This window comes from Pseudomonas sp. LBUM1641, from assembly GCF_059716235.1.
In genome coordinates, this window is record NZ_CP166815.1 from 4791838 (window position 1) to 4907180 (window position 115343).

Annotated in this window: 80 protein-coding genes, 4 tRNA genes and 1 pseudogene (2 of these 85 only partly in view); 45 read left to right on the forward strand and 40 right to left on the reverse strand. The window is 61.3% G+C overall.

Going from position 1 to position 115343, the window contains the following annotated elements:
* The 8 genes from lon to ACA046_RS22045 all read right to left on the reverse strand — a co-directional run.
* Window positions 1-469: the 5' portion of an endopeptidase La gene (gene lon / locus ACA046_RS22010; RefSeq protein ID WP_497674966.1), read on the reverse strand. The gene continues 1928 nt to the left of window position 1, outside the view; only the first 469 of its 2397 coding nucleotides appear in the window; its start codon is at window positions 467-469; the stop codon falls past the left edge of the window.
* Window positions 470-619: 150 nt separating this feature from the next.
* Window positions 620-1903: an ATP-dependent Clp protease ATP-binding subunit ClpX gene (gene clpX, locus ACA046_RS22015; protein ID WP_003207856.1), complete on the reverse strand. Its 1284-nt coding sequence runs from the start codon at window positions 1901-1903 to the stop codon at window positions 620-622.
* A gap of 112 nt (window positions 1904-2015) precedes the next feature.
* Window positions 2016-2651: an ATP-dependent Clp endopeptidase proteolytic subunit ClpP gene (gene clpP / locus ACA046_RS22020; protein ID WP_003174822.1), complete on the reverse strand. Its 636-nt coding sequence runs from the start codon at window positions 2649-2651 to the stop codon at window positions 2016-2018.
* 92 nt (window positions 2652-2743) lie between these two features.
* The gene (tig, locus tag ACA046_RS22025) at window positions 2744-4054 is read right to left on the reverse strand and encodes a trigger factor (protein ID WP_076014238.1); all 1311 of its coding nucleotides are present in this window, start codon (window positions 4052-4054) and stop codon (window positions 2744-2746) included.
* Between the two features lie 402 nt (window positions 4055-4456).
* Window positions 4457-4532, reverse strand: a tRNA-His gene (locus ACA046_RS22030).
* Between the two features lie 83 nt (window positions 4533-4615).
* Window positions 4616-4700 (reverse strand) — tRNA-Leu (locus ACA046_RS22035).
* A gap of 55 nt (window positions 4701-4755) precedes the next feature.
* Window positions 4756-4831 (reverse strand) — tRNA-His (locus ACA046_RS22040).
* A gap of 32 nt (window positions 4832-4863) precedes the next feature.
* Window positions 4864-4940: transfer RNA gene (locus ACA046_RS22045), tRNA-Arg, on the reverse strand.
* 230 nt (window positions 4941-5170) lie between these two features.
* On the opposite strand from ACA046_RS22045, the gene folD reads away from it, so the two are divergent.
* Window positions 5171-6025, forward strand: a complete 855-nt coding sequence (gene folD / locus ACA046_RS22050; RefSeq protein WP_076014239.1) for a bifunctional methylenetetrahydrofolate dehydrogenase/methenyltetrahydrofolate cyclohydrolase FolD — start codon at window positions 5171-5173, stop codon at window positions 6023-6025.
* Window positions 6026-6234: 209 nt separating this feature from the next.
* Window positions 6235-7167, forward strand: a complete 933-nt coding sequence (pbpG, locus tag ACA046_RS22055; RefSeq protein ID WP_459022419.1) for a D-alanyl-D-alanine endopeptidase — start codon at window positions 6235-6237, stop codon at window positions 7165-7167.
* A 47-nt stretch (window positions 7168-7214) separates the two neighbouring features.
* On the opposite strand, the gene ACA046_RS22060 is transcribed toward pbpG, so the two are convergent.
* Window positions 7215-7844, reverse strand: coding sequence for a peptidase C39 family protein (locus ACA046_RS22060; protein ID WP_421553162.1), 630 nt, complete (start codon window positions 7842-7844; stop codon window positions 7215-7217).
* Window positions 7845-8106: 262 nt separating this feature from the next.
* On the opposite strand from ACA046_RS22060, the gene ACA046_RS22065 reads away from it, so the two are divergent.
* The gene (locus tag ACA046_RS22065; RefSeq protein ID WP_167663083.1) at window positions 8107-8268 is read left to right on the forward strand and encodes a hypothetical protein; all 162 of its coding nucleotides are present in this window, start codon (window positions 8107-8109) and stop codon (window positions 8266-8268) included.
* 4 nt (window positions 8269-8272) lie between these two features.
* Here ACA046_RS22065 and ACA046_RS22070 read toward each other — a convergent pair whose 3' ends face one another.
* Window positions 8273-8683, reverse strand: coding sequence for a PA0061/PA0062 family lipoprotein (locus ACA046_RS22070; RefSeq protein ID WP_017476929.1), 411 nt, complete (start codon window positions 8681-8683; stop codon window positions 8273-8275).
* Window positions 8684-8899: 216 nt separating this feature from the next.
* Between ACA046_RS22070 and ACA046_RS22075 the strand changes: the two genes are divergently transcribed.
* From ACA046_RS22075 to ACA046_RS22085, 3 genes are read left to right on the forward strand one after another with little or no spacing between them, the layout of a single operon-like run.
* Complete coding sequence (locus ACA046_RS22075) at window positions 8900-12121, forward strand: efflux RND transporter permease subunit (protein WP_076014243.1); 3222 nt, start codon at window positions 8900-8902, stop codon at window positions 12119-12121.
* Window positions 12111-13277, forward strand: a complete 1167-nt coding sequence (locus tag ACA046_RS22080) for an efflux RND transporter periplasmic adaptor subunit (protein WP_497674967.1) — start codon at window positions 12111-12113, stop codon at window positions 13275-13277. Before ACA046_RS22075 ends, ACA046_RS22080 begins: the two co-directional genes overlap by 11 nt.
* Window positions 13261-14679, forward strand: a complete 1419-nt coding sequence (locus tag ACA046_RS22085; RefSeq protein WP_497674968.1) for an efflux transporter outer membrane subunit — start codon at window positions 13261-13263, stop codon at window positions 14677-14679. The genes ACA046_RS22080 and ACA046_RS22085 overlap by 17 nt, the downstream gene beginning before the upstream one ends.
* Before the next feature lie 98 nt (window positions 14680-14777).
* Here the strand turns inward: ACA046_RS22085 and ACA046_RS22090 are convergent, their stop codons facing one another.
* Window positions 14778-15230: a hypothetical protein gene (locus tag ACA046_RS22090; protein WP_459022430.1), complete on the reverse strand. Its 453-nt coding sequence runs from the start codon at window positions 15228-15230 to the stop codon at window positions 14778-14780.
* A gap of 469 nt (window positions 15231-15699) precedes the next feature.
* On the opposite strand from ACA046_RS22090, the gene ACA046_RS22095 reads away from it, so the two are divergent.
* Window positions 15700-15948, forward strand: a complete 249-nt coding sequence (locus ACA046_RS22095; RefSeq protein WP_497674969.1) for a DUF6124 family protein — start codon at window positions 15700-15702, stop codon at window positions 15946-15948.
* A gap of 21 nt (window positions 15949-15969) precedes the next feature.
* Window positions 15970-16059: pseudogene (locus tag ACA046_RS22100) on the forward strand (outer membrane lipoprotein carrier protein LolA); the annotation flags it as partial.
* Between the two features lie 19 nt (window positions 16060-16078).
* On the opposite strand, the gene ACA046_RS22105 reads toward ACA046_RS22100, so the two are convergent.
* Together ACA046_RS22105 and ACA046_RS22110 are read right to left on the reverse strand one after the other, a co-directional pair.
* Window positions 16079-17362 (reverse strand): Zn-dependent hydrolase, encoded by a 1284-nt coding sequence (locus tag ACA046_RS22105; RefSeq protein WP_459022434.1) that lies wholly within the window; start codon window positions 17360-17362, stop codon window positions 16079-16081.
* Window positions 17363-17540: 178 nt separating this feature from the next.
* On the reverse strand, window positions 17541-19028 hold the full coding sequence (locus ACA046_RS22110; RefSeq protein ID WP_076014248.1) for an NCS1 family nucleobase:cation symporter-1: 1488 nt from the start codon (window positions 19026-19028) through the stop codon (window positions 17541-17543).
* A gap of 601 nt (window positions 19029-19629) precedes the next feature.
* Between ACA046_RS22110 and hydA the strand changes: the two genes are divergently transcribed.
* From hydA to preA, 3 genes are all read left to right on the forward strand, one after another.
* Window positions 19630-21069, forward strand: a complete 1440-nt coding sequence (gene hydA, locus ACA046_RS22115; RefSeq protein ID WP_497674970.1) for a dihydropyrimidinase — start codon at window positions 19630-19632, stop codon at window positions 21067-21069.
* A gap of 163 nt (window positions 21070-21232) precedes the next feature.
* Window positions 21233-22600 (forward strand): NAD(P)-dependent oxidoreductase, encoded by a 1368-nt coding sequence (locus ACA046_RS22120; protein ID WP_497674971.1) that lies wholly within the window; start codon window positions 21233-21235, stop codon window positions 22598-22600.
* Window positions 22600-23874, forward strand: a complete 1275-nt coding sequence (gene preA / locus ACA046_RS22125) for an NAD-dependent dihydropyrimidine dehydrogenase subunit PreA (RefSeq protein WP_459022440.1) — start codon at window positions 22600-22602, stop codon at window positions 23872-23874. Before ACA046_RS22120 ends, preA begins: the two co-directional genes overlap by 1 nt.
* A 164-nt stretch (window positions 23875-24038) precedes the next feature.
* Here the strand turns inward: preA and ACA046_RS22130 are convergent, their stop codons facing one another.
* The gene (locus ACA046_RS22130; protein WP_003207828.1) at window positions 24039-24659 is read right to left on the reverse strand and encodes a TetR/AcrR family transcriptional regulator; all 621 of its coding nucleotides are present in this window, start codon (window positions 24657-24659) and stop codon (window positions 24039-24041) included.
* 229 nt (window positions 24660-24888) lie between these two features.
* Between ACA046_RS22130 and copC the strand changes: the two genes are divergently transcribed.
* The 9 genes from copC (at window position 24889) to ACA046_RS22175 (ending at window position 33430) form a co-directional block, all read left to right on the forward strand.
* The gene (gene copC / locus ACA046_RS22135; RefSeq protein WP_076014252.1) at window positions 24889-25254 is read left to right on the forward strand and encodes a copper homeostasis periplasmic binding protein CopC; all 366 of its coding nucleotides are present in this window, start codon (window positions 24889-24891) and stop codon (window positions 25252-25254) included.
* Window positions 25255-25257: 3 nt separating this feature from the next.
* Window positions 25258-26115, forward strand: a complete 858-nt coding sequence (copD, locus tag ACA046_RS22140; protein WP_497674972.1) for a copper homeostasis membrane protein CopD — start codon at window positions 25258-25260, stop codon at window positions 26113-26115.
* A 148-nt stretch (window positions 26116-26263) separates the two neighbouring features.
* Window positions 26264-27532, forward strand: a complete 1269-nt coding sequence (locus tag ACA046_RS22145) for an OprD family porin (RefSeq protein ID WP_459022445.1) — start codon at window positions 26264-26266, stop codon at window positions 27530-27532.
* Between the two features lie 234 nt (window positions 27533-27766).
* The gene (locus tag ACA046_RS22150) at window positions 27767-28588 is read left to right on the forward strand and encodes an NAD-dependent epimerase/dehydratase family protein (protein WP_459022447.1); all 822 of its coding nucleotides are present in this window, start codon (window positions 27767-27769) and stop codon (window positions 28586-28588) included.
* 30 nt (window positions 28589-28618) lie between these two features.
* A complete protein-coding gene (locus tag ACA046_RS22155) occupies window positions 28619-29494 on the forward strand; it encodes an SMP-30/gluconolactonase/LRE family protein (protein WP_497674973.1) in 876 nt (291 codons plus the stop codon).
* A gap of 51 nt (window positions 29495-29545) precedes the next feature.
* On the forward strand, window positions 29546-30517 hold the full coding sequence (locus ACA046_RS22160; protein WP_258346908.1) for a TRAP transporter substrate-binding protein: 972 nt from the start codon (window positions 29546-29548) through the stop codon (window positions 30515-30517).
* Window positions 30518-30584: 67 nt separating this feature from the next.
* Window positions 30585-31112, forward strand: a complete 528-nt coding sequence (locus ACA046_RS22165) for a TRAP transporter small permease (protein WP_459022453.1) — start codon at window positions 30585-30587, stop codon at window positions 31110-31112.
* Window positions 31113-32393 (forward strand): TRAP transporter large permease, encoded by a 1281-nt coding sequence (locus ACA046_RS22170; RefSeq protein WP_010166793.1) that lies wholly within the window; start codon window positions 31113-31115, stop codon window positions 32391-32393.
* Between the two features lie 176 nt (window positions 32394-32569).
* Complete coding sequence (locus ACA046_RS22175) at window positions 32570-33430, forward strand: aldose 1-epimerase (RefSeq protein ID WP_497674974.1); 861 nt, start codon at window positions 32570-32572, stop codon at window positions 33428-33430.
* 122 nt (window positions 33431-33552) lie between these two features.
* Here ACA046_RS22175 and ACA046_RS22180 read toward each other — a convergent pair whose 3' ends face one another.
* From ACA046_RS22180 to ercA, 7 genes are all read right to left on the reverse strand, one after another.
* Window positions 33553-34698: an HlyD family secretion protein gene (locus ACA046_RS22180; RefSeq protein WP_497674975.1), complete on the reverse strand. Its 1146-nt coding sequence runs from the start codon at window positions 34696-34698 to the stop codon at window positions 33553-33555.
* Window positions 34695-36353 carry an MFS transporter gene (locus tag ACA046_RS22185; RefSeq protein ID WP_497674976.1) on the reverse strand — a complete coding sequence of 553 codons (1659 nt, stop codon included), beginning with the start codon at window positions 36351-36353 and terminating at the stop codon, window positions 34695-34697. The genes ACA046_RS22180 and ACA046_RS22185 overlap by 4 nt, the downstream gene beginning before the upstream one ends.
* 133 nt (window positions 36354-36486) lie before the next feature.
* Window positions 36487-36840, reverse strand: coding sequence for an SPRY domain-containing protein (locus ACA046_RS22190; RefSeq protein WP_459022464.1), 354 nt, complete (start codon window positions 36838-36840; stop codon window positions 36487-36489).
* A gap of 2 nt (window positions 36841-36842) precedes the next feature.
* Window positions 36843-37817 carry a hypothetical protein gene (locus ACA046_RS22195; RefSeq protein ID WP_459022466.1) on the reverse strand — a complete coding sequence of 325 codons (975 nt, stop codon included), beginning with the start codon at window positions 37815-37817 and terminating at the stop codon, window positions 36843-36845.
* A 135-nt stretch (window positions 37818-37952) separates the two neighbouring features.
* Window positions 37953-39431 carry a DASS family sodium-coupled anion symporter gene (locus ACA046_RS22200; RefSeq protein WP_167663072.1) on the reverse strand — a complete coding sequence of 493 codons (1479 nt, stop codon included), beginning with the start codon at window positions 39429-39431 and terminating at the stop codon, window positions 37953-37955.
* A gap of 82 nt (window positions 39432-39513) precedes the next feature.
* The gene (locus ACA046_RS22205) at window positions 39514-40884 is read right to left on the reverse strand and encodes an ATP-binding response regulator (RefSeq protein WP_497674977.1); all 1371 of its coding nucleotides are present in this window, start codon (window positions 40882-40884) and stop codon (window positions 39514-39516) included.
* Entirely contained in the window at window positions 40868-42031 is a 1164-nt protein-coding gene (ercA, locus tag ACA046_RS22210) for an alcohol dehydrogenase-like regulatory protein ErcA (RefSeq protein ID WP_318303714.1), read from the reverse strand. The genes ACA046_RS22205 and ercA overlap by 17 nt, the downstream gene beginning before the upstream one ends.
* A 237-nt stretch (window positions 42032-42268) precedes the next feature.
* Between ercA and ACA046_RS22215 the strand changes: the two genes are divergently transcribed.
* Window positions 42269-42934: a response regulator gene (locus ACA046_RS22215; RefSeq protein ID WP_497674978.1), complete on the forward strand. Its 666-nt coding sequence runs from the start codon at window positions 42269-42271 to the stop codon at window positions 42932-42934.
* A 38-nt stretch (window positions 42935-42972) separates the two neighbouring features.
* Here ACA046_RS22215 and ACA046_RS22220 read toward each other — a convergent pair whose 3' ends face one another.
* Window positions 42973-43788 (reverse strand): sulfite exporter TauE/SafE family protein, encoded by an 816-nt coding sequence (locus ACA046_RS22220; RefSeq protein WP_076014264.1) that lies wholly within the window; start codon window positions 43786-43788, stop codon window positions 42973-42975.
* Between the two features lie 9 nt (window positions 43789-43797).
* Window positions 43798-45042: an NAD(P)/FAD-dependent oxidoreductase gene (locus ACA046_RS22225; RefSeq protein WP_497674979.1), complete on the reverse strand. Its 1245-nt coding sequence runs from the start codon at window positions 45040-45042 to the stop codon at window positions 43798-43800.
* 179 nt (window positions 45043-45221) lie between these two features.
* On the opposite strand from ACA046_RS22225, the gene ACA046_RS22230 reads away from it, so the two are divergent.
* A complete protein-coding gene (locus tag ACA046_RS22230; RefSeq protein WP_497674980.1) occupies window positions 45222-46085 on the forward strand; it encodes an MBL fold metallo-hydrolase in 864 nt (287 codons plus the stop codon).
* Window positions 46086-46207: 122 nt separating this feature from the next.
* Here the strand turns inward: ACA046_RS22230 and bkdR are convergent, their stop codons facing one another.
* Entirely contained in the window at window positions 46208-46693 is a 486-nt protein-coding gene (bkdR, locus tag ACA046_RS22235; protein WP_003212855.1) for a Bkd operon transcriptional regulator BkdR, read from the reverse strand.
* 195 nt (window positions 46694-46888) lie between these two features.
* On the opposite strand from bkdR, the gene ACA046_RS22240 reads away from it, so the two are divergent.
* The 5 genes from ACA046_RS22240 (at window position 46889) to ACA046_RS22260 (ending at window position 53098) form a co-directional block, all read left to right on the forward strand.
* Window positions 46889-48124, forward strand: coding sequence for a 3-methyl-2-oxobutanoate dehydrogenase (2-methylpropanoyl-transferring) subunit alpha (locus tag ACA046_RS22240; RefSeq protein WP_459022482.1), 1236 nt, complete (start codon window positions 46889-46891; stop codon window positions 48122-48124).
* A gap of 1 nt (window position 48125) precedes the next feature.
* Window positions 48126-49184 carry an alpha-ketoacid dehydrogenase subunit beta gene (locus ACA046_RS22245; RefSeq protein ID WP_003212859.1) on the forward strand — a complete coding sequence of 353 codons (1059 nt, stop codon included), beginning with the start codon at window positions 48126-48128 and terminating at the stop codon, window positions 49182-49184.
* The gene (locus ACA046_RS22250; protein WP_497674981.1) at window positions 49185-50468 is read left to right on the forward strand and encodes a dihydrolipoamide acetyltransferase family protein; all 1284 of its coding nucleotides are present in this window, start codon (window positions 49185-49187) and stop codon (window positions 50466-50468) included. It begins immediately after the preceding gene.
* 3 nt (window positions 50469-50471) lie between these two features.
* Window positions 50472-51851: a dihydrolipoyl dehydrogenase gene (lpdA, locus tag ACA046_RS22255; protein ID WP_497674982.1), complete on the forward strand. Its 1380-nt coding sequence runs from the start codon at window positions 50472-50474 to the stop codon at window positions 51849-51851.
* Between the two features lie 227 nt (window positions 51852-52078).
* Window positions 52079-53098: a branched-chain amino acid aminotransferase gene (locus tag ACA046_RS22260; protein WP_167663067.1), complete on the forward strand. Its 1020-nt coding sequence runs from the start codon at window positions 52079-52081 to the stop codon at window positions 53096-53098.
* 139 nt (window positions 53099-53237) lie between these two features.
* Here the strand turns inward: ACA046_RS22260 and ACA046_RS22265 are convergent, their stop codons facing one another.
* Window positions 53238-54134: a GNAT family acetyltransferase gene (locus ACA046_RS22265; RefSeq protein ID WP_459022490.1), complete on the reverse strand. Its 897-nt coding sequence runs from the start codon at window positions 54132-54134 to the stop codon at window positions 53238-53240.
* Window positions 54135-54419: 285 nt separating this feature from the next.
* Here ACA046_RS22265 and ctlX point away from each other — a divergent pair, with 285 nt between their 5' ends.
* The 7 genes from ctlX to ACA046_RS22300 all read left to right on the forward strand — a co-directional run bounded on the left by ctlX (window position 54420) and on the right by ACA046_RS22300 (window position 60504).
* Window positions 54420-55346, forward strand: coding sequence for a citrulline utilization hydrolase CtlX (gene ctlX / locus ACA046_RS22270; RefSeq protein ID WP_497674983.1), 927 nt, complete (start codon window positions 54420-54422; stop codon window positions 55344-55346).
* 11 nt (window positions 55347-55357) lie between these two features.
* Window positions 55358-56404 (forward strand): ornithine cyclodeaminase, encoded by a 1047-nt coding sequence (gene ocd, locus ACA046_RS22275; protein ID WP_076014273.1) that lies wholly within the window; start codon window positions 55358-55360, stop codon window positions 56402-56404.
* Between the two features lie 374 nt (window positions 56405-56778).
* Window positions 56779-57558 (forward strand): ABC transporter substrate-binding protein, encoded by a 780-nt coding sequence (locus ACA046_RS22280; protein ID WP_167663064.1) that lies wholly within the window; start codon window positions 56779-56781, stop codon window positions 57556-57558.
* Between the two features lie 175 nt (window positions 57559-57733).
* Complete coding sequence (locus tag ACA046_RS22285; protein ID WP_076014275.1) at window positions 57734-58435, forward strand: ABC transporter permease; 702 nt, start codon at window positions 57734-57736, stop codon at window positions 58433-58435.
* Window positions 58432-59145: an ABC transporter permease gene (locus tag ACA046_RS22290; protein ID WP_167663063.1), complete on the forward strand. Its 714-nt coding sequence runs from the start codon at window positions 58432-58434 to the stop codon at window positions 59143-59145. Before ACA046_RS22285 ends, ACA046_RS22290 begins: the two co-directional genes overlap by 4 nt.
* 3 nt (window positions 59146-59148) lie before the next feature.
* On the forward strand, window positions 59149-59994 hold the full coding sequence (locus ACA046_RS22295) for an ABC transporter ATP-binding protein (RefSeq protein WP_218585698.1): 846 nt from the start codon (window positions 59149-59151) through the stop codon (window positions 59992-59994).
* Window positions 59995-60006: 12 nt separating this feature from the next.
* Window positions 60007-60504 carry an Lrp/AsnC family transcriptional regulator gene (locus tag ACA046_RS22300; protein WP_088423914.1) on the forward strand — a complete coding sequence of 166 codons (498 nt, stop codon included), beginning with the start codon at window positions 60007-60009 and terminating at the stop codon, window positions 60502-60504.
* A 119-nt stretch (window positions 60505-60623) separates the two neighbouring features.
* Here ACA046_RS22300 and ACA046_RS22305 read toward each other — a convergent pair whose 3' ends face one another.
* From ACA046_RS22305 to ACA046_RS22320, 4 genes are all read right to left on the reverse strand, one after another.
* Window positions 60624-61457: a TIGR03915 family putative DNA repair protein gene (locus tag ACA046_RS22305; protein ID WP_497674984.1), complete on the reverse strand. Its 834-nt coding sequence runs from the start codon at window positions 61455-61457 to the stop codon at window positions 60624-60626.
* Window positions 61454-62674, reverse strand: coding sequence for a putative DNA modification/repair radical SAM protein (locus ACA046_RS22310; protein WP_017476886.1), 1221 nt, complete (start codon window positions 62672-62674; stop codon window positions 61454-61456). Before ACA046_RS22310 ends, ACA046_RS22305 begins: the two co-directional genes overlap by 4 nt.
* Before the next feature lie 184 nt (window positions 62675-62858).
* Entirely contained in the window at window positions 62859-64196 is a 1338-nt protein-coding gene (locus ACA046_RS22315; RefSeq protein WP_497674985.1) for a lysine N(6)-hydroxylase/L-ornithine N(5)-oxygenase family protein, read from the reverse strand.
* 128 nt (window positions 64197-64324) lie between these two features.
* Window positions 64325-64807 carry a sigma-70 family RNA polymerase sigma factor gene (locus ACA046_RS22320; RefSeq protein ID WP_258346933.1) on the reverse strand — a complete coding sequence of 161 codons (483 nt, stop codon included), beginning with the start codon at window positions 64805-64807 and terminating at the stop codon, window positions 64325-64327.
* Window positions 64808-65077: 270 nt separating this feature from the next.
* On the opposite strand from ACA046_RS22320, the gene ACA046_RS22325 reads away from it, so the two are divergent.
* From ACA046_RS22325 to ACA046_RS22335, 3 genes are read left to right on the forward strand one after another with little or no spacing between them, the layout of a single operon-like run.
* A complete protein-coding gene (locus tag ACA046_RS22325) occupies window positions 65078-66250 on the forward strand; it encodes an efflux RND transporter periplasmic adaptor subunit (RefSeq protein ID WP_258346934.1) in 1173 nt (390 codons plus the stop codon).
* The gene (locus ACA046_RS22330; RefSeq protein WP_497674986.1) at window positions 66251-68218 is read left to right on the forward strand and encodes a MacB family efflux pump subunit; all 1968 of its coding nucleotides are present in this window, start codon (window positions 66251-66253) and stop codon (window positions 68216-68218) included.
* Window positions 68219-68225: 7 nt separating this feature from the next.
* Window positions 68226-69620, forward strand: coding sequence for an efflux transporter outer membrane subunit (locus tag ACA046_RS22335; RefSeq protein ID WP_497674987.1), 1395 nt, complete (start codon window positions 68226-68228; stop codon window positions 69618-69620).
* A gap of 27 nt (window positions 69621-69647) precedes the next feature.
* Here ACA046_RS22335 and pvdP read toward each other — a convergent pair whose 3' ends face one another.
* Complete coding sequence (gene pvdP, locus ACA046_RS22340) at window positions 69648-71276, reverse strand: pyoverdine maturation tyrosinase PvdP (protein ID WP_459022511.1); 1629 nt, start codon at window positions 71274-71276, stop codon at window positions 69648-69650.
* 172 nt (window positions 71277-71448) lie between these two features.
* On the opposite strand from pvdP, the gene pvdM reads away from it, so the two are divergent.
* The 5 genes from pvdM (at window position 71449) to ACA046_RS22365 (ending at window position 79438) form a co-directional block, all read left to right on the forward strand.
* The gene (gene pvdM, locus ACA046_RS22345) at window positions 71449-72795 is read left to right on the forward strand and encodes a pyoverdine-tailoring dipeptidase-like protein PvdM (protein WP_459022513.1); all 1347 of its coding nucleotides are present in this window, start codon (window positions 71449-71451) and stop codon (window positions 72793-72795) included.
* A 9-nt stretch (window positions 72796-72804) separates the two neighbouring features.
* On the forward strand, window positions 72805-74085 hold the full coding sequence (pvdN, locus tag ACA046_RS22350; protein WP_497674988.1) for a pyoverdine-tailoring periplasmic protein PvdN: 1281 nt from the start codon (window positions 72805-72807) through the stop codon (window positions 74083-74085).
* Window positions 74086-74118: 33 nt separating this feature from the next.
* Window positions 74119-75021 (forward strand): dihydropyoverdine dehydrogenase, encoded by a 903-nt coding sequence (gene pvdO, locus ACA046_RS22355; RefSeq protein ID WP_497674989.1) that lies wholly within the window; start codon window positions 74119-74121, stop codon window positions 75019-75021.
* A gap of 203 nt (window positions 75022-75224) precedes the next feature.
* On the forward strand, window positions 75225-76883 hold the full coding sequence (locus ACA046_RS22360; RefSeq protein ID WP_459022519.1) for a cyclic peptide export ABC transporter: 1659 nt from the start codon (window positions 75225-75227) through the stop codon (window positions 76881-76883).
* A 95-nt stretch (window positions 76884-76978) separates the two neighbouring features.
* Complete coding sequence (locus ACA046_RS22365) at window positions 76979-79438, forward strand: TonB-dependent siderophore receptor (RefSeq protein WP_459022521.1); 2460 nt, start codon at window positions 76979-76981, stop codon at window positions 79436-79438.
* 75 nt (window positions 79439-79513) lie between these two features.
* On the opposite strand, the gene ACA046_RS22370 is transcribed toward ACA046_RS22365, so the two are convergent.
* The 5 genes from ACA046_RS22370 to ACA046_RS22390 all read right to left on the reverse strand — a co-directional run bounded on the left by ACA046_RS22370 (window position 79514) and on the right by ACA046_RS22390 (window position 106658).
* Window positions 79514-80473, reverse strand: coding sequence for an alpha/beta hydrolase (locus ACA046_RS22370; protein WP_076014288.1), 960 nt, complete (start codon window positions 80471-80473; stop codon window positions 79514-79516).
* Window positions 80474-80533: 60 nt separating this feature from the next.
* Window positions 80534-90925: an amino acid adenylation domain-containing protein gene (locus ACA046_RS22375; RefSeq protein WP_497674990.1), complete on the reverse strand. Its 10392-nt coding sequence runs from the start codon at window positions 90923-90925 to the stop codon at window positions 80534-80536.
* Window positions 90926-91054: 129 nt separating this feature from the next.
* Window positions 91055-98971 (reverse strand): amino acid adenylation domain-containing protein, encoded by a 7917-nt coding sequence (locus ACA046_RS22380; protein ID WP_497674991.1) that lies wholly within the window; start codon window positions 98969-98971, stop codon window positions 91055-91057.
* A gap of 2 nt (window positions 98972-98973) precedes the next feature.
* Window positions 98974-105519 carry an amino acid adenylation domain-containing protein gene (locus tag ACA046_RS22385; protein WP_497674992.1) on the reverse strand — a complete coding sequence of 2182 codons (6546 nt, stop codon included), beginning with the start codon at window positions 105517-105519 and terminating at the stop codon, window positions 98974-98976.
* A 155-nt stretch (window positions 105520-105674) separates the two neighbouring features.
* Window positions 105675-106658: a TauD/TfdA family dioxygenase gene (locus tag ACA046_RS22390; RefSeq protein ID WP_497674993.1), complete on the reverse strand. Its 984-nt coding sequence runs from the start codon at window positions 106656-106658 to the stop codon at window positions 105675-105677.
* 189 nt (window positions 106659-106847) lie between these two features.
* Here ACA046_RS22390 and ACA046_RS22395 point away from each other — a divergent pair, with 189 nt between their 5' ends.
* Both ACA046_RS22395 and ACA046_RS22400 read left to right on the forward strand, forming a co-directional pair.
* Window positions 106848-107099, forward strand: a complete 252-nt coding sequence (locus tag ACA046_RS22395) for a type II toxin-antitoxin system HicA family toxin (protein ID WP_459022531.1) — start codon at window positions 106848-106850, stop codon at window positions 107097-107099.
* Entirely contained in the window at window positions 107096-107452 is a 357-nt protein-coding gene (locus tag ACA046_RS22400; RefSeq protein ID WP_459022533.1) for a type II toxin-antitoxin system HicB family antitoxin, read from the forward strand. The genes ACA046_RS22395 and ACA046_RS22400 overlap by 4 nt, the downstream gene beginning before the upstream one ends.
* On the opposite strand, the gene ACA046_RS22405 is transcribed toward ACA046_RS22400, so the two are convergent.
* Window positions 107453-108625, reverse strand: coding sequence for an MFS transporter (locus tag ACA046_RS22405; RefSeq protein WP_497674994.1), 1173 nt, complete (start codon window positions 108623-108625; stop codon window positions 107453-107455).
* Between the two features lie 133 nt (window positions 108626-108758).
* On the opposite strand from ACA046_RS22405, the gene ACA046_RS22410 reads away from it, so the two are divergent.
* Window positions 108759-109343 (forward strand): TetR/AcrR family transcriptional regulator, encoded by a 585-nt coding sequence (locus ACA046_RS22410; RefSeq protein WP_459022537.1) that lies wholly within the window; start codon window positions 108759-108761, stop codon window positions 109341-109343.
* 916 nt (window positions 109344-110259) lie between these two features.
* On the opposite strand, the gene ACA046_RS22415 is transcribed toward ACA046_RS22410, so the two are convergent.
* The 4 genes from ACA046_RS22415 to ACA046_RS22430 form a co-directional block, all read right to left on the reverse strand.
* Window positions 110260-111771: an MDR family MFS transporter gene (locus ACA046_RS22415; RefSeq protein ID WP_459022539.1), complete on the reverse strand. Its 1512-nt coding sequence runs from the start codon at window positions 111769-111771 to the stop codon at window positions 110260-110262.
* A complete protein-coding gene (locus ACA046_RS22420) occupies window positions 111761-112891 on the reverse strand; it encodes an HlyD family secretion protein (RefSeq protein WP_497674995.1) in 1131 nt (376 codons plus the stop codon). The genes ACA046_RS22415 and ACA046_RS22420 overlap by 11 nt, the downstream gene beginning before the upstream one ends.
* Window positions 112888-114336, reverse strand: a complete 1449-nt coding sequence (locus ACA046_RS22425) for an efflux transporter outer membrane subunit (protein ID WP_497674996.1) — start codon at window positions 114334-114336, stop codon at window positions 112888-112890. Before ACA046_RS22425 ends, ACA046_RS22420 begins: the two co-directional genes overlap by 4 nt.
* Before the next feature lie 464 nt (window positions 114337-114800).
* Window positions 114801-115343, reverse strand: partial view of a hypothetical protein gene (locus ACA046_RS22430; protein ID WP_497674997.1) — the final stretch only. It continues 699 nt past the right edge of the window; the window shows 543 of its 1242 coding nt (coding positions 700-1242); its start codon lies off the right edge, out of view; its stop codon occupies window positions 114801-114803.

Genomic DNA, 115343 nt, shown 5'->3' on the forward strand with positions numbered 1-115343 from the left:
CATCAATGCTGTTGAGGGAAGAGAGGACTTCTGCGGGGACTTTCTTGCCCAGTTGTACGTATTGCTCGAACTGGGACAGCAGGCTGCGAACGAACACTTCGGATTCGCGCTCAGGGGCGTCGACTTCGTCGATCAGCGCCACTTCGGCACGCAGGTGGCCGTCCACTTCCATGAAACGCTCGACCGCACCGCGCTGCTCACCTTCCACCAGCACCTTGACGGTGCCATCAGGCAGCTTGAGCAGTTGCAGGACAGTTGCAACGGTACCAACGCGATACAGGACATCTTCGCCCGGATCATCGTCAGCAGGATTTCTCTGGGCCAGCAGCAGGATCTGCTTGTCGCCCGTCATCGCGGCCTCGAGGGCTTCGATAGACTTCTCGCGCCCCACGAACAGCGGGATAACCATGTGCGGATAGACGACGACATCACGCAACGGCAGGAGAGGCAATTCGATGGTTGTCTTCATGATTTCGCCTCTATGACAGATGAAAGTAACTTGAAACCAAGATGGGGGCTGCCTGCAAAAAAAACAAGCGTAATGGCATCAGTTAAACGCAGTAAAAACAAAGGGGCCCGTTAAGGCCCCTTTATTTTGTACAGCTCGGCGGTGCAACGCTTACGCGTCTGGCGCAGCCTTGGCAGCCGGCTCACTGTTTTCGTAGATATACAGTGGCTTGGACTTACCTTCTATAACGCTTTCGTCGATCACCACTTTACTCACCTCGGACTGCGAGGGGATTTCATACATGGTGTCGAGCAGTACGCCTTCGAGGATCGAGCGCAAACCACGGGCGCCGGTCTTGCGCTCCAGTGCCCGCTTGGCCACCGATTTGAGCGCGTCAGCACGGAACTCGAGGTCCACACCTTCCATCTCGAACAGCTTGGCGTATTGCTTGGTCAGGGCGTTTTTCGGCTCGGTGAGGATCTGCATCAACGCAGCCTCATCCAGCTCGTCCAACGTCGCCAGGACCGGCAGACGGCCAACGAATTCCGGGATCAGACCGAACTTGACCAAATCGTCAGGCTCGACTTCACGCAGGGACTCACCGACTTTCTTGCCTTCTTCCTTGCTGCGTACTTCTGCACTGAAGCCAATGCCACCACGGGTGGAACGGTTTTGAATAACCTTTTCCAGACCGGAGAACGCACCGCCACATATGAACAGGATGTTGCGCGTATCAACCTGAAGGAATTCCTGCTGTGGATGCTTGCGGCCGCCTTGTGGCGGTACGGAAGCAACAGTACCTTCGATCAGTTTCAACAGCGCTTGCTGTACGCCTTCACCGGAAACGTCCCGGGTGATCGACGGGTTGTCGGATTTGCGCGAAATCTTGTCGATTTCATCGATGTAGACAATGCCCATCTGGGCCTTTTCCACGTCGTAATCGCATTTCTGCAGCAGCTTCTGAATGATGTTCTCGACGTCTTCACCTACGTAACCGGCCTCGGTAAGAGTGGTTGCGTCGGCGATGGTGAAGGGAACGTTCAGCAGGCGAGCCAAGGTTTCTGCAAGCAGGGTTTTACCCGAGCCTGTAGGACCGATCAGCAAGATGTTGCTTTTGCCAAGCTCGACGTCGTCACTTTTCTTGTCACGCTGGTTCAGACGCTTGTAGTGGTTGTACACCGCTACGGCCAGAACCTTCTTTGCACGCTCTTGACCAATCACATACTGATCAAGGATGCCGCTGATTTCTTTAGGCGAAGGCAATTTATGCGCGCTGCTTTCGGCCTGGGCTTCCTGCACCTCCTCACGGATGATGTCATTGCACAGGTCGACGCACTCGTCGCAGATAAAGACCGAGGGGCCGGCAATCAACTTGCGTACTTCATGCTGGCTTTTGCCACAGAAGGAGCAATAGAGCAGCTTGCCGTTGTCCTCGCCGTTGCGGGTGTCAGTCATTCGTTCGATCCAAATCCGATAGGCTTGCAACACAAGATGAAGGCTATTGAGGGCTTTTTCAAGCCCACTGGTGGTCGGACCTGCCGACCAGCCCTATTTTGAGCTGCTTATATTAAGCGGGGCGCTTTTCGATCACTGCGTCGATCAACCCGTATTCACGAGCCGCTTCGGCGCTCATGAAATTGTCACGGTTGGTGTCGCGCTCGATCTCTTCCAGGGTATGCCCGCTATGTTTGGCCATCAGCGTGTTGAGACGCTCACGAATAAAGAGGATTTCCTTGGCATGGATTTCGATGTCCGATGCCTGGCCCTGGAAACCGCCCAGTGGCTGGTGAATCATCACGCGAGAGTTCGGCAGGCAGTAACGCTTGCCCTCAGCACCAGCGGTCAGCAGGAAAGCACCCATGCTGCACGCCTGACCGATACAGGTGGTCGATACGTTCGGCTTGATGAACTGCATGGTGTCGTAGATCGACATGCCAGCTGTTACCGAACCGCCCGGGGAGTTGATGTAGAGATGGATGTCCTTGTCCGGGTTTTCCGCTTCAAGGAACAGCAGCTGCGCACAGATCAGGTTGGCCATGTAGTCCTCTACCGGACCAACCAGAAAGATCACTCGCTCCTTGAGCAGGCGCGAGTAGATGTCATAGGCGCGTTCGCCACGAGCAGATTGCTCGACAACCATCGGGACCAGGCCGCCAGCGGCCTGGATATCAGAGTTCTGCTGAATATACGAATTACGGAACATGCTCTGCAGTTACTCCCAAATAGTCATGTCTTGAATACGCATAAGCCAGCGCGAGGCTGGCTTATGGGTGTATTTTCAAACGAGTTGAGCGATCAGTCGGCTTGTGCTGCTTCAGCCGGCTTGACTGCTTCTTCGTAAGAGACCGCTTTATCGGTCACCTTAGCCTTCTGCAGAACAGTATCCACAACTTGCTCTTCCAGCACAACCGAACGCACTTCGTTCAGCTGCTGGTCGTTCTTGTAGTACCAGGACACAACTGCCTCAGGCTCCTGGTAGGCCGAAGCCATTTCCTGGATCATTTCGCGAACGCGGGTTTCGTCAGGCTTGAGGTCGAATTGCTTGACCACTTCAGCCACGATCAGACCCAGTACAACGCGGCGCTTGGCTTGCTCTTCGAACAGCTCGGCCGGCAGTTGGTCAGGCTTGATGTTGCCACCGAACTGCTGAACAGCCTGCACGCGCAGACGATCAACTTCGTTGGACAGCAGGGCCTTAGGCACTTCGATCGGGTTGGCGGCCAGCAGACCGTCCATCACCTGGTTCTTGACCTTGGATTTGATCGCCTGACGCAGCTCACGCTCCATGTTCTTGCGAACTTCGGTGCGGAAACCTTCGATGCCAGTTTCCTTGATGCCGAACTGGTTGAAGAACTCTTCGTTCAGTTCTGGCAGCTTAGGCTCGGAAACGGTGTTGACGGTCACGGTGAACTCGGCGGCTTTGCCAGCCAGGTCCAGGTTCTGATAGTCAGCCGGGAAAGTCAGGTTCAGAACGCGCTCTTCGCCGGCTTTGGCGCCAACCAGGCCGTCTTCAAAACCAGGGATCATGCGGTTGGAACCCAGCACCAGCTGAGTGCCTTTGGCGGAGCCGCCAGCGAACACTTCGCCGTCAACCTTGCCAACGAAATCGATGTTCAACTGGTCTTCGTTCTGGGCAGCGCGATCGGCCACTTCAAAACGAGTGTTCTGCTTGCGCAGGATTTCCAGCATGTTGTCCAGATCGGAGTCAGCTACATCAGCGCTCAGGCGCTCGATGGCGATCGAATCGAAACCGGCAACTTCGAATTCAGGGAACACTTCGAAGATTGCAACGTATTCCAGATCCTTGCCTGCTTCCAGGGACTTAGGCTCGATGGAAGGCGAGCCAGCCGGGTTCAGCTTTTGCTCGACAACGGCTTCGTAGAAGGAAGCCTGGATCACGTCACCTACTGCTTCCTGACGTGCATCAGCACCGAAGCGGCGCTTGATTTCGCTCATTGGCACCTTGCCTGGACGGAAACCAGCGATCTTGGCCTTTTGGGCAGTCTGCTGCAGACGCTTGTTGACCTGGGTCTCGATGCGCTCGGCCGGCACGGTGATGCTCATGCGGCGCTCAAGAGCAGAAGTATTTTCAACAGAAACTTGCATGGATATTCCTCGTTGCACAGACGTTAGCTGGCCGTTTCCGACCCCAGAATCAAGGGCATGCATTCTAGTGGGTCAAACTCAAGAAGTCACCCTACTGAAAACGGGTAAAAAAACAGCGGGCAATTTATAGGTACGAATGCACGAGTGCACCTCGCCCCGGTAGCAAATACATCCCATCACGCCAGGGCTCTGCGCCAACCCTTCTATATATAGAAGCAGCTGCCAATCATCTCCCTGACAACCGACCCTGCGGACAAGGCCAGCGAGCAGTGCGGCATCATCGCGAAACATAAATACGACGAAACGCCCTGCCCTTGCAGCCCAGCACCTGCGACTGCGTTGAAACTCAAACCGCTGAAACAAAAAAGGCGCCAGACTATTAATCTGGCGCCTTTCGAAATATGGGGTGGACGAAGGGGATCGAACCCTCGACAACGGGAGTCACAATCCCGTGCTCTACCAACTGAGCTACGCCCACCATATTGCGTGACCAAAAAGCCCGTCAAAATGGCTATTTGTTGAGCCTCAGGAAAGCCAGCAGGCTTTTCATGAAGCTTTATTTGGTGCGGATGAAGAGACTCGAACTCTTACACCTTGCGGCGCTGGAACCTAAATCCAGTGTGTCTACCAATTCCACCACATCCGCGCTTGAAGCTTTTAAAGCAAAGGCGCCAGACTATTAATCTGGCGCCTTTTAAATATGGGGTGGACGAAGGGGATCGAACCCTCGACAACGGGAGTCACAATCCCGTGCTCTACCAACTGAGCTACGCCCACCATATTGCGCTACTTGTGCCAAAGCTGCCTAATGGCGCACCCGGCAGGACTCGAACCTGCGACCATCCGCTTAGAAGGCGGATGCTCTATCCAGCTGAGCTACGGGCGCCTTATTAATCTGTACTCTTGGAGGATTACAAACTAACCAGTGCTAGGCTGTGCCCGACAAGTGCGACGAATAGTATAGATGCACCCGAAACCCGTCAAATCCTTTTTATAAAAAATTCATTTTATTTAAGGGGTTAGGGGAATTTGCAGACCAAGCGCCTTTGCCCTCGCGCCATGGCATGCGAGAATGCGCGCACTTTTCTTCCCCCTCTCGATGGTTAATCACGCGTAATGACTGCACAACTTATCGACGGCAAATCAATCGCCGCCAGCCTGCGCCAGCAGATCGCCAAACGAGTCGCCGAGCGCAGCCAACAAGGCCTGCGCACGCCGGGCCTCGCGGTGATCCTGGTCGGCAGCGATCCTGCCTCTCAGGTTTATGTCTCGCACAAGCGTAAAGACTGTGAAGAGGTCGGCTTTATCTCAAAAGCCTACGACTTGGATTCCGACACCACCCAGCAGGCCCTCACCGACCTGATCGACAGCCTCAATGACGATCCGGCCATCGACGGTATCCTGCTGCAACTGCCATTGCCCGAGCACCTGGACGCGTCGAAATTGCTTGAACGCATCCGCCCGGACAAAGACGTGGACGGTTTCCACCCTTATAACGTCGGCCGCCTGGCCCAGCGTATTCCGCTGCTGCGCCCGTGCACTCCGAAGGGCATCATGACCCTGCTGGAAAGCACCGGCGTCGATCTGTATGGCCTGGATGCAGTCGTTGTTGGCGCATCGAACATCGTCGGTCGCCCGATGGCCATGGAACTGCTGCTGGCCGGCTGCACCGTGACCGTCACCCACCGTTTCACCAAGGACCTGGCTGGCCACGTTGGCCGCGCCGACCTGGTAGTGGTCGCTGCTGGCAAGCCGGGCCTGGTCAAGGGTGAGTGGATCAAGGAAGGCGCCATCGTTATCGACGTAGGCATCAACCGCCAGGACGACGGCAAGCTGGTGGGCGACGTGGTGTACGAAACCGCCCTGCCCCGCGCCGGCTGGATCACCCCGGTACCGGGTGGTGTTGGCCCGATGACCCGCGCCTGCCTGCTGGAAAATACCCTGTACGCAGCCGAAACCCTGCACAGCTAATAACCAGCTGCTCTGAAAAAGCCCTGCCTTATCGCAGGGCTTTTTATTGGCCGGATAAAAAGTACTTTTTTCTTAGTTTTTAAGGGGTTTCATCTGTTTTCAGATGAACATTCGACAGTTTCTGATCCATACTCCTAAAATGTAACGGCATTTATCAGAAAGTCCGTGCAAAACGGTATATCCCTACTTTTTTTAGCGAGTTCATCCGCGTGAAAATTCATCTTTCCATCATCAGCCTATTTTTTGCATTTACAGGCACCTTCGCGAACGCCAGCGAAACCACTATGGCCCCCCGCGACATGTCCACCCTGCACATCGCCTCCGGCAGTGCGATGGTGGTAGACCTGCAGACCAATAAAGTCATCTATGCCAGCAACCCGGATGTCATCGTGCCGATCGCCTCTGTCAGCAAACTGATGACTGGCCTGATCGTGCTGGAAGCCAAGCAGAACATGGATGAATACATCGACATCAACATCAAGGACACGCCGGAGATGAAAGGCGTGTTCTCCCGGGTCAAGATCGGCAGCGAGATGCCGCGCAAAGAGATGCTGCTGATTGCCCTGATGTCCTCGGAAAACCGCGCCGCCGCCAGCCTGGCCCACCACTACCCGGGCGGCTACCCGGCCTTTATCGCAGCGATGAACGCCAAGGCCAAGGCGCTGGGCATGACCAGCACCCACTATGTAGAACCCACCGGCCTGTCGATCCACAACGTGTCCACCGCCCGCGACTTGAGCAAGCTGCTGGCCGCCGCGCGCAAATACCCGATGCTCAGCCAGTTGAGTACCACCAAGGAAAAAACCGTCTCGTTCCGCAAGCCCAACTACACCCTGGGTTTCTCCAACACAGACCACCTGATCAACCGCGCCAACTGGGACATCAAGCTGACCAAGACCGGCTTTACCAACCAGGCCGGCCACTGCCTGGTGCTGGTGACCAGCATGGGTAATCGCCCGGTGTCGCTGGTGATCCTCGACGCCTTCGGCAAGTTCACCCACTTTGCCGATGCCAGTCGCATCCGCAGCTGGGTCGAGACCGGCAAGAGCGGCTCGGTGCCGGACGTCGCCTTGCGCTACAAGGCTGACAAGAACCTGAAGAACCGCCCACGGGCGAACGTTCAGGTGACCGAGTCCCGCTGAGTATTCAATGGCGACAATAAAAAACGGCGCCCTTGAGCGCCGTTTTTTTATTTGGCCTGACTGGCCAGCGTCTTGACCGCCTGGGCCGCGGCCTGCTCCTGTCCTGCCTGGGCCGTGGCGCTTGCCGCCTGCTGCCAGCGCTGGGCGTCGACCTTGACCGGCAACTGGGTGGGCCGCTGAATCAGTACCGCCCACTTGCCGCCGTCTTTCCACGCCGACTCAAACGCGCTGAAATCCATCGGCATGCGTCGCTCCAAGCCCGAACGCAGCAACACCATGCTCTTCTGCTTGTTATAGCCCACCACCACGACATACCGCGGCCCGGCCCAGAAGGTCGAGCCCTGGGTGATACGCGCCATCACCGGATACCCGGCCGCGACCTGTGCCAGCAGCGCCGGCAGCTGATCTTCCAGCGGGTACACCAGCATCCCGTATTCACGGGCCAACACCTGCATGTTGCGCTCAAGGTCCGCTTCGGCGCCCGGCAAATGCAGAGGCTTATCCAATAGGCCCGGTGTAATCACAATGCCTTGTTGGGACAGCATGCTGGCCAGAGCGGCCGGGCCACCGAGGTAAGTCTCGCCGCGAAACGCCGGCACGCCCTTGAGTTCGACGCTCTCCGGCAGGCCCGGGATGCTCGTGGGTTTAGGGTGCGAGGTGCAGGCCGCCAGCCCCATGAAACAGGCTGCGACCCACCAGGAGGTTTTAATGTTCGAGGGAAACCGCAACTTTTTCACTCACTTGATCAACTGCCGACGTGGGCCCTGATCATAGGACGCTCAGGGGCGCGGGTATAGCCTTGTACCGCAGTAAAGGGCCCGCCATAGAGCAAACAAGTTGGATGCACACGACCATTGGTCAATAGCAAGCAACCTGCGGATAGCTAGACTGTCCATTGAGAAGACAGTGTGTGCCCCGTACCGGGCAAAGGAGGCACTTATGAGCCTGACAACAACGATTCTGCTTTTGATCTGTGGCTGGCTGGCCGTCGCCGCCGCCATGCTTTGGGGCGTGATGCGCGTGACCCGCCGGCACCATCACCCACAGGTAAAACCCGCAGCGCCCGACAAGCTGCACAAACCCGCCGGGCACCACGCCTGACGCCTTAGCCAGGCATGCAACTGAAGTCATCGGTCTGCGCCAATTCCTTACCGTGGCTATCCTTCAACTCGGCACGCACCGTGGTACCCAGACTGGATTCCACCAAGGTGTAATGTTCACCGGCCTTGAAGTTGCCGTAAGTGACATGCCCGCGACAATCCTGCTGGTTGTCATCCCCCGCCTCTTCTTCAAATAACGTGACATCCAGGCGATGTGCGCCAGGTTTCACTTCGAAGTAGCGGCCATCATTAATGTTTTTTCCGTCTACCCGCTCGGCCATCAGGTCGTTGGGCGCCTCCTCTTGCAGCCCGATCCAGGCTTCGCTCGGGTCCGCCTTCGGCATCGGGCCGGCACACGCCGACAACAGCAGGACCGCACTCAAGGCCGGGATCAACAACAAGGGTTTAAGAGACATGGCAGAACTCCAAATGGATAAAGAGTGAAGGGGCAAAACAGCTCCCGTTCGATCGGTATCCAGCTTGGTACTGTCACCATTATTGAACAAATGAATACATATGAAAGGATCTTCAGCCGTTAACTAAATCTTCCTTCACCTGGCTGAAAGGTGCGTGTTAGGTGGGTCGGGCAAGACTGCCGGGGTTTGCAATCCCACTCCTTTGGAGGTTACGGCATGCTCGGGCTGGTAAAGACCGCACTGCTCAAGCCCTACACGTTTATCGTGCTGGCAATATTCATCTGCATCATTGGGCCCATGGCGGCCTTGCGTACCCCCACTGACGTATTTCCCGACATTGGCATCCCCGTCGTCGCGGTGGTTTGGCAGTACAACGGCCTGTCTCCAGACGCCATGGCCGGTCGCGTGATCTACACCTACGAACGCTCCCTGAGTACCACCGTCAACGACATCGAACACATTGAATCGCAGTCGTTACCCGGCATGGGCATCGTGAAGATTTTCTTCCAGCCCGGCGTGGATATCCGCACCGCCAACGCCCAGGTAACAGCGGTGTCACAAACCGTGCTCAAGCAGATGCCACCGGGCATCACCCCACCGCTGATCCTCAACTACAGCGCCTCCACGGTGCCGATCCTGCAGATGGCGTTCTCCAGCCCCAGCCTGTCGGAAGCGAAAATCCGCGACCTGGTGCAGAACAATATCCGCCTGCCCCTGAGTGCCCTGCCCGGCCTGGCCATGCCCACGCCAATGGGCGGCAAGCAACGCCAGATCACCCTCGACCTCGACCCGCAGGCGCTGGCCGCCAAAGGGTTGTCAGCACAGGATGTGGGCAACGCCCTCGCCTTGCAGAACCAGATCATACCGGTGGGTACCGCCAAACTCGGCCCCAACGAATACACGATCTTGCTCAACAACAGCCCCAAGGCGATTGACGAGCTCAACGACCTGCCGATCAAGACGGTCGACGGTGCGATCATCACCATCGGCCAGGTGGCCCACGTGCGTGACGGCTCGCCGCCGCAGACCAACATCGTGCGCGTCGACGGCCACCGTGCGGTGCTGATGCCGGCCCTGAAAAACGGCAGCATCTCCACCCTGTCGATCATCGACGGCATCCGCCAGATGCTGCCACGCATCAATGAAACGTTGCCGCCTTCACTGAAGACCTCACTGCTCGGCGACGCCTCGGTGTTCGTCAAACAGTCGGTGGGCAGCGTGGCCCAGGAAGGTATCATCGCGGCGTTGCTGACCAGCGCAATGATCCTGCTGTTCCTCGGCAGCTGGCGCTCGACCATCATCATCGCCGCCTCGATTCCCCTGGCGGTGCTCTCGGCCATCGCATTGCTTGCAGCCACCGGGCAAACCCTCAACGTCATGACACTCGGCGGGCTGGCGTTGGCGGTGGGGATTCTGGTGGACGACGCCACGGTGACCATCGAGAACATCAACTGGCACCTGGAACAAGGCAAGGCGGTGAAAGACGCGATCCTCGACGGCGCCAAGCAGATTGTCGGCCCGGCGTTCGTGTCCCTGCTGTGTATCTGCATCGTGTTCGTGCCGATGTTCATGCTGCAAGGCATCGCCGGTTATCTGTTCCGCCCGATGGCGTTGGCGGTGATCTTCGCCATGGCCAGCTCGTTCATTCTGTCGCGAACGTTGGTGCCGACCCTGGCGATGTTCCTGCTCAAGCCGCACGTGCCGGAGCAAGGCCAGGGCCATCACCCGGAAGATGAATTCATCAACCATCACGAGGGCGACCAGCACAAACCGCAGCGCAATGCCGTGCTGCAATCGGTGCTGAATTTCCAGCAGGGTTTCGAGCGTCACTTCTCCAACGTGCGCGACGTCTACCACAGCCTGCTGACCCTCGCCCTGGGTGCACGCAAGCGATTCATCGTGGGTTTTCTGGCGTGCATCCTTGCCTCATTCCTGCTGCTGCCAAGCCTGGGCCAGGACTTCTTCCCAGCCACCGACGCCGGGGCCATGGCCCTGCATGTGCGCTTGCCGCTGGGCACGCGGATCGAAGAAAGCGCCGCCGCGTTTGACCGGATTGAAGCGCGGATTCGCGAGATCGTTCCGGCCGACGAACTGGACACCATCGTCGACAACATCGGCATCCCGCTGAGCGGAATCGACATGGCCTACAGCAGCAGCGGCACCATCGGCCCACAGGACGGTGATATCCAGGTCACCCTGAAAAAGGACCACGCGCCAACTGCTGACTACGTGAAAAAGCTGCGTGAAGCCCTGCCCGAAAGTTTCCCCGGCAGCCAGTTCGCCTTCCTGCCGGCCGACATCAGCAGCCAGATCCTCAACTTCGGTTCACCGGCACCGCTTGATGTGAAAATCTCCGGGCGCAGCGATGAAGAAAACCGCGCCTACGCCGTGGAACTGGAACGTCGCCTGAAACATGTACCGGGCATTGCCGACCTGCGTATCCAGCAGTCCACCGGCTACCCGTCACTGCAAGTCAACGTAGACCGGATGCGCGCCAACGGCCTGGGCATCACCGAGCGCGACGTGACCAACAGCATGGTTGCGTCCCTGGCCGGCAGTTCGCAAACCGCGCCGACGTTCTGGCTGAACCCGGCCAACGGCGTGTCGTATTCGATCGTGGCGGCAACCCCGCAGTACCGCCTCGACAGCCTGCCATCCCTGGAAGCGCTGCCGGTGACCGGTGCCGATGGGCAGTCGCAGATCCTCGGCGGCGTGGCCACCATTTCGCGAGTACAAAGCCCGGCGGTGGTGACCCACTACAACATCGAACCGACCCTGGACCTGTACGCCAACGTGCAAGGCCGCGACCTCGGCGGCGTCGCCAGCGATGTGCAAAAGGTGCTGAATGACATGGCCCCGATGCGCCCCAAAGGCGCGACCATCAGCCTGCACGGGCAGATCGATGCGCTGCATGAAGCGTTCAACGGCTTGAGCTTCGGCCTGCTCGGCGCCGTGGTGCTGATCTACCTGCTGATCGTGGTCAACTTCCAGTCCTGGACTGACCCGTTCGTGATCATCACCGCGCTGCCGGCGGCCCTCGCGGGGATCGTGTGGATGCTGTTCCTCAGCGGCACCTCGTTGTCGGTGCCTGCACTCACGGGGGCCATCCTCTGTATGGGCGTGGCCACCGCCAACTCGATCCTGGTGGTGAGCTTCTGCCGAGAGCGCCTGGCCGAACATGGCGACGCCCTCAAGGCCGCACTGGAAGCCGGCTACACCCGTTTCCGCCCCGTGTGCATGACTGCCCTGGCGATGATCATCGGCATGTTGCCGCTGGCCTTGTCCGAAGAACAAAACGCGCCGCTGGGACGCGCCGTGATCGGCGGCCTGATCCTTGCCACCACTGCCACTTTGCTGTTTGTACCCGTGGTCTTCAGCCTGGTCCACGGTCGTCACCCTACTCGCGCTGCTGCTGGAGAAACCCCACATGTCGTCTGATCACAAACCCTCGCGCAAGCGTCTGATGCTCATGGGTGTCGGCGGCATGACACTGGCTGCCCTGTTGGTCGCCAACGGCCTGCACGCCCGTACGATGCATGAAAAATCCGTCACCGCCTGGACCGAAACCGCCGCCGTGCCGCAGGTGCTGGTGTTCCAGCCCAAACAGAACGCGGCCGGCGACACCCTGCGCCTGCCCGCGCACCTGGAAGCCTGGAGCAAGGCACCGATTCATGCGCGGGTCAGCGGTTATCTAAAAGACTGGAAGGTCGACATCGGCACCCAGGTCAAGGCCGGGCAAATCCTCGCCGAGATCGACAGCCCCGACCTCGACCAGCAAGTGGCACAAACCCACGCGCGCATGGTGCAGGAACAGGCCAACGCACGGCTGGCGGAGACCACCGCCACCCGCTGGAAAAACCTGCTGGACAGCCATTCGGTATCGCGCCAGGAGGCCGATGAAAAAACCTCCAACGCCCTGGCTGCCAAGGCCAATGCCCAGGCAGCAGAGGCAGACTATGCGCGGCTGTCGGCCCTGGAAGACTACAAGACCATCCGCGCGCCGTTCGCCGGTGTAATCACCGCGCGCAACACCGACATCGGCCAGTTGATCAAGGCCGACAGCGACAGCGATCCGGAACTGTTCGACATCGCCGACACCCACCAACTGCGGCTCTATGTGCCGGTGCCGCAGAACTATGCGGCGGTGATTCATCCCGGGTTGGCCGCCCAACTGACGGTACCCGAGCACCCCGGCGAACACTTCAGCGCGAAGCTGATGGGCGACTCCACCGCCATCGACCGGCGCTCCGGCACCCTGCTCGCGCAGTTCGTGGCAGACAATCCGGACGGCAAGTTGCTGCCCGGCGACTACGCAGAAGCCACCCTGGCGATTCCGGCAGACACCCATGGCGTGAGCATCCCGGCCAGCGCCCTGATCTTCCGCGCCCAAGGCACCCAGGTCGCGGTGCTGGATGCCAAGAACCATGTACACCTGCAAGACATCCACATCGGCCTCGACCTCGGCGAACGCCTGGTCATCGATCAAGGCCTGAAACCCGCCGACCGCGTGGTGGACAACCCACCCGACGCCCTGCGCGAAGGCGACGCCGTGCAACTGGCCGACGCCGGAGGTGCACATGCGCCCAAGGCTTAAACCCCTCGCGGCCTTGGTGTTGCTAGCGCTGCACGGTTGCTCGCTGGCGCCCACCTACAAGACGCCGACCATTGACCTGCCGGCCAAATACCGCGAACAGACCAGCGACGGTCCGTGGCACAGCGCACAACCCTCCGACCAACTGGCGCCGAAGTGGTGGCAGCTTTACCAGGACCAGCGCTTGAACGACCTGCAGGAACAACTGCTCAAGGCCAACCCGGACCTGGCGGCGGCGCTGGCGCATTTCGACGCGTCCCAGGCGTATGCCAGCCAGCTGCATGCCGGATTGTTCCCGCAAATCACCGCCAGCGCACAGCCGTTGCGTCAGCGCCAATCGGATTCCCGGCCGCTGCGGGGCGATACCCAGCCTTCGGTGTACAACAGCAACACGGCAGGGTTTTCACTGAGTTTTGATCTGGATCTGTGGGGCAAAATCCGCAACCAAGTGGCGGCTGGCGATGCGCAGGCCCAAGCCTCCGGGGATGATTTGGCGGTGGCACGCCTGAGCTTGCAGCATCAGTTGGCGACGCTGTACGTGCAGCTCAACGGGCTGGATGCGCAGAGCCGGATTCTCAGCCGTTCGCTGGATGATTTTGGCCAGGCGCTGCAACTGACCCGCAGCCGGTATGAAGGACAGATCGCCTCGGAACTCGACCTGACCCGCGCACAGAATCAGCTGGCAGAAGCCGAGGCCCAGCTTGACGATGTACGCGGTCAGCGCAATCTCACCGAGCATGCGATTGGTGAATTGGTGGGTGTGTCGGCCAGTGAATTCCAGCTGCCGCCGAGCCAGCAATTGATTGCGTTGCCGGGGATTCCGCAACAGCTGCCGAGCCATCTGCTGCAACGCCGACCGGATATTGCGGCGGCGGAGCGACGGGTGTTTGCGGCCAACGCGAATATCGGCGTGGCAAAGGCCGCGTGGTATCCGGATTTCAGTTTGACCGGGTTGATTGGCGGGCAGACCCAAGGCGTCGGCAACCTGTTCTCGGCGGCCAATCGGTACTGGGCGCTGGGGCCCTTGGTCAACCTGCCGATCTTTGATGGCGGGCGGTTGAGTGCCAATGAACGCCAGGCCAAGGCGGAGTTTGAAGAGGCTTCGGCGCACTATCGTAGCCAGGTGTTAAGAGCCGTGCGTGAGGTGGAAGACAACCTTGGGCAACTGCGTGATTTGCAGCAGGAGGCGATGGATGAACAGGCCGCCGCCAATGCAGCCGAGCACACCCAGGCGCTGGCGATGAACAGTTATCAGGCGGGGGCAGTGAGTTACCTGGATGTGGTGACGGCACAGACCGCCGCGTTGCAGGCACAGCGCACGTTGCAGGCGGTGCAGACGCGGCAGTTGCAGGCGAGTGTGGGTTTGGTGACGGCGCTGGGTGGAGGTTGGAAGCCCGACGCCTGATACCTGATTCAAGAACACCCGAGCTCAAATGTGGGAGCGGGCTTGCTCGCGAAGGCGATGGGTCAGTCAAACATCTCCAGGCTGACTCACCGCCAGTTTCAATCTTCCGGCCGACTATTCAGAAAAACACTCACCGCTGTGTAATCGCTGCCATTGGCATGTCGATACAGCGTACTGCTGTGATAGTCGGATACATCCCCCGCCACCGACACATTGATCGTGCGGCCCTGAACATCAACTTTTGCCGATGCGTCACGCGTAATTAGAAATGGACTGGCATCCGTCAACGCAGCCAATACTTCACTGTCGTCCTCCAAGGCGCGGTAAACGTAATATCGATAGCTGAACGGAACAGTTGACCCTCCACGGTCATCCTTGACGCCATAGATGGCCCCGTCAGTGCCAAGTGGCACTCTCATTACAACTTCTGTCAATTGCGGGTGCCCCGGCGAAAGCAGCCAATCACCGCCGATATACGCCAGGCAAAACGCCAATAGGATCGTAGTGAAAACTGAGTAAACCGACTTTCTAGTAGTTCCTGAACCTGGCATACCTGATTCCTTCCTTGATCCAATATTGGTCGACTCTCGTCGAGCAATTTCCCCGCATTAGATACTTGCTTGGCGGAAGCTAACACTGGAAGGCCGAGAGGATGAGAGGCCGATGAACAAAGGAAACTTCGTACAAAGGAGCAGGACATGCCTTACAACCCATCCTCGAAGCGACATATTTCCTACGTTTCTTTCGGGTTGCTGGTCGGAACGGGCACCACTAGTCTTCGCCAGTCGCTGCCAATTCAGCGACCGGACGTGAGAAATCCGAAGACTCCATTGGCGCAAAAGCGCCCGCCGTATACAGTGCAGGCGCTTTTTCTGTGCTCGCTGTTATGGCGGCTGTGCGCGGGCACGCTTCGGCGTGGCCAAGCTCCTGGGGTCTTGGTTTTCTCACTCCGCGTACAGCTGCCACCTTCGTTCGTGAGAAAAACCTGGTGGTAGTCTCTAACTCTCCAGGAACTACATCATGATCAAAGACAGTCCAAATCCTCCTTCCGATTCGAACCTGCTATTCACCCTCCGCCCTGGTCTCGATACCGAAACCCTGCTGCTTAATGCCTCTCAGGATCTGGAATCCATCAATGCCATCGCCGCGCACTTGGCCTTTGAGGTTGATGGTTCACAGCGCAGCGTGATGCTGGGGATGTGTCGGATGCTGGAGGGCGTGCAATTGCTTGTAGATCGGGTGGTGGATGCGACGGTAGCCGTGCGCTGACCCATAACTGTAGGAGCGAGCTTGCTCGCGAAAAACGTCAACGATTACGCGTACAGCCTGGATGTACGCGGCGCCCTCAGGTTTTTCGCGAGCAAGCTCGCTCCTACAGTAGGTTTCTAGGGTCAGTGATTTATGCAGCCAGTTTGCCGCTGGCAATCGCCACCGACGCCGCCACCATCGCCCTCAGCAACACCGCACACCCCGCCGCCAGATCATCCGGTGCGGCATTCTCGATTTCGTTGTGGCTGATGCCTCCTTCACATGGCACAAAGATCATCCCCGCCGGTCCCAGCTCCGCGACGAAAATCGCGTCATGCCCTGCCCCGCTCACAATGTCCATGTTCGACAGGCCCAGACCATTGGCCGCATCACGCACAGCATCCACGCAGCCCTTGTCGAAATACAGCGGCGGGAAGTCAGCCGTGGGTGTCATCTCGAACGTCAGGCCGTGCTTGGCGCAGGTTTCGTCGATCACCTTGCGCACCTGGGCGATCATCGAATCCAGTCGCGCCGGTTCCAGATGACGGAAGTCCAGGGTCATACGCACTTCGCCTGGAATGACGTTGCGTGAACCGGGATACGCTTGCAGGCAACCGACGGTGCCACAGGCGTGAGGCTGATGACCCAACGCAGCCGCATTGACGGCGGCGACCACAGCAGCGGCACCTACCAATGCGTCTTTGCGCAGGTGCATGGGCGTTGGGCCGGCGTGCGCCTCAACTCCGCGCAATTTCAGGTCGAACCATTTCTGGCCAAGGGCGCCCAGCACCACGCCGATGGTTTTCTTTTCATCCTCAAGAATCGGGCCTTGTTCGATGTGCGCTTCGAAATACGCGCCCACCTTATGCCCGCTCACGGGACGTGATCCGGCATAACCAATAGCATTCAGCGCATCGCCCACGGTCACCCCGTCGGCATCCGTCTTGGCCAGCGTATCGGCCAGGGTGAATTTCTCGGCAAACACCCCGGACCCCATCATGCATGGCGGAAAACGCGAGCCTTCTTCGTTGGTCCACACCACCACTTCCAGCGGCGCTTCGGTTTCCACTTTCAGGTCATTGAGGGTTCGCAGCACTTCCACTCCCGCCAATACCCCAAAACAACCATCAAACTTGCCGCCGGTGGGTTGGGTGTCGATATGGCTGCCGGTCATCACCGGCGGCAACTTGGGATTGCGTCCCGGCCGGCGGGCGAAGATATTGCCGACGCCATCGATGGTCACGGTACAGCCCGCCTCCTCGCACCACTTCACAAACAGATCGCGGGCCTGGCGATCGAGGTCGGTCAGGGCCAGGCGGCAGACGCCGCCCTTGGGGGTGGCGCCGAGCTTGGCGAGTTCCATCAGGGACAGCCACAGGCGATCGCGGTTGATGTGCTGATGGGCGGATTGCAGAACGTCTATGGCAGCGTTCATGGGGATCTCCTCAGGCAGTAGTTCTTATGAATTTGACCAGGCTCTCACTGGCGGACTGCGATCAAAATGTGGGAGCGGGCTTGCTCGCGAAAACGGTGTGTCAGTCGCCAGATGTGTTAACTGAACCACCGCCTTCGCGAGCAAGCCCGCTCCCACATTTGATTGCATTCCATGTCGATTAAAGCGGTGTTTTCACGGCGACCACGCGAGCCCCGCGCTTCATGCACAGGGCGTAATACAGCAACCCGCCGAGTGCCGAACCGGTGAACCAGCCATAGCTGTAGAACCAGCTGAACGCGTCGCTGCCCAGGGACAACAGCGTCAGTACCACCGGCACGCCAAACGCCAGGAAGCCATGCCAGTTCCACGCCGGGTACACGTCATCGCGGTACAAGCCGGCAAGGTCCAGTTGCTGTTTCTTGATGATGAAATAGTCCACCACCATGATCCCGGCAATCGGCCCCAGCAGGCTTGAGTAACCCAGCAGCCAGTTGGAGTAGACGGTTTCCAGGCTCACGTCGGAGATGATCAGCCCGAGCTTTTTCAGCAGTTCATGGGCCATCAGCGCCAGGCCCACCAAGCCGGTAAGGACCACCGCCGTGGTGCGGTTGATCAGCTTGGGCGCGATGTTCTGGAAGTCGTTGGTGGGCGACACGATGTTCGCCGCGGTGTTGGTGGACAAGGTGGCGATGATGATCAGCGCCATGGCCACGGCTACCCACACCGGGCTCTGGATATGGCCGATCAGGGTCACCGGGTCGGAGACGCTGACGCCCACCAGTTTCACCGAGGCAGCGGTCATGATCACGCCGAGGGCGGCGAACAGGAACATGGTCAGCGGCAGGCCGAAAATCTGCCCGAGTATCTGGTCTTTCTGGCTCTTGGCGTAGCGGCTGAAGTCGGGGATGTTCAACGACAATGTGGCCCAGAAACCCACCATCGCCGTCAGGCCTGCCATGAAGTAGCCGGTGAGGCTCGCGCCTTCGGGACGCTTGGGCGGGATCGCCATCAACTCGGTCAGCGAGACATTCGGCAGCGCCCACACCAGCAGCCCGATTCCCACCGCTACCAGCAGCGGAGCAGACAGGGTTTCCAGCCATTTGATCGACTCGGCGCCGCGCAATACCACCCACAGGTTCAGCGTCCAGAAGATCATGAAGCCGATCACTTCACCGGTGCCGCCGAGGGACTTCCAACCCTCGAAAATCGAGCCCAGGAACAGGTGAATCGCCAACCCGCCAAACATCGTCTGGATGCCGAACCAGCCGCACGCCACCAGGGCGCGAATCAGGCACGGCACGTTGGAGCCAAGTACGCCGAAGGACGAGCGCAGCAACACCGGGAACGGAATACCGTACTTGGTACCGGGGAAGGCGTTGAGGGTCAGCGGGATCAACACCACGATATTGGCCAGCAGGATCGCCATCAGCGCCTCGCCCACCGACAACCCGAAGTACGCGGTGAGCACGCCACCCAGGGTGTAGGTCGGCACGCACACCGACATGCCGATCCACAGCGCGGTAATGTGCCACTTGTTCCAGGTTCGTTCGTGCACCTTGGTCGGTGCCATGTCGTGGTTGTAGCGCGGGCTGTCGAGGACGTCGGGGCCGGCGTCGAGTTCGTACAGGCCGTTGCGCTCAATGACTTGCGATCTGTTCTGTTGCATGGCCGCTCCACGGTTTTTTCGAATTATTTTTGCTCACCCCGTGACGTGCACGGGATGGCCGGAGTACCTCGTTGACAACATGACATCCGGGACCCGGCCAACCGCCACCGCACTCAATAACCGTGCCGTAAACCGTTGCCCTTCCCGCACCGCTTATATAACTCGCTGATGTTTATCAGCTTTATTGTCTCGACCGAAGAGCCCCTCGTTACTTTCAGCGTTACTCAGGCCAAATAACGCAGAAGTTGTCCGAACCATCAGGACTCAATCTGGTGCAACACAATTATTTTTATTTACCGGCCCCGTCAAGAGGCATGTCTCAAGCGTCTGATTTGCAATAAGAAATGTTGCTCATATTGGGAACCTGTCAAGTGCGTCAAAATGGTGAGAGGCCGCTACATTTTGGTGATTTTGTTTTTTTATCGTTTTAAATCAATCATTTAATACAGATATAAGCTTATGAAAAATATTCTTGCTCATTCGAAAAACTCGGGCTAATTTCTATTCCTGTCACCGCTGACAGGAATTAAATCTCCAGCGGTGCGATGCATTACAACACTTAGAACTGGCACAAGCCGGTCAAGCCTGTGAGGAACTCGACATGTCGCTGTTGATCCGTGGCGCTACCGTTATTACCCATGATGAAAGTTATCGAGCCGATGTTTTATGCGCAGACGGTCTAATTCGCGCCATTGGCACTGATCTGGATATTCCCGCCGGCACCGAGATACTCGATGGCAGCGGTCAATACCTGATGCCCGGCGGCATCGATCCCCATACCCATATGCAACTGCCCTTCATGGGCACCGTGGCCAGTGAAGACTTTTTCAGTGGCACGGCCGCCGGGTTGGCGGGCGGCACCACGTCGATCATCGACTTCGTGATTCCCAACCCGCAGCAATCCCTGTTGGAAGCCTTCCACCAGTGGCGCGGCTGGGCCGAGAAGTCGGCGTCCGACTACGGCTTTCACGTCGCGATTACCTGGTGGAGCGAGCAGGTCCGCGAGGAAATGGCCGAGCTGGTCAGCCATCACGGCATCAACAGCTTCAAGCATTTCATGGCGTACAAAAACGCGATCATGGCCGCTGACGACACCCTGGTAGCGAGCTTCGAACGCTGCCTGGAACTGGGCGCGGTGCCGACGGTGCATGCCGAAAACGGCGAACTGGTGTACCACTTGCAACGCAAGCTGATGGCCCAGGGCATTACCGGGCCTGAAGCGCACCCGCTGTCGCGGCCTTCGCAAGTGGAAGGCGAAGCGGCCAGTCGGGCGATCCGGATTGCCGAAACCATCGGTACGCCGCTGTACCTGGTGCACGTGTCCACCCAGGAAGCGCTGGATGAAATCACCTACGCCCGCAGCAAGGGCCAGCCGGTATACGGCGAAGTGTTGGCGGGGCATCTGCTACTGGACGACAACGTGTATCAACACCCCGACTGGCAGACCGCCGCCGGCTACGTGATGAGCCCGCCCTTCCGCCCACGCGGGCATCAGGAGGCACTGTGGCATGGCCTGCAATCGGGCAACCTGCACACCACCGCCACCGACCATTGCTGCTTCTGCGCCGAGCAAAAGGCCGCCGGGCGCGATGACTTCAGCAAGATCCCCAATGGCACCGCCGGTATCGAAGACCGCATGGCGCTGTTGTGGGACGAGGGCGTGAACACCGGGCGGTTGTCGATGCAGGAGTTCGTTGCGCTGACCTCTACCAACACCGCGAAGATCTTCAACCTGTACCCGCGCAAAGGTGCAATCCGCGTGGGTGCCGATGCTGACCTGGTGCTGTGGGACCCGCAAGGCACACGGACCATTTCCGCGAAGACTCACCACCAGAAAGTCGACTTCAACATCTTCGAAGGCAAGACCGTGCGCGGCGTGCCGAGCCATACCATCAGCCAGGGCAAGCTGGTCTGGGCAGATGGGGATTTGCGCGCCGAGCGTGGTGCGGGGCGGTATATCGAACGGCCGGCGTATCCGCTGGTGTTTGAGCAGTTGAGCAAGCGGGCGGAGCGTTCCAGGCCGGTTGCTGTGAAACGCTGAGGCCGCCATTCGCGAGCAAGCCCGCTCCCACATTCGCCCCCATTCCAACAGGATAAATGCAGTCGAATGTGGGAGCGGGCTTGCTCGCGATGAGGCCGGTACAGGCAACAAAAAAACCACTGCCCACCAGAGGCAGCACCTCCAAAACCGTGAGGCCAATACCGTGATCCAGACCCTGAACCATCTTCCACACCCCCATGAAGATGCGGCGGCACTCGCCGCGCATTTCACCGACCTGGCGCCGCCGCTCAACGCCCGGCAAGCCCAACTGGAAGCGTCGCGCTGCCTCTACTGCTACGACGCGCCGTGCGTTAACGCGTGCCCCAGCGAGATCGATATCCCGTCGTTCATCCGCAATATCCACACCGAAAACGTCCAGGGCGCCGCGCAGAAGATCCTTTCGGCGAATATCCTCGGCGGCAGTTGCGCCCGGGTCTGCCCGACAGAAATCCTCTGCCAGCAAGCCTGCGTGCGCAACAACGCCGAAGAATGCGCCCCGGTGCTGATCGGCCTGTTGCAGCGTTACGCGGTGGACAACGCACACTTCAGCGAACACCCGTTCCAGCGCGCCGCACCCACTGGCAAACGCATCGCGGTGGTCGGCGCCGGGCCTGCGGGATTGTCCTGCGCCCATCGCAGCGCCTTGCACGGCCATGACGTGGTGATTTTCGAAGCCCGGGAAAAAGCCGGCGGCCTGAATGAATACGGGATCGCCAAGTACAAGCTGGTGGATGACTTCGCGCAAAAGGAACTGGATTTCCTCCTGCAAATTGGCGGCATCGAAATCCGTCATGGCCAGCGCCTCGGCGACAACCTGACCTTGAGCGAGCTGCACCAGCAGTTCGATGCGGTGTTCCTCGGCCTCGGCCTGGCCGCCAGCAAACAGCTCGGCCTGCCTCACGAGGACGCCCCCGGCCTGCTCGCCGCCACCGACTACATCCGTGAACTGCGCCAGGCCGATGACCTCAGCCAACTGCCCCTGGCCGACCGCTGCATTGTCCTCGGCGCCGGCAACACGGCCATCGACATGGCCGTGCAAATGGCCCGCCTCGGTGCCCGTGACGTCAACCTGGTGTACCGCCGTGGCCTGACTGAAATGGGCGCCACCGGCCACGAGCAAGATATCGCCAAGGCCAACCAGGTACGCCTTTTGACGTGGGCTCAACCGGAGGAAGTGTTGCTCGATGATCAGGGCCATGTGCGCGGCATGCGTTTCGCCCGCACCCGCATGGTCGATGGCCGCCTGCAGGCCACCGGTGAAACCTTCGAACTGGCCGCCGACGCGATCTTCAAGGCTATCGGCCAAGGCTTCGACGACGCGGCGCTGCACGACCCGCTGGCCCACCAGTTGCAACGCCAGGGCGATCGCATCTTCGTCAACGAACAGCTGCGCACCAGCATCCCGGGTGTGTATGCCGGCGGTGATTGCGTCAGCCTCGGCCAGGACCTCACCGTCCAGGCCGTGCAACACGGCAAGCTGGCCGCGGAAGCCATGCACGCCCAACTCATGCTGAATGTGGAGGCTGCGTAATGGCCGATCTCTCGATTGTATTCGCCGGCATCAAAGCCCCCAATCCGTTCTGGCTGGCCTCCGCGCCGCCTACCGACAAGGCCTACAACGTGGTCCGCGCCTTTGAAGCAGGCTGGGGCGGCGTGGTCTGGAAAACCCTCGGCGAAGACCCGGCCGCGGTCAACGTCTCATCGCGCTACTCGGCACACTTTGGCGCCAACCGTGAAGTGCTCGGCATTAACAATATCGAGCTGATTACCGACCGCTCCCTGGAGATCAACCTGCGGGAAATCACCCAGGTGAAAAAGGACTGGCCGGACCGCGCACTGATCGTGTCGCTGATGGTGCCCTGTGTTGAAGAGTCGTGGAAAAACATCCTGCCGCTGGTGGAAGCCACCGGCTGCGACGGCATCGAGCTGAACTTCGGCTGCCCCCACGGCATGCCGGAACGCGGCATGGGCGCGGCGGTGGGCCAGGTGCCGGAGTACGTGGAACAGGTGACACGCTGGTGCAAGACCTATTGCTCGCTGCCGGTGATCGTCAAGCTCACGCCAAATATCACCGACATTCGCGTGGCGGCGCGGGCGGCGTATCGCGGCGGCGCGGATGCGGTGTCGCTGATCAACACCATCAACTCCATCACCAGTGTCGACCTGGAGCGTATGGTCGCCCTGCCGATGGTGGGCACCCAAAGCACTCACGGTGGTTACTGCGGCTCGGCGGTGAAGCCGATTGCGTTGAACATGGTGGCGGAGATCGCCCGGGATCCACAGACACAGGGCTTGCCGATCTGCGGCATTGGCGGGATTGGCAATTGGCGCGATGCAGCGGAATTCGTTGCGCTGGGCTGCGGCGCGGTGCAGGTGTGCACGGCGGCAATGCTGCATGGGTTTCGGATTGTCGAAGAGATGAAGGACGGGCTGTCGCGGTGGATGGACAGCCAGGGCTACAGCAGCCTGCAGGAATTTTCCGGGCGAGCGGTGGGCAATACGACGGATTGGAAGTACCTGGATATCAATTACCAGGTGATCGCCAAGATTGACCAGGAGGCGTGTATTGGCTGTGGGCGTTGCCATATTGCTTGCGAGGACACCTCACACCAGGCGATTGCCAGCTTGAAGCAGGCGGATGGGACGCATAAGTACGAGGTGATCGATGATGAATGCGTGGGATGCAACCTGTGCCAGATTACTTGCCCGGTGGCGGAGTGTATCGAGATGGTGCCGGTGGAGACTGGGAAGCCGTTTTTGAACTGGACGCAGGATCCGAGGAATCCCTACCGGGAAGCGGTATAACCTTCCAAACAGACGCCCTACCTCCCCCCGCGCGTAGCAGCTGTCGAGCCTAGGCGAGGCTGCGTAGGGCGCGACTCAGTCTTGAATCGTGGCGCGCCCGACGCAGCCTCGCCTAGGCTCGACAGCTGCTACGGGGGGGGGATAACTCGCGTATGGGTAGGCGCTCAAGGCTCCAACCCAATCCCCCGCAAGATCACACTCGTCACCGTCTGCACTGCCCGTTCAAACTGCATGTCCGACAACGGCTGATGATCATTCAGGATCTTCACCTGATGATCAAAGTCGGCATAGTGCTGGGTCGACGCCCAGATCATATACAGCAGGCTCGACGGTTCCACCGGCAAGATCCGCTTGTCTTCCACCCACTGGCGAATCTTCGCTTCCTTCATCTTGGCCCAGTCGTACAGGCTCACGTCCAGCGCCTCACCCAGGGTCGGTGCGCCGTGGATGATTTCGTTGGCCCAGACCTTGGAACCATAGGGCCGGCTGCGGGAATGTTGCATCTTGGCGCGGATGTAGCTGCTGAGCACCACCCGCGGGTCGTCGAACATCTCGAAGCACAAGGCGTCCTGCTTCCACACTTCCAGCAGGTCGAACAACACCGCGCTGTACAGCTCGCTCTTGGTGCTGAAGTAGTAATGCAGGTTGGAGCGCGGCAGTTGCACTTCTTCGGCGATGTCGGCCATGGCAGTGCTGCCATAGCCCTTCTCGGCGAAGACCTTTTCAGCCGCCAGCAGAATCTTTTCGACGTTGACCCGACGAATACCGATCTTGTGATTGCCCATAAGGGCTCCCTGACAACAACATGACTTCAAGACTACCATCCGCTCTAGATCGCGGCGACACGCCACTGTGAAACTTCGTACAAGAACCTTCCCCGTGGATAGCGGATTGGTTAGCATCGCCATCCCCTCGAAGGATCATCTTCATGACGATTCGACTGCGAGACGCGTGCGACGACCCGGTGCTTGCGGCTCTGCCGAACAACTGACTCTCACCTGAAGGTATTGAACAATGTTGATCAAGAAAACCCTCACCACCGTCGCCCTGCTCGCCTCCCTGCTGGGCGCCTCGGCCGCCTTTGCCCACGCCCACCTGAAAAGCTCGGAGCCTGCCGCCGACAGTAGCGTCGCCGCGCCCAAGGACCTGCGCCTGACGTTCTCCGAAGGCGTTGAAGCGACCTTCACCAAGGTTTCCCTGAGCAAGGACGGCACCGAAGTCGCGATCAAGGGCCTGGAAACCCCGGACGCCGACAAAAAAGTATTGGTGGTGACTCCGGCCGCTCCATTGGCCGCCGGTAACTACAAAGTGGTGTGGAACGCGGTCTCGGTTGATACCCACAAGAGCAACGGTGAATACAGCTTCAAGGTCGGCCAATAATTCATGGCTACCCTGCTGGTGCTGTGCCGCTTCCTGCATTTCATCGTGGTGTTGTTGATGTTCGGGGCCTGTGTGTTCAGGCCCAGGTTGCTGGGAGCAGGGCCGCAACCGGTGCTGGACCGACACCTGTCGCGCATCACCCAAGGCTTGGCGTGGCTGGCATTGGTGTCGGGGGTGGCGTGGTTGCTGTTGATCAGCGCGAGCATGGCCGGTGTCGGGCTGGGCGCGCTGGAGCTGTCGACGGTGCAGTTGGTGCTGGGTAAAACCTTCTTCGGCCAGGTCTGGACCTGGCACCTGGTGCTGAACGTACTGCTGGTGCTCGGCTTAATGACGCCGTGGAAGGCGTTGCGCCTGCCGCTCTGTGCGCTACTGCTGGCGACGCTGGCACCGGTGGGCCATGGCGCCATGCTCAATGGCCTGGCCGGGCAACTGCTGATCCTAAATCAGGTGGTGCACCTGGTGTGTGTCGGTGCCTGGCTGGGCGGATTGCTGATGCTGGTGTTGATCCTCAGGCAATCGCCCCGCTATCCATTGGAACCGATCCTCAAGCGCTTCAGTGGCATCGGTTATGGCCTGGTGACGGGGCTGCTGGTGACCGGCCTGATCAACGTGCGAGTGCTCACCGGGCAGTTCTGGCCCACGCCATTGTTCAGCGGGTTCGCCCTGATCCTGCTGATCAAGGTGTTGCTGGTATTCGGCATGCTCGCCCTGGCACTGTTGAACCGCCTGCGGATTCACAACTGTGAGCAGCGGTTGCCTGCGTTGAAGGCCAGCGTGACGATGGAATGGTTACTAGGTATTTCAGCGGTGGCCGCCGTTTCGCTGCTTGGCACCTTGCCGCCCATGGTTGCAGCAGGATAATCCCTCCTCCAGTGGCTCCCTTCACACAAGGGGTTATCGTATAACTTTCGATTGACAAGCCCCTAAAACCTCGCAAATATCGCCCCAATGTTGTACGACAACGTATAACAAAAAAATAAAAACAACAAAAAGACAACGGAGCGTCACTGTGAGCCAACACGTCCGCCATTTCTCCTGCACCGCCCGTTTTGCCGCCATCGGCTTGAGCAGCCTGGCCTTCGCCCTCCCCGTCACCGCCTCGGCAGAGGGCTTCATCGACGACGCCAAAGCCACGCTTAACCTGCGTAATGCTTACTTCAACCGCAACTTCACCAACCCCGCTTATCCCCAGGGCAAGGCCGAGGAGTGGACGCAAAACTTCATCCTTGATGCCCGGTCCGGCTTCACCCAAGGCACCGTCGGTTTCGGCCTGGACGTGCTCGGGCTGTATTCGCAAAAGCTCGACGGTGGCAAAGGCACCTCCGGCACCCAATTGCTGCCGACCCGCAGCGATGGCCGCCCCGCCGACAATTTCGGGCGTCTGGGCGTGGCGCTGAAAACCAAACTGTCGAACACCGAATTGAAAGTCGGCGAATGGATGCCGGTGCTGCCGATCCTGCGCTCGGATGACGGCCGCTCCCTGCCGCAGACCTTCCGTGGTGGCCAGGTCACCTCCAGCGAAATCGCCGGCCTGACCTTGTATGGCGGCCAGTTCCGCGGCAACAGTCCGCGCAACGACGCGAGCATGGATGACATGTTTCTCAACGGCAAAGCCGCATTCACCTCGGACCGCTTCAACTTCGGCGGCGGCGAATACACCTTCAACGACAAGCGCACCCAAGTGGGCGTGTGGTACGCCGAACTCAGCGATATCTACCATCAGCAGTATTTCAACCTGACACACAGCCAGCCCGTGGGCGACTGGACCCTGGGCGCCAATCTCGGGTTCTTCACCGGCAAGGAAGACGGCAAGGCCCTGGCCGGTGACCTCGACAACAAAACCGCGTTCGCCCTGCTCTCGGCCAAATACAAAGGCAACAGCTTCTATATCGGCCTGCAGAAACTCACCGGTGACAGCGCCTGGATGCGGGTCAACGGCACCAGCGGCGGCACCTTGGCCAACGACAGCTACAACGCCAGCTACGACAACGCCAAGGAAAAATCCTGGCAGGTGCGGCACGACTTCAACTTCGTGGTGCTGGGCATCCCCGGCCTGACCATGATGAACCGCTATATCAGCGGCGATAACGTGCACACCGGGGCGATCACCAATGGCAAGGAGTGGGGGCGCGAGTCGGAACTGGCCTACACGGTACAAAGCGGTCCACTGCGGGACCTGAATGTGCGCTGGCGCAACGCAACAATGCGCCGGGATTTCAGTACCAACGAGTTTGATGAAAACCGGATATTCATCAGTTACCCGCTGTCGTTGTTATAGCGGTTTACAAACAACAGGAAAGGCTTTTGTGGCGAGGGAGCTTGCTCCCGCTGGGCTGCGCAGCGGCCCCAAAATCTTGGGAGCGCTTCGCACTCCAGCGGGAGCAAGCTCCCTCGCCACAGGACAGCGATGCCCCTCTATCAACTTCGACCAATAGCGCGTTGACAAGTGTAGGAAAGCCTAACGATACTTCGGATTAGTCATACGACAACCTACAACAATAACGGGACCACCATGACCACCACAACAGCCCCTACCCCGTTCAACCGCTTGCTGCTCACTGGCGCCGCCGGTGGCCTGGGCAAAGTCTTGCGTGAACGCCTGCGCCCTTACGCCAAGGTACTGCGCCTGTCGGATATAGCCGACATGGCCCCGGCCGCTGACAACGGCGAAGAAGTGCTGCCTTGCGATCTTTCCGACAAACAGGCCGTGCACCAATTGGTGGAAGGCGTCGATGCGATCCTGCATTTCGGCGGCGTATCGGTGGAACGCTCGTTCGAGGAAGTGCTGGGCGCAAACATCTGCGGGATCTTCCACATCTACGAAGCTGCCCGCCGCCATGGGGTCAAGCGCGTCATCTTCGCCAGCTCCAACCACGTCATCGGCTTCTACAAGCAGGACGAAGCCCTCGACGCCCACTCCCCGCGCCGTCCGGACAGTTACTACGGTCTGTCCAAATCCTACGGCGAGGACATGGCCAGTTTCTACTTCGATCGCTATGGCATCGAAACCGTCAGCATCCGCATCGGCTCCTCGTTCCCGGAACCGCAGAACCGCCGGATGATGCACACCTGGTTGAGCTTCGACGACCTGACCCAACTGCTCGAGCGTGCGCTGTACACACCGAATGTCGGCCACACCGTGGTCTACGGCATGTCGAATAACCTCGACGTCTGGTGGGACAACCGCTTCGCCGCGCACCTGGGTTTCACCCCGCGAGACACCTCCGAAGTGTTCCGCAAACGGGTGGAAGCCCAGCCGCTGCCCGCCATCGACGACCCGGCGCGGGTGTACCAGGGCGGCGCGTTTTGTGCCGCCGGCCCATTCGGTGACTGACCACAGACCAACCCAAGGGAATGAGTGGCCATGCAAGCAGAACTGATTGTCGACGCCCGCAACACAGTGGGTGAATGCCCGGTGTGGGTGCCTGAGGAAAATGCCCTGTACTGGGTGGATATTCCCAACGGCGGCCTGCAACGTTGGAGTGCCGCCAGCGGCCATGTACATGCCTGGAAAGCCCCGCAGATGCTCGCCTGCATGGCGCGCACCCGCGCGGGCAATTGGGTCGCGGGCATGGAAACCGGCTTTTTCCAGCTGACGCCCCACAGCGATGGCAGCCTCGACACCACGCCATTGGCCAGCGTCGAGCACGCCCGCCCGGATATGCGCCTGAACGATGGCCGCTGTGATCGCCAGGGCCGGTTCTGGGCCGGCAGCATGGTGCTGAATATGGGCGCGAATGCCGTCGACGGGGCACTATACCGCTATGAAACAGGTCAGCCTGTTCACACCGCACTCAACGGTTTCATCACCCCCAACGGCCTGGCTTTCAGCCCCGACGGGCGCACGATGTACCTCTCGGACTCACACCCGCTGATCCAGCAGGTCTGGGCCTTCGACTACGACATCGACAGCGGCACGCCGTCCAACCGCCGGCTGTTTGTCGACATGCACAAGTTCCTTGGCCGCCCTGACGGTGCTGCCGTGGACGTCGACGGCGGCTACTGGATCTGCGCCAACGATGCCGGGCTGATCCACCGGTTTACCCCCGACGGTCTCCTCGACCGTTCACTGGCCATACCGGTAAAAAAACCCACCATGTGCGCCTTCGGTGGCAGCCGCCTGGACACTTTGTTCGTCACCTCGATCCGCGACGACCACAGCCCGCACTCCCTCGCCGGCGGCGTCTTCGCCCTGAACCCTGGCGTACAGGGAATGCCCGAACCGCAGTTCATCCTCTAGCTGCATCGCTGTGCCTTGAACAAAACAATAACAAGACTGGAGAGACACCCCATGGACTTCAAACGCACCTTGCTCGCCGCTGCACTCCCGTTCGTGTTTACCCTCGGCAGCGCCGCCCACGCGCTGGAAATCAAATTCGCCGACATCCACCCCGCCGGCTACCCCACCGTCGTCGCCGAAGAACAACTGGGTAAAACCCTGGTCGCCGAAAGCAACGGCGGCCTGACCTTCAAGATGTTCCCCGGCGGCGTGCTTGGCTCGGAAAAGGAAGTGGTCGAACAAGCCCAGGTCGGCGCGATCCAGATGGCCCGGGTCAGCCTCGGCATCGTCGGGCCGGTGGTGCCGGACGTGAACGTGTTCAACATGCCGTTCGTGTTCCGCGACCAGGTGCATATGCGCAAGGTGATCGACGGCGAGATCGGCGATGAAATCCTCGCCAAAATCACCGACTCCGAATTCAACCTGGTGGCCCTGGCCTGGATGGACGGCGGCACGCGCAACATCTACACCAAGAAACCGGTGCGCAAGATCGAAGACCTCAAGGGCATGAAGATCCGCGTGCAGGGCAACCCGATCTTCATCGAAACCATCAACGCCATGGGCGGCAACGGCATTGCCATGGACACCGGCGAGATCTTCAGCGCCCTGCAGACCGGGGTGATCGACGGCGCGGAAAACAACCCGCCCACCCTGCTGGAACACAATCACTACCAGAACGCCAAGTTCTACAGCCTGACCGGCCACCTGATCCTGCCCGAACCCATCGTGATGTCGAAAATCACCTGGAACAAGCTCACCCCCGAGCAACAGGTGCTGGTAAAAAACACCGCCAAGGCCGCGCAGATCCAGGAGCGCGAGCTGTGGGACGCCAAGTCCGCCAGCAGTGAAGCCAAACTCAAGGCCGCCGGTGTGGAGTTCATCGACATCGACAAGAAACCGTTCTATGAGGCCACCGCTTCGATCCGCGACAAGTACGGCGCCCCATACGCCGACCTGATCAAGCGCATCGAAGCCGTCGAGTAACCCACCCGCCTCTCATAGAAAAGGCCCGGCGCGGTCGATATCGACGCGCCCGGTCACGGTGAACGCCATGAAGAATTTACTGCTGCGCATCAACGACCGCATTTACATGAGCTGCATCTGGGTCGCCGGCCTCGCCGTTCTCGGCGTCGCGCTGATCATCCCCTGGGGCATCTTCGCCCGCTACGTCCTCGGCACCGGCTCCAGCTGGCCGGAGCCCACCGCCATCCTGTTGATGCTGGTGTTCACCTTTGTCGGCGCCGCCGCCAGTTACCGCGCCGGGGCGCATATGTCGGTGGCCATGGTCACCGACCGCCTGCCCCCTGGCCAGCGCCAAATCGTCGGCATCATCTCGCAATTGCTGATGGGCACCATCTGCCTGTTCATGACGATCTGGGGCAGCAAATTGTGCCTGTCCACCTGGAACCAGTTCATGAGCGCCATGCCGACCTTGCGGGTGGGCATCACCTACATGCCGATCCCGATTGGCGGCTTGCTGACGCTGATTTTTGTGCTGGAAAAACTCTTGCTGGGCGACCAGAGCAACCGTCGGGTCGTACGCTTCGACCTGGTTGAAGAAAGTGAAGGGGCTGCCTGAATGGACGCATTGATTCTGTTGGGCAGCTTTATCGCCTTGATCCTGATTGGCATGCCGGTGGCTTACGCCCTGGGGCTTTCTGCGCTGATCGGCGCGTGGTGGATCGACATTCCGTTCCAAGCCTTGATGATTCAGGTGGCTGGCGGGGTGAACAAGTTTTCGTTGATGGCGATTCCGTTCTTTGTACTGGCCGGGGCGATCATGGCCGAGGGCGGCATGTCCCGGCGGCTGGTGGCGTTTGCCGGGGTGCTGGTGGGCTTTGTACGCGGCGGCTTGTCCCTGGTGAACATCATGGCCTCGACGTTTTTTGGGGCGATCTCCGGCTCGTCGGTGGCTGATACGGCCTCCGTCGGTTCGGTGCTGATTCCGGAAATGGAACGCCAGGGCTATCCCCGTGAATTCGCCACCGCCGTCACCGTGAGCGGCTCGGTGCAGGCGTTGCTGACGCCTCCCAGCCACAACTCGGTGCTCTACTCCCTGGCGGCCGGCGGTACCGTGTCCATCGCCTCGCTGTTCATGGCCGGCGTGGTCCCGGGCCTGCTGATGAGCGCCTGCCTGATGGTGCTGTGCCTGATCTTCGCGAAAAAGCGCAACTACCCCAAAGGCGAAGTGATTCCCCTGAAACAGGCACTGAAAATCTGCGCCGACGCCCTGTGGGGCCTGATGGCCATGGTGATCATTCTTGGCGGGATTCTGTCGGGCATCTTCACCGCCACCGAGTCGGCGGCGATTGCCGTGTTGTGGGCGTTCTTCGTGACCATGTTCATCTACCGCGACTACAAATGGAGCGAGTTGCCCAAGCTGATGCACCGCACGGTGCGCACCATTTCCATCGTGATGATCCTGATCGCGTTCGCCGCCAGCTTCGGCTACATCATGACCCTGATGCAGATCCCGGCGAAGATCACCACGATGTTCCTGACCCTGTCGGACAACCGCTATGTGATCCTGATGTGCATCAACGCCATGTTGCTGTTGCTGGGCACGGTGATGGACATGGCGCCGCTGATTTTAATCCTCACGCCGATCCTGTTGCCGGTAGTGCTGGGCATCGGCGTCGACCCGGTGCACTTCGGCATGATCATGCTGGTGAACCTCGGGATCGGCCTGATCACCCCGCCCGTGGGCGCGGTGCTGTTTGTGGGGGCGGCGGTGGGCAAGGTCAGTATCGAGAAGACCGTCAAGGCATTGCTGCCGTTTTATGGCGTACTGTTTCTGGTGCTGATGGCGGTGACCTACATTCCGGCGTTGTCGTTGTGGTTGCCGGGGTTGGTGCTATAAGCCCCACACTGTGTGTAGCGAGGGAGCTGTTGTGGCGAGGGAGCTTGCTCCCGCTGGAGTGCGAAGCGCTCCCGCTTTTTTGGGGCCGCTACGCAGCCCAGCGGGAGCAAGCTCCCTCGCCACAACAGCACCCCTGCCACAGAAGCATTCATCATCCAATAGGTCTGCTGACACTCATGATGCTTGAACTCGAAGACAACCTGACCCACCTGACGCTCTCGCCAGCGTTCGGTGGGAGTATCGTCAACTGGACCGTGCGCAGCAGCGGCCAGCCCTTGCTGCGCCACACCGATCAACGGGCGTTGGCCAGCGGCCTACCGGGCAAGCTGGGGTGTTTCCCGCTGGCGCCCTGGTCGAACCGGATTGCCGAGGGAGGCTTCGATAATCCCTCGGGCTGGCTAGCGCTTGATCCCAACAGCCCGCTGGACCCGCTGCCGATTCATGGCAGCGCCTGGCAGCAGGCGTGGCACGTGGTCAGCCAGTCGGAGGATGAGGTGGTGCTGCAACTGGACAGCAGCACACCCTTCGCGTATCGCGCCGAGCAAAGGGTTCAGTTGAAGAACGGCAGGTTAAGCATCACCTTGCGGGTCACGCATCTGGCGGAAAAAGCGGCGTGGCATGGACTGGGATTGCATCCGTATCTGCCGCGCAGGCCCGGCACACAGTTGCAGGCCAAGGCTGGCCAGGTGTGGATGAGTGATGCATCGAAATTGCCGACGGGGCTGGCTGCCGTACCCGCCGAGTGGGATTTTCAGCAGCTCAAATCGTTGCCTGAGGCACTGGTGGATAACGGTTTTTGCCCGTGGTATGGGCGCTGCGTCATCCAGCAGCCAGACTTGGGCTACACCCTGGAATGCCAGGCCACCGGCAGCAACTACTTCCTGCTGTATTGCCCGCCGGGGCTGGATTTTTTCTGCTTCGAGCCGGTGAGTCATCCGGTGAATGCCCATCACCTGCCGGGCAAGCCGGGGTTGAAGCTGCTAGAGCAAGGCGAATCAGCCGAACTCGGCTTCAGCCTGCAATACAACCCCCTCTAGCAACACAAAACCAATGTGGGAGCGGGCTTGCTCGCGAATGCGCTGGATCAGTCAACACATCTGCGACTGACACTCCGCATTCGCGAGCAAGCCCGCTCCCACATTTTGATCTCCATTGTGGCTTAGGGCGGGGTGTTTTTGAGGCGCCCCGCCGTGTCGATACTCACCACCACCGACAACCCCGGCCGCAGCCGCTCACTCTGCTCCTGCCCCGGGTCGACGGTGATCCGCACCGGCACCCGCTGGGCGATCTTCACAAAGTTGCCGGTGGCGTTATCCGCCTGCAACAGGCTGAACTCCGAGCCGGTCGCTGGTGAAATACGCTGCACCGTGCCGTGAAACTTGCGATGGTCCAGGGCATCCACGGTAAAGGTCACTGGCTGGCCGACCTGCACGTTGTCCATCTGGGTTTCTTTCATGTTGGCAATCACCCACAGCTGGTTCGGCACCAGCGCCATCAACTGCGCGCCGCTGTTGACGTAGGCCCCAAGGCGCACGCCTATCTGCCCCAGTTGCCCGTCACGCGGGGCGATGATCCGGGTGTTCGACAGGTCGATACGCGCCAGTTCCACCGCCGCATCGGCATTGGCCACCGCCGCCTCCAGCGAACCGCGATTGACGATCACCGTCTGCAAATCCTGCCGGGCGATTTCCAGGCTGGCCTGAGCCTGGGCCACGGCTGCGATGGTTTGCGCATTGGCCGCACGGGTCACGTCCAGCTCGCGCTTGGACACCGAACCGTCGCTGATCAACGCTTCGTTGCGGCGCAGGTCAGCGGTGCTCTTGCGCGCCTGGGCCTGGCTGTCAGCCAAGGCAGCCTGACGCAGCTTGATGGTCGCCTCGGCACTGTTGCGCTGCTGCACCACATTGGCCAGGGACGCCTGCTGCACCGCCAGTTGCGCCAGGGCTTGGTCGAGGCGCTGCTTGTAGATGCGGTCATCGAGGCGCACCAGCAAATCCCCGGCCTTGACGTACTGGAAGTCCGTCACCGGTACTTCATACACGTAGCCACTGAGCTGTGGCCCGATGATCGTCACCTGGCCACGCACCAGGGCGTTCTCGGTGGTTTCCACGGCGCTGCTGAAGGGCGGCAACTGCCAGGCATAAAGCACGATCAGCACGCCGATAATCGCAATTGCGGCAAAGCCCATGGAGGAGATGATGCGCACCCGCAAGGAGCGCGGTTCGGTAGCCGGCATGCTCGGCGGTGCGGTGCCTTCCGGCGTGGAAGCGATGGCGTTGGTGGTGGTCGTCGTCGGTTCGGTCATGAAGAAAGTGCGCCGCTGGGTTGAACGGGAGGCGCTGCACTGGCGGCAGCTTTAGTGGTACTTATCAGCCAGAGGCTGCGGATAAAAATCCAGATCATGGTGAGTATGGCGATGATCGCGATCAGCATGAACACATCGTTATAGGCCATCACATTCGCCTCACGGGTGGCCGCCGTAGCCAGGCTGCGAATACCCATGAGGTTGCGCAACTCAGGGTCGGCGATCACCCCGCCATAGGCCGAGCCCCCGCTGGCTACCCGTGCGGCCACACGCGGGTCGAGCAGGGTCAGGTGTTCGACGATCATGCTGGAATGGAATTTCTCCCGCACGATCTGGAACGTGCCGAGCAACGCCGCGCCAATCAGCCCGCCGAGGTTCTGGCAAATCCCGAACAGCACCGAGAAACTCACCAGGTTCCTGGGATTGGTCAGCACGTTTTTCGTGCCTAAAACCATGGTCGGCCCAAGAAAGAACGTGCCGCCAAAGCCTAGCAGGAACTGGCTGATGTACATGTTTTGCGGGCGCGTGAGGTTGCTGGAAAAACTGTCCATCACTGAACCTGTGGCCATGAAGGCCAGGGAGATGATCAATGGCATCAGCAGATGCGCCGGGTTGATGGTCAACGCGCTGACGGCCAGGCCGGCAATCGCCCCCGCCAGCATCACCCAGTACAGCGTGCGCATCTGCTCGTTGCTCATGTTGAGCATCTGCATGAAGCCGACGGCGCCGGTGGACTGCTCCGAAAGCACCATGCGAATCAGGACCACCGCCAGCGCCAGGCGAATCATCACCCCGCTGCCCAGCCAGCGGGTCATCAGCAACGGGTTGGAGCGGTTATGTTCGATGGCCAGGCCGGCCATGATCAGCACCAGCGAACAGGCCGATGCCACGCCAATCCATGGGGCTTCTAGCCACCAGTCGATACGGCCCAGGGACAGCACCGCGCAGAGCAAGGCGACGCCGGTGGCGAGGATGGCGAAGGTCAGGAAGTCGAGTTTTTCGAAGGTCTTGAAGCGGTCGCCCGGGGGCAGCTTGAGCAGGAATACGCAGCCCAGGCAGGTCAGCGCCATGCCCAGTTCGAACAGGTACAGGCCACGCCATTCGGCGATTTGCAGCAGGTCTTCGGAAAACAATCGGGCCAGGGGTAATGCCAGTTGCGCAGTGCCGAGGCCGAGCACCAGGGCTTTCATCCGCCATTTTGCGGGGAAGGCCTGGATCATGTAGTACAGGCCCAGGGAGCTGAGGGCGGCGCCGACCATGCCGTGGGCGGCGCGTACGGCGATGGCCGAGCTGAGGTCGTTGACGAACAGGTGGCCGAAGGTGACCAGGGCGTAGAGCACCAGGAACACTTCGGTGAACGCACGCAGGCCGAATTGCTGGCGGAATTTTACCAGCAGCAGGTTCATGGAGACGTTGGTCATGACGTAGGCGGCGGGGAGCCAGGCCATCTCGGCCGTCGTCGCGCCCAGGGCGCCCTGGAGGTACACAAGGTTGGCGATCACCAGCGAGTTGCCGAGGCCACCGGTGATTGCCACGAGTACGCCGACGAGGGCGTAGGCCCAGCGTTTGCGGGTGGAATGCAACGGCGTCGACGGCGAGCCCGGCAGGCTCGGGCGTTCGTGGGGCTGCCAGGTGTGGGGGGTGTATTTGTCCATTCGGTGGCCTTGATGAACCGACGTGCAAAGTCGGCAAAACGCTTACTCAGGGACTAGTAAACCTGAGCAACGTTCATCTTGCCATGTCGGGATGTCAAAACGGCGCGGGATGATGCGCCGTTAGAACATAGGCCTAAGGTTTCAGGCAGTACCACAGGCCTGCGCACACGACCAATTGAAGCCCCAAATAACCTGGCCATGTGGCCCAGCGTTTGAGGTTACGCGGGATGGAGTTATATTCTTCCTCTGTTATTTCGCCGTTTCTTATGTATCTCCTCGGCATCGTCAACAGGTTTGAAATCAAGACCATCCGCATCATTTTGTCGTAGGGCATTTTTCCAGGCCAATAGCGCTTATTCTGCTGAACGGCTTCGTTTTTAATAAAGTAACGTTCCAACTCATCGAGCTTCATATAATTGGCATAAGTCATCAGGCTCGCGACGGCGACTGACTCAAGAACCAACGTGGAGGTAATAAGTTTATACATGGCTATATCCAAGGATCATCACCTACATACAGAGCCTCGCCCCACTCAGCACCATACCCGCCTAAGACAGTTCCGCCCGCGTATCCACCTGCGGCCCCACCAATCACCGAGCAAATGAGTTTTTCTTTCCCCTTTGTAGCAAAACCCAACACAACGTTGCAGGCGACACTCGCGGCACGTGCCCCGACCGCACCAAAAGACGCCGCTCCTGAGACGCCCCCAATCAACTTCCCGGCCTCAACAAACTGCGCCTTGCGACACTCATCCTCCCTTCCCGAAGCGCACGCCTCTTTCACCTGCAAACCCGCGGCACTCAAATCCAACATCAATCCGATATACGTTCCCTTGCGCAAATGCCGGGAGATAGCGGTAATCCGTTCGATGCGCTGCGCGTACCCCTTGATTTCCCTCTTGTGCAAAAAGCTCTTGGTGGATATGCCTAGAATCCGTCTCAACGAACCGTGACTGCGCAATCCCGTGCCAAACCTTGCCGCCCCGTGAAGTTGAACGTTAAGTTTTTTCAGCAGTACTTCACGCTGTTTGAAAAACTCCTCTCTATCCACGGTGCCCTGCTTCAAACGGCCATACGCCTGCTCGATTTCATCCAGGGTGCGCGTGACCTCATTCAAGTGCGTACTCCAGGTAGAGGTTGCGCTGCCAATTCCCAAGGAGCTGTAGCCCAGCACGCTCTGTAACAAATCATAGTCATTGACCACCGCCTCTCCCGCCTCGGGGTCGCGGTCCAGCACCCGACTGATGGCTTCGGCCTGGCTCATTAGCCAAGCCTCGTCGGCGGTGCTTTCATTGAGGGTGTTACCGGGCACAATAATCATATACCCCGGCCTCACAAACGGACCGGGCAGATGGACATTGAGGGCATCGAATTTGCTCTGCGCAATCGGCGAAGCGCCGTTTAGAACCCTTCGTTTCAAGCTGTCGTAGTCAATCAGCCGTTGGTTGATGTAAGCCGTCGCCATTCCCTGATTCCTGCTCCAAAAGAAGAGCTCGAAATATAAAATCGGGAGTGGCTTAACTTGCAGAAAATCAGACGGTAAAAATGGATTTTCAGAAAAGGGCTACAAGCGAGTTAATCAGCACCTACAGCAATCACTTCAAACCCACCCCAACCAACTCCAATACGTAGCAGCAAACACCAACATCAACCCATACCCCACCAGCGTCACCAAAATCCCAACCTTGGCAAACTGCCGAGCAGTAAACGTCCCGGTCCCCAAACACACCATGTTCTGCGGAGCATTGATGGGCAGGATAAACCCGTAGCTCATCACAAACCCCAGCAACATCGTCATCCCCAGCCGACTGAACTCCCCGGGCAACGTCTGCAACACCGCAATCAAAATCGGCAACAACGCCGAGGTCAACGCCGTGGCACTGGCAAACCCCAAATGAATCACAATCAAAAACGCCCCCAGAATCGCAAACACCCCCAACGGCCCCACCTGATCCAACCCGGTATGCGCGACCACCTGCGCCCCCAGCCACTGCCCCGCCTGGGTCGTCAGCAACGCCGTACCCAGGCTGATACCCACACCAAACACAATCACCGTGCCCCACGGAATCCGCGACTGCACATCTTTCCAGGTCATCACCCCAATCCCCGGCATCAGCAAAAACACCAACCCGGCGTAGGTCGTCGAAGTCGTATCAAAGCTGTGCAGTCGTCCCTCGGTCGCCCACGCCAGCAGCAGTAATACCGACACCGTCAGCAACCGCTTCTGCGGCCCCGTCATCGGCCCGATATCCACCAGCGATTGCGCCACCGCCTCCTTGCCCCCGGGAATACTGTCACTCTCCGGCGGCAGCAGCTTCAACACCAAAAACAACAACACCGCCGACATGATCACCGCCCACGGCGCCCCAGCGATCAACCAGTCGATCCACGACACTCGCTGCCCCAGCATCTTGTCCATAAAGCCAACCGTCAGCAGGTTCTGCGCTGCCGCCGTCTGAATCCCGACGTTCCAGATGCTCGTGCCCTGAGCCACGACGATCATGATCCCCGCTGCGATATTGGAGCGTTTGTCCACGCCAAACGCCGCAATCACCCCCATCATGATCGGCACCACACACGCACTGCGGGCCGTCGCGCTGGGCACCACCAGGCTGAGGAGGATGGTCACGGCAATTGCCCCGACGAGAATCCCCCGGGTGCTGGTACCCACGCGGGTCAAGGTGACCAACGCGATGCGCCGGTCCAGTCCGGTATGGGTCATGGCTGCCGCGATAAACAGTGCACCCGCCACCAACGCCAATGCCGGGTTGGAAAACCCCGTCAACGCCATGCTGATCGCCGGGCTGGAGCCGATCAGGTGCGTGGGGTCTTGCAGCGACGGCGCGGTGCCGAGCAAAAACGCCATCAACGACGTGATCATGATCGCGCTGGCCTCATAGGAGACCGCTTCGGTGATCCACACCACCACCGCAAACGCGAGGATCGCCAGCATCCGGTGCCCGGCTACCGGCAAATCGGCCGGCAGCGGCAACAGCAGCACGCCGACCATCACCAGTACGCCGGCCACCAGGCCCAGGGGCAACTTGAATGAAGCAGCAGTTGTTGCGGGGGCACTCATGGGGGTCTCCGTCGGCCTTTAAATCAGGCCCGCAGCATGAGGCAAAGCGTCACGCCCGGTGTTGACGGGTATCAAGAAGTGGCTAAGCCAATAACTGGGTCAACACCGCCCGCAACTTGCCGGGCTTGACCGGTTTGTTCAGCAATGGCACGTCAAGCCGCTGCAGTGCACGGCGGCATTGGTCGGTGCGGTCGGCGGTGATAATCACTGCCGGAATCCTGCGGCCAAAATGCTCGCGCAACTGGCGCACTACCTCACAGCCCACCACGCCATGGTCCAGGTGATAGTCCGCGAGAATCAGCTCCGGTGCCCTGCCCTGCAACGCAACCATTGCGCCGGCCTGATCGGTAGCAGTGACCACCTCGCAGCCCCACTGCCCAAGCAGCGCGCTCATGCTGTCGAGGATGCTGACTTCGTTATCCAGTACCAGCAGGCGGCGGCCCGGCAGCGGGTTGCCGGTGCTCGGTTGCGCGGCCACGACGCTGATGGGCAGCGGCATGTCCTCGCTGATGGGGACTTCGATGCTGAACATCGAACCGCGCCCCGGCCACGAACGCACCGCCACCGGATAACCGAGGACCTCGGCGATGCGCTCGACAATCGCCAACCCCAGTCCCACACCCTTGCGGTCGGCGGCGCGGCCCACGTCCAGTTGATTGAACTCCAGGAAGATGGAGTGCAGACGGTCCGCCGCAATTCCACGCCCGGTGTCCCACACCTCCAGGCGCAACCGCTCACCCCGGCGGCGGGCGCCCAGCAGGATGCAGCCCGCGCTCGTGTAGCGGCAGGCGTTGCTGAGGAAGTTGCGCAGGATCCGCGTCACCAGCCGCAGGTCGGTGTTGATTGCGTAACGGCCTGTATGCGCCCGCAGGTTCAGCCCGGACGCCGCGGCTACCGACTGGAACTCCGAGACCAGCGGTGCAAACAGTTCGTCGAGACGGTACAGGGCGATGTCCGGCTTGACCGCCGCTTGATCGAGTCGCGAAATATCCAGCAAGTCGGTGAGCAAATCCTCGGCGCCTTCCAAGGCCTGGTGGGTGCGCTCCACCAACACGTGTTCGACGCTGGGCAAGTTGCGCTCGCGCAGGGTGGAGATCAGCAAGCGCGCGGCGTTGAGGGGTTGCAGCAGGTCATGACTGGCGGCGGCAAGGTATTTGTCCTTGCTGCGGTTGGCGGCCTGTGCGGCATCCCGGGCATCGCGCAGGTCCTGCTCGATCTTCTCGCGCTGGGCGATTTGCTGTTGCAGGTTGCGGTTGGCTTCCAGCAACTCATCGGTACGCGCCGCGACCCGCTGTTCCAATTCATCGTTGAGGCGGATGTAGCGTTTGCGCTCGGCCTCCAGCTCATCGAGGCGCGCGGTCAGTTCGGGGTAATGGCTCTTGCGCGCCGACTGGTTGCCCAGCCCCAGCAGCCCCGCGAGTGCCCGTTGCTGATCGTCAGAGAGCTTCGCCATAGACGACCTCAACGTCACGCTGGCTGGATTCGCGCGGGTTGGTGAGGATGCACGGGTCGTGCATGGCGTGCTGCGACAGAAAGGGAATGTCCGCCACTCGAATCCCATGCAGGCCGAGGGTTTCATGGAAGCCGATCGCATGCTTCAAGGCGATCAAATGGTCCACCAGCCGCCCGCAGATCTGCCGGTGGTTGAGGCCCCGGCAATCAATGCCGAAGGTCTCGGCAATCACCTTGAAACGCTCCGGTGCCGCGCTGTAATTGAACGCCACCACATGTTCCACCAACACTGCGTTGCACAGGCCATGGGGCAGGTCGAGAAAGCCGCCAAGGCTGTGGGACATGGCATGCACCGCGCCGAGGATCGCATTGGAAAACGCCAGCCCGGCCTGCATGCTGCCCAGCATGATTTTCTCCCGCAGGGCGATGTCGCTGGGGTTGGCGATCATCTGTACCAGATTGCCATTGATCAGACGCATGGCTTCCAGCGCGTGGGGATCGGTCAGCGGGCCGTGGCCGGTGGACACGAAGGCCTCGATGGCATGCACCAGCGCATCGATGCCGGTACAGGCCGAGAGAAACGGGTCCATGCTCGCCGTGGTTTCCGGGTCGATCAGTGATACATCGGGCACCACCGCCTTGCTGACGATGGAGAACTTCATGCGCTCCTGCTGGTTGGAAATGATCACGAACTGCGAGACATCCGCCGAGGAGCCCGCGGTGGTCGGGATCAGGATCAGCGGCGGGCTCGGCACGCGGATGGTGTCGACGCCTTCGAATTCGAGGATGCTGCAGCCATGGGCGACCACGATGCCGATGGCCTTGCCGCAGTCCATCGGGCTGCCGCCGCCGACGGCGACGATCACGTCGCAATGGTTCTCACGGTAGACCTCGGCGCCGAGCATCACCTCTTCAACCCGGGGGTTTGGAGAAACGGCGGTGTACAGGCAGTAGTCGATGCCGATGGCTTGCAGGCTGGCCTCGACATCGGCCACCCAGCCGACAGCAACCACGCCGGGATCGCTCACCACCAGCACCTTGCGCGCGCCAAAGGTCTTGGCGTAGTTGCCTACGTTGTGCCGGCAGCCGGCGCCAAAGATGATTTCAGGGGAAACGAATTTACGCAGGAGACTCAGGTTCGGGCTCATTGGTAAGCCTGTTTTTATTATTCTGGAAGATGCACCCCACACTAACCCATCCGGCACTGAATGCAATCAGACCAATGGGTAGCGCTGAGACCGCGACGCACGGCACGATCTACTACTTTGGTACTGATTCCCCTCTCTATCGTCGCATTCCCAAGGCATCGAGACTGGCATGTAATGGGCGCATGCCCCTATGGATGGGACCTGCTTAAATAAGCAAAAATAATAAGGTGAACGGCCATGTACAAAATTCTGATTGCCGACGATCACCCACTGTTTCGCGAAGCGATCCACAACGTCATCAGCGACGGGTTCCCGGGCAGCGAAGTGATGGAAACCGGCGACCTGGACAGCGCCCTGGCCCTGAGCCAGGAGCACGATGACCTGGATCTGATCCTGCTGGACCTGAACATGCCCGGCATGCACGGCCTCAATGGCCTGATCAACCTGCGCAAAGAGTCGCCGACGATTCCGGTGGTGATCGTGTCTGCCGAGCAGGACAAGCAGGTCGTGCTGCAAGCCATCACCTATGGCGCGGTGGGGTTTATCACCAAGTCCTCGCCCAGGCTGCAGATGACCGAGGCGATCCAACAGATTCTCAACGGCAATGTGTATTTGCCGCCGGACATTATTCGCAGCCAGAAAATCGGCGGGCAACGGCGCATGAATGATTGCCTGGGGCTTGCGCCGGAATTGCTGCAGGCCCTGACCCGCAAGCAATTGCTGGTGCTGGAGCGGATGACCAAGGGCGACTCGAATAAGCAAATTGCCTATAGCCTGGAGATTGCCGAGACCACGGTGAAGGCCCATGTCTCGGCGATCCTGCGCAAGTTGAATGTGCACAATCGGGTGCAGGCGATTCTCAGTGCCGGGGACATCGACTTCGGCTCCTACCTGCGGCGCTGATACCGCAATACCCGTAGGAGCGAGATGTTGACCGCATTTCAAGGCACCTGAATGAGGGCCCGAAACAGCATGCCCGCCGCCACCAGCACACACAGGGTGGCAAAACCCACCTGCAAGGTGCGCGCCTTGATCACCGAGCACAGGCGCCGCCCCGCCAACATGCCGACAATGCTCGACCCGATAAACACCCAGCCCATCGGCTCGATCCTGACCCCGGCATGAAACGCACCGATCACGCCGATCAACGAGATCAGGCTGATCACCATCAGCGAGGTGGCAACGATGCCGCGCATCTGCACATCGGTCAGTTGCTTGAACGCCGGCACGATCAGAAAGCCACCGCCCACACCGAGCAAGCCCGAGACCGCACCGGTCACCGCGCCGAGGGCCGCCAGGGTGGCGGTGCATTTGGCGGTCCAGGAAAAGCGTCCGGTCTGTTGATCGAGCATGCAATTCTTCTGGCCCCAGGATGCGGTGCCGTGGTCGCTCGGCCCGGCTTCAAGCTTCTCGCGTTGCAGCATGCGCCAGGCCACCAGCACCATCAGCGCGCTGAACAGGCCCATCAGGACCTTCTCCGGCATCTGATGGGCGAAGAACACCCCAAGCGGCGAAAACAGCGCGCCGAGCAGCGCAATCAGCAGCGCCGCGCGGTAACGCACCAGGCCATGGCGCAAGCCATCGATAGCCCCCACGGCGGCGGCGGCACCCACCGCGAACAACGACACGGGCGCGGCCTGGGTCATGGTCAAACCCAGCCCCAACACCAGCGCCGGGACGCCAAGGATGCCGCCTCCGGCACCGGTCAAGCCCATGACCAACCCCATCAACACGCCAAAAAAACTTGCCAGCAGCATAGGGTTGCCTCAATCCACCTTGGCCAGACGGGTCAACCACTCGCGGCCCTTGAGCATGCCGTTCCAGTAGAACCACGGCAGGAAACTCGCCTTGAGGAACCATGCCGAACGCCGTGCCACGGTCGGGTCGAGGGGAAAGGTCGGCAGCAGCTTGCCGCCGTAGCCGAACTCGGCCAGTACCACCTTGCCCTTCTCCACCGTCAGCGGGCAGGAACCGTAGCCGTCGTACTTGAGCGGCATCGGTGCCTGTTTGCGCAGGGCCAGCAGGTTTTCCGCCACCACCACGATTTGCTTGCGCACCGCCGCGGCGGTCTTGGCATTGGTGGTGGAGCACACATCGCCCAGGCCGAAGATATGCGGGTAGCGCAGGTGTTGCAGGCTCTGGGGGTTCACTTCGCACCAGCCGGCGGCATCGGCCAGGGGGCTGTGGCGGATAAAGTCCGGCGAGACCTGTGGCGGGACGACATGCAGCAGGTCGAAGGTTTTCTCTTCGACGCGCATATTGCCTTCGGCGTCCTTGATCTCGAACCAGGCCTTGCGCGCCGGGCCGTCGACCTTGACCAGGTTGGAGTTGAACGCCAGTTGCGCCGAGTACTTTTCAACGTACTTCATCAGCGGCGGCACGAAGGTCGGTACACCAAACAAGGCAGCGCCGGCCAGGTTGAATTCGACCTTGATGTTTTTCAGGTCACCCTGCCTGAGCCAGTGATCGCACGACAGGTACATGGCTTTTTGCGGGGCGCCGGCGCATTTGATCGGCATGGCCGGCTGGGTGAACAGCGCCGTGCCATGCTTGAGTTGCTGCACCAGTTGCCAGGTGTAGGCGGCGTGTTCGTAGCTGTAGTTGGACGTTACGCCATGCTGGCCAAGGGTCTCTGGCAAGCCTTCGATTTTTTCCCAGGCCAGGCGCAGGCCCGGGCAGACAATCAGGTTTTTCCAGCTGACGCGCTGTTCGCTGTCGAGCACCAGGGTTTGCTCGTCGGGCAGTAATTCGCTGACCGCCGCCTGGATCCAGGTGACGCCGTTGGGCAACACGTCGGCCATGGGGCGCACGGTCTTGGTAACGTCATAGGCGCCGCCGCCCACCAAGGTCCAGGCCGGTTGGTAGTAGTGGTGGTCGCTGGGTTCGATCAGGATGATGTTCAGGTGCGGGTCGCGCTTGAGCAGGCTGGCCAGCAGGCCGATGCCCGCCGAGCCGCCACCGATGACAACGATATCGCCACTGATGGTAGGTCCCCAGTGTTGGTCGTTCATGGTCTATGGCCTTTTTTAGTTAATGCACGCAAGGGTCGTTGCCGTATGGCATCACGCCCTAGCTGTTTGCCACCACGATGCCATCCTTTGCCTCGGGTCCTTTAATTCACTTAAGCTCACAAGGTTATGTGGAAACCTAACTGAATGTAAGTCGCCATTAGCTATCTGGGAAACCCGTCATGTCAGCGTTGATTCAATCCTTTCTGGACGAGGCGTCGTCGACCTACACCTACGTCGTCTATGAAACGGACGGTGGCCAATGCGCCATCGTTGATTCGGTGCTCAACTACGACCCGGCCTCCGGACGCACCGGTACCGGCCAGGCGGACAAGGTGATCACGTTTGTGCGCGAGCATGGCTTGCAGGTGCAGTGGTTGCTGGAAACCCATGCCCACGCGGATCACTTGTCGGCGGCGCCGTATCTGCGTCGGCAGCTGGGGGGCAAGATCGCGATCGGGGAGCCCATCAGCAAGGTGCAGGGGGTGTTCAAGAACCTGTTCAACCTGGAACCGGAGTTTCGGGTAGATGGGTCGCAGTTCGACCATCTGTTTGCGCCGGATGAGGTTTTTTATATCGGTAATCTGAAGGCCCAGGCGCTGCATGTGCCGGGGCATACGCCGGCGGACATGGCTTATCTGATTGATGACCAGTTGATTCTGGTGGGTGACACGCTGTTCATGCCGGATGTGGGGACGGCGCGCTGCGATTTCCCTGGCGGGGATGCGCGTCAGTTGTATGCGTCGATGCGCAAGTTGTTGGCTTTTCCGCCGCAGACCCGCCTGTATGTTTGCCATGACTACCCGCCTGACGGGCGCGCCGCCAAGTGCCTGACCACGGTGGCTGAGCAGCGGGCGGGGAATATTCATGTGCATGATGGGGTGGATGAGGCGGCGTTTGTCGAGATGCGCACCACTCGGGATGCCGGGTTGGGCATGCCTACATTGTTGTTGCCGGCGATTCAGGTGAATGTGCGGGCCGGGGTGATGCCGCCGGCGGAAGGAAATGGGGTGGTGTATCTGAAGATTCCGCTCAACCAACTGTGAAATGCATTACAAAATGTGGGAGCGGGCTTGCTCGCGAATGCGGAGTGTCAGTCACCGAAGATATAGACTGATACACCGCATTCGCGAGCAAGCCCGCTCCCACATTTGTTTTGTGTCGTTCATTAACCGAGGTTGATGCCATTGGCCGGCAATGGCAGCGCGGTTTTGTAGCGCACTTGCTTGAGAGCAAAGCTGGAGCGGATGTTGGCGACACCGGGGACTTTGGTCAAAAAGTCCATCATGAAGCGCTCCAGAGACTGGATGGTGGGCACCAGCACCCGAATCAAATAGTCGGGATCGCCGGCCATCAGGTAGCACTCCATCACTTCGGGACGATCCGAAATCGCCCCTTCAAACTGCTGCAACGCCAGTTCGTTCTGTTTTTCCAGGCTGACGTGGATGAACACATTGACGTGCAGCCCCAGCAGGTCGGCGTCCAGCAGTGTCACCTGGTCGCGAATCAGCCCCAGTTCTTCCATCGCCTTGACCCGGTTGAAACACGGCGTGGGCGACAGGTTGACCGAGCGGGCCAGGTCGGCGTTGGTGATGCGGGCGTTCTCCTGAAGGGCGTTCAGAATGCCAATATCGATACGGTCCAGTTTGCGCATGAGACAAAACCACCTGTTTATTATGTTTATGCAGTTTTTTTATCCCCAAATGATCTCCAACGCAATGAAACAGAGATAAATATTCTCCTGCCCCGAGCCTATGATTGTTGTAGGACAAGATTTCTTCTACCCGAAGACGGACTGTCAGCTACCGCGCCCACTACAAGAAATTCACAAGATAGAGCGTAGAAAGCCATGACTCAGCAGTATGAACCACTGCGCCTTCACGTCCCCGAACCCTCGGGCCGCCCAGGCTGCAAGACCGACTTTACCTACCTGCGCCTGACTGACGCAGGCACGGTGCGCAAACCCCCAATTGACGTAGAACCCGCCGACACCGCCGACCTGGCCAAAGGCCTGATTCGCGTGCTCGACGATCAGGGCCAGGCCCTCGGCCCGTGGGCTGAAGGCGTGCCGGCCGAGATTCTGCGCAAGGGCATGCGCGCCATGCTCAAGACGCGGATCTTCGACAACCGCATGGTGGTCGCCCAGCGTCAGAAAAAGATGTCGTTCTACATGCAAAGCCTTGGCGAAGAAGCCATCGGCAGCGCCCAGGCCCTGGCCTTGAACATCGACGACATGTGCTTCCCCACCTACCGCCAGCAAAGCATCCTGATGGCCCGCGAAGTGCCGCTGGTAGACCTGATCTGCCAACTGCTGTCCAACGAGCGCGACCCGCTCAAGGGCCGCCAGTTGCCGATCATGTACTCGGTAAAAGACTTCGGCTTCTTCACGATTTCCGGCAACCTCGCCACCCAATTCGTACAGGGTGTGGGCTGGGGCATGGCCTCGGCGATCAAGGGCGATACCAAGATTGCCTCGGCCTGGATCGGCGACGGCGCCACCGCTGAATCCGACTTCCACACCGCACTCACCTTCGCCCACGTCTACCGGGCGCCGGTCATCCTTAACGTAGTGAATAACCAGTGGGCGATCTCCACCTTCCAGGCCATCGCCGGCGGTGAAGCCACGACCTTTGCCGGACGCGGCGTAGGTTGCGGCATCGCCTCCCTGCGGGTGGACGGCAATGACTTTGTCGCGGTGTACGCCGCCTCCGCCTGGGCCGCCGAACGCGCCCGTCGCAACCTGGGGCCAACCCTGATCGAGTGGGTGACCTATCGCGCCGGCCCGCACTCCACTTCAGACGATCCTTCCAAATACCGTCCCGCCGACGACTGGAGCCACTTCCCGCTGGGCGACCCGATTGCCCGCCTCAAGCAGCACCTGATCCGCATCAACCAGTGGTCCGAAGAGGAACACGCGGCGGTCAGTGCCGAACTTGAAGCCGAAGTCATCAAGGCCCAGAAAGAAGCCGAACAGTACGGCACCCTGGCCGGTGGCCAGATTCCAAGCGCCGCGACCATGTTCGAAGACGTCTATAAAGAGATGCCGGAGCACTTGAAGCGCCAGCGTCAAGAGTTGGGGATCTGACATGAACGATCACAACAACAATATCGAGCTGGAAACCGCCATGACCACCACGACCATGACCATGATCCAGGCGTTGCGCTCGGCCATGGATGTGATGCTTGAGCGCGACGACAATGTGGTGGTGTTCGGCCAGGACGTCGGTTACTTCGGCGGCGTGTTCCGTTGCACCGAAGGCTTGCAGAACAAGTACGGCACCTCGCGGGTGTTTGACGCGCCGATCTCCGAAAGCGGGATCGTCGGCGTGGCGGTCGGCATGGGCGCCTATGGTTTGCGGCCGGTGGCCGAGATTCAGTTCGCCGACTACGTGTACCCCGCCACCGACCAGATCATTTCCGAAGCGGCCCGCCTGCGTTATCGCTCGGCCGGCCAGTTTACCGCGCCCCTGACCATGCGCATGCCGTGCGGCGGCGGCATCTACGGCGGCCAGACCCACAGCCAGAGTATTGAAGCGGTGTTCACCCAGGTCTGCGGCCTGCGCACGGTGATGCCATCCAACCCGTACGACGCCAAGGGCTTGCTGATCGCCTCCATCGAAAACGATGACCCGGTGATCTTCCTCGAGCCCAAACGCCTGTATAACGGCCCGTTCGACGGCCACCACGACCGCCCGGTAACCCCGTGGTCGAAGCATCCGCAAGCGCAAGTACCGGACGGTTACTACACCGTGCCGCTGGACGTGGCCGCCATCGCCCGCCCGGGCAAGGACGTGACCATCCTCACCTACGGCACCACGGTGTATGTGTCGCAAGTCGCCGCTGAAGAAACCGGCATTGATGCCGAAGTCATCGACCTGCGCAGCCTGTGGCCGCTGGACCTGGAAACCATCGTCAATTCCGTGAAGAAAACCCGACGCTGCGTGATCGTTCACGAAGCCACCCGTACCTGCGGGTTCGGCGCCGAGTTGGTGGCGCTGGTGCAGGAGCATTGCTTCCACTACCTGGAAGCGCCAATCGAGCGCGTCACCGGTTGGGACACCCCCTACCCGCACGCGCAAGAGTGGGCGTATTTCCCTGGCCCGACCCGAGTGGGCGCGGCTTTGCATCGGGTTATGGAGGTCTGAATGGGCACGCACGTTATCAAGATGCCGGACATTGGCGAAGGCATCGCAGAAGTTGAATTGTCGGTATGGCACGTGAAGGTCGGTGACCTGGTGGTAGAAGACCAGGTGCTGGCGGATGTGATGACCGACAAGGCCATGGTGGACATTCCGTCGCCGGTGCACGGCAAGGTGATTTCCCTCGGCGGCGAGCCGGGCGAAGTCATGGCAGTGGGCAGTATTTTGATCAGTATCGAAGTGGAAGGCGCAGGCAATACCAGGGAGTCGGCGTTGTCGGCGGTGGTTGAAGAGGTCGCGCCTGCACCTGCTCCTGCACCGAAAGTCGAAGCCAAGGCCGCGCCTGTGGTTGAACCCAAACTGGCAGCCAAACCTGCGGTGGCGGCTGCGCAAGCGCCCGTGGCCCGCGAGGCTGATGACCGCCCGCTGGCCTCCCCGGCCGTGCGCAAACATGCGCTGGATGCTGGCATCCAGCTACGACTGGTCCAGGGCTCCGGCCCGGCCGGCCGGATTCTGCATGAAGATTTGGACGCTTACTTGCTCCAGGGTCCGGCGCAAAATGCCAATGCCTCCAACCCTTACGCCGAACGCAACGACGAGCAGCAAATCCCGGTGATTGGCATGCGCCGCAAGATCGCCCAGCGCATGCAGGACGCCACCCAGCGTGCCGCGCATTTCAGCTACGTGGAAGAGATCGACGTCACGGCCCTCGACGAGTTGCGCGTGCACCTCAACGAGAAACACGGCGCCACCCGCGGCAAGCTGACCCTGCTGCCGTTCCTGGTGCGGGCCATGGTCGTCGCACTGCGCGACTACCCGCAAATCAACGCGCGTTACGACGACGAAGCCCAGGTCATCACCCGCCTCGGCGCGGTGCATGTGGGCGTCGCCACCCAGAGCGATGTCGGCCTGATGGTGCCGGTGGTGCGTCACGCCGAAGCCCGCAACCTGTGGGGCACGGCGGAAGAAATCAATCGTCTGGCGAATGCTGCGCGCAATGGCAAGGCCAGTCGCGATGAGCTGTCGGGTTCGAGCATTACCCTGACCAGCCTGGGTGCATTGGGCGGGATCGTCAGCACACCAGTGCTGAACCTGCCGGAAGTGGCCATCGTCGGGGTCAACCGCATTGTCGAGCGGCCGATGGTGATCAAGGGCCAGATCGTAATCCGCAAGATGATGAACCTCTCCAGCTCCTTCGATCACCGGGTGGTCGATGGCATGGACGCGGCGCAATTCATCCAGGCCATTCGTGGCCTGCTCGAACAACCCGCCAGCCTGTTCCTGGAGTAACCCATGTCTCAAACATTGCACACCACGCTGCTGATTATCGGCGGCGGGCCTGGCGGTTACGTCGCAGCGATTCGCGCCGGCCAACTGGGCATCCCCACCATTCTGGTGGAAGGCCAATCGTTGGGCGGCACCTGCCTGAACATCGGCTGCATTCCGTCGAAGGCGCTGATCCATGTCGCCGAACAGTTCCAGCAAACCGTGCACCACAGCCAGGGTTCGCCGCTGGGCATCGAAGTCGATGTGCCGACCCTGGACATCGGCAAAAGCGTGGAATGGAAAGACGGCATCGTTGACCGCCTGACCACTGGCGTTGCCGCGCTGCTGAAGAAACACAAGGTCCAGGTCATTCAGGGCTGGGCCAAAGTCGTGGACGGCAAGACCGTCGATGTCGGCGACCAGCGCATTCAGTGTGAACACCTGCTGCTGGCCACCGGCTCGAAAAGTGTCAACCTGCCGATGCTGCCGATTGGCGGGCCGATCATCTCCTCCACCGAGGCCCTGGCGCCGAAACGCATCCCTAAACGCTTGATCGTGGTGGGCGGTGGTTACATCGGCCTGGAGCTGGGGATTGCCTATCGCAAGCTCGGCGCCGCCGTCAGCGTGGTTGAGGCTCAGGACCGGATCCTGCCGGCCTACGACGCCGAACTGACCCAGCCGGTGGCCGAATCCCTCAAGCAGTTGGGGGTGAAGGTGTTCCTGAAACACAGCGTCACCGGTTTTGAAAACAACACCCTGCAAGTGCGTGATCCCAACGGCGAGACGCTGTCGCTGGAAACCGACCAGGTGCTGGTTGCCGTTGGTCGCAAACCCAACACCCAGGGCTGGAACCTCGAAGCCTTGAACCTGGACATGAACGGCTCGGCGATCAAGATCGACAGCCGCTGCCAGACCAGCATGCGCAACGTGTGGGCCATCGGCGACCTCAGCGGTGAGCCGATGCTCGCCCACCGCGCCATGGCCCAGGGCGAAATGGTTGCCGAACTGATCAGCGGTAAATCCCGCGAATTCAACCCGGCTGCGATCCCGGCGGTGTGCTTCACCGACCCGGAACTGGTGGTAGTCGGCAAGACCCCGGACGAGGCCAAGGCCGCAGGGCTGGACTGCACCGTGTCGAGCTTCCCGTTCGCCGCCAATGGCCGGGCGATGACCCTCGAGTCGAAAACCGGCTTCGTGCGGGTAGTGGCGCGCCGCGACAATCACCTGATCGTCGGCTGGCAGGCGGTAGGCGTAGGTGTCTCGGAATTGTCCACCGCCTTCGGCCTGAGCCTGGAAATGGGATCACGCCTGGAAGACGTGGCGGGCACCATCCACGCCCACCCAACCCTCGGCGAAGCGGTACAGGAAGCAGCGCTGCGGGCCCTGGGGCAGGCATTGCATATGTAATCGGCGATCACACCCAACTCCCAACTGTAGGAGCGAGCTTGCTCGCGAAAAACCCGAGAACACCGCTGGGCATCAGGTTTCCAGCGTCATCGTTCACGACCTTCGCGAGCAAGCTCGCTCCTACAGGGGGTGCGAACGCACCGGGGAATGAAGTATTGTTGCGCCCATCCAGAAATAAACCATAAGCCTGCCTTCGACCAGGCGGTTGACAAAAGATAGAGGGTGTCATGGGTAACGAAAGCATCAATTGGGACAAGCTGGGTTTTGACTACATCAAGACCGACAAGCGTTTCCTCCAGACCTGGAAGGACGGCGCCTGGCAAGAAGGCACCCTGACCGACGACAACGTGCTGCACATCAGCGAGGGCTCCACCGCCCTGCACTACGGCCAGCAATGCTTTGAAGGCCTCAAGGCCTACCGCTGCAAGGACGGTTCGATCAACCTGTTCCGTCCGGACCAGAACGCCGCGCGCATGCAGCGCAGCTGTGGTCGCCTGCTGATGCCACAAGTGCCGACCGACGCCTTTATCGAAGCCTGCAAGGAAGTGGTCCGCGCCAACGAGCGGTTCATCCCGCCCTACGGCACCGGCGGCGCGCTGTACCTGCGCCCGTTCGTGATCGGCACCGGTGACAACATCGGCGTGCGCACCGCACCAGAGTTCATCTTCTCGATCTTCTGCATCCCGGTGGGCGCCTACTTCAAGGGCGGCCTGACCCCGCACAACTTCCTGATCTCCGGTTACGACCGTGCCGCACCGAACGGCACCGGCGCGGCCAAGGTCGGTGGCAACTACGCCGCCAGCCTGATGCCTGGTTCCCTGGCGAAAAAAGCCAACTTCGCCGACTGCATCTACCTCGACCCGGCCACCCACTCGAAAATCGAAGAAGTCGGCTCGGCCAACTTCTTCGGGATCACCCACGACAACAAGTTCGTCACCCCGAAGTCGCCGTCGGTGTTGCCAGGCATCACCCGCCTGTCGCTGATCGAGCTGGCCAAATCCCGCCTGGGCCTGGAAGTGGTTGAAGGCGACGTGCTGATCGACAAGCTGTCGGACTTCAAGGAAGCCGGCGCCTGCGGCACCGCAGCCGTGATCACCCCGATCGGCGGCATCGAGTACAAAGACCAGCTGCACGTGTTCTACAGCGAAAAGGAAGTCGGCCCGGTCACCCAGAAGCTCTACAAAGAGCTGACTGGCGTACAGTCCGGCGACGTAGAAGCGCCTGAGGGCTGGATCGTCAAGGTCTAAGCAACACTGCAAAACCAAAATGTGGGAGCGGGCTTGCTCGCGAAAGCGGAGTGTCAGTCGACAGATTTATTGACTGACACTCCGCATTCGCGAGCAAGCCCGCTCCCACATTTGATTTCAGTGTTTGGAAAACCGAAGTTCAGGCTTTATCCGTCGGGATGTTTTCCAGGATCTTCTTGCCCATGCTGATCCGCGGCTCGGCGCCATAACCCAACGCCTCATAAAACCCCATCACCGCATCATTGCCGCTGGTGATCTGCAGGTTGATCTTCATGCAGCCCAACGCAGTCAACGCCTGTTCCGCATGCCGCACCAGCGAAGCGCCCAGGCCCTGGCGACGATAATCGTGATGCACCGCCACCGAATACAGCCAGCCACGATGCCCGTCGTAGCCGGCGAGAATGGTGCCGATCACCGCTTTCTTGTCAGTGGCCACAAAGAACAACCCATCGTTGACCGCCAGCTTCTTGTCGATCGCCAAGCCCGGCAGGTTGTGCGCCGCGTCATAACCAAACGCCGCCTGCCACAGCGCTACCACCTGCGCCCGATGCGGCCGGTCGCGATAGGCGCCAATGGGATGGCGCGATGACAGCGACTTCTCCATCACCAGCGTGCGTTCATTACCATGGTAAACATCGCGCACCGTATGAAACCCCAGCTTGGTATAAAACGGCTCGGCCGTCAGCGAAGACGGCACATTCAGCGTCGTCACCCCGGCCTCCCGGGCCCGCAACTCGATTTCAATCATCAGCAAACGCCCGATGCCCTGCCCTTGCAGCGCCGGATTGACGAACACCGAGCGCACCACGTTGGCATCGAGGGCGGCAGTGGCAACGATCACGTCGTCCTGAATGGCTACCAACACTGTTCGACGCGCGAGCAATGCCACGACAGCCTCGGGAGTAAAGTTGCTCGCCACCCGCGCAATCACATCAGCCGGATAATCCCGGGCATTGCTGTCATGCAGAGCCGCCAGAATGACCTGGCTGATGCCCTCGGCATCGGTGGGTTGGGCGAGACGAACTTCAGTGGGCATGGTTTCTCCATCAGACAAAAACACCTCAGGCAACACAATACCAATGTGGGAGCGGGCTTGCTCGCGAAGGCGGTGTATCAGCCACCGAATTTATTAACTGACCCACCGCTTTCGCGAGCAAGCCCGGTCCCACATTTCGATCTCCACTCACCTCCACAGCCGATTCGGCTGCCCCACCCCACTTTTCAGCTTTCCCGGCTGAGCCACCCCCTCACTTCAGCCGGGATTCTTCCTTCACACCGCACAAAATAGCTTCACTGCCCAACCCCATGGACCCGTGCACCCATGCAAACCACCAACACCGTCCTGATGATCCGCCCGGCGCACTTCGCCTTTAACCCGGACACCGCGATCAACAACCGCTTCCAGCGCGCGCCCCTCGACCCATTGGCTGCACAGCAGAAAGCGCTGGAAGAGTTCGACGGCTACGTCGACACCCTGCGCCACCACGGCGTGGAAGTGCTGGTGGTACAAGACACCCCCGCTCCCCACACCCCGGATTCGATCTTCCCCAACAACTGGTGGAGCAGCCACGCCGACGGCAGCCTGGTGCTGTACCCGATGGAAGGCCAGAACCGACGACTGGAGCGCGACAAAGGCGTGCTGCAAGTACTGGAACAACGCTTCGCAATCAAAAACACCATCGACTTCAGCCACCTTGAACAACAGAACATGTTCCTGGAAGGCACCGGCAGCATGGTCCTCGACCGCCAGCACCGCATCAGCTACGCCTGCCATTCCGGGCGTACCCATCACGACGCCCTGCGCCAGTTCGCCGAACGCCTCGACTACCAACTCTGCGTATTCCACGCCGTCGACCGCCACCACGCGCCGATCTACCACAGCAACGTGATGATGAGCGTCGGCCGCGACCTTTCAGTGGTGTGCCTGCAAGCCCTGCCCGACGACCGCGAGCGCCAGGCCCTGGAACGCTCCCTGCGCGACACCGGCAAAGACATCGTCGCCCTGGACTTCGACCAACTGGAAGCCTTCGCCGGCAACATGCTGGAAGTCCATGACCGCAACGGCCAGCCGCTGCTGGTGATGTCGGCCAGCGCCTGGGGCTCGCTCAAGCCGGCCCAGCGCCAGCATGTGGAACGCCACACCCGGCCGGTGGTGGTGAACATCGACAACATCGAACGCATCGGCGGCGGCAGTGCCCGCTGCATGTTGGCGGAAGTGCATCTGCCAACCCGTCCCTCATTTCAATAAGGAGTCTTCCCATGACCCGCTATATCGACGTCAACGACTTGAGCTACCTGGTTTCGCAAAAAGGCCTGCAAACCTGCATCACCGAGATGGCCGAGTACATCCGCGCCGACTACCTGCGCTGGCAGGACTTTGAAAAATGCGCGCGCCTGGCCAACCACTCGCCCGAGGGCGTGATCGAGCTGATGCCGGTGTCCGACGCCTCGCTGTACGCCTTCAAATACGTCAATGGCCACCCGAAAAACACCCAGAGCGGCATGCTCACCGTCATGGCCTTCGGCGCCCTCGGCGATGTGGACACCGGCAAACCGGTACTGCTGGCGGAAATGACCCTGACCACCGCGATCCGCACCGCCGCCACTTCGGCCCTGGTAGCGCGTTACCTGGCCCGGGACAACAGCCGCAGCATGGCGTTGATCGGCAATGGCTCCCAGAGCGAGTTCCAGGCCCTGGCCTTCCACGCGATGTTGGGCATCACTGAAATCCGCCTGTTCGACATCGATGCCAAGGCCACCGCCAAACTGGCCGCCAACCTGAAAGCCTTCCCGGCGATCAAAGTGATCCTGGCAGGCAGCGTGGCCGAAGCCGTGAAAGGTGCCGACATCGTCACCACCGTCACGGCCGACAAGGCCTACGCCACCATCCTCACGGACGAGATGATCGAGCCGGGCATGCACCTTAATGCCGTCGGCGGCGACTGCCCGGGCAAGACCGAGCTGGACCGACGAATCGTCGAACGTGCCCGCGTGATCGTCGAGTACGAACCCCAAAGCCGCATCGAAGGCGAAATCCAGCACATGCCGGAAGATTCGCCGGTCACCGAGCTGTGGCAAGTGATCAACGGCCAGGCCCCGGGCCGTGAAAATGCGCGCCAGGTCACCCTGTTCGACTCGGTGGGTTTTGCCATCGAAGACTACTCCGCCCTGCGTTACGTGCTGGACGTGGCCAAGGCGCTGGACGTGGGCAGCGAACTGGAACTGGTACCGGACCTGGCCGACCCCAAGGACCTGTTTGCCCGCCTGGCACAAGCACCGGCCGCACAGCAGAAAAAGCGCGCCTGAGACCGCTCTGGCCTGCTGCTTTGCGTGAGCGGCAGGCCGGAAAAACCCAACCGACAAGCCGATTTAGCGGGTGCGACAGCCGTTTCCGCTGTAGCTCGCGTTTTAACAGCACATTCCGCGCGCCGCGGCAGGGGTAAACGACACAAAAAACGCACCATCTTGAAGCATTCTCTCTGACAACAAACAGCCGAATGTGGCGAGGCAGCCCAATGTGGCGAGGGAGCTTGCTCCCGCTGGAGTGCGTAGCGCTCCCAGGATTTTGAGGCCGCTACGCAACCCAGCGGGATCAACCTCCCTCACCACAAAAAGCCTCTTCACCTTAGCGTTCAGTTTTCTACTGCCCTGACATCAATTACAAAATATAGGGAATACACATGACTCCGCTCCGATCACTTTTCGCTGCGCTGCTCCTGCCATTGGCCGCCACTGCTGCCCAGGCTCAGGAATGGAAAGAAATCCGCTTTGGGGTCTTCCCCGAATACCCACCGTTTGAATCAGTCGCCGCCGACGGCAGCCTGCAAGGTTTCGACATCGACCTGGGCAACGCCATCTGCGCCAAGCTTGAAGTCAAATGCGTGTGGGTCCACAACGAATTCGACGGCATGATCCCGGCCCTGCGCGCACGCAAGTTCGACGCCATCATGTCCTCCATGGCCGTCACCCCCGCCCGCCAGAAAGTCATCGACTTCAGCGACCGCCTATTCCTCAGCCCGACCTCGGTGATCACCCGCAAAAGCGCCGACTTCGGCGACACCCCCGAATCCCTGAAAGGCAAACAGGTCGGCGTGCTGCAAGGCTCGCTGCAAGAAGCCTACGCCCGTGCACACCTGGCCAAGCTGGGCGCGCAGATCAAGGCTTACCAGTCCCAGGAGCAGAATTACGCCGACCTGCAAAACGGTCGTCTGGACGCCACCCTGACCGACAAGCTCGAAGCCCAGCTCAACTTCCTGTCCAAGCCTGAAGGCGCCGACTTCAAGACCGGCCCGGCCTTCAAGGACCCGACCCTGCCGCTCGACATCGCCATGGGCCTGCGCAAGAACGACAAGGAGTTGGTGGAGCTGATCAACAAGGGCATCGCCGCCGTCCAGGCCGATGGCACCTACACACAGATCCAGAAGAAATACTTCGGCGATCAGGATATCTACAACGAGTAAAAACAACGTTCCCTCCGTAGCAGCTGTCGAGCCCCAGCGAGGCTGCGTCGGCCACGCCGCAGTTCTCGAGCCAGACTGGGCACCCAGGCGCGGCTGACGCAGCCTCGCTGGGGCTCGACAGCTGCTACCGGGGGGCCGTGATGCGTTGTTTCACCCCACAGAGATCTCCCCCTCCATGAATGAATTCCTCAACTTGCAAGGCTTCGGCCCGTTGCTGGCTCAGGGTGCCTGGATGACGGTCAAGCTGGCGTTCCTGGCGCTGCTGCTGAGCCTGTCCCTGGGACTGATCGCCGCCGCTGCCAAGCTCTCCAGCGTCAAGCTGCTGCGGGTTCCGGCCACGCTCTACACCACGCTGATTCGCAGCGTGCCGGACCTGGTGCTGATCCTGCTGATTTTCTACAGCCTGCAACTGTGGCTCAACGACCTGAGTGAAATGCTCGGCTGGGCTTACTTCGAAATCGACCCTTTCACCGCCGGTGTCATCACCCTCGGGTTTATCTATGGTGCGTATTTCACCGAGAACTTTCGCGGGGCGATTCTCAGCGTACCCGCCGGCCAACTCGAAGCCGCCACCGCCTACGGCCTGAGCCGCTGGCAGCGCTTTCGCCTGGTGCTGTTCCCGCAACTGATGCGCTTTGCCCTGCCGGGCCTGGGCAATAACTGGCTGGTGCTGCTCAAGTCCACGGCGCTGGTGTCGATCATCGGCCTCTCGGACCTGGTCAAGGCCGCGCAAAACGCCGGCAAGACCACCAATGACCCGCTGTATTTCCTGATCCTCGCGGGCCTGGTGTACCTGGTGATTACCACCCTCTCCAACCGCATCTTCAAACGCCTGGAACGGCGCTACAACGTGGGTATCAAGGGGATGGCGCGATGATCGAACTGATCCAGCAATACGGCCTGGCCTACCTGTTCACCGACGGCAACGGCTTTTCCGGGGTGGCCATGACCCTGTGGCTGTTCATTATCTCGGTGGTGCTGGGCTTCTTCCTGTCGATCCCGCTGGCGATCGCCCGGGTCTCGGAGCACTTCTGGGTTCGCTGGCCGGTGGAGGTCTACACCTACCTGTTTCGCGGCACGCCGCTGTATATCCAGTTGCTGATTTGCTACACCGGCCTCTATGGCCTGGACGTGGTACAGGACAACGCCCTGCTCAACCAGTTTTTCCGCAATGCGCTGAACTGCACGCTGCTGGCGTTTGTGCTGAACACCTGCGCCTACACCGTGGAAATCTTTGCCGGGGCGATTCGCAACATTCCCCACGGCGAGATTGAAGCTGCCAAGGCCTACGGCCTGCACGGCTGGCGCCTGAACCTGTTTGTGGTGGTGCCCGCCGCACTGCGCCGTGCACTGCCGGCCTACAGCAACGAAATGATCCTGATGCTGCACGCGACCTCCCTGGCGTTTACCGCCACCATCGCCGACATCCTCAAGGTGGCCCGCGATGCCAACGCCGAGACGTTCCTGACGTTCCAGGCCTTCGGCATCGCGGCCCTGCTGTACATGCTGCTGTCCTTTGCACTGGTGGGCCTGTTTCGACTGGCCGAACGTCGCTGGATGCGTTTTCTTGTTCCTACCCGAGGCTAACCCATGAATCAGTCCGCGCAGGCCCTGGCCACTTATCCCACCGATGTACGCCCCGCTACCCAACCGGTGGCCGTGGCAGAAAACGCCAACGTCAAACTCCAGGTCGAAGGCCTGCACAAACGCTATGGCGAACATGAGGTGCTCAAGGGCGTCTCGCTGAACGCACGCAACGGCGACGTGATCAGCCTGATCGGCGCCAGCGGCTCAGGCAAAAGCACGATGCTGCGCTGCATCAACTTCCTCGAGCAGCCGGACGCCGGGGTCATCACCCTCGACGGCATCAGCATCGAAATGCAGCCAGGCCGCGCCGGCACCCGCGCGCCGCACCAGGCGCAATTGCAGAACCTGCGCACCCGCCTGGCCATGGTGTTCCAGCACTTCAACCTGTGGAGCCACATGACCGTGCTGGAAAACATCACCATGGCCCCGCGCCGGGTGCTCGGCGTAAGCGCCGCCGAGGCGGAAAAACGCGCCCGACTGTACCTCGACAAGGTCGGCCTGCCGGGCCGGGTGGCGGATCAATATCCCGCATTCCTGTCCGGTGGCCAGCAGCAGCGCGTGGCCATCGCCCGGGCCCTGGCGATGGAACCGGAGATTATTCTGTTCGACGAACCCACCTCGGCCCTCGACCCTGAACTTGTAGGAGAAGTCCTTAAAGTCATACAGACGTTAGCGGAGGAAGGTCGTACCATGCTCATGGTCACCCACGAAATGGGCTTTGCCCGCCAGGTGTCCAGCCAAGTGCTGTTCCTGCACCAGGGCCGCGTCGAGGAGCAAGGCGGAGCCGAAATCCTCGACCAGCCGAACAGCGAACGCTTGCAGCAATTTCTTTCCAACCGATTGAAGTGAACACCACACACCATGGATACCAAGGCCACCGGACCGAACGCCTCACCTGTGCTGGACCGCATCGATGAAGCCATCATCGACGTGTTACGGCACCAGGGACGCATCACCTACGAAAAACTCTCGTCGCTGGTGCACCTGACACCCAGGCCGTGCCTGGAACGGGTACGCAAGCTGGAGCGACGCGGGATCATCCGGGGTTATGGGGCGATCATCGACGTGCAGATGGTTTCGCCGGGGCTGTCACTGCTGGTACTGGTGGCCCTCTCCAACCAGAGCGGACGCTCGGCGCAGAAGGCATTCGAGGCCTGCGTCAAAGCCTGCCCGCAAGTGTTCGAATGCCAGCTGATCAGCGGGCCGTTCGACTACAGCCTGCGCATGCGCTGCCGGGACATGGAGCACTACCGCGTGCTGACGGAAACCTGGCTGAACAACGATGAATTGCACATTGATAAGTTGGTGGCGCATCCGGAGTTGGCGGTCGTAAAAAACACCGCCACCGAACTGGCCTGAACCCGCCCCTCCAGGCAATAGAGATCAAATGTGGGAGCGGGCTTGCTCGCGAATGCGGTGTATCAGTCGCTGGATGTGCTGCTGACACACCGCATTCGCGAGCAAGCCCGCTCCCACCTTTAACCGTGCCCGCTTGAAATCCGCTTGCCTGGACGCGCCCCAATCATCTTCGCCTGCCCATCCCGCTGCTTGCCCGTACGCGCCTCGCTGATCAACCCCGGTATCAACTTGCCCTCCGGCAGATTCTTCCAGAACCGACTCGGCAAATGCCCTTCCATCACCTTGGGATTCAACCGCGCCGGGTTAAAGATATGGCTGTAATACGTCAGCCACATCGCACTGTGGGGATCCTCGACATTCTGCGCCAACGCCTGCCATTCCACCGGGCAGTGTCGCCGATGAATCAACTGCTCCCCGTCGTAATAAACCCCGTCCAGCGGCGTGGCGATCATCCAGCGATGACGCCCCATGCGTCCGACAAAATGCTGGCTGGCAACCTTCAAGATGTCGTGGGCCGGCTCATGCCAAGCCACGTACTCGGGCAACTCCGGACCCGCCTCTGCCGGCAACGCGATAAACCGCACAAACGCATGCAGATGATGGGCCTCGCGCTGCACCTGCTTGATCCGTCGCTGCAACTCGCTGCCCAGCTTGTCCCCGGACATCATCGCCGTGCGGTCCCCATGGCTGACGCGCCACAACACCTCATACAACAAGCTCCAGCGCTGTTCACCGTGATAACACGCGGCGGACTCCAGCAGCTCCAGCAGCGCCTTGGGAATCCGTGCCTGGAACGGCCCGCACTCCGCCGGGTACTGCTCGTCGGTGGCAAACAGGTCCGCCACCTCGGCCACGCCCCAACTCACGTGGCTGGGGTCGATCTGATGGCTGAGCAACCAGCGCGCCTGCTCGCGCCAGGTGCTGAACAGGTTGTCGCATTCCAGGCTGATCATCCCCATAGCCCCATTTGCTGCGGCTGCGGGCGGTCGCGCAGTTGTTCGCGCAGCAGCACGCTGGTGCTTTCCGCCTGTTGCGGATGGTAGTCACTGGTGATGAAAAACGGCTTGGCCTTGGCCAGGACGCAACGCATGCGCGCCAGGTCTTCGAAGCGGATCTTGCGTTGGCGACGCAGGTCCACCAGCCGCTGGGTGGTGCGCAGGCCAATCCCGGGAATACGTGCAATCAATGTCGGTTCCGCGCGGTTCAAATCCAGCGGAAATACCTCGCGGTGCTCCAAGGCCCAGGCCAGTTTCGGGTCGATATCCAGGGCCAGGTCACCCGGCCCTTCAAACAGCTCATTGGCACTGAACCCGTAGCTGCGCAACAGGAAATCCGCCTGATACAAACGGTGCTCGCGCATCAGCGGCGGCGCAGCCAGGGGCACGCTTTTCGGGCTGTTGGGAATCGGGCTGAATGCCGAGTAATACACCCGGCGCAATTTGAAATTGCCGTACAACGCCTCGGCACTGTGGAGGATGGTGCTGTCGTCGGTGTCATCGGCACCGACGATCATCTGCGTACTTTGCCCGGCCGGCGCGAAACGTGGCGCGCGGGGTTCGTTAAGCACGGTCTGTTCACCGGTGTAGATGGTTTGCATCGCCTGCTTGATCGAGACGATCTGCTTCTCGGGCGCCAGGGTTTGCAGGCTCTTGTCGGTGGGCAACTCGATATTCACGCTGAGGCGATCGGCATACCGCCCCGCCTCGGCAATCAGTGCCGGGTCGGCTTCGGGAATGGTCTTGAGGTGGATATAGCCGCGAAAGTCATGCTCTTCGCGCAGGAGCTTGGCGACCCGCACCAACTGCTCCATGGTGTAGTCGGCCGAACGGATGATGCCGGAGCTGAGAAACAGCCCGCTGACGCAGTTGCGCCGATAGAAATCGAGGGTCAGGGTCACCACCTCTTCCGGGCTGAAGCGTGCACGGGGCACGTCGCTGGAGCGGCGGTTGACGCAGTATTGGCAGTCGTAGAGGCAGAAGTTGGTCAGCAGCACCTTGAGCAACGACACGCAGCGACCGTCGGGCGTGTAGCTGTGGCAGATGCCCATGCCATCGGTGGAACCCAGCCCCGCCTTGCCTTCCGAGCTGCGCTTGGGCGCGCCGCTGCTGGCGCAGGACGCGTCGTACTTGGCGGCGTCGGCGAGGATGCTGAGTTTTTCGATCAACTGCATGGGGCTTCTACCGATACTGGTTTTTTGTACAGTATCAGCAGCCGCCCCCGCGGTTCAAGTGCCGTCTGTAGGAGCGAGCTTGCTCGCGAAAAACCTGAGAGCGCTGCGGGGTATCAGGTTTCCATCGCCATCGTTGACGACCTTCGCGAGCAAGCTCGCTCCTACAGTGGGCAGCGGGCGGTCCTCAGCTAGCGGTCGCGAGTAAGAGATCCTGCACCGAACGGCTCTTGCCGCGGCTGCGGTCGTATTCGTACAGCGACGCGGCAATCTCGTCGGCACGGATCGGCAGGATCGACAGCAAGGTGTCGCTCAAGCCATGGCTGGCCTGGCTGAAACCCTGCATATAAATGCCGGCCTTGCAGCGCTCGTCAGTGACAATGCGGTAGTCGCGGCTGACTTCGAAGTCGCCCATGTATTCGGCCAACGGTGCCAGCAACTGGCGGTGCATCTGGCGCTCGTAACCGGTGGCCAGAACCACGGCGTCGTAATGGTTGAGGCTGGTCTCGCCGGTGGCGTTGTTGCGCAATGCCAACTCGACGCCCAAGGGCCCGGCGGTGGCTTTTTCCACGGTGGTCAGGGTACGGAACGCGTGACGGGCAATGCCGGAGACTTTCTGGCGGTAGAAAATCCCGTAGATGCGCTCGATCAGGTCCAGGTCCACCACCGAATAATTGGTGTTGTGGTATTCGTTGACCAGGCGCTCGCGCTCACTGCCGTTCTGCTGGAACACCAGGTCGGTGAACTCCGGCGAAAACACTTCGTTGACGAACGGGCTGTCATCGGCAGGTTTTAACGCCGAACCACGCAGGATCATGTCCACCTGCACCGACGGGAAACTGTCGTTGAGGTCGATAAACGCCTCGGCCGCACTCTGGCCGCCACCGATGATCGCAATGCGCATCGGCTTGCCGTCGACACACGGCTGCTGGGCCATGCGCGCCAGGTACTGGGAGTGATGGAACACCCGCCCGTCATCCTTGAGCGCCTTGAACGACGCCGGAATACGCGGCGTACCACCGGCGCTGACCACCACCGAGCGGGTGGTGCGCACATGCTGTTCACCCTGGGCATCCCGGGAAATCACCCGCAGCGCCTCCACCTGCTGCTGATGCAGGATCGGCTCGATGGCCAGCACTTCCTCGCCGTAACGGCTTTGCGCCTGGAACTGCCCGGAGACCCAGCGCAGGTAGTCGTTGTACTCCATGCGGCACGGATAGAAGGTGCCCAGGTTGATGAAATCTACCAGGCGCCCGTGGGCTTTCAGGTAATTGACGAAGGAATACGGACTGGTGGGGTTGCGCAGGGTCACCAGGTCCTTGAGGAAGGAAATCTGCAACTCACTCTGGGCCACCAGGGTGTTGCCGTGCCAGCGGTAGTCGGCCTGCTTGTCGAGAAACAGCACGTCCAGCTTGCCCTGGGCTTTCTCGCGCTCTTGCAAGGCAATGGCCAGCGCCAGATTCGAAGGGCCGAAACCGATACCGATCAGGTCGTGAACCGCGGGCGATGCAATTGCCTGTGTCATTCCAGTGTCCTCTGGATAAGCCCCGTGGCGTTGGGGGCGGGAAAGCCTCAGCGACCTGAAGGCAGTACAACAGGTCATGTGTTGATAGAAGACGAGGACAATGAAAAAAAATTTAGCTACCGCTGGAATCAGTGCGCATCCCACTCACGCATACGTGCCCGGCAATGCTTCATGGCATTGACGATATGTTTTTCCACCAGCGCGCGGGAAATACCCAGGCGTTCGGCGATTTGCAGGTGGGACATGCCTTCGAGCTTGCGCAGCAGGAAGCTGTCACGGCAGAGCGGCGGCAGTTCGGCCAGGGCGCGCTCGAGCATCTCCAGGCGCTGGCCGTGATCCAGGCTGTGGTGGGGCGAGGACAGCGAAAAACGCTCTTCGCTGTCGAGTACTTCGAGGGGTTCATCCTGATGCAGGGCGTTGCGCCGATGCCCGTCAATCACCAGGTTCAGCGCCGTGCGATAAAGAAACGCCCGGGGCTGCTCGATCGGGACCTCACTGGCGCGCCCCAGCACCCGCACATAAGCGTCATGCACCACATCTTCGGCCACCTGACGGTTGCCCAGCCTGGCATTAAGGAAACACACCAGCTCGCGATAGTAGTTTTCCAACATGACTCCCAACCGCCTGGAGAGCGGCATTAGGTCCTTGAAATCGAAGATAACCGCCGTTTCGGTGACGCTGCTCGATGATGGCAGTTTGAGGCGTGTGTAATTTATAGTAATTCTCATCTAGTTTTAAAGAAGTCTTGCATCGACGGGCAATTTTTTCTTCGACAAGAGCTGTAACCACATATGTAACGGCCTAAATCTTCGGCCAATTCTCTCGTTTACCTGACAGCTTCCCGCACCTGCGGCCCGATCTTTCCTGGCTGGAACCTAAGCATGAAACGCCCTCGACCTGCCCGACGCGCCCTGCTTGTGGTCGCGTGCCTGATTCCTGTTATTGCTGTCGCTGCCTGGCAGGTCCTGCCACCGGGCCGGGACCGTCTGACAACCGTCACCGTGACCCGGGGTGATATCGAAAGCAGTGTGACCGCGCTAGGCACCCTTCAGCCCCGGCGCTATGTAGACGTGGGTGCCCAGGCGTCCGGACAGATCCAGAAGATCCACGTCGAGGCGGGTGACGAGGTCAAGGAAGGCCAACTGCTGGTGGAGATCGACCCGTCCACGCAAAAAGCCAAGCTGGACGCGAGTCGCTATGCGATTGAAAACCTGCAGGCCCAGTTGCAGGAGCAACGGGCCCAGCACGAACTGGCGCGACAGAAGTATCAGCGCCAGCAAAGGCTGGTGACGAGTAACGCCACGCGCGAGGAAGACGTCCAGACCGCCAAGGCTGAACTGAGCGCCACCCAGGCGCGTGTCGACATGTTCCAGGCACAGATCCGCCAGGCTCAGGCCAGCCTGCGCAGCGACGAAGCCGAACTGGGCTATACCCGCATCTACGCACCGATGTCGGGCACAGTGGTGGCCGTGGATGCTCGCGTTGGCCAGACCCTCAACGCTCAGCAGCAGACGCCGCTTATCATGCGTATCGCCAAGCTTTCGCCCATGACCGTCTGGGCCGAGGTGTCGGAGGCCGATATCGGCCACGTCAAACCCGGCATGAGCGCCTACTTCACCACCTTGAGTGGTGGAGCACGGCGCTGGACCAGCACGGTGCGGCAGATCTTGCCGATCCCGCCAAAGCCTCTCAACGAAACCAGCCAGGGCGGCGGTAGCCCTGCCAGTTCAAGCAAAAGCGGCAGCGGCCGGGTAGTGCTCTATACGGTGTTGCTGGATGTCGAAAACACCGACCATGCGCTAATGGCCGAAATGACCACCCAGGTATTTTTTGTCGCCAGTGCGGCCCGCAATACCCTCACGGCGCCCATCGCAGCACTGCGCAGCGGCCCCACCCCAGACCGCCACATCGCCCAGGTGGTGGCGGCCAATGGCACGATCAAACGCCTCGAAGTGCGCACCGGCATCAGCGACCGGCGCCACATTCAGGTACTGGAGGGATTGAACGAGGGCGATCACCTGCTGACCGGCACATCCGACGGCAAGGACGGCTGAATGCAAACGCCTCTGATCGAACTGCGCGATATTCGCAAGTCCTACGGCGGTGACGACAGCCCCAAGGTCGACGTGCTGCGAGGCATTGACCTGTCGATTCATGCGGGCGAGTTTGTCGCGATTGTCGGCACCTCGGGCTCCGGCAAATCGACCCTGATGAATATCCTTGGCTGCCTGGACCGACCCAGTCAGGGTGACTACCTGTTCGCCGGCGAAAACGTCGCCCAACTCGACAGCGATGAGCTGGCCTGGTTGCGCAGGGAAGCTTTCGGTTTTGTATTCCAGGGCTATCACCTGATCCCGTCGGGCTCGGCCCAGGAAAACGTCGAGATGCCAGCCATCTACGCCGGCCTGCCGGCAGCCGAGCGTCACGCCCGTGCCGCTGCACTGCTGGACCGCCTGGGCCTGGCCAGCCGCACCGGCAACCGCCCCCATCAATTGTCCGGCGGCCAACAGCAACGGGTGTCGATTGCACGAGCCTTGATGAACGGCGGGCACATCATCCTCGCCGACGAGCCCACCGGCGCCCTGGACAGCCAGAGCGGCGCGGAGGTCATGGCCCTGCTGGATGAGCTGGCAGGCCAGGGGCACGTGGTCATTCTCATTACTCACGACCGGGAAGTCGCAGCCCGCGCCAAGCGCATCATTGAAATCCGCGACGGCCAGATCATCAGCGATACCGCCCGACACGCCACCGCTGCCGATGCCCCCACAGGTGCCCTTCAGGCGGTGGACCTACGCCAGCGCCTGGCGCTGGGCAGCGAGCACACCGGCGCCTGGAAAGGTGAACTGCTGGACGCGGTCCGCGCTGCCTGGCGGGTGATGTGGATCAACCGGTTTCGCACGGCGCTGACGTTGCTGGGGATCGTTATCGGCGTGGCCTCAGTGGTGGTGATGCTGGCCGTGGGTGAAGGCAGCAAGCGCCAGGTCATGGCACAGATGGGCGCCTTCGGCTCCAACATTATTTACCTCAGCGGCCACACGCCGAACCCACGCTCACCGCCTGGCATCATCACCCTGGATGACGTGGCCGCCCTTGCCGACTTGCCGCAGGTGCAACGCATCATGCCCGTCAACGGCGCACGGGCGACGGTACGTTTCGGCAACCTGGACCACGCCGCCTACGTGGGTGGCAACGACACCAACTTCCCGACTATTTTCAACTGGCCGGTGGTCGAAGGCAGCTACTTTACCGAAGCGGATGAACAAGCAGCCTCGGCCGTGGCGGTGATCGGCAAAAAAGTCCGGGATACCCTGTTCAAAGACGTCGCCGACCCCATCGGCCAGTACATCCTGATTGAAAACGTGCCCTTCCAGGTGGTCGGCGTACTGGCGGGCAAAGGCGCAAGCTCTGGCGACCAGGACAGCGATGACCGGATTGCCGTGCCCTATTCGGCCGCCAGCATCCGGCTGTTCGGCAGCCGCGACCCCGAATACGTGGCCATCGCCGCCGCCGATGCGCGCAATGTCAAAGACGCTGAACAGGCCATCGACCAATTGATGCTGCACCTGCATGACGGCAAGCGCGATTACGAACTGACCAACAACGCTGCGATGATTCAGGCCGAAGCCCGCACCCAGAACACCCTGTCGCTGATGCTGGGTGCGATTGCCGCCATCTCACTGCTGGTGGGTGGCATCGGCGTGATGAACATCATGCTGATGACCGTACGGGAACGCACCCGGGAAATCGGCATCCGCATGGCCACCGGCGCCCGCCAGCGGGACATCCTGCGTCAGTTCCTGACTGAAGCCGTGATGCTTTCACTGGTGGGCGGCGTGACCGGAATTGTCCTGGCCTTGCTCATCGGCGGGGTCTTGATCCTCAGCGATATCGCCGTTGCATTTTCCTTCCCGGCGGGCCTCGGCGCGTTCGCCTGCGCGTTGGTGACGGGTGTCGTTTTCGGCTTTATGCCAGCCCGCAAAGCCGCTCGCCTTGACCCGGTCACGGCCCTTACCAGTGAATGATCGCCCCATGAAAGCGCAATTGTCCCTCCTCGCCGTCAGCCTGATGCTGGCGGCCTGCAGCAACCTGGCTCCTCCCGTCGACAGTGGTGTGCATGCGCCCGCCGCCTGGCAGTCACCCAACCCCGACACCACACGCCGGGACACCCGAAAATGGTGGAGCACCTTCGGCAGCCCGGCCCTTGACCGGCTGGTGACCCAAGCCCAGCTTGGCAGTTACGACCTGGCGGCCGCGATTGCCCGGGTACACCAGGCGCAAGCCAGTGCCGTGATCGCCGGTGCGCCGTTGCTGCCCTCCCTGGTGGGCGGCGTCAATGCCAGCCGCCAGAAACTGTTGCGCGGCAAGGGCTACAGCCAACTGGATGTCGACGATGACAACAAGGCCGTGGACAGCTTTGGCGCGAGCCTCACCGCCAGCTACGAAGTCGATTTCTGGGGTGGTCGCCGTGCCGCGCGCGACAGCGCAACACTTGGGGTGCGTGCCAGCGAATTCGATCAAGCCACCGTAGAGCTGACCCTGCTCAGCGGCGTGGCCAACAGCTACACGCAAGCGCTGGCACTCCAGGAACAAAACCGGATCGCCGCGCTGAACCTGGCCAACGCGCGCAACGTGCTTGACCTGGTCCAGGCACGCTACACCGCAGGTTCGGCCACCGCCCTGGAGCTGGCCCAGCAAAAGAGCCTGGTGGCGGCACAGCAAAGGCAATTGCCACAGGTGCAGCAACAGGCGCAGGAGGCGGTAATCACCCTGGCTGCCCTGCTCGGTGTACCGGTGCAGCAGCTCGACCTGGGGCAACAACGCTTCGAACACCTCAACTGGCCAGGCATCGCCGCCGGGATTCCCAGTGAACTGCTCAGCCGCCGCCCTGACATTGCCAGCGCCGAGGCCCGACTTGCCGCAGCCCAGGCCGACGTGGTCGTGGCCCGTGCGGCCATGTTGCCCACCGTCCTGCTGGGTGCCAGCATCGGCTCGGGCGCCAGCACCGCATCAGACATTCTGCGAAGCCCGTTCTACAACCTCACCGCCGGACTCACCGCGCCCATCTTCGACAACGGGCGCCTGGGGGCCGAGCGTGACAAAACCCTGGCCCGCCAGGATGAGCTCCTGCAACTCTACCGGGGCGCGATCATCAACGGGTTTGCCGACGTTGAAAAAGCCCTCAACAGCATCCACGGCCTCGACGAGCAGCGGCGGTGGCAGCGTGAAGAGCTGGACCAGGCGCAGAGCGCGTTTGAGATTGCCCAGAGTCGCTATGAAGCAGGTGCCGAGGATTTGCTGACGGTGCTGGAGACTCAACGCACACTGTATGCAGCGCAGGACCTGAACGTGCAATTACGACTGGCGCGCATGCAGGCGAGTATCGCGCTGTACAAGGCTCTGGGGGGAGGCTGGCAGGCACAGTGAAGGCCTGCCAGCCGCAAGGCTAACCGGTCAGTCCCAGAAGGAACGTCCGAGGGACAGATGCCGTGCATACCATGGGCGTTGCGGCACTCGACGGAACAGGTCCTTCATACTCTCATCCGCCTCGAAGATGATGCGCAGCGCCAGCTTCATGGTCTCCGGATCCATTTCTACCGAGGTACCCACCTGCAGCCCCGGTGTCGTGCTGCACCCATGCGTGGTGGGGCCGAGCCAAGGGTCGCCCGCCTCGACCCAGCGCCCCGGCGCAAACCAGGGCACGCCATTGACCTCCATGCGCGTCAATTCACCGGGATGAAAGCGCTCGTGAGCGCGAAACCAATCTTCCAGCCGATCGTCGATCCACCCGTGAAAATGCCAGAACACCGGATTCACATGGGAAGAAAAAGGATCCCCCAGAAAGTCGTTTTCGGCGATATACCAGCGCGGCGAGAAATCGGCCTGCCCCCTGGCAAAGGGCACCGGCGCGTTGTTGGACGGGTCACGCGGCACCGAGGCCCAGCGCATGTGCAACCAATCGTGCAGGCCCAACTCGATTTCGGAACCGAACTGGCCAAGGGTCAGTTTCGACAAGTAACGTGGGTCCCGATACTGAGATTCCCAGACCTGAAAGTTGCTGTGGTAGGTCTCGGCGGACTTGATGTCACTGACCCACTGGCTATAGGTGTCGTCCCCTTCCGCCAGCCAGGTTGGCGGTAACGCAAACCCGTCATGGTTATCGAAATAGCGGGCAAACCCCAGTCGATCGCGCAACAGCTCAGGCTGTGGCAAAGGAAAGTGGCGCCAGGAGGGCAGTGCCTGCATCGAACGCGCCGTGGCAAGCATGTGCCGGTGCATGAAAAAAAAGTCGATCCCGGAGCCGTTTCGGTCCTTGTCCGGCCCGCGTGCGCCACGCTCCTGGTCCCTGGGCCCCGGCTGCCAGCCGATACCGCGCAGGGCACCGCGCTTGTCCTCCGGCAACTTGTGCCATTTGTCCCGCGAGGCGTGCCACAACTGGTGGAACAGCCGATGCTGCGGAGCGATCAGCCAGGCGAGCAAGGTATCGTTCAGTCCGATCCGCTCGCGCGCCTCGGGAAAGCGGCGTTTGACGGCCACAAAGCGCAGGTCCAGCTCGGGCAGCGCCAGCGCACGGTCCAATCGTTGTATAGAACCGCTGAGGGTGCCGGGCCCGGCGTTGCCATAGGCCGCCCATACTTCGTCCAGGCTCGCCTTGAACTCGTAGCCGGGTGCACCATCGGCGGCATCGCTGCGCCCCACTCGCCAGTACAACTGGGCCCCGTTGCCCGGGGCCAGGTCGCCGACCACCTGGTAACGCGGCTCGGCATCACTGCGCAACGCCTCGACAGTATCAAGGACGCCCACCAGGCCGCGCCCGCGCGGGGCAATGTCGAGAAACAGCTCCAGACCCTCGACCGGCAAACCCTCCAGGCCACCATCGGCACCGATAAACTGGATGTCCCAAACCCCGCGCAGGCTATTGGCCAAATGCTGGCCGGCGGTGTCCGCCAACTCGACCGTCGCCTCTCCCGGGGTTTCGGGATGCGCCTGGCGCAATAGCTCGCGACGCCCATAGAACGCTGCCGGAACGGCTGCTCCGGTCAGCGCCAGACCCGCCATGAACCATCGTCGAGAAATCGTCATTGCCCTACCTGTGTCAGCCCTGAAGCAGGCTTTATCCAAGCTAGAACGTTCATGGCGCGAGAAAATTTAAGCCACGCCCCTGCGGCTAAATTTTTTCGCCCGCGGCTCGTTCTTCCCAGATAGCAAAGGCCCCTGCGCCTGCATTTCGACGGTAGACCTGACTGAGATGGCGATGATTAAACCTCGTTCGAAAAAAGCCCTGTATATCGGCCTTCCGCTGCTGGTAGCCGTGGCCGCCGGCGCGGCCTGGCTCGTCTGGAGCTACTCCCCCGGCTATCCCGTCAAGGTGATGAAGCAGGCGACGGAGTTGCAGGACCGTATCATTTCCTTCGACAGCCACATCACCGTGCCCTTGACGTTCGGCACCGAGGGCAACGAGGCTGACAAGGACGGCCCACGGCAATTCGACCTCGCCAAGGCCAACCGTGGACGCCTGTCGGGCGCTGCACTGACCATATTTGGCTGGCCCGAAATGTGGAACGGCAACAACGCCCCCCATAAGCCCACCGCCGGGTTCGTCGATGAGGCCCGCAACCAACAGGAAGTGCGCTACAAAATCATCACGGGCATGGTTCGCGACTTTCCCAACCAGGTGGGCATCGCCTACACCCCGGACGATTTCCGGCGCCTGCACGGTGAAGGCAAGTTCGCAATCTTCATCAGTATGCTCAACGCCTACCCCCTGGGTGATGACCTCGACCAACTGAACCTGTGGACGGCCCGTGGCATGCGCATGTTCGGTTTCAGCTATGTCGGCAACAACAGCTGGTCCGACTCATCCCGCCCGCTACCCTTCTTCAATGACTCACCGGACGCGCTCGATGGCCTGTCGGATATCGGCAAGCAGGCCGTGCAGCGCCTCAACGATCTGGGGGTGATCATTGATGTGTCGCAGATGTCGACCAAAGCCCTGGAGCAGGTTGCACAACTGAGCCGCACGCCGATGGTTGCCTCCCACTCCGCTCCCCGGGCGGCAGTGGATATTCCACGCAACCTCAGCGACAAGGAAATGCAGCTGATCAAGCAAAGCGGCGGCGTCGTGCAGGTGGTCGGGTTCGGCACCTACCTGCGCCCACTGACGCAAAAGACCCAGGACAAACTCAATGCCCTGCGCGCACGGTTCGACCTGCCTCCCCTGCCTAACCTGCATGTCGCGCTGATGCCCGGCGACCCGATAATCGCCGCCTGGCCCGAGCAGAAATTTGGCCAGTACGCCAGCAGCCTGTACGCGATCCTCGACGAGGAGCCCAAGGCAACCCTCAAGGACCTGGGAGATGCCATCGACTACACCGTGCGCAAGATCGGTATCGATCACGTCGGTATTGCTTCGGACTTCAACGATGGCGGCGGCGTGCAGGGCTGGGACAACGTCAGCGAAATTCGTAACGTCACCGCTGAACTGTTGCAGCGAGGCTACTCGGAAGCGGACATCGCCAAACTGTGGGGCGGCAACTTCCTGCGGGTCTGGGACCAGGTCCAACAAGCAGCCAAACCCGTCGCCTCCCTTTCTGCCAAGTGAACTGCCGCCATGACTGATCGCCGCACCTTTCTCAAACATGCAGGCATTCTGGCTGCCAGCCTGCCCCTGGGCGCAGCCCTCGAGGCCCGGGCCGGCACAGCACCCGTGCCCGCCGTCAATCCCGATAAATGGGCGCAGCTGCGCCAACTGTTTACCCAGGACCCGGACTACCTGCACTTCTCCAACTTCCTGATCACGTCCCATCCCAAACCCGTGCGCGAGGCCATTGAACGCCACCGGGCCGAGCTGGACCGCAACCCCGCGCTGGCCATGGACTGGGACCTGGAGCACACCTGGAAATGCGAAGCCCAGGTGCGGGACTGGGCCGGGCGCTATCTGCAAGCCAAGCCCGGGCAGATCGCACTCACCGGCAGCACCACAGAAGGCCTGGCGATGATTTATGGCGGTATTCACGTGCGGCCTGACCAGGAGATTCTGACCACCGTTCATGAACACTATTCGACGCGCAACAGCCTGCAGTTCCGCATCGAGAAACAAGGCACCCAGGTGCGCAAGATCAAACTCTTCGATGACGCCCACCAGGTGTCGGTGGACGAAGTGCTTGGCTCGATTGCCAAGGGCATTCGCCCCAACACCCGCGTGCTGGGCATGACCTGGGTGCAGTCGGGCAGCGGCGTGAAGCTGCCCATCGGCGAGATCGGCAAACTGGTGGATGAGCACAACCGCGATCGCGATGAAAAGGATCGCATCCTCTACGTGGTCGACGGCGTGCACGGATTTGGCGTCGAAGACCTGGCGTTCCCGGACATGCACTGCGACTTTTTTATCGCTGGCACCCACAAATGGATGTTTGGCCCCCGAGGCACGGGGATTATTTGTGCCCGGTCCGAGGAGCTCAAGGACGTCACCCCCACCGAGCCGACCTTTTCCCAGGACACAGATTTCGCCACCACCATGACACCCGGCGGTTATCACGCCTTCGAACACCGCTGGGCCCTGGATGAAGCCTTCAAATTGCATTTGCAGTTGGGCAAGGCTCAAGTCCAGGCCCGCATTCATGAGCTCAATGACTACCTCAAAAGCCGCCTGCAGGCCCACTCGTCCATCGAGCTGGTCACGCCCCGCAGCCCTGAGCTGTCAGCCGGGTTTACGTTTTTCAGGGTCAAGGGCCAGGACAGCGACAAGGTCGCCGCCTACCTGATGCACAACCGCGTCGTGGTCGATGCCGTGAATCGCGACGCCGGCCCGGTGGTGCGCAGCGCTCCCGGGCTGCTGAACAATGAAGGCGAGATTGATCGCTTCATGACCGTGCTCGAAAAGACCCTGTAACCCGCCACTTCCCTTCCCCTATAGAGACGACACATGAACAGTGCCCCGCTCCCTACCCGCCAGCCCCGTTCGTTGCGAGCGCTGCTGATTCTGTGCCTGGCGACCCTGCTCGCCAACCTGGCGCCCCTGACTGCACACGCGGCAACCGCTCCAGCCCCTGGCAAAGTGTTCAAGGACTGCAAGAATTGCCCGGAAATGGTGGTGCTGCCCGCCGGCAGCTACCTGATGGGCACGCCGGAAGACGAGATCGGCCGTGAAGGCGACGAGGGCCCGCAGCACACCGTGACGTTCGCCAAGCCCTTCGCCATGAGCCGCTTCCATGTCACCGCCGCCGAACTGGACGCCTACATCCGCGAAACCGGCGTAGTGATCAAGGACGGTGATACGCGCCCGGGCCGCCTGTGCAAGGCCAGCAAGCCCAGCTACAAACAAGGGCCGCGCCAACCGGCGGTGTGCATCGACTACTTCGAGGTCCAGGCCTACACCGAATGGTTGTCGAAAAAAACCGGGCAGAAATACCGCATGGTCAGCGAGTCCGAGCGTGAGTATGCCGCTCGCGCGGGCAGCACCGGATCATTCCCCTTCCCGTTCGATGACGAGGGCGAATACCAGATCAGCAAACATGCCAACACTTACGGCCCCAAGGATGGCTATACCTATAGCGCACCGGTAGGCAGCTACCCGCCCAACGCGTTCGGCATGTACGACATGCACGGCAACGTCTACGAGTGGGTTGCCGACTGCTGGCACCCCAACTACGAAGGGGCACCTGCCGATGGCAGCGCCTGGTTGACCGGTGGTGACTGCAACGACGCCCACATCCGGGGCAACGACTGGGGCGAGGCGCCGGTATTCTCCCGATCGGGAAACCGTAACAGCCGCGAGAAAAATGTAAGAGGTGATTTCCTGGGGTTCCGCGTCGCACGGGAACTCTGACCCTCAAAACCATGTGGTGAGGGCTCCCGCCCCTCACCACTGCGCGTCCGCCGCGCGATGCTGCCCTAAATCCCGCACCACTCCCTTCGTCTATTCGCTAAGAACCCAGCAGGCCAGAAGCCTCCAGGCTTGCCTTGCGGATCGTTCGTGCCTGCCCGTTTCGGCCCGCAATTGCCGGGCATCCCCACACACAGGAAGATTTCATGACCAGCCAACCACGCGGCGCCATTAGCGAACTGTTCGCCCTGCTCAAACCCTTCTGGCCCATTGTGACGCTCTCGATTGTGCTGGGCATGGTAGGTGGCCTCGCCATCACGACTCTGCTGGCGACCATCAACACCTCGCTGCACTCGGACGAAGGCTTGACCCAAGGCGTGGTCCTGCTGTTCGCCGGCCTGTGTGTACTGGCGCTGACCAGCTCGATCTTTTCCGATATCGGCACCAACTATGTGGGCCAGAAAATCATCGCGCGACTGCGCAAGGAGCTCGGCGAAAAAGTCCTGTCGGCGCCCATCGAACAGATCGAGCGCTACCGCAATCACCGGCTCATACCGGTACTGACCCACGACATCGACACCATCAGCGACTTCTCCTTCGCCTTTGCGCCCCTGGCAATTTCCCTGACGGTAACCCTCGGTTGCCTGGGCTACCTGGCAATGCTCTCGTGGCCAATGTTCCTGATCATGCTGATTGCCATCGTCATCGGCAGCGTTGCCCAGTACATCGCCCGGGCCCGCGGCATGAGTGGTTTCTACGCAGCACGGGAGCAGGAAGAAGAGCTGCAGAAGCACTACACCGCGATTGCTTCCGGTGCCAAGGAGTTGCGCATTCACCGCCCCCGTCGCCATCGCATGAACGTGGACGGCATCCAGGCGGCAGCCAATAGCATCTGCGACACTCAGGTACGCTCGGTCAATATCTTCATCATTGCCAAGACGTTCGGCTCGATGCTGTTTTTCGTGGTCATCGGTCTCGCCCTGGCCTTGCAGGCTTACTGGCCGAGTACCGACAAGACCGTCATGAGCGGTTTCGTCCTCGTGCTGCTGTACATGAAAGGCCCGCTTGAGCACTTGATTGGCACACTGCCCATCGTCAGCCGCGCTCAAATTGCCTTCCGGCGCATTGCCGATCTGTCGGAGCGTTTCTCTTCGCCGGAGCCACACCTGTTGCTCAGCGACGCCGAAGCACCGAAAACCGTGGTGCACAACCTTGAGCTGAATAACGTGCGCTTTGATTTCCCTCCCGTGGAAGGCAGCGAACCCTTCCGCCTGGGCCCCGTGAACCTGAACATCAAGCAAGGCGACATTATTTTTATCGTCGGCGAGAACGGTTGCGGCAAGACCACACTGATCAAACTGTTGCTGGGGCTCTACGCACCACAACAGGGTGAGGTGCGCCTCAACGGCCACGCCATCACAGCCGAGAACCGCGACGACTATCGCCAACTGTTCACCACGATCTTCGCCGACTACTACCTGTTCGATGATCTGGTAAGCGACGACCTGCACATCCCCGACACCGCCAACCAATACCTGCAACGCCTGGAGATCGCCCACAAGGTCAGCATCAAGGACGGCGCCTTCACCACCACCGACCTCTCCACCGGCCAGCGCAAACGCCTGGCCCTGGTCAATGCCTGGCTTGAGGAACGGCCGGTGCTGGTGTTTGACGAATGGGCGGCTGACCAGGACCCGACCTTCCGCCGGATTTTCTATACCGAACTGCTGCCGGACCTCAAGCGCCTGGGCAAAACCATCATCGTCATCAGCCATGACGACCGCTATTTCGACGTCGCCGACCAACTGGTGCACATGCGCTCAGGCAAGGTCACGGCACAACAGCAGGAAATTGCCGAGGTTTAATTTCCGGTTTTGCCGATGACGTGCGTCTCACTTGGTAACTGAGAAGTAATCTCACTAAGATCTCTCGTTCGTTGACCCTTAAGAGCACTCCAATAATGCCTGCACATCGACTTCGCCCCCACGTTCTGGCCATGATGATTCGCCACGCGCTCACGCCAAATCTGCGCGTTTGCGCGGCTGGCCTGGCAGGGCTTCTGCCCATGCTGGTACACGCCCAGGAAATGCCCTTCAACATTCCGGCGCAGTCGTTGAGCAGTGCGTTGCAGGCTTTCGGTACCCAATCCAACCTGCAAGTGCTGTATAGCCCGCAGGACCTTGAAGGCAAGCGCAGCACCGCCGTGCATGGCAACCTCGCCCCTTCTGCCGCCATCGCCACCTTGCTGCAAGGCAGCGGCGTGCATTTCCAGGTGCAAGGCTCTGCAGTGACCGTCAGTGCCTCGGCGGGCGGCGCGCTGGAACTGGGCGCGACCACCATCAATGGCCAGACACTGGGGTCGACCACTGAAAACAGCGGTTCCTACACCACCGGCGCGATGCAGACGGCCACCAAGTTACCCTTGTCCCTGCGTGAAACCCCGCAAGCGGTGACGGTGATCACTCGCCAGCGCATGGACGACCAGGGCATGCGCAGCCTCGACGATGTGGTCCAGGCAGCACCAGGCCTGCGCCTGTCCGCAGCGCGACCGGCCAACAGTGAGTTCTTCGCCCGCGGCTTCCCCATCAACAACCTGATGTTCGATGGCCTGCCCACGACCTATTCCGCCGACTGGGTCGCCACCGCGGACCTGGCCCCGTATGACCGTGTCGAAGTGGTACGCGGTGCCACGGGCATGATGCAAGGCGCCGGTGACCCTTCGGCCGCCATCAACATGGTGCGCAAGCGTCCTACCAAGGAGTTCCAGGCGAGCGTCACCGGCAGCGCCGGCAGTTGGGACAACTACCGCAGCGAGCTGGATGTGTCGGGGCCGGTCAATGACAGCGGCACCGTGCGTGGTCGCTTCGTCGGCGCCTACCAGGACAAGGACAGCTACCAGGACTACGCCGGTCGCGAGCGCGGCGTGTTCTACGGCATCACCGAATTTGACCTCAACGACAGCACCACCCTGACCGTGGGCGCGTCTGATCAGAATGACAATAACAACATCAACTGGGGCGGTTTACCGGTGAACCCCGACGGTAGCAGCATGGGCTTCTCGCGCTCCAAGACGTTCGGCTACAACTGGTCGCACCAGGACATCGACAACAAAACCGTGTTCGCCGAACTGGATCACCGCCTCGACAACGACTGGCGCCTGCACTTTGGCGCGTCGAAAAACTGGTCCGACTTCAAGCTGTTGGGTGCAGTGCTGGAACGCAACAGTGACTACTCCTACCGGCAACGTGTGTTCAACCAGAGCCGCGACTACGACCAGTCCACCTATGACTTCTTCGCCAGTGGCCCGTTTGCGCTGTTCGGCCGCCAGCATGAACTGGTGGTGGGTGCCAGCAAGCGCCAACTCAAGACCGAGGCCACCGGCGGCACGATCTTCTTCAACAACGTCGACATCAACAATTTCAACCCCAAGGGTCAACCGAAACCCACCGTTCCCGACGTTTACTCCCTCAGCGAAAAGGTCAACCAGGAAGGCCTCTACGTCACGACTCGCTGGAATGTGGCCGATCCGCTGAAGGTGATTCTCGGCGCACGCCTAGACTGGTACGACTCCGATGATGTCTACAACCAGATCAGCGACCAGTACTACACCTCGGGCAAAACCAAGGTGGTGCGTAACCTGACCCGCTATGCCGGCGTCATCTATGACCTGGACGACACCTACTCGCTCTATGCCAGCTACACCGATATCTTCCAGCCACAGAGCGAGAAGGACGAGCTCGGTGCCAGTATCAAGCCCATCACCGGCAAGAACTATGAAGTGGGTATCAAGGGCGAATACTTTGACGGTGCGTTGAACGCCAGCGCCTCGTTGTTCCAGATCGACCAGCTCAACCGCGCTGCTGAAGTGGCCGACTACAGCAGCTGCAAGGTCATACCGACCGGCAGCTACGCTTGCTATGAAGCCGCGGGCAAGGTCAGGAGCCGGGGTATCGAGCTGGAGATCAACGGTGCGCTGACGCCGAACTGGCAAGTGGGTGCCGGTTATACCTACGCCCAGGCGCTGTACGAGAAAGATGCCGACAAGAACAAGGAAGGCACCCTGTTCGACACCGACGTACCACGCCACCTGTTCAAGGCCAATACCACGTACCACCTGCAGGGTGACCTGAACAAACTGCGTATCGGTGCCAACGTCTATAGCCAAAGCGGTACCTATAACAAAGGCGTCAGCACCTTCAACGGCCAGCGTCAAAACTTCCACGTCGAGCAGGACGCCTATGCCATCGTCGGTTTGATGGCCGGCTACCAGGTCACCAAAAACCTGGACACTCAGCTGAACGTCAACAACGTGTTCGACAAAAAGTACTACCAGGGCATCGCCAGCAACTCCACCTGGAGCCCGTATGACGTCTACGGTGACCCACGCAACTTCACCGTGACCGCCAAGTACACCTTCTGATAGCGGTTAAACGGCGATAAAAAAACCGCATCCCTGGGGATGCGGTTTTTTTATGCCCACCGTAAAACCGGTGTGTCAGCCCAGGCGCTCGGCCAACGCCAGGACAATACGCTCCCGAGCGACATCGGCTTCATCAACGATAGAGCCCATGCGCAAGAAATCATGGGACATGCCCTCGAACACCTCCAGTTGCACCTGCACGCCCCCAGCCTCGAGATGCCGGGCGTAGGCCACCGCTTCATCATGCAGCGGGTCGCACTCGGCCACGATCAGCAAGGCCGGCGCCACGTGAGCGCTCACCTCGCCGAGCAGCGGCGAGAAACGCGGGTCCAGGCGGTCGGCCGGATCGTTCTGATACTGCTGGTAGAACCACTCCAGGGTGTCTTTTTCCAACAAGTGCCCAACCCCGTAGCGCTCCACCGAAGCACTGATGCGGCTGGCATCGGTCACCGGGTAAATCAGCACCTGCAGACACGGGCGAGGCAGCTCCTCCTGGCCAGCGAGGCTGCTGGCAAGCACCGTCGCCAGGCTACCGCCAACGCTGTCGCCAACGACCGCCATGCGCTCAGCATCGATACCCAGTTCCCGCGCATTGAGCGCCAGCCATTGCCACGCGTCCTGGGCATCATTGAATGCCGTCGGAAACCGCCACTGCGGGGCCAGCCGGTAACCCACCGACAACACCGGCAACCCGCACTCCTGAGCCAGGTTCCAACACAGGGCGTCGTGGGAGTCGAGACTGCCCACCACATAACCCCCGCCATGCAGGTAAAGCACGGCGCCACTCAGTTGGCTAGCGTCCAGTTCGGGCGGCCGGTACAACCGGGCCTCTACACGGTGACCATCGCGGGCCGTGAAGGTACGCGACTCGATAAACGCCGGCTCATCGGCACCCGGGTCCATCAGTGCCGAGGATTGATCGAACTGGCGACGGGCTTCTTCCGGTTGCAGCTGGTGCATCGGCAGCGCTTTTCCGCTGCGGCGGCCGCTTTCCACCAACTGGAGGTAGGCGGCGAGATCAGGATTAAGGGGCATGGGCAAGGTTTCTCCAGACAGGCGCCGCCGGTGGCGGCGCCTGTCGACACAGGTCAAGGTTCAGGAAGGCTCGGCGACGATGGTCAAACCATCCAGGGCGTCTTCCAGTTCAAGCAACACCGACAGCTCCCTGGGCACCTGAAAGTGCCCGCAGGTCAGCGGGAGGCCAGGCAGGTCGGGGCAACCGATCTGCCGGGCCAGCTCACGTTGTTCATCTTCACGCCCCGCTACCCACCAGCTCAGGGGGCGCGCCGTCACTTTCGGGCAATAATCCAGCTCGCGGGACAGCCGCTTGAGGGTACGGGCGCAGGCAAATACCTGCGCCAGCTCATCCACCCCCAGGCCATGCGTGGCCGGCCGTTGGCTGAGGGCCTCACTGATCAGGGCACGCGCAAGCTGCGGGCTTTCCTGGCGGGTATCGCTGACATCCACGGCCCCCGCGTCGGGTACCGTCGCCCGCAACAGCTCGCTCAAATCATCCAGCCAATGGTCCTGCTGTTCGGCGTTGGCGGGTGACGGCACAAAACTGTCGAGCAACGCGACAAACTCGACCGTCTGCCCCTGCTGCTCAAGCTCAGCCGCCATCAGCAGACTCAAGGTGCCGCCCAAGGACCAGCCCAACAAGCGATAAGGGCCTTGGGGCTGTTTGTCCCGCAGATAGCCGACGTAGTCCCGGGCGATGGCCACCAGCGATTGATCCTGCCAGCTCGGGTCCAGCAGTTGTCGGGCCTGGATACCGATCACCGAGCACTTGCCGTTCAGACGGCGTGCGAGCGGCTCATAGTCGAATACCGTGCCGAAACCGGCATGTACACAGAACAACGCAGGCGTGGCACCGAGCTCGGCATTGAGGGCCAGCAGCGGCACGTTCTTGCCAGGCACGGCGGTGAGCTGCGCAATGCTCGGCTTCTGGATCAGGTCCCGCAGGCGCAGGGTGAAACCGAACTTCTTCAGGCTGCGGGACTTGGCCACCACTTGCATGCTGAGGATCGAATCCCCCCCCAGCTCAAAGAAGTTATCCGTTACCCCGACCCGCTCCACTTTGAGAATGCTTTGCCAGATATCCGCCATGGCCTGTTCCAGCTCGTTGCGCGGTGCCACATATTCACTGCGTGCATCCGGCATCGGCAGGGCGTTGCGGTCCAGCTTGCCATTGGGATTGAGCGGCAGCCGGTCGAGCACGATCAATTGCGCCGGAACCATGTACTCCGGCAGCGCCTGCTTCAAGCGCTCGCGCAGTTGCTCGACGATCCCGCCGTCCTCATCGCCGTTAAGCGTGACGTACCCAAACAGTTGATTGCCGCCAGGCCCCTCGCGCACCACGACGGCGGCATGCCCGACCTCTTGCATCGCATTGAGGCGGGCCTCGATCTCTCCAAGCTCGATACGGAACCCGCGGATTTTCACCTGGTTATCCAGGCGACCGAGGTAGTCGAACGTACCGCTCTCGCGCTGGCGCACCAGGTCGCCGGTGCGGTACAGGCGGCCACCCGGGGTAAACGGATCGGCCACGAAGCGCTCGGCCGTGAGCGCGGCACGGTTCAGATAGCCCCGTGCAACACCCTCCCCGCCCAGGTACAACTCCCCCGCGATACCCGCCGGTAGCGGGTTGAGGTCGATGTCGAGGACGTAGGCACTGCGCTGGCCCACACATTCGCCGATCGGCGCATAAATCGCCCCACACGCCTGGCCTTCAGCAGCCTTCCAGATCAGTGGCGTAACCACGGTTTCCGTCGGCCCGTAACCATTGATGATGTACTGCGGTTTAAGCGCCTCTCGGGCCAGGGCATAACTGGCCTCTGGCACTGCGTCACCGCCAAAGCAGTAGATCCGCACCGACGGCGGGTTGCCATCGAGCCGTGCGTGTTCGGCCAACTGCAACAGGTACACCGGTGGGAACGCTGCCACAGTGACGCCGTGTTGGTGCATGGCCTCGTAGGTCTGCTCGGGGGTCCAGAGCTCGTCGTCACGCAGCAACAGGCAACCGCCGTGCGTGAGCGTCGTGAGCCAGCGCTCGTGGGCACCGTCGAAGGCGAATGACATAAACAGCAACTCGCAGTCGGCGGGACTCATTTCGTAGCGCTCGCCCACCGCACGGCAATGCATCGCCAACGGTCCATGACTGACCACCACGCCTTTGGGCTGGCCAGTAGAACCGGAGGTGTAGATCACGTAGGCGAGGTTTTCCTCGTGCACCCGATGCGCTGGCGCGGTAACAGGCCACTGGCTGCCGACCAGGCGGTCAAGCTCCAGCACATGCAACGCCGGGCTGATTGGCAGGCTGGCGGCGAGCCGCGAATCGGTCAACAGTAAAGCGATGCCGGAGTCCTGGATCAAATAGCTCAGGCGCTCACGCGGGTAAGCGGCGTCGATAGGCACATAGGCGGCACCCGCCTTGAGCACCGCGAGCAAGGCCACGATCATGGTTTCGCTACGAGGCAACGCCACGCCGACCCGCACTTCCGGCCCCACGCCTTCGGCGATCAGTCGATGGGCCAGTTGGTTAGCGCGGGATTCCAGCTCGGCGAACGACAGGCTTCGGTTACCGACCTTGACCGCCGTTGCGCTGCCCTGGTGCTCGGCCCAGTACTGGATGCGTTGGTGGACCAAAGGCTGCGGCAGGTTTTGGACAGGGGGCGGGGTGTACACGGCCGGCGTGTGCAGCAGGCCGAGATTGCCAACACGCTGGTCGGCGTTCGCGGACAGTGCCAGCAGCAACGCTTCCATGTTGGCCCGGATCCCTTCCACTGCCACATCGCTGAAGCATTGGCGCAGGTACATGTACTCAATCGCCAGGTAGTCTTCCAGGGTCACCATCAGGTCCATCGGGAAGTCTGTCAGGCCCGCCCCGCCGACGTCGCCAAAACGCAGCGAATCATCCTTCCACTCCCGCAAAGTGCGATCCAGCGGTTGGTTTTCAAAGACGATGATGCTGTCGAACAAAGCCTGCCCGGAACGCCCGGCCCAACGCTGGATATCCCCCAGCGGGGTGTATTCATGGTCGCGCAGCTCCAGGTTGACCCGCTGCACCGCCTGCAGCCACTGGCCCACACGGGCTTGCGGATCGACGTCGTGGATCACCGGTAACGTGTTGATGAACAGCCCCAACATGCTCTGCGCGCCCGGCAAGGCACTCGGACGCCCGGCCACGGTAGCCCCGAAGCACACACTGCGCTGGCCACTGTAGCGGCTGAGCAACAACAGCCATGCACCCTGCACCAATGTGTTCAGGGTGATGCGCTGCGCGGCGGCAAACGCCTTCAAACCCTGGGTCACCTGGGGTGTAAAGCGGCTGTACAACGCCTTGTGCCCATGCTCGCGCTCGCCGCTGGCGAAGGCATCCGCCAGGTAAGTCGGCTCCTGGAACTCGGCCAACTGGCGACGCCAGAAGGTTTCGCTGATCACGCGGTCCTGCTGGCGCAACCAGCCAATGTAATTGCGATACGGCACCACAGGGTCCAGGGTTTGCCCGGAATATCGGGCCAACACTTCGCCCATCAACTGGGACGTGCTCCACCCGTCCAGCAGGATATGGTGATAGGTCCAGATCAGTTGATAACGGTCATCCGCCAGGCGGATCAGCACCACACGCTGCAACGGCGCCTGGTCGAGGTTGAAGCCCCGCAGGCGCTCGTCCCGTGCCATGTCCTTGATCAATCCGTCCGTGGCCGCCTCATGGCGCCAGTCGAGTTCAGTCATCGGCAGGGCAACGTCGCGCAGGACGAATTGCAGCGGCTCGTCCAGGTCTTGCCAGAGGAACCCGGTGCGCAACACGTCGTGCCTTTGCGCCACGTCGGCCCAGGCCTGGCGCAAGCGCTCTACGTGCAAGCCGTCGACCGAAACGTTGAGCTGATTGATGTACAGCTCGTCTTCAGGATTGCTGTTCAGCCCCAGGAACAACATGCCCTGCTGCATCGGTGAAAGGCTGTACACGGCCTCGACCTGCCCATGGGGAATGGGCAAGGCCTGCACCTGCTGTTCGCTCAACCCATGCAGGGTGACCGGTTGCGTATTGACCTGGGCACGAACCGGGGTCACGTTGGCGGCCAGTTTCTCGATGGTCTGTTGCAGGAACAGATCCTTGGGCGCCATCTGCAAACCCGACTGCCGGGCCTGACTGACCACCTGGATCGAGATGATGGAATCCCCGCCCAAGGCGAAGAAGTTATCGGTAATCCCTACCCGGGGCAGGTTCAGCACGTCTTGCCAGATATCCGCCAATTGGCGCTCAATCGCCGAACGCGGGGCAACGTAGTCAACCAACGCCTGGCTGACATCCGGCGCAGGCAACAGGTTGCGGGCGAGCTTGCCGTTGGCCGTGACGGGCATGCCATCAAGGCTGATCAGGTGCGCAGGCACCATATAGTCCGGCAGCCCCTGGCCGAGGAAGCTTGCCAGCTCGCTGCGCAACGCATCGCCAGCCTGGCCCGGGGCACTGGTCACCGGTACAAAATAGCCAACCAGTTGTGTGCCCAATGGCCCGTCTACCGCCAGCACCACCGCTTCGCGAACCTGCGGATGCTCCATCAACCGCGCCTCGATCTCACCCAATTCAATGCGCAGGCCACGGATTTTCACCTGGTGGTCAATACGCCCGACGTAGTCAATGACGCCCTCCTCCCGGTAACGCGCCAGATCGCCGGTGCGGTACAGGCGGCCACCGCCCACCGAGTCGAAAGGGTCGGGCACAAAGCGCTCGGCTGTCAGGGCCGCACGTTGGTGATAGCCCCGGGCAAGGCCAATGCCCCCCAGGTACAGCTCACCGCTGACACCGCGTGCTGCGGGGTTCAGGCTCGACTCAAGAATATGGGTCTTGAGGTTATCGATCGGCCTGCCGATCGGCACGCTGACCCCATGCTCTTCGCCGCAGGTCCAGTGGGTGACGTCGATGGCTGCTTCGGTCGGACCATAGAGGTTGTACAAGCCTGCGCCAGGCAGACGGGCACGGGTCTGCTCCGACAGAGCCTTGGACAGCGCCTCGCCGCTGCAGATTACGCGGCGGATGCCACGACAGGCTTCCACCCCTTCACACGCCATGAAGGCCTGCAACATCGAAGGCACGAAATGCAGGGTGCTGACCTCGTAACGCAAGATTGCATCGCGCAGGCGTTCCGGGTCGCGGTGTTCTCCTGGCTGGGCAATAGCCAGTCGCGCGCCGGCCATCAGCGGCCAGAAGAACTCCCACACCGAGACGTCGAAGCTGAAAGGGGTTTTTTGCAGCACCGTGTCATCGGCGTGCAAGGCGTAGGCCTTCTGCATCCAGTGCAGCCGGTTAAGCAGCGCCTCATGGGTATTGCCTGCCCCCTTTGGCCGGCCCGTGGAACCCGATGTGTAGATCACATAGGCCAGGTTGCCCGCTGCCAGCGACGGCTCGGGGTTACGGTCGCTGTAGCCCTCCAGCCAGTCTCCATCCTGATCCAGGCAGACGGTTTGCACCGACTCGGGGACCGGTATTTGTTGCAGCAGCGCGCTCTGGGTCAACAGCAAGCCCACCCCGCTGTCAGCCAACATATAGGCCAGGCGGTCCGACGGGTAATCCGGGTCGAGGGGCACGTAGGCGCCCCCCGCCTTGAGAACCGCCAGCAAGCCGACCACCATCTCCAGGCTACGCTCCAGGGCCACACCCACCAGCACTTCCGGGCCGACGCCCAGCTCCTGCAGTTTGTGCGCCAGGCGGTTGGCACGGTGGTTGAGTTGCGCGTAGCTCAGCGTTTGCTCCGCAAACAGCAATGCCGTGGCATGAGGCTGCTGGCGTGCCTGATGCTCAAACAGGCGATGGACATAGCGCTCACCGGGGTAGACGGCTTCGGTGCGGTTCCAGGTTCGAACAATTTTGCGGCGCTGTGCATCGTCCAGCAGCGGCAGGTCTTCGACCCGTTGCGAGGGTTGCTCGATGACCGCCAGTAACACATTGCGCCAATGCTGCCCCAACTGCTCGATGGTGCCGGCGTCGAACAGTTCGCTGGCGTAGGTGAACGCTGCCGACAGGCCATCCTGATGCTCGACGGTGTCCAGCGTCAGGTCGAACTGCGTGCTGTGGGCCTGCCAGTCGAGCCCTTCGACGGTAAGCCCCGGCAATGGCTGACGGCTGCTTTTGGCATCGGTCTGGTGGTTGAACATCACTTGGAACAACGGGCTGTGGTTCAGGCTGCGCTCGGGCTGCAACACATCGACCAATTGCTCGAATGGCAAGTCCTGATGGGCCTGGGCCTCCAGCGCTGTCTGTTTGACCTGTTGCAATACCTGGGCAAAGCTCACCAACGGTTCGAATTCGGCCTTGAGCACCTGGGTGTTGACGAAAAAACCGATCAATCGCTCGATATCACCCCGTGTACGGTTGGCCACCGGCACCCCGACACGCACATCGGCCTGCCCCGAGTAGCGGTGCAGCAAGGACTGGAACGAGGCCAGCAACAGCATGAACAGCGTGACACCCTGGCGCTGGGCCAGGGCCTTCAGGTCATTGATCAACGCAGGTTCGAGGGTGACCGCCACTTGGGCGCCGGCACGACTGGGCGATGCCGGGCGCGCACGGTCGGTGGGCAACTCCAGCACAGGCTGCTCGCCGCCAAGTTTTTGCGTCCAGTACGCCAGCTGCCGGTCGCGTTCGCCGGCCTCCATCCATTGGCGCTGCCAGGCGGCGTAGTCGGCGTACTGGATCGGCAACGGGGCCAGGTCCACCGCCTGGCCCTGGCTGAAGCCGGCGTAGAGTTGCACCAGTTCGTCCACCAGGATCGGTGTCGACCAACCGTCAGTCACGATGTGGTGCAGGGTCAATACCAGCACCTGCTCCTCGTCGCTCAAGTGCAGCAAGCGTGCCCGCAGCAACGGCCCGTGCTCCAGGTCGAACGGCTGCTGCACCAGGGCCTGAACCCGCGCGGCCAACTGCGCCTGCCCGGCCAGGGTCTCCTTTTGCAGCACAAACTCGCCGGCCGGATGGATGACCTGAAATGGCGTATTGCCATCCTGGGTAAACGTGGTACGCAGGGTTTCGTGGCGGCCGATCAATGCTTCGAACGCACGACGCAGCGCTTCGCTGTCCAGAGGCCCGCTCAGGCGCAAGGCCGCGCTGATGTTATAGGCGGCGCTGGTAGGTTCCAGTTGCCAAAGAACCCACTGCCGTTGCTGCGCGTAGGACACCGCGATGGGTTGGCTGCGGTCGACCGGGGTAATCGCCTGCACGCTGGCAGCACTCGCTGCCCGCCCCGCCAGTTCGGCAAAGCCGGCCAGGTCCTGGGCCTCGAACAGCCGACGCAGCGGCACTTCCAGGCCCAGGCGCTGACGGATACGGCCGATCATCTGCGTTGCCAAAAGGGAATGGCCACCCCGCTCAAAAAAGTTATCACTCAGGCCAACTTGCTCGACCTTCAGCACCTGCGCCCAGATCTCAGCCAGCGCCACTTGCAGCGGGGTGTGCGGCGCCACATAACTCGCTTGCGGGGCACTGTTGGCGTCCAGCCGCGGCAAGGCCTTGCGGTCCAGTTTGCCATTGGGTGTCAGCGGCATCTTTTCTACAAAGGCCAGGTAGGTCGGCACCATGTAGTCCGGCAACTGCTGTTTCAGGCAGGTTTTCAGGGTTTGTCGCCAGGCATTCTGGGTGTCGTCATCGGCCTGGTGGGCGCTTGGGTCGTGGCTGACCAGATAAGCCACCAACTGCTTGCCCAACGGCCCGTCGATGTCGATGACCACCGCTTCGCGCACGTATTCATGAGCCTGCAGGCGCGATTCGATTTCGCCGAGCTCGATACGAAACCCGCGAATCTTCAACTGGTGGTCGAGACGGCCGATGTACTCAAGCACGCCATCCTGGCGGTAGCGCACCAGGTCACCCGTGCGATAAAGACGGCCGTTGCCGAACGGGTCCGGCACAAAGCGCTCGGCGGTCAGCCCGGGACGTTGCAGATACCCGCGGGCCAAGCCCTCTCCACCGATGTACAGCTCACCACTGACGCCCACCGGGACAGCATCGAAGTTGCCATCCAGCACATGGAACGTGGTGTTGCCGACAGGGCGTCCCAGCCAGACGTCGCTGCTGCGCTGCACATAGTGCACGCCCGACCAGATGGTGGTTTCCGTCGGGCCATACAGGTTCCACACATGGCCCGCCTGGGCGATCAGGCGTTCGGCCAACTCGGCAGTCAGTGCTTCGCCACCGCAGAGGACTTTCTTGCCTGCCAGAGCCTGCGGGGGAGCGGCATCCAGCAGCATGCGCCAGGTGGATGGGGTGGCCTGGATCACGCTGACGGCTTGCACGTCGATCACCTTGAGCAGCGCGTGGGGGTCCTGGTTCTGCTGGTCTTGCAGCAGCACCACACAGGCCCCCCGCAGCAGCGGCAGGTAAAGCTCAAGGCCTGCGATGTCGAAGGATAACGAGGTCAGGGACAGCACACGGTCGCCGGCGTCGACGCCCGGACGTTCAGCCATGGTCCAGAGGAAATTGACCAAGGCATCGTGGCGAATCGTCACGCCCTTGGGCAAACCCGTGGAGCCGGAGGTGTAGATCACATAGGCCAGGTTCGCCGGCAAAGCCAGCACCGGCAGGTTTTCTTCGCTGCAGTCACCCAACCAGCCGGGAGCCTGGTCCAGGCACAAGCTGCTGACCGTGGCCGGCACCGCCAGTTGTTCCACCAGGCTGCCCTGGGTCAACAGCAGCTTCAGGCCGCTGTCGCTCATCATGTGCGCCAGGCGTTCACGAGGGTAGTTCGGGTCCAGGGGCACATAGGCACCGCCGGCCTTGAGGATCGCCAACAGGCCGACAATCATCTCCAGCCCGCGCTCCAGCGCCACGCCCACCAGCACCTCCGGGCCGACACCCAGGGCACGCAGCTTGTGCGCCAGTTGGTTGGCCTGTCGATTGAGCTGCCGGTAGGTCAGCGACTGCCCGGCAAAGGTGAGTGCACAGGCATCCGGAGTGGCTTGAGCCTGCGCTTCAAACAATTGCGGCACACACTGTTCGCGGGGATAGGACGCCGCAGTGCGGTTCCAGTCCTGAACGATGCGCTCGCGCTCGTCGGCGGAGAGTAGCGGCAACTCGTTGATCCGCAGCGCAGGCTGCTGGCAAATGGCAGTCAGCAGGTTGTGCCAGTGCCGACCGAGCTGTTCGATGGTACGGGCATCGAACAGGTCGACGGCGTAAGTCAGGGAGGCCGACAGGCCGGCAGCGTGTTCGGTGGTGTCGAGGGTCAGGTCGAACTGGGTGGTATGACTTTGCCAGTCCAGCCCACTGACCGTCAGGCCCGGCAAGCTACGGCTGGTATTGGTAACCTGGGTCTGGTGGTTGAACATCACCTGGAACAACGGGCTGTGGCTCATGCTGCGCTCGGGTTGCAGCGCCTCCACCAGTTGTTCGAAGGGCAGGTCCTGATGGGACTGGGCATCCAACGCGGTTTGCCGGACCTGTTGCAGCAAGTCACTGAATCGCAGCTGCGGATCGAATTCGGCCTTCAACACCTGGGTGTTGACGAAGAAGCCGATCAGGCCTTCGGTTTCACTGCGGGCACGGTTGGCAATCGGTACGCCGACTCTGACTTCGCGCTGCCCGGAATAGCGATGCAACAGCGCCTGGAAGGACGCCAGCAGCACCATGAACAAGGTCACGCCGTGTTGCTGCGCCAAGCCCTTGAGCGATCCAAGCAACGCCACGTCCAGATCCATCGCCACGCGCGCACCGGCGCCGCTGGGCACCGTCGGGCGCATGCGGTCGGCGGGCAGTTCCAGCACCGGCTGCTCGCCCCCCAGCTTCTCCAGCCAATACGCCAATTGACGCTCACGCTCGCCGGCTTCCATCCAGTTGCGCTGCCACAGGGCATAGTCGGCGTACTGGATCGGCAACTCAGGCAGCGTCACCGCCTGGCCCTGGCAGTGGCCGGCGTAAAACTGCACCAGGTCGTTGACCAGAATCGGCATCGACCAGCCGTCAGCAACAATGTGATGCACCGTCAATACCAGCACATGGTCCTGCTCACTCACCCGCAGCAAGTTCATGCGCAGCAGCGGGCCTTGCTCCAGGTCGAACGGCTGGGCGGTCTGTGCCTGCACGTACGCCTTGATCTGCCAGTCGAGGTCGGCGCCCGCCAACGGATCGACCTGCAAGGTGAAGCCTCCCGTCGGATGCACCACCTGCACGGTCTGGTCGTCTTCCTGACGAAAGGTGGTGCGCAGCACTTCATGGCGCTCCACCAATGCCTGGCAACTGGCGCGCAGGGCATCCACATCCAGCACACCTTCAAGGCGCAGCGCGGCACAAATGTTGTAGGCGCTGCTGTCCGGTGCCAGTTGCCAGAGAAACCATTGGCGCTGCTGCGCGTAGGAAAGCAAAGGAAGCTCGGCACTGGCCCTTTTGAATATCGGGGTGAGCCCATAGAGGTTGACGCCCTGTCGCTTGAGCAAGGTGGCCAGCGCCTTGCGTTCCTTGGGTGACAGTGACTCTACGGAATCGAGCAATGCTTGCACTTGAACCTCTCCTACACCAATACCGGCTCAACGCCCGGGGGCACGCGGGGGTGTTGAACACATGAAAGAGCCGGACAATGTCCGGCTCCTTGAATGCTGAAATGTGGGAGTCAGGTGTCCCTCTCCCTCCTACGAAGTCAGCTCATCAATTTCCTCTGTAGTAAGACGTTTGAGGGCCTCCAAAGATTTAGCCAATTCGCTGTGAATCGTCTGACTCTGGTCCTGCTTGCCGGCAGCCACCTTGCTGAACGCGGCCAGGGTCGGATGTTCGAACAGTTCGCGCAGGCTGACCTCGATCGATAACTGCTCGCGCACACGCACCACCACTTGCACCACCAGCAGCGAGTGGCCACCCAGTTCGAAGAAGTTGTCACCCAGGCCTGCCTGCGGCACTTTCAACACATCGGCCCAGATGGCGGCCATCTGTTGCTCCAGCTCGGTCACCGGCGCTATATAGTCCGCCTGCAACTGGCTGGCCGAGGGCTGCGGCAGTGCCTTGCGGTCCAGCTTGCCGTTGGCGGTCAACGGCAAGGCAGGCAGCATCACCCACTGCGCTGGCACCATGTAGCCCGGCAGGCTGGCACGTACATGCTCCGCCAGCGCGGTACGCAGCTCGCCCAGCACCTGCGGGCCGGCCTCGATCAGCGCCGGGTCGCGAGGCACGCAGTACGCAACCAATTGCTTGCCACCGACACCTTCGACATCCACAACCACCACGCCCAGCAGCGCCTCGTGAGCCTGCAGGCGCGCCTCGATCTCTCCGAGTTCAATGCGATAACCGCGAATCTTCACCTGGAAATCGGCTCGGCCAATGTACTCCAGCACCTCACTGCCGGGCTGTTGCCGGGCCAGGTCGCCGCTGCGGTACAAGCGCCCGCCGGGATGGATGCTGAACGGGTCAGGAACGAAACTCAGGGCGGTGCGCACCGGGTCACCCAGGTAGCCGCGCCCTACTCCCACACCAGCAATATGCAGCTCACCCGTAGCCCGTGCCGGCATCGGCTCGAGCAAATCATTCAGCACATACAAACGGTTGTGATCGGTGCGCGTGCCAATCGGCAAGTGCGATTGCCCAGCGGGCTCCCGGACGCGGTACAGGGCCACGTCGTCGGAGCATTCCGCAGGACCATAGGCGTTGATCAACTCGATCTGCGGGTAGCGTTCCAGCCAGCGTGCAGCGAGTGCGGGCGGCATGGCTTCCCCCGTGGTCAGCAGGTAACGCAAGCCGGGCAACGCTACTGCGGGCAGCTCCAATACCGCCTGAATCATCGCGGGGACGCACTCCAGCACGCTCACGCCCGTGGTGCGTACATGTTCCAGCAACTGTTGCGGATCCTGGGCAATGGCATCCGGGATGATTTGCACCCTGGCACCGCACAAGGTGGCGGTCAGCAATTGCCACACACTGATGTCAAAACTCTGGGACGCCGTCTGGGCAATCACATCCGCCGCACTCAAGCCCAGGTAAGGGATTTTGCTCAATTGGTTATTGAGCATACCGGCCTGTTCAACCATCACGCCCTTGGGTACACCGGTGGAGCCTGAGGTGAAGATCACGTACGCCAGCAGGCGCCCGGCATCCGACGGCAGTGCGCGCAAGGGGTTGGTCAGCGGCGGTTGCGCCTGCACCTGCTCCCATACGAGCAAGGCCGGCGGCTGCTCAAGCCCCTCGAGTAATTGCCGGGCAAGGGTGTGGCACGCACTGTCGCACACCAGCACCGACGCACGGCTCAGGCCCAGTACATCCGTCAGGCGTTTCAGCGGCAGGTTCGGGTCCAGGGACAAGTAGCCCGCACCCGCCTTGAAGGTACCGATCACCATGCCCAGCAACGGCAGGTCGCGTTCACCCAGCACAGCGACCAGGCCATCGGCCTCGACGCCTGCCGATTGCAGGACCCGGGCCAATTGGGTGGACTGTACGTCCAGTTGGTCATAGGTCCAGCTACGGCCCTGGCAACTGGCGGCGATACGCTGGCGGTTGTCCGCAACGGTTGCGCCGAACAACCGGGCATAGCCCTCGTTGAGTGACGCCGGCAGTTGATCGACTTCGGACACGCCGTGGCTCAGGCACGGCAGTTGATGGAACGGTTGATCCAGACCCTCGGCCAGCGCCAGCAACGTGGCCTGGAAATCAGCCAGCAAGGTTTCGATGGTCGCCGCGTCGAACAGACGCTGGTCATAGGACAAATGCAGGCCCAGCACTTCACCCGGGTACACCACCACCGTGATCGGGTAGTTGGTGTGGGTGCGAGAGGTCCCGGCCTGGACTTTCATGCTCGCCGCCTGCACCCCCACGCTGGATTCCACCGGCGCGTTTTCGAACACGAACAGGCTATCGAACAGTGGTTGCCCGGCGCCGATTTCACTGCAACCCTGGACAGTCACCAACGGCAGGTGCTCATGCTCGCGCAACCCCAGGTTATGTTCGAACAGTGACTGCAACCACGCCCTGGCACTCTGTGTCGACCCCGCTCCCGGCACGGCTACGCGCAGTGGAATACTGTTGATGAACAGCCCTACTGTCGCCTGCATTTCCGGGAACTCGATGGGCCGCCCCGCCACGGTGATGCCAAACAGTACGTCCCGTTCGCCGCTGTAACGTTGCAACAGCATCGCCCAGGCACCTTGCACCAAAGTATTGACCGTCAGTTGCGCGCTCTGCGCCTTCTGAGCCAATGCGGCACTCTGTTCGCGGCTGAAGTAGACGATCCGGTCGTCCACCCTCGCCTCCCCTTGTTCACGGTTGATGGTGTGGTCGAACGGCAACGGCGTCGGCCGCTCGAAACCACGCAGGTTGTCCGTCCAGAATTGCTTGGAGGCACCCTGATCCCAACCTTCGAGCAAGGCAATAAAATCACGGTAGCGCGAAGGCACCGGCAGTTGCACCGGCACCCTCTTGAGCAAGCCCTCATAAATCTTGAAGAACTCATCCACAATGCCCATTCGGCACCAGGCGTCCAACAGCACGTGGTGGTTGCTGAAAACAAAACCGAAGCGCTCCGGCGCCAGCTGGATCAGGCGCAGGCGGAACGGTACTTCCCTGGCCAGATCGAAGCCCTGGTGCAACTCCTCCGCCAGCTCGGCAGCCAGTTTGCTTTCGTAATCGGCACTGTCGACGTGCTGCCAATCGTAAAAACGAATGGCCGGCTCCGGTCGCCTGTGAACGATCTGCACCATGCGCTCGCTGACATCCCAGCAGAATGAGGTACGCAGTACTTCGTGGCGTCCGACGACGAGCTTCCAGGCCTGCATAAAGGCCGGCACGTCAATGCCGTGCTCCACCAGGTAGCAGTACTGCATCATGTAAATGCCCGAACCGGGCTCCAGCAAGGTGTGCAATAAGAGACCTTCCTGCATCGGCGACAGCGGGTAAATGTCCTCGATGTCCCGCGCAGCCACCGGCAGGCGGTCCAGTTGCTGCTGGGTCAGGCCGGCCAACGGGAAGTCCCCCGGCGTGACGCCTTGGCTGGTTTCGTCAAGACAGTGTTCGATCACCTCCTTGAGTGCCTGCTCGTAGGCACTGGCCAGGCGCTGCACCGTATCCTCGCGGAACATCTCGCGGCTGAAGGTCCAGTCCAGGGTCAGCTCGCCGTCATACACCTGGCCATTGATGCTCAGCCAGTTACCCAGCGGCGCATCGTCGCTCTGACGCTTGCCGGTGCCTTCGCTCGCCGGTACGAACAGAGCGCCCTGCTCCCGGGCGAAACTGCCGTCGAACTGCCCGAGGTAATTGAACGTCACCCGGGCTTCGGGCAGCGCACGCAGTTGAGCGGCAAACGCCTCGGCACCGAGGTAACGCAGCACGCCGTAGCCGATCCCCTTGTTGGGCACCTGCCACAGTTGCTGCTTGATGTGTTTGATGCTCTCGCCAACCGAGGCCTGGGGTGTGAGCTTGACCGGGAACAAACTGGTGAACCAACCGACGGTGCGGCTCAGGTCGATGTCGTCGAACAGGTCTTCGCGACCATGACCTTCCAGGGCAATGCTCACCGCCGGCTGCCCGCTCCACTGGCACAGCACGCGGGCCAGGGCAGTCAACAACAAGTCGTTGACCTGGGTCCGATACGCCACGGGCGCCAGCTTGAGGAGTTTGTGGGTCAGGTCCTTGTCCAGGCGTGAAGAGACGTTGGCGGCCTGACGATTGGTCAGCGCACCGTCGACGAAGTCACAAGGCAACGCCGCGCTCCCCTGATCCAGCGCGTTGAGCCAATAATCACGTTCAGCCGCCAGGGCTTCCTCGCCGGCATAGCGCTCCAGATGCCCGGCCCACAGTTTGAGCGAACTGGTCTTGGCATCCAGGGTGATGGCGACGCCCTGGTTAGCCTGTTGATAGGCGGTTTGCAGGTCATCCAGCAGCACGCGCCAGGAAACACCGTCCACCACCAGATGGTGAATCACCAGCAGCACACGTTGCTGGCCGTCCGGCAGATCGAACAGCACCGCACGCACCAACTGGCCCTCGTTCAGGTCGAGGCTGCCTTGGGCTTCATCGGCTGCGTTGGGCAGGTGCGCAAGGTCATCCAGGGTGTTTTGCCAGAGGATGGGCTGAGGCGCACGGGCCCGGAGTTCAGCACGCCATTGGCCTTGCTGCTCGCTGAAGCTCATGCGCAACGCATCATGGGCCTGCACCAGCGCTTGCAATGCAGCTTCCAGGGCAGCCGGGGCCAGGCGTTCGGCGGGGGTCAACAGCACTGACTGGTTCCAGCGCTGCCGCTGATCGACAGGCGTCTGGAAAAACCGCGCCTGAATCGGCAACAACGGGACGCTGCCATTCACTTCCTGCACCGGCCGTGGTGCCGTGGTGCGAGGTTTTTCCTCAACCCGTTTGGCCACTTGCGCCAGCAGACCGACGGTCTGCTTTTCGAACAATTGCTTGGGCGTAATCTTGATGCCCTGGCGTTTAGCCCGGGCAATGATTTGCAGGCTGAGGATTGAATCGCCGCCCAACGCGAAGAAGTTATCCGTGGTGCCCACCTGCTCAAGCTTGAGCACATCGGCCCACACACTCGCGAGCTTCTCTTCAATCTCGCCCACCGGTGCCACGTACTCGCGACTGACCACTTCAGGCTGGGGCAAGGCACGCTTGTCGAGCTTGCCATTGAGGGTCAGCGGCAAGCGCTCGAGCAGCAGGATGTGGGCCGGGACCATGTAGTCCGGCAAGCGTGCCTGCAACTGCGGGGCCAGTGTTGCAGCATTGATGTCGGGGGCCGCCACGCAGTAAGCCACCAGTTGCAGACGGCTCGGATCACTTTCCAGGGCTTGCGCCAGGACCACCGCATCCTGCACACCCTCGAGGGTGCGTAACAGCTCGGCGATTTCCCCGGGCTCAACCCGGTAACCGCGAATTTTGACCTGCTCATCGGCACGGCCCAAAAACTCCACCCGGCCCTGTTCGACACGTGCCCGGTCGCCTGCCCGATACAGGCGCTCGCCGTGACGCGCCTGCGGGTCTGGCACAAAACGCTCGGCGGTCAGTGCCGCGCGGCCCAGGTAACCCTGGGCAACGCCCTGCCCGCCCAGGTACAACTCACCCGCCACCCGTTCAGGCACGGGGTTCAACCCGCTATCCAGCACCCGCACCCGGCTGTTGGCCAGCGGCCGGCCCACCGGCACGGTGCGATAACCCTCGAGGTTTTCCAGCACTTCATGACTGAGAATCCCCACGGTGGTTTCCGTTGGCCCGTAATGGTTGACCACTCGGCAATCCGGATGCAGTTGACGCACCTTGTCGACCAATGACCAAGGACACGCCTCGCCGCCGACAATTAGCAGACGCCGAGGCAGCACACCGCCAGCGTCGGCGGCCTGCAGCAGCCCCTGCAAGTGACTGGGCACAATTTTCAGCACATCCACCTGGTGCTCGTTCATGTAGCTGGCAAAACTGTCCGGGTCGAAAGCATGGTCCTTGGTCAGCAGGTGCAACAGCCGGCCGCTGGCCAGTGCGCCAAACAGCATGGTGTGACCCAAATCCGCCGCCACAGTCGATGCCATGGCCATGCTCGCCCCCGCCGGTACCTGCAAGCGCTCCAGGACACCTTGCACGTAGTTGGCCAGCATTTGGTGGCTGAGTACCACGCCCTTGGGTTGGCCGGTGGAGCCCGAGGTGTAGATCACATAGGCGGTATGCTGGGGCAATACGTCGCTGCTCACGGCCGCGTCATCGCAGTGACTCCAGGTAGCCGGTTCAAAGGCCAGTACCGGGCAGGCGTCCAGTTGCCCCAACAGCTCATCGCCAGAAGGACGAATCAGCAAGGCCGCAGCGCTGTCGACCAATAGCGTTTGCAGGCGTTCGGTTGGCTGGGCGCCGTCCAGCGGCAAAAAGGCCGCCCCGGTTTTCAGCACTGCAAGAATGCTGATGACCCATTCAATGGAGCGCTCCTGGCACAAGGCAACCAGGCTGCCGGCGCCGATCTGCTGCTGACGCAGGTAAGCCGCCAACTGGTTCGACTGGCGCTCCAGCTGCGGGTAAGTGAGCATTTGGTTGCCACACCGCACCGCTGGCGTGTCACCCGCCATTTCCAGCGACTGCTGCCACAGGCTGAGAAAATCGGTGTGCGCAAACGCGAGCACGTCACCTTCCAGGGAAGCCGGGGCGGCGTGCGGATGGTCGAGCAAGCGACTGTCCGGGGACTGTGCCAATTGCTGCAGCAACTGATGCAACGACTGGGCGATACGCGCAATGGTCGGCGCTTCGAACAGGTCTGTAGCGTAGGTGAACCAGGCTTCGATACCGTTCGGGCTATCGCTGAAGTCAAACGCCAGGTCAAAACGTGCATCAGCACTGCTCAAGGGGAACTCTTCGACGCTCAACCCGCTCAGCGTCTTGCGCGCGCCTGCGCTGCTGGCTTCGCCCGCGACGTTCTGGTTGAGCTTGAACTGGAACAGCGGGTTGTGGCTCAGGTTGCGCTCCGGCGCGAGGGCATCCACCAGTTGCTCGAATGGCAATTCCTGATGGGATTGTGCGCCACCCACCACGTGTTTTACCTGCTCAAGCAGAGCCTGGAAGGTGGTGTATTCATCGACCTGAACACGCATGACCTGGGTGTTGATGAAGAAGCCGATCAGCCCCTCCAGGTCCTTGCGATTGCGCCCGGCGTTCGGCACGCCGATGCGGATATCTGACTGCCCGCTGTAACGCGACAGCACCACGGCCAATGCCGAGAGCATCAGCATGAACAGGGTCTGACCGTTTTTCTGCGCCAGCGCCTTGAGGCTTGCCGACAAGGCCGGGGCAATATCCGCCCGCAGCACGGCGCCCTTGTAGCTGGCCTGGGCTGGGCGCGGGTGGTCCAGAGGCAACTCAAGCACCGGTTGCTCACTGCCCAGTTGTTGTTGCCAATACTGCAACTGACGCTCGCCCTCGCCAGCTTCCAGCCAGGCGCGCTGCCAAATGGCGTAGTCGGCGTATTGGATCGGCAACGGCGGCAGGCTTACCGCCTGCCCGGTCACCAGGCTGTCATAGCACTGCACGAAGGTCTCGACCATCAGTTCGCTGGACCAGCCGTCACTGACGATATGGTGCATGCACACCGTCAACACATGCTCGTCCGCATCCAGGCGGAACAGTTTGACCCGCAGCAGCTGGTCGTTGAGCAGGTTGAACGGCCGACTCAGCTCCTGCTTGACCAGGGTGTCGAGCGTTGCACGGTCGTCCACGGTTTCGTGTTCCAGGGCAACGCCTGGGTGTTCGAGGATCTCCTGGTAAAACTCGCCGTCCTGAGAGACCAGGCGCGTTCGCAGGGTTTCGTGGCGCTGCACCAGTTGGCTTAACGCCTGGTTCAGCGCGTCGAGGCTCAGCTCGCCCTTGAGGCTCACGGCCATCGGGATGTTGTAGAAGGAGCTGTCGGGTTCCAGTTGCCACAGGAACATCATGCGCTGTTGCGCATACGACAGCGGGATGCGCGCCACGTCATGACGGGTAGCCGCAATCGGCAACAGCTTGAAGCTCTGGCCGGTGGCCTGCATTTTTTCCAGGATCTGGCGGCGCTGCTCCAGTGGCAGGCCAACGAAGCGCTTGGCAATCCGTTCAGCTGTAGTCTTATCCATGTTCAAGCCTCCGTCATTTCGTTCATCAGTTGCTCGATATCGGACAAGCCCGCTTCAGTCAGCGATTGGCCGGCACTTTCCAGGGTTCGTGAAAACTCACTCAAGACAGGTGTCTCGAAGATCTGGCGAATTGGCATATCGATGCCCAGTTGGGTGTTGATTCGGGAAATCGCCTGGGCCGCCAGCAAGGAGTGGCCGCCCAGCTCAAAGAAGTTGTCGTGCATGCCGACCCGTTCGATGCGCAGCACCGTGGCCCAGATGTCACACAGTTGTTGCTCAAGGTCCGTGGCCGGGGCCACGTAATGGGCCTGCATCTGACGGGCATCCGGGGCCGGCAAGGCCTTGCGGTCGAGCTTGCCGTTGGGGGTCAGGGGCAGCTCGGCCATCCACATCAGGTGCGCGGGCACCATGTAGTCCGGCAGGCTGCTTCTCAAGTCCTCGCGAATGCGCCCCAGCAACGCGGCCTGGACCTCGGCGTCGGCATGCAGGATGGCCGCATCGGCCGGCACCAGGTAGCCCACCAGTTGCTTGCCGAGCACGCCATCGATATCAATGACCAAAGCGTCGCCCAGCGCCGGGTGCTCCAACAGCCGCGCACTGATTTCCCCAAGTTCGATGCGAAAGCCACGAATCTTCACCTGATGATCAATGCGGCCGACGTATTCGATTACGCCGTTTTCAACGTAGCGTGCCAGGTCGCCCGTGCGGTACAGGCGACCTCCAGGATGTTCGCTGAACGGGTCGGGGATAAAACGTTCCGCCGTCAGCGCAGGGCGATGGTGGTAGCCGCGCGCCAACAGGCCGCCGCCGATCTGCAGCTCACCAATAGCGCCGGGAGCGGTCAGGGCCGCACCGTTATCCAACAGGTAAATCGAGCGCCCGCCCAAGGCCTTGCCGATAGGCATCAACGCCGGCGGTGCCGAACTGTCTGGCGCGGCGAACGCCGTGCAGTCATGAGCGGTGACCGTCACGGTAGCTTCGGTCGGCCCATAGGTATTGAGCAACCGTACATGGCCCAGGCCTGCCTGTTTCCACGCCACGACACCCTCCGGCGGCATGGCTTCACCACCTGCGTGCAACTGGTGCAGGCGCCCGTAATCGCGCGGCCCCTTGGCGGCGAAATCCTTGGCCAACATGAACCAGTAGGCAGTGGTCAGGTCGACCACGCTGATGTCCTTGTCGATCAATTCACGGTAGAACGTTTCGCTGTCCCACAACGCCGGCCCGCGTATCACCACCGAGGCGCCGCACGTGAGTGCGGGGTACAACTGCTCGACAAACCCATCAAAGTTAAAGGTGGCGAATTGCAGGATCCGGTCGCTCGCCGACAGGTTGAAAAACCCCAGCGAGACCTGGGCATGCAGGCTCAGGGAGCCCTGATTAATGGCCACGCCCTTGGGCCGCCCGGTGGAACCCGAGGTGTACATCACATACGCCAGGGACTGCGGGTCAACAGGCACGCCCAGGTTGTCGGCGCTGTAGGCCGCGAGCCAGTCGCCCGGCTGGTCGAGACACAGGCTGGGCAGCCCCGGCGGAATCGGCAGCCGGGACTGCAGGGCCGTCTGGGTCAGTAGCAGGACAATCGCGCTGTCCTCCATCATGTAGGCCAGGCGCTCACGGGGATAGTCCGGGTCCAGCGGTACATAGGCGCCGCCGGCCTTGAGGATGGCCAGCAGGCCGATCACCATGTCCAGGCTGCGCTCAACGGCAACCCCAACCAACACTTCCGGCCCCACACCCAGTTCACGCAGCTTATGGGCCAGGCGGTTGGCCTGGCGATTCAGCTCGGCGTAGCTCAGTTGCTCATCACCCATCAGCAGCGCCGGTGCCTGGGGCTGCTCGTGCACACGCGCTTCGAACAGGCGCGCCACCGCGGTATCGGCCAAGTGGGTGGTCTGTGCACCCTGGCACCAGTCGCGCTCAAGGCGTACCTGCTCCTGCGGCGAGAACAACGGTAACCGGTCGACGCTCACTTGGGGTTGTGCAGCCAGGGCGTGTAACAGGTTCAACCAATGTTCGGCCATGCGTTCGATGCGGGCGTGGTCAAACAGATCACTGGCATACACGAACGTCGCCAGTACACCGTCCGAACGCTCCACGGTATCGAGCGACAAATCGAACTGCGAGGTGCCTTCGATCAGGTCGAGTTCCTGCACATCCGCACCGATCAGACTTTGCCCCGTAACCTGTTCGCCCAGGTCGCGCATGTGGTTGTACATCACCTGGAACAACGGGTTATGGCCAAGGCCACGCTCCGGCGCCAACTCCTCCACCAGAACGTCGAAGGGGATGTCTTTGTTGGCCTGGGCCTGCAGGCTGGTTTCCTTGACCTGGGCCAGTAGCTGATTGAAGGTCGCGGTAAAATCCACCCCGACCCGCACCACCAGGGTGTTGACGAAAAAGCCAATCAGGCCTTCCAGTTCCAGGCGGTTACGGTTGGTCACCGGCACACCGACGTTGATCTTTTCAGTGGCACTGTAACGCGCCAGCAGCAAGCCGAAAGAAGCCAGGAATATGTGGAACAAGGTGGCATTGGCGTTCACCGCCAAGCGGCGCAAACTGGCCGCCAGCTCAGCGGGCAGGTGCACGTCGATGCGGCCGCCGCGGTAGCTCTGGACCTGCGGCCGAACGCGGTCGGCGGGCAGCTCCAGCACGCTGAAGTCATCTTCCAGCCGGGCTTTCCAATAGCCCAATTGGGCCTGCATCTGCCCGTCGTTGAGGCGCTCGCGCTGCCACGTGGCATAGTCCGCGTATTGCACAGCCAGCGGCGCGAGCGCGACAGGTGGCTGCCCCGAAACCCGGGCGTTGTAGCTGGCGATGCACTCACGCACCATCACACTCATGGACCAGCCATCGGAAACGATGTGGTGCATCGTCAGCAACAGCAAATGCTCCTCGGCCCCGACTTGCAGCAGCTTGATACGCAGCAACGGGCCGTTCGCCAGGTCAAAGGGGCGCTGGATCTCCTCCTGCAACTTGAGCTCCAAAGCCTGGCCCTGCAACGCACCGATGAATTCCTCGGCGAGGGGCACCGAAAGGCTCGGCAGGACTTTCAGACAGGGCACGCCCTGCTCTTCCACAAACACCGTGCGCAGGCTTTCATGGCGCGCCACCAGCGCATCGAATGCCGCGCGCAGCGCCAGCTTGTCCAGGGAACCGCTGACTCGCACGGCCATCGGCGTGTTGTAGGCCGAGCTCTGCGGGTGAATTTTCCAGAACAACCATTGCCGGTGCTGGGCATGGGACACCGCGAGGTTCTGCTGGCGATCAAGGATTCGAAACGGCGCGTCATCCGCGCCGGCCTGGCCGGTGATCTCGGCGCAGAAACTGCGCAAGTCCTGGGTGTCGAACAGCAATCGCAACGGGATATCCAGCCCCAATTGACGGCGCGCCCGGGAGACGATTTGCGTGGCCAGCAACGAGTGACCGCCCAGTGCAAAGAAGTTGTCGCCCAACCCCACACGCTCGACCCCTAGCACCTCTGCCCAGATACTCGCCATGAGTTTTTCATGGTCGGTGACGGGAGCCTCGTACTGCCGCTCATCACTCGTAGCGCCTGGGGCCGGCAAACGGCTGGCGTCGACCTTACCATTGGCAGTGAGGGGCATTTCATCAAGAAACACGATCTGCCCAGGGATCATGTGCTCGGGCATAAAGCCCCTGAGAGCCTGTTGCAGCTCGACGCCCGAAGCTTTCAGGGCCGCCTCGTCCTGTGGCGCCTGGCTGGCAACCACGTACGCAACCAATTGCAGCGCATCGGGCACACCGGTGACCCGGACCAGCGCTTTCCTGACGCCCGGCAGCGCTTGCAGACGCTGCTCGACTTCGCCTGGCTCGACCCGATAGCCACGAATTTTCACCTGATGGTCCATGCGCCCGATAAACCGCAAAGCGCCAGTCGGGTCACGCCGCACAAAGTCGCCGGTGCGATACATCCGCGAGCCGGCAGGGCCGTGCGGGTCCGGCACGAAGCGCTCGGCCGTCAGCCCCGGACGAGCAATGTAACCGCGCGCGAGACCAACGCCCGCGATGTGCAATTCACCCTTGGCGCCGCCGAGTGTTGGCAGCAGGCTCGCGTCCAGTACCTGTATCCGGACGTTATCCAGCGGGCCACCCAAATGAAGCGGTTGCCCGGCTACCAGCGGCGCCGTCAGCGCACCCACCGTACCTTCGGTCGGCCCGTAGTGATTGATGACCGCAAGCGCTGGAGAAAACCCGGCAATCCGCAACAGCAAAGCCTCGGAGCAGGCTTCGCCCCCGAGGATCAGGCACTCGCGAGGCAATACTGCACCGCTGCCGCTGGCCGAAAGCATGGCATCCAGGTGCGACGGTACGATCTTCAGCACATCGATCCGGTGTTCGGTCATATAGGCCGCAAATGCATCCGCATCCAGCACCCGCTCCTTGCTCAACAGGTACACGGTCTTGCCATTGCACAGCGCACCGTAAAACACCGTGTGCCCAAGGTCCGCAGCCGGGGTGGAAGTCATCGCCAGGTTGTGGATGTCGGCCATCGGCAAGCGCCGTGAAACAGCCTGCACGTAGTTGACCAGTGCACCATGGGAAACCGCGACGCCCTTGGGCGTGCCAGTGGTGCCGGAGGTGTAGATGATGTAAGCCAGATTACCCGGCGCAACCTCAACGCAAGGTGCCGTACCCGGCAGATCCGCGATGCGGTCGAAGGCGATCGACTGTACGCCCACAGGCAACGTTTGCGCCCAATCCGAAGGGGCGAGGACGTGAACAATGCCCGCATCATCAAGCATAAAGGCCAGGCGCTGGGCTGGCTGATCAGGCTCAAGGGGCACATAGGCTGCACCGCACCTGAGGATCGCCAGCATCCCCACCAACATGCCCGGTGACCGGTCGGCCACCACACCCACTGCCTGCTCTGGCACAACACCTGCCGCCTGCAACTGCTGCTGCAACTGCCCGGCCTGCCGGTTCAGTTCACCGTAGCTGATGGCGTGGCCCTCATGGACCGCCGCCACGCGCTCGGGAAAATCGCGGGCAACCTGTTCGATCAGGTTGTGCACGCACGTGTCCGGCTCGACGGCAAGCCCGTCCTGAGCCCGCAATTGCTCACCCAGGGGCCATTCACCGACAGGCAGTGCGGTTTCCTGCGCCAGGCCCCGCAGCACCTGCACCCAATGCTCAGCCAGACGGACAATGGTCGCCCGGTCAAACAGGTCGACAGCAAAGGTAAACGCCGCCTGCAACTGCCCGTCACTTTCAACGGTATCGAGGGCCAGGTCAAAGCGCGCCGTGGTCTTGGGCTGGGCGGATTTTTCCAGTACCAGCCCGGAGCGGGTCTTGATGGTCTGGACGTCCGTCACGTTCGCCTGATGGTTGAACAACACCTGGAACAAAGGACTGTGGGCGGTGCTGCGGTCGAGGTTAAGCACCTCCACCAGCTTCTCGAACGGCAGGTCCTGGAAGGACTGTGCCTCCAGCGCGCTGGCCTTGACCCGGCGCAACAACTCAGTCGTATCGATCAATGGGTCAATGTGGGTGTGGAGCACTTGGGTATTGATAAAGCACCCGATCAACCCCTCGACCTCAGTACGATGCCGATTGGCAACCGGCACCCCTACGCGCTGGATGTTTTGCCCGCTGTAGCGGTACAGCAACAAACTGAAGGAAGCCAGCATCAGCATAAACAGGGTGACATTGTGTTTTCTGGCGACACCCCTCAGTTGGGCTGCCAATTGCGGATCGATATCCACGGCGTACTGCTCGCCACGATGCCCCGGCACCGCAGGCCGTGGACGGTCGGCCGGTAATTCGAGGACCGGATGCTCGTCACCGAGCTTGTCCAGCCAATACGTCAGTTGCCGTGCCTGCTCACCCGCTTCCAGCCAACTGCGCTGCCACAGTGCGTAATCGCGGTACTGAATGGGCAAGGCCGGCAACGTCGCCGTTTCACCCGAGCTGGCAGCATCGTAGAGCCGCACCAGTTCATCGATCAGAACCCCCATCGACCAACCGTCGGCGACGATGTGGTGCAACGTCACCAGCAACAGGTGTTCGTCATGGTTTTTCTTCAGCAACTTGATACGCAGCAAAGCCCCTTGAATCAGATCGAACGGTGCAAGGGCTTCGGCACGGGTGACTGTGTCGACCCGCCCGTCGCGCTCAGCGTCTTCGAACGCTGAAAAGTCGATGAATTCGACCCTGACCTCCCCGGCATCAAGGACGTGCTGAAGTACCTGGTCATCCTGCTCGCGAAACACCGTACGCAAGGTTTCGTGACGGCCCAGCAGACTATCGACAGCCTGCTGCAACGCTTGCCGATCCACCTCACCCAGCAACTTCACGGCCATGGGCAGGTTGTAGGCACTGCCGCGCGGGTCCAATTGCCAGGCGAACCACATACGTTGTTGCGCATAGGACAAGGCGTCCCGCCCCGCCACCTGAACATCGGACGCAATGGGAAAAAGCGAAAAGTCGACGTTCTCCGCTTTCAAGGCTTCAAGAAACAAATGCCGCTTCTGCGCAGGCAACTCGATAAAACGACGAGCGAGTCTAAGTGAATCTTGAGCGTTCATGCATTCCGTCCTTACTGATCTGCGGCCTGGCCTGCGGGCCAAGGCGTTTCCAGTAGAACGAGCAAGGGAGGGGCTAATTTAGACAGTAAAGCCGCTGGCCGATCACCTGCACGCAACGCCGTTGGGCGCTGCGCCTGGGCTCGCCAAGTAAGCGTTCAGCGAGGTTGCTCGCTATAACCTTGTGCCATCGCCACGACCACCTTCCGGGGCCCGGTAAAGGGCGAACGCGCATGAGCGGCGAGCATGTTGTCGAGCATCAGCACATCCCCCGCCTGCCAGGGAAAACTGATAGCGCACTCGTCCAGTACCCGACGCACCTCGTCCAGCACCTCGGCCTCGATGGGCGAGCCGTCACCGTAATAAACGTTACGGGGCAGGTCCTCTTCATCGACGATGTCCAGCAAGGTTTCCCGCACCTCGTCCGGCAGGTTGGAGACATGGAACAAGTGCGCCTGATTGAACCACACCCAATCGCCGGTCGACGGGTGCCGGGCCACCGCCTGGCAGGTCTGGCGAGTACGCAACTCGCCATCGTCTTTCCACTCCCACTCGATGGCGTGCGCTTGGCAATAGGCCTCTACCACACCCCGATCTTCGGTGTTGAATACCTGCTCCCATCCCACATCCAGGCCATTGCCATAATTGCGCACATACATCAGGCCCTTCTCGATAAAACGCTGGCGAACATACTCCGGCATTCGGCGGTACACCTCCCGACTATCGGCAATCGGCGTTTCACCGCCGGTCTGCGCGGCAATCACGCTGTAGAACCAGATTTTCATTGGCCACTCGAGGGTGTAAGCCTGCTCGTTGTGCAACGGAATGCTCTGATGCGCAGGGTATTCGGTCGAGGTGTACACGCCTTGGGTGACATTGCTGCGCGGTGTGGAGCCAAACTCGTAATTGAGCAACGGATGACCAAATGCCTGAGCAAACTGGCGAAACGCGTCCACACCGCCCACCTCAAAGCCGCGAAACAGGATGCCACCCGCCTGCGGCAGATGCTGTTCAACCAGCGGTTGAAGCTCGTTGAACACATCCATCAATCCGAGACCAGGCTCCGGGGCCTCGATCAACAATGGCAAGCTGCTCCGCTCACTCAACAAAGGGGAGGCATTGAATTCCAGCAGTACGTTCATGTGGCTCGGCTCCAAAGGCACGTCGTCCCTATAAAACGAATCCGGAGGGGAAAAATTAGCGGGGGATTTGTTGCGCAGGCAGCAGTGTCATCAAGGGTTACATCAAACACCAAGTGGCTCGGCGAGGCTGTCCTATCATTGACTCAACCCATCAATTGCAACTACATTTAGTTACAGGCAAGGATCGCCGTGTCGAAAAATGAAAAGCTGCTGGCCAAACTGCTCAATGAGCAATCAGCGTTTACCTGGCCCGAACTCGTCACGCTGCTGGGGCGCCTGGGCTACACACAAATCGAAGGGGCGGGTAGCCGGGTCAGGTTCGACAAAGGCGACCCCAGTGCAATGATCACCCTGCACAAGCCTCACCCCGGCAACGAACTGAAACACTACATTCGGCGCCAAATCATCGAACAATTGAAATCAGGAGAACTGATTCAGTGAACAATCAGCTGAAACACAAAGGCTACATCGGCTCCATCGAAGCCAGCATCGAAGACAATTGCCTGTTCGGAAAGCTGCTTTTCATCAAGGCACTGGTCAGCTATGAGGGGAAAACCGTCGCCGAACTGGACGCGGCCTTTTGCAACGCGGTAGACGACTATATCGAGACCTGCGAAGGCCTTGGGCAAACACCGGAAAAGCCCTGCAAGGGTTCGTTCAACGTCCGAGTCGGCCACGACCTCCATTTAGCCGCCGCCCTCGCGGCGACCCGGCAAAAAGTCACGTTGAACGACCTCACACGGCAAGCGCTGAACGAATTCCTGCAACATCGCGGCGCACTCGTTGCAGGGTAATCAGCCCAACCGCCGATACCCCAACACCGCCGCCCCAAGCACCACCGCCCCCGCCGCCAGCGCCACCCAGAACCCACTGGGGGCGCCGAAGTTGTCGATCATCCAGCCGGAGCTGGCGGCGCCAATGGCCACGCCGATGCTCAGGCCGGTGATCAGCCAGGTCATGCCTTCGGTCAGGCGGCTCGGCGGGACGATTTGCTCCACCAAGGCCATGGACACGATCAGCGTCGGGGCGAAGAACAGCCCGGAGATGAAGATCGCCGCCGCCAACCCGGGAATGTTCGTCACCAGCAGCAGCGGCAACGTGGTGATCGCCGTGGCCACGCCGCAGTACAGGAACTGGCGCGGCAAGGGCGCTTTCAACTTGAGCGCGCCAAACGCCAGCCCGGCCAGGCACGAACCGATGGCGTATACCGACAACACAATGCTCGCGGCGGCGGGCTGGCCTTGATGCTGGGCGAAGGCGACGCTGACCACATCCACCACGCCGACGATAACGCCCATGGCCATCAACAGCACCATCAGGATCAACACCGAGGGCGAGGCGATCAGCCAACGGCCGTGTTCGGCGTGGTGTTCATGCACCGGTGGTTCAGTGCGGCGTTGCATCACGAATGCCGTCACACCCACCGCCAGGAACAGTGCCGCAATCAACGGCCCCGCTTCGGGAAACAGCAGCACACACAAGCCCACCGAAACCGGCGGGCCGACAATGAACACCACCTCATCCAGCACCGACTCCAGGGCAAACGCGGTTTGCAACTTAGGCTGGCCGCGATACAGCTCGGTCCAGCGCGCCCGCACCATGGCCGACATGTTGGGCATGCAACCGGCCAGGGCGGCGAAGATGAACAGCGTCCACGTCGGCGCCTGCAAGCGGGTGCAGAGCAACAGCAGCAACAGCGCGCCGCCGCCGATGGAAGCGGCCACCGGCAACACCCGGCCCTGGCCGTAACGGTCCACCAGCCGTGAGACCTGGGGCGCGCAAAACGCGGTGGCCAGGGCGAAGGTGGCCGTCACTGCACCCGCCAGTCCATATCCGCCGTGCACTTGTGAAAGCATGGTGATCAAGCCGATCCCGGTCATGGAGATCGGCATGCGGGCGAGCATGCCCGCCAATACAAAAGCCCTGGAACCTGGCGCCTGGAACAGCTCGGCGTAGGGGTTTTCCATGTGTGTAACCTCTTCCTGAGCGCCCTGAAACTTGCTATTCGAGGTATTCGGGGCAAAATACATACGGTGCGTATGTGATAAATCATGCGTAACATACGCACCGTATGTCAATCACCTATTGCGAGCCTTACCCATGAGCCGAGCCCGTGCCGACATGATCGAAGACACCCGCGCCCGCCTGATCGCCAGCGCCCGCCAGGCCTTCGCCACGCAAGGCTACGCCCAGACGTCGATGGACGACCTCACCGCGCGCGCCGGCCTGACCCGGGGTGCGTTGTACCATCATTTTGGCGACAAGAAAGGCTTGCTGGCGGCGGTGGTTGCGCAACTGGATGGTGAAATGGACGCGAGCCTGCAGCGTATCTCGGAACAGGCCGTCAACCCTTGGGAAGGGTTTTGCGAGCGATGCCGGGTTTATTTGCGCATGGCTCAGGATCCCGAGGTCCAGCGCATCGTATTGCAGGATGCCCCGGCGGTGCTGGGCGCAACGGACCAGCAGCAATGCGTGGACTCGCTGCGCCGTTTGCTCGATGACCTGATGCAAGCGGGCCTCGTCGAGCAGGCGTGCAGCCAGGCGCTGGCGAGGCTGATCAATGGCAGCCTGGTGAGCGCATCGTTGTGGATCGCCCAGGATGGAGACCCGGGGGCGCGGCTGGAAGAAGCCTTGCATGGGTTGGAGTTGTTGTTGCGCGGGTTGAAGCCCCATGCCGTTCGCTGAACGAGTGCGGCGGGGGTTGTCAGGATCCAGGGGGGCATATCCGTTATTTAGGTAACGGCCGCCTATGGTTCCGCTCTTACAGCGGGTCACTTTTTTACAAACGCCTAAAAAAGTAACCAAAAAACGCTTTGCCCCACCACTCGGTGCCTCGCCTAGGCTCGGCATGCCCGCACTCCGGCCCGATTCCGCGGGCCGCCGCGCCGGGCCATCCATGGCCCGGCGCGGCTAAATCGGCATCCCTGCCGATTTACCCGCTCCACCGTGCCTACTTGCGGCCATCGTGGTTGACGGGGCCCGCAGATCAAGATCAAAAGCAGATCAAGGGCACAGCGGCCTACAGGCCGGCTTGAGTGTTAAAAGCAAAAGCAGAGCTGCTTTTCTGTAGGAGCGAGCTTGCTCGCGAAAAACCTGAGAACGCCGCGTTGAACCAGGATGCCATCGTCATCGTTAACGACCTTCGCGAGCAAGCCCGCTCCCACATTTGAACCGTGCCCGCTTTAGCTTCTGATTTTGCTGTTGCCTTTGCTTCACCACACTCAAGCCGGCCGGGAGGCCGCTGTGCTCTTGATCTGCTTTTGATCTTGATCTTAGGCGCCCCGTTAAACCACGCTGGCCGAACGCAGGCAGTACGGAGCGGGTAAACCGGCAGGACGCCGGTTTAGCCGCGACGGGGCAGGGACGCCCCGTCGCGGCGGCCCGCTTCGTGCTGCCGGAGTGAGGGCACACCGAGCCCAAGCGAGGTGCCGAGTGGTGGGGCAAGAGCGTTTTGCTTACTTTTGCGCTCTTCAAAAGTGAGCCGCTGTAAGAGCGGAACCAATACCAGCCATCACCCAAATAACGGATATGTACCCAGCCCCCCAACCATAAAAACCCACCCGAAACATTGCGCTCACCTGTGCGAACCACAACATTGACCCTAGATACGCCGCAACATCAACGCCGCCACCGCACACGCTGCCAACGCCACACACGCCAGAAAGAACGCATCACTGTAGGCCATCAAAAACGCCTGATGGCGCACACTCTGGTCCAGCAAGTCCAACACCACCTGATGCTCCGGCAACTGCTCTTGCAGCACCCCGCCCCCAGGCAAGCGCTGTTGCAGCGCCGGGTCAAACAGCGTCACCGACTCGCCGATCCGCGCCGAATGCACTCGCTCGCGCACCACCACCAATTGCGCCAGCAGCGCCGTACCGACCGCGCCCCCCAGGTTGCGCAGCATCGAGAACACCGCCGACGCCGACCCCGCCTGCGCCTTGGCCAGCCCATGCACGGCCAGCACCGACAACGCGACCATGATCAACGGCTGACCAATCCCGCGCACCACGATCGAGGGCACGATCACATTGCTGGCGCTGTCCGCCGACAGGTGCGCGCCCATCCAGCAGCCCAAGGCCATGATCGCAAACCCCGAGGCCACCAGCATTTTTGCACTGACCCACTTCATCAAGCGCGGCAGAAACGGCGCCATGATCAATTGCACCAGCCCATACGCAATCAAGCTCACGCCAATTTCGCTGGCGTTGTAGTGCTGCAATTGCGACAAATAATTGGGCACCAGAAACACCAGCCCGTAGGTGCTCGCGCCAAAGATAAACATCGCCACGCTGGCCACGCCAAAGTTGTAGTGCCCCAACAGCCGCAGGTTGATAAAGGCATGCTTGCCCCACAACTGACGGGCCACGAAGCCGATCAATCCCACCACCGCCAACAGCGTCATCCACACGATAAAGGGCGAGCCGAACCAGTCCTTGCGCCCGCCCTCCTCCAGCACGATCTGCAACGCGCCCAGGCCCAGCACCATGCAGCCGATGCCCAACCAGTCGCCCTGGCGCAACAGGCCGAGTTTCATCGGCTGGCGATCGATCGACCAGGCCACCGCCGCCAGCAACGCAATCCCCGGGAACAGTTGCAGGTAGAAGATCCAGCGCCAGGAATACGCGTCGGTCAGCCAGCCACCAATCGACGGCCCGGCGGCCTGGGCCACACTGTTGGCCAGGCTGAACAAGGCCATGCCCAGCGGGATCTTGCTGGCCGGCAGCTCAGTGATGATCAGCTGGAATGACAAGGGAATCAGCACCGCCCCGGCCGCGCCCTGCACCACCCGGATCAGAATCATCACTTGCAGGTTGGGCGACAGCGAACACGCCACCGACGCCACCAGGAATATCCCCGAGCCCCACAGCATCACCCGGCGCAGGGAAAACACCTGCACCAGCCACGCGGTGAGGGGAATCATGATGATTTCCGCTACCAGGTAAGCAGTGGAAATCCACGAACCCTCCTCAAAGGTCGCGCCCAGTGCGCCTTCGATTTCCGGCAGCGCTGCGCTGGTGACGTGCACGTTCATCCCGGCCATGAAGCAGCCGAACAGCCCGCCGATCACCGCAACCCAGGCGCGAAACGGCACACGCCCTTCAGCCTCCATGAACGTGCTCCTGGCTCACGGCAGGACGGGTGTTGACCGTGGCGATGACCGACATGCCCGGAAGAACCCGCGACTCGCCGGGCTCCAGGCGGATCTTCACCGGAAACCGCTGGACGATCTTGGTGAAGTTGCCGGTGGCGTTGTCCGGCGGCAACAGCGCGAACACGGCACCGGAGCCGGGGGCGATGCTTTCCACTTGGCCGTGCCAATGCGCGCCGGCAAAGCTATCCACCGCGATCTCCACCGACTGCCCGGGCGCCATGTGCTGCAACTGGGTTTCCTTGTAGTTGGCAATCACATAGGCCTGTTCCACCGGCACCACCGCCAGCAGTGGCAGGCCTGGCATCACATACTGCTGGCGACGAACCTTGCGCTGGCCCACCACGCCGTCGAAAGGCGCGCGAATCTCGGTGTCCTTCAACGCATTGCCGGCCAGGGCGAGATTGGCCTGGGCCTCGCCGATGCGCGCCTGGTGCTCGACAATTTGTGCCTGCGCCTGTTGCCGGCGCGCCTGCAAGACCTGCAACTGCGCTTGCTGGCGCGCGACCTGGGCGCTGGCTTGTACCAAGGCCGCCTGGGCCTTGGCCTGGCTGGCGCTGACGGTTTCCAGGTGCTGGGCGCTGGCCACCTGTTGTGCGACCAACTCGCGATAACGCTGGTAATCGAGCCTCGCGCGCCGGGCCTCGGCCTCGCCGCTGCTCAACGCCGCCTTTGCCTGGGCAATGCGTTGCTGCTGCTCGCCCATTTGCGCGTCGAGGGTTTGCAGCGAGGCCTGTTGCGCCGTCGCTGCCGCCTGCGCCTGTTGCAGTTGCGCCTGGGCGCTGTTCAGGCGCTCGGTGAAATCCCGGTCGTCTATACGCACCAGCACATCGCCGGCCTTGACCGGCTGGTTGTCTTCCACCAACACCTGGGCCACATATCCGGCGATCCGTGGGCTGATGGCGACCCAATCGGCGCGTACATAGGCATCATCGGTTTCTTCCAGAAAACGCCCCCACTGCCACCAATACCCGGCAAAGGCTGCCAGCCCCAGCAACGTAGCGAGCGATGCAGTGGTCACCAGGGCGCGACGATGGCGTTGCATAACGGAGAGGCGAATCGGTTCAACAGCCTGGTTCATGGTGTGGCTCCATTGACAGCGACAGATAAGGGGGCGGCTGGATCGTCACGCTGCCAGCCGCCACCGAGGGCCTGGAACAGGTCGATCTGGCGATTGATCAGGCGCAGGTCGGACTCGGCCAGGCGGGCCTCAAGGCCCACCAGGCTGCGCTCGCTGTCCAGCAGTTGCAGGGCGTCCAGCGCGCCGGCGTGGTAGCCACGGGAGGCCAGGTCGAAGGCGCGGCGGTTGTTGTCCAGCGCGGCGGCCAGGGCCTCGCGCCGCTGTTGTTCGCCCTGGTACAAGGCCATGGCCTGCTCGACCTGCTTCAACGCGTTGAGCACCGTGCCGTCAAACTGCGCCAGGGCCTGGCGTGCTTCGGCCTGGCTCTGCTTGACCCGCGCCTGGGCGATCTGCCGATTGGGAAAACGCCAGGACACCAGTGGGCCGACGGAGTAAACCGTCGCGTAGCGGTCACCGAGTTTGCCCAGGCTGCTGGCGGATGAACCGAGCATCGCGCCAAAGGTAATTCGCGGGTAAAGCTCGGCCCGGGACAGACCCACCGTCGAGGTCGCCGAGCGCAGTTGCCCCTCGGCACGGCGGATATCCGGCCGCCGTTGCACCAGCGCCCACCCCTCGCCCACCGGCAACGCCGCCTGCAATTGCGGGCTGTGGGCACAGCTGCGTGGTGTGACCTGCTCGGGCGGCAACCCGCTGAGCACCGCCAACTCATACAACGCGCTGCTGCGCCGAGCCGTGAACATCGGCAAGGGCGCGCGGGTTTCTTCCAGCAGGCCTTGCAGGCGAGTCAGGTCCAGGTCCGTCGCCGCACCGGCCTTTTGCAGCTTTTGCGTAACCGCAACGCTCTGCTCCAGCAACTGCACCGAGTGGGCCTGCACCTGCTCCTGAAATCCATAAACACAGGCCTGGGCATAAGCGCGGGCCGTCTGCGCGGCCACCGTCACCCGCAATTCGTCTTCCAGCGCTCGCGCCACTTGGGCATCGGCCCGTGCCGCGGCAATGCGATAACGCACCTCGCCCCACAGGTCGAGGGTGTAGCTCAGGGAAAACTCAGGCGTGTGGCTCCATTCGGCACCGGCATGACGGTTGGTGGCCTGGGCCAGGATCTGGTCATCCCGGCTGCGACCGTAGGCCAGGCCATAGTCCAGAGCGGTGGACGGCAGGCGCTCGCCGTCCACCTGCTCCAGCCGCGCCAGCAACGCGTCGACATGGGCGGCAGCGGCTTCAAGGTCTTTGTTCTGGCGCAAGGCCCGCGCCACCAGGGCGTCCAGCTGCGGGTCGCGGTACAGCTGCCACCAGCGGGCGGGCAATGGCTCGGCCGACTCGACGGATAGCCGCAGCGCGGGCTGCGCGGTGACGGTCGACGGCTGGCCGGACACGCCACTGCACCCGGCCAGCACACTCAACAGGACGATGGGCATCCATGGATGAAAAGAAGGGCTGTGCATCACAAGGCTCGCTCAAGAAGGAGCCTTGCAGACTAGGCAGATGGCCTGTCCGATTCGCCCGCGTCAGGGCCATGTATCGTCGCTAAACGGACAACAGCGTTACATGACGCAACACAGCGTACGGGCGGAGCGGCCTAGCCTCTTAGCAGTACTCTTTGCTGACGACCCCAGAGCGCGGATCCTTCACAAAAACAATTCCCCCGCGACAGGAATCGACGGAGGGGGCATTCTTCTCGGTAACCCCTGTGGCGTAGGGAATTGGGGCATCCGTGTAAATCCCGGGACGGAAAACGGCGCTAAACAATGTCCAACCCGAACTCTGTGCAAACTTTTCAAAATTAGCGTGATTGGATAGTTTTGATATTGCTACGCTGCTCGGCACGGCCCCGACCGCTATCGAAGCACACACCATGCACATGATCATTTTCCTGATGTTCATTGCCCAATCCTCCTTACTCTTTTGCTCAAGGTAATGTGGTCGTGACGCTGATCACAGTTTGCGCAGCGTCCAGCACCATACCCGCCATATAGCTGCCATTTTCAGAGATGACAGCCACTTGGCTGTTGCTCCCTCCGCCTATAGTGGGCACACAAACGCTTCCAGCCGACGGTGCCCACGTGCAACCCGTGATGTATTGACTGGGAGTGACAGCGTTCAACGTGACCCGGCTTCCACCGGCTATTGCCCCTGCGTCTCCCCATACACTTCCAGTGGGTAGCGGGATGAACTGAACAATCGGCAACGGCAAGGTCGACGGCTGCCAGGCAATGTACTGTCTACGCCCCTCGATTGTCGTTTGAACAACCAGAGCCAACCCAGCCTGATTAATGCCGACGGCGGTGTTCCTTGACCCCGTTGATAGCGTCAGCACCAAAGGCGCCGCTGTGTTGCTGCTCCAATAGGCACTTTTAGCGACGTTGGTCGCCGAGTTGGGATAAATACACGTACCGATGAACTGCGATGCGTTATTCGTTTGGGAAACAGTGCAGTAACTGGCCCCCGTTGG

Coding starts and splice junctions, on each gene's coding strand:
- ACA046_RS22265 (WP_459022490.1), bottom strand. CDS start 54,134: ATGCCCACTGAAGTTCGTCTCGCCCAACCCACCGATGCCGAGGGCATC.
- ACA046_RS22150 (WP_459022447.1), top strand. CDS start 27,767: ATGACCACCACAACAGCCCCTACCCCGTTCAACCGCTTGCTGCTCACT.
- bkdR (WP_003212855.1), bottom strand. CDS start 46,693: ATGCGCAAACTGGACCGTATCGATATTGGCATTCTGAACGCCCTTCAG.
- ACA046_RS22175 (WP_497674974.1), top strand. CDS start 32,570: ATGATGCTTGAACTCGAAGACAACCTGACCCACCTGACGCTCTCGCCA.
- ACA046_RS22260 (WP_167663067.1), top strand. CDS start 52,079: ATGGGTAACGAAAGCATCAATTGGGACAAGCTGGGTTTTGACTACATC.
- ACA046_RS22410 (WP_459022537.1), top strand. CDS start 108,759: ATGAGCCGAGCCCGTGCCGACATGATCGAAGACACCCGCGCCCGCCTG.
- ercA (WP_318303714.1), bottom strand. CDS start 42,031: ATGAGCCCGAACCTGAGTCTCCTGCGTAAATTCGTTTCCCCTGAAATC.
- ACA046_RS22230 (WP_497674980.1), top strand. CDS start 45,222: ATGTCAGCGTTGATTCAATCCTTTCTGGACGAGGCGTCGTCGACCTAC.
- ACA046_RS22380 (WP_497674991.1), bottom strand. CDS start 98,971: ATGGATAAGACTACAGCTGAACGGATTGCCAAGCGCTTCGTTGGCCTG.
- ACA046_RS22240 (WP_459022482.1), top strand. CDS start 46,889: ATGACTCAGCAGTATGAACCACTGCGCCTTCACGTCCCCGAACCCTCG.
- ACA046_RS22310 (WP_017476886.1), bottom strand. CDS start 62,674: ATGCAGTTGATCGAAAAACTCAGCATCCTCGCCGACGCCGCCAAGTAC.
- ACA046_RS22295 (WP_218585698.1), top strand. CDS start 59,149: ATGAATCAGTCCGCGCAGGCCCTGGCCACTTATCCCACCGATGTACGC.
- tig (WP_076014238.1), bottom strand. CDS start 4,054: ATGCAAGTTTCTGTTGAAAATACTTCTGCTCTTGAGCGCCGCATGAGC.
- pvdP (WP_459022511.1), bottom strand. CDS start 71,276: ATGACGATTTCTCGACGATGGTTCATGGCGGGTCTGGCGCTGACCGGA.
- ACA046_RS22315 (WP_497674985.1), bottom strand. CDS start 64,196: ATGACACAGGCAATTGCATCGCCCGCGGTTCACGACCTGATCGGTATC.
- ACA046_RS22075 (WP_076014243.1), top strand. CDS start 8,900: ATGCTCGGGCTGGTAAAGACCGCACTGCTCAAGCCCTACACGTTTATC.
- ocd (WP_076014273.1), top strand. CDS start 55,358: ATGACCCGCTATATCGACGTCAACGACTTGAGCTACCTGGTTTCGCAA.
- ACA046_RS22155 (WP_497674973.1), top strand. CDS start 28,619: ATGCAAGCAGAACTGATTGTCGACGCCCGCAACACAGTGGGTGAATGC.
- ACA046_RS22250 (WP_497674981.1), top strand. CDS start 49,185: ATGGGCACGCACGTTATCAAGATGCCGGACATTGGCGAAGGCATCGCA.
- folD (WP_076014239.1), top strand. CDS start 5,171: ATGACTGCACAACTTATCGACGGCAAATCAATCGCCGCCAGCCTGCGC.
- preA (WP_459022440.1), top strand. CDS start 22,600: ATGGCCGATCTCTCGATTGTATTCGCCGGCATCAAAGCCCCCAATCCG.
- pvdO (WP_497674989.1), top strand. CDS start 74,119: ATGAACAGTGCCCCGCTCCCTACCCGCCAGCCCCGTTCGTTGCGAGCG.
- clpP (WP_003174822.1), bottom strand. CDS start 2,651: ATGTTCCGTAATTCGTATATTCAGCAGAACTCTGATATCCAGGCCGCT.
- ACA046_RS22160 (WP_258346908.1), top strand. CDS start 29,546: ATGGACTTCAAACGCACCTTGCTCGCCGCTGCACTCCCGTTCGTGTTT.
- ACA046_RS22365 (WP_459022521.1), top strand. CDS start 76,979: ATGCCTGCACATCGACTTCGCCCCCACGTTCTGGCCATGATGATTCGC.
- ACA046_RS22330 (WP_497674986.1), top strand. CDS start 66,251: ATGCAAACGCCTCTGATCGAACTGCGCGATATTCGCAAGTCCTACGGC.
- ACA046_RS22385 (WP_497674992.1), bottom strand. CDS start 105,519: ATGAACGCTCAAGATTCACTTAGACTCGCTCGTCGTTTTATCGAGTTG.
- ctlX (WP_497674983.1), top strand. CDS start 54,420: ATGCAAACCACCAACACCGTCCTGATGATCCGCCCGGCGCACTTCGCC.
- ACA046_RS22290 (WP_167663063.1), top strand. CDS start 58,432: ATGATCGAACTGATCCAGCAATACGGCCTGGCCTACCTGTTCACCGAC.
- ACA046_RS22390 (WP_497674993.1), bottom strand. CDS start 106,658: ATGAACGTACTGCTGGAATTCAATGCCTCCCCTTTGTTGAGTGAGCGG.
- ACA046_RS22280 (WP_167663064.1), top strand. CDS start 56,779: ATGACTCCGCTCCGATCACTTTTCGCTGCGCTGCTCCTGCCATTGGCC.
- ACA046_RS22205 (WP_497674977.1), bottom strand. CDS start 40,884: ATGGCGAAGCTCTCTGACGATCAGCAACGGGCACTCGCGGGGCTGCTG.
- ACA046_RS22110 (WP_076014248.1), bottom strand. CDS start 19,028: ATGCAACAGAACAGATCGCAAGTCATTGAGCGCAACGGCCTGTACGAA.
- ACA046_RS22360 (WP_459022519.1), top strand. CDS start 75,225: ATGACCAGCCAACCACGCGGCGCCATTAGCGAACTGTTCGCCCTGCTC.
- pvdN (WP_497674988.1), top strand. CDS start 72,805: ATGACTGATCGCCGCACCTTTCTCAAACATGCAGGCATTCTGGCTGCC.
- ACA046_RS22335 (WP_497674987.1), top strand. CDS start 68,226: ATGAAAGCGCAATTGTCCCTCCTCGCCGTCAGCCTGATGCTGGCGGCC.
- ACA046_RS22320 (WP_258346933.1), bottom strand. CDS start 64,807: ATGTTGGAAAACTACTATCGCGAGCTGGTGTGTTTCCTTAATGCCAGG.
- ACA046_RS22215 (WP_497674978.1), top strand. CDS start 42,269: ATGTACAAAATTCTGATTGCCGACGATCACCCACTGTTTCGCGAAGCG.
- ACA046_RS22190 (WP_459022464.1), bottom strand. CDS start 36,840: ATGTATAAACTTATTACCTCCACGTTGGTTCTTGAGTCAGTCGCCGTC.
- ACA046_RS22325 (WP_258346934.1), top strand. CDS start 65,078: ATGAAACGCCCTCGACCTGCCCGACGCGCCCTGCTTGTGGTCGCGTGC.
- ACA046_RS22300 (WP_088423914.1), top strand. CDS start 60,007: ATGGATACCAAGGCCACCGGACCGAACGCCTCACCTGTGCTGGACCGC.
- ACA046_RS22060 (WP_421553162.1), bottom strand. CDS start 7,844: ATGGGGCTGGCGGCCTGCACCTCGCACCCTAAACCCACGAGCATCCCG.
- ACA046_RS22415 (WP_459022539.1), bottom strand. CDS start 111,771: ATGGAGGCTGAAGGGCGTGTGCCGTTTCGCGCCTGGGTTGCGGTGATC.
- ACA046_RS22090 (WP_459022430.1), bottom strand. CDS start 15,230: ATGCCAGGTTCAGGAACTACTAGAAAGTCGGTTTACTCAGTTTTCACT.
- lpdA (WP_497674982.1), top strand. CDS start 50,472: ATGTCTCAAACATTGCACACCACGCTGCTGATTATCGGCGGCGGGCCT.
- ACA046_RS22170 (WP_010166793.1), top strand. CDS start 31,113: ATGGACGCATTGATTCTGTTGGGCAGCTTTATCGCCTTGATCCTGATT.
- ACA046_RS22220 (WP_076014264.1), bottom strand. CDS start 43,788: ATGCTGCTGGCAAGTTTTTTTGGCGTGTTGATGGGGTTGGTCATGGGC.
- ACA046_RS22405 (WP_497674994.1), bottom strand. CDS start 108,625: ATGGAAAACCCCTACGCCGAGCTGTTCCAGGCGCCAGGTTCCAGGGCT.
- ACA046_RS22370 (WP_076014288.1), bottom strand. CDS start 80,473: ATGCCCCTTAATCCTGATCTCGCCGCCTACCTCCAGTTGGTGGAAAGC.
- ACA046_RS22425 (WP_497674996.1), bottom strand. CDS start 114,336: ATGCACAGCCCTTCTTTTCATCCATGGATGCCCATCGTCCTGTTGAGT.
- pvdM (WP_459022513.1), top strand. CDS start 71,449: ATGATTAAACCTCGTTCGAAAAAAGCCCTGTATATCGGCCTTCCGCTG.
- ACA046_RS22245 (WP_003212859.1), top strand. CDS start 48,126: ATGAACGATCACAACAACAATATCGAGCTGGAAACCGCCATGACCACC.
- ACA046_RS22070 (WP_017476929.1), bottom strand. CDS start 8,683: ATGTCTCTTAAACCCTTGTTGTTGATCCCGGCCTTGAGTGCGGTCCTG.
- ACA046_RS22130 (WP_003207828.1), bottom strand. CDS start 24,659: ATGGGCAATCACAAGATCGGTATTCGTCGGGTCAACGTCGAAAAGATT.
- ACA046_RS22080 (WP_497674967.1), top strand. CDS start 12,111: ATGTCGTCTGATCACAAACCCTCGCGCAAGCGTCTGATGCTCATGGGT.
- ACA046_RS22305 (WP_497674984.1), bottom strand. CDS start 61,457: ATGATCAGCCTGGAATGCGACAACCTGTTCAGCACCTGGCGCGAGCAG.
- ACA046_RS22180 (WP_497674975.1), bottom strand. CDS start 34,698: ATGACCGAACCGACGACGACCACCACCAACGCCATCGCTTCCACGCCG.
- ACA046_RS22085 (WP_497674968.1), top strand. CDS start 13,261: ATGCGCCCAAGGCTTAAACCCCTCGCGGCCTTGGTGTTGCTAGCGCTG.
- ACA046_RS22095 (WP_497674969.1), top strand. CDS start 15,700: ATGATCAAAGACAGTCCAAATCCTCCTTCCGATTCGAACCTGCTATTC.
- copC (WP_076014252.1), top strand. CDS start 24,889: ATGTTGATCAAGAAAACCCTCACCACCGTCGCCCTGCTCGCCTCCCTG.
- ACA046_RS22105 (WP_459022434.1), bottom strand. CDS start 17,362: ATGAACGCTGCCATAGACGTTCTGCAATCCGCCCATCAGCACATCAAC.
- ACA046_RS22065 (WP_167663083.1), top strand. CDS start 8,107: ATGAGCCTGACAACAACGATTCTGCTTTTGATCTGTGGCTGGCTGGCC.
- clpX (WP_003207856.1), bottom strand. CDS start 1,903: ATGACTGACACCCGCAACGGCGAGGACAACGGCAAGCTGCTCTATTGC.
- ACA046_RS22165 (WP_459022453.1), top strand. CDS start 30,585: ATGAAGAATTTACTGCTGCGCATCAACGACCGCATTTACATGAGCTGC.
- hydA (WP_497674970.1), top strand. CDS start 19,630: ATGTCGCTGTTGATCCGTGGCGCTACCGTTATTACCCATGATGAAAGT.
- ACA046_RS22195 (WP_459022466.1), bottom strand. CDS start 37,817: ATGGCGACGGCTTACATCAACCAACGGCTGATTGACTACGACAGCTTG.
- ACA046_RS22285 (WP_076014275.1), top strand. CDS start 57,734: ATGAATGAATTCCTCAACTTGCAAGGCTTCGGCCCGTTGCTGGCTCAG.
- ACA046_RS22200 (WP_167663072.1), bottom strand. CDS start 39,431: ATGAGTGCCCCCGCAACAACTGCTGCTTCATTCAAGTTGCCCCTGGGC.
- ACA046_RS22225 (WP_497674979.1), bottom strand. CDS start 45,042: ATGAACGACCAACACTGGGGACCTACCATCAGTGGCGATATCGTTGTC.
- ACA046_RS22420 (WP_497674995.1), bottom strand. CDS start 112,891: ATGAACCAGGCTGTTGAACCGATTCGCCTCTCCGTTATGCAACGCCAT.
- copD (WP_497674972.1), top strand. CDS start 25,258: ATGGCTACCCTGCTGGTGCTGTGCCGCTTCCTGCATTTCATCGTGGTG.
- ACA046_RS22185 (WP_497674976.1), bottom strand. CDS start 36,353: ATGGACAAATACACCCCCCACACCTGGCAGCCCCACGAACGCCCGAGC.